This window comes from Legionella spiritensis (assembly GCF_900186965.1).
Taxonomy (GTDB): Bacteria; Pseudomonadota; Gammaproteobacteria; order Legionellales; family Legionellaceae; genus Legionella_C; species Legionella_C spiritensis.
Genome location: NZ_LT906457.1, coordinates 405,001 through 517,500, shown reverse-complemented (window position 1 = coordinate 517,500; position 112,500 = coordinate 405,001). Strand labels below are relative to the sequence as shown.

The following is a 112,500-nucleotide window of genomic DNA, read 5'->3' as shown; positions in this document are numbered from 1 at the left end:
CAACGGAACCCACTCATTAACCTCAACCGGAATATTTTTTACCGGATCCCGAATGATAAAAACAACAACGACGGTCAGAATGAGCGCGCAGCCTCCCGCCATGTACATGGTTATTCGCCATCCATAATGAGTGATAAGCCATGCCATGCCAACCTCACCCAGTGCGACTCCCATCAGGGCCAGAGTCTCGGAAATGCCGACCAGCATGGTAAAATGGCGATTGGAAAACCATGATGAGGTCACATAGAGCATTCCTACAAAACCAAAGGCGCTGCCGCAGCCCATCACCAGACGAGCAAGATAAGCCTGCCAGTATTCCTGGCTCAATCCCAGCCCAAATATGCCAACGCACAATAAAACAGAGGCGGAAATCAGAATTTTACGAGCACCAAAACGATCATACGCCAGGCCAACCGGAATCTGCATTAAGACGTAAGCGACAAAAAACGCGCCGGACAAGGAGCCGACCTGTGTTCGTGTTAATTCAAAATCAATACGCCACCTGGCCGCCATCAACCCGGCTGTTGCCTGTAGAAAAAACTGGAAAAACACATAGATTGTCGCCGTAGCCCAATTAAGCCACGGCATCAAGCGACGACGGTTATACATAACGAATCATAGCTATTGCTGGAAAATGAGCGAGTATACCTGCTTTATACTCAAGAAACATCTAAATCCACTCACCTGAAAACTCTGGCTTTGCGGAAAGCCTGGCCGCCTAAAAATAACCTCACTCGATCATTTATAGCTCGAACATTGAACGATCCTATCCCATAGTCAAAATATTGATAAATTTGAACCGTTTAAGTAATTTTGCAATCCGTATGAGGAGTAGCGTTATTTTCACTACACTCGACTCCCGTGTTTTCTAATTTTCGTTTCTTGTTCGCGACTGATTCCAGGTGGCTTTTGCTTTCCCAGAAATATTCTGAAAAAAAGGGGGGGTCCATTTCGCCATTATACCCTGTACAGGCAGCCCAGTGAAACGTTTTACCAGGAAACATCTCGACAACATCGGACAATAAAAAATAATTTTTATCAGTTGAGCTGCAATCAAAAACAACCTTGTTTGTTTCACGCTCAAACACCCTGGGATGAGGTTTTTTTGAACCTTTTATCAAACAAAAATTGGGGACTTTATCCGGCTTTTTAAAAAACATAGGGTAATTTTTAACCAAAGGCATGGTCTTATCAGGATCCTTTTTATGTATTACCGTGACATCGGCTGGATCGAGTTGATTATTTTCAATATCAACTGCCAATGTGTCGGAGAGCCCGGCTCCTAGTCCTGAATAAACGACAATTTCGGTATCAGAATCCGGTAATTCCATTTTGCCGTCCGCTTCATACCAGGCCCCGTGGCCGGAAAAAACAAGATCCTTGCCTGATTCTCCTTTATCTATTCGTTTTATTAAAGACCTAATATATGGCGTATTTTCAACGTCCTTTTTTAATTTCAACAATGCCTCACGAACAATGGTTAAATCCTCGCTGCAGGAAGCCAACGTCGTATTGATGATCCGATAAGCCTGTTCTGATTGCCAGTTTAAATAATATTTATAGAGACGGTGGAATGGTTTTTGCAGCAATAATCGCTCTGCACGAGCAGTGTAGTAATAACGATTTCTGTCTTGTTCCAGTCTTAAAAGGGTTTTCATATTAATTTCTGCACTGGAACGGTAGTGGTAATTTTCCGGAGATACAGGGTATTCGTCCAATATTTCGAGTAATTTAAAGACAATGTCGTTAATTTCCAAAATAATATCCCAAGTAAACATTAAAAAGAGAGATTTTAACAAGAGTTACTTACCGAAAACTTAAGCATGTAAAAAATTATTCATGCCGCTGGCAGCGATTTCATCACCGGAATTTTAAAACAACTATAGCTATGCCGCCCTTTTTTTGATACGCTTCGCAATTCAATTATGGTGGCTCTATTGGTCTCCTCGCGACGACAGATTGTGAACCCCGTCAGGCCCGGAAGGGAGCAGCGGTAACAGTCGATGCGGGCGCGGGTCTCGGCTCTTAGGGCTGCCGCCTAAATTGTGAATGTCTCTATGAGCTATCTAGCATTAGCACGTAAATGGCGGCCACGGACGTTTTCCCAACTGGTTGGCCAGGAACACGTTAGCCAGGCGTTGATTAACTCCCTCAATCAACAGCGATTGCACCATGCCTATTTGTTTACGGGAACCCGCGGGGTCGGGAAAACAAGCATCGCCCGGTTAATGGCCAAATCCCTGAATTGCGAACAAGGCGTCAGCGCCGAGCCATGCCTGCAATGCGAAGCCTGTGTCGCTGTCGAACAAGGCCGATTCATGGATCTCATTGAAGTGGACGCCGCGTCAAAAACACGGGTGGAAGACACCCGGGATATGCTGGACAATGTGCCATACGCCCCCACCCGGGGACGATATAAAATCTACCTTATCGACGAAGTTCATATGCTGTCGCAGCATAGCTTCAACGCATTGCTAAAAACGCTGGAAGAGCCGCCGGATCATGTTAAATTCCTTCTGGCCACCACCGATCCGCAAAAATTACCGGTCACAATTCTGTCGCGATGTCTGCAATTCAACTTAAAACACATATCCACGGAAACCATTGCGGCACAATTACAGCATATCACCGATGAGGAAAAACAGCCTTGCGAGGCTCAGGCACTTGCCTTGCTGGCAAAAGCCGCGCAAGGCAGCATGCGCGACGCCTTGAGTTTGCTGGATCAGGTGATCGCCTGCGCCGGCGACTTACTGACCGAACAACAGGTCAAAACCATTCTCGGCTATACCCGACAGGATTACGCTCTGCCGATTTTACGGGCGTTAATCGCCCATGACCCCTCCGAACTGATTCGCCTGAGCAGAAATATTGCGGAAGAAGGGGGGCATTTTGATTACGTTATCAATAGTCTGCTGGAGAGTCTTCATCAAATCACACTATGCCAGAATTTGCCTGAGGAACATCCCCTACTTGAATATTCTGCCGAACTCAAGGCCTTAGCCGGCCAATTTTCACAGGAAGACACGCAGCTTTTTTATCAGATTGCTCTCAAAGGCCGGGAAGATATGCACCTTGCCCCCGCTCTGGCCGCAGGCTTTGAAATGACCCTGCTGCGCATGCTTGCCTTCAAGCCCGTAGCCCCGATTGAGCCACCCCTCGCTTCGACACCCCGGAAAAAAAAGACTGAAACACCGGCTTCACAATCCGATGCGGGCAGTCCGGTCAATTCCACGGCGCAGACAAAGCCGGAAGCGCCTCGGGAAAAACCGGACGCTTCGTATATTCAGAGCGATGAAAACCCTGCTGTTTCCGCAAGGGAGCAATCCGAGGCGCCAGTCGCCAGCCGGATTTCGGTCACAAACGGCGCAGAATGGGAAACCCTGTTACCCGCTCTAAAATTAAGCGGCCTGGCACAAACGGCGGCTGAAAATGCGGAATTTATCAGTAAGCATGATCGAATCATCACCCTTCGAGTTGATAAAGGACACCAATCGCTTTTCACCCCGGCTATTGTACAACGGATTGAACAGTCCCTGGCTGAGTATTATGGCGAAACCATCAGAATAAACCTGAACACGGATAAACCTGCACAATCAACCCCGGCTCAAAAAAAACAGCAGAAACAACACTTACGGCAGGAAATGGCCGAGACAAACCTGCAAAATGATCCGTTTCTACAGCAGTTGCAGCAAGAGTTTTCAGCAGAACTGGTTAAAAATTCTATTGCCCCGGCTGAAGATCCATTATAATTAATAAATCAAACATAGTATGAGAGGTAACAATGGACATTAATCAAAATCTTGGCAACCTGATGAAAGAAGCGCAGAAAATGCAGCAGCGTATGCAGGAAGCCCAGCAACAGTTGAGTCAATTAATCGTACAAGGTGAATCCGGTGGCGGTATGGTTAAGATTAAAATGAACGGCCGTCATGATGTCACCGAAGTCAAAATCAAACCATCATTACTGGAGGAAGATCCTGAAATGCTGGAGGATTTGGTCGCCGCCGCGGTTAACAACGCCGTACGTAAAGTTGAAGCGGCATCCAAGGAAAAAATCAGTCAACTGACTGCCGGCCTCAACATTCCAACAGACTTCATGCAAAAAGACGACGACAAGGAATAAGCGAGGAATGAGTGCGCTAAACCGCCTGGTGGAAGCGTTGCGCTGTCTCCCTGGCATTGGTCCGAAATCCGCACAACGAATGGCTTATCATTTGTTGCAATATCAGAGGCAGCGAGGATTGCATCTTGCCGCCTGCCTGGAAGAAGCCATGCAAAAGATCAGTCATTGCCGACAGTGCAACAATTACACGGAAGAAACGTTATGTTCCTTATGCCGCAACCCGGCCCGCGACTTTACACAACTCTGCGTTGTGGAAAGTCCGGCAGATGTTGCGGCTATCGAACAAAGTAACGCTTTTTCAGGCGGCTACTTTGTGCTTATGGGAAAAATTTCACCATTAGACGGGTTGGGACCCGAAGACATCGGATTACATCGTCTGGCTGGACTTATTACAGACCTGCAGGTACAGGAAGTCATTCTCGCCCTCAGCCCATCCGTGGAAGGACAAACGACGGTTCATTTTATTTATGAACTTTTACAAAATTCGGAAGTCCGTATCAGCCAACTGGCACACGGCATCCCCTCCGGCGGCGAGCTGGAGTTTCTGGATGGCAATACTATAAGTAGTGCCCTACGCAACCGAGCGACCGTGAATGTATAGAACTTCATCACTATTCACGTCCGTCTGTTTACTGCTCTTGATTATGCTCGGTACAACAAATGCACACGCGACCTTTAATAAAAATTTGTGGCCGGCCTGGGAAGCCCACAATCCTCTCTCGACCCAGACTATCGATCATAGTGAATGGCAACAGTTTCTTGACAAATACGTGGTGACCGATGAAGAAGGAATCAATTTGGTTGATTATGCGCATACAACACCACAGGGATATGCCTTGCTGACCAATTACATCGAGAAAATGTCCAAAATAGATATCAACTCGTTCAATCGTGATGAGCAGTTCGCTTTCTGGATCAATCTGTATAATGCGCTTACCGTCAAGATTATTGCAGACTACTATCCAATAGGCAGCATAGAGGAAATCAATATATCTCCCGGCCTGTTCAGTGTTGGTCCCTGGGGCGCAAAAATTGTGACCGTTAATCATACGTCCTTGTCACTGGACGAAATTCATAATCGGATTATTCGCCCGATCTGGAATGATCCTCGAACCCACTACGCTATCAACAATGGTTCCATAGGCGCTGCCAACTTGCAAAAGCAGGTTTACGAGGGCAGGCTGATTAATCAACAATTGAACAAAGCCGCCGCAGACTACATTAATTCATTACGAGGAGCGCAAGTTATTGAAGGAAAATTAACCCTGTCCAAAATTTATGAATGGTTCTGTGACGATTTCGGGGGCACCGGACAAAACATTATCAATCATATTAAATATTTTGCCCGGGAACCATTAAGCAGCCAGTTAAAACACGTCAATACTGTTGAAAACCATGTATACAACTGGCATTTGAACAGCACCATCCCAAATAAATCGTGAACAGCAAGAATAATCCCGGATTTTGGGAGCAGGCCGGCCATTTTTTCCTATACAACCTGCTATTTGCGCTATTACAAATAGCCTACATTCTCTCGCGCGGCAGTAATTTCCTCCAGGCCATTCCATTACCACTTAACGTCCACATTGAAATTATAATGACCGGCGTCATTCAGTTGGGATTGTATGGCCTATTATCCATCCTGCAAGCGACGCTATTCTGGGGTATCGCCTGGCCCGGGATGAACAGGGAAGCGCAGTTCCGCTGGCAAATTATCCTGTTTACCCTGACTGTCGTATGGCTGCTTGCCATCAACTGTTATCTGTTTCCATTAAGTGCGTTCAGCCGCCTTTTGTTACCGGCCATACCCATGCCGTTGATACGCGTTATTCTCGGATTGTCTTCCTTATGCCTCGCCATCCTCACTATTCTGGCGTTGTGGAAGGGTTTGCGCCGCACCCCGTATCGGTTTGCCGCAGGAATGATATTGTTTCTATCCCTCACCCTGCTGTTTCTGCCACATCATACAACATCAAATACCCCTTCCCGGGAGACCCGGTACCCTAATATTATTCTTATCGGGATAGATTCTCTCAACCCGGAACGCATTAATGCCAGTCAAACACCGACTATCAATCAATTTCTCAAACAAAGCGTTCAATTTAAAGAAACCATCAGCCCGCTGGCGCGAACCTATCCGGCCTGGACAACCATATTAACCGGACTGTATCCGTTGCATACCGGAGCCCGGGAAAACCTGGTGCCTAAAACGCGGGTCAACGACTCGGACAGTATAGTCCGAACCTTGCGAAATCTGGGTTATTACACCATTTTCGCGACCGATGACCGACGATTTAATAATCTGGGCAAGGAGTTTGGTTTTCAGGAAATCCTGGGACCGAAAACAGGTATCGATGATACGCTTCTCGGGACCTATAATGATTTTCCATTAAGCAACCTGCTAATTAATTTTCGAATAAGCGCCTGGCTGTTTCCCTATAATTACCTGAACCGGGCCAGCCATTACAGCTACTATCCGGCCACCTTTGACAAGGCACTGCAACGCATGCTGCAGCGGAATCGGCACAACAGACCGATGATGCTTGCCGTGCATTTTGCCTTGCCTCACTGGCCTTATGCCTGGGCCAAATCACATCCTGCCGAAGTCGGCAATGAGTACAGTATTGCAGAACGCAGCGCTCTTTATCATGCCGCTGTCCACCGTGCCGATCAGCAAATCGGAATATTATTGGCCCGGTTACGAGAAGAAGGTTTGTTAACCAACAGCCTTGTTATCCTGCTCAGCGATCATGGCGAAGCCTTGTATGAGGAAAAAAGCCGTCTCACCAGACTGAAAAACCATCATGGCCAAAAACCCAGCCGACTGGCCGGCTATTTTCGACGAAAAACCGCGACAACATTGGAAAAAAGCGCAGGACACGGTTCCGATTTACTGAGTCCCGCTCAATTCCGTTGCCTGCTGGGCTTTAAAATTATCAGCAAGGATCATCTTGTCACCAAACCACGTCTCATCCAGTCCCGGGTTGCATTGATTGACATAGCACCGACTATTTATTCATTTTTGCACCTGCCGATTCCACCCGCAGTCGATGGAATATCATTATTTAATGCGCTTCTTGGCAAAAGCCGGTCTGTAAACCACCGGGCCATTATGATGGAAAGCGGCATGCTACCCAACCAGTTTATTTCTCAAAAAAAAGCGATACGTTATGGACAATTATTATTTCGAGTCAATCCTGAAAATAATTACCTCGAATTAAAACCGAATCAATTGCAAGCGATTAATGACATGAAACTATATGGACTCATCCAGGACGACTGGTTGCTGGCCCTCTACCCCGATGATGAACAGTACATACCTGTCATCGTTCGTTTAAGCGATAAGCAATGGACAGACGATCCCGCTTCCGAGTTCGCTAGCCATTCACCGTTTAAAACCATGCTGCAACAATTACGTCATTTTTTCCGGCAGGATTTGGCCGATTACCCCAAAACGCGGCCTAACCCTCTACTTCCTTAAAAAGTTGGCTTATCCGGTCGTTTTCCAGAAAGGATTTTTCGTTGTAAACAATTAATATACGATGCAGCGCGTTGAGATTGCGACGACCGGGCCTCACCTTTTTCATCCCGTCATGGCGTTGATAATTGGCCGTAACAATACCGCGGTTAGCAAGCTCTTCCCGCAACGCGTCCATGACACCTGTCAGGGCGTTATAGACTTGTCGAGCCGTTTCCTTCTCCTGCGGATCCAGATCAGGGCAATTGGTAATGGCATGCCCCAGAAAAGCCGCTTGCAACGTCCGTAACAGATAGGTACTGTCTTTATTGGCAAAATAGCCGTACAGGTTCAAACATTCGGTCGTTGGTAACGGCTTGTAAAGCACGCACAACCGTTGCGTGACTATTTTATCGTTCTCATGGCAAACCCCATCACCGGCTAATGATTTTTGTAAAGACATGGCCGTATCAATGAGCCGATCGGGATTAAACCAGAATTTATAAGCCCGAAAAAGATCAAGTAACCGATTTTGATACAGGGTGTGGTCAGAATGGTGCGCCGATACAAACCGACCCTCCTTGATAGCGTTGCCTATCAGGCCGCGATAGGTCTTATCCGGTTCAACCTGAATGCCTTCGGGTAATTCATCGTCATGCAATAAATAATCCTGCCCGGACTTCAAGCCCCGTTGTCCCAAATTCTGCACGATATTCCTCTGGAAATACTCGATGAAATGATGCAGAAAAACCAGCCTGCTTTTCACGGAAATTATTTTTTCAGGATGAAGAGAAAAATCATATAATTTGTCCGGGTGGATTTTATAGAAAAAAATCGTGTTTATCAGAGAAACGAACTCGGGACGGGTAATCTGCTCATTGCAACGAGTCAATTGCTCATTGTTCAAACGCGCAAGCTGTATTGGCAACGCCTCGGATTCCTGCCCGGTCTGATTGGCAAAATGAATCAACGCCATCAACCAGATATCGGGGGTCGTCGATTGCACAACGGCTTTGAATAACCCCTGACTTGCTTCCATGTTTTTTGTTTCACAAAAAGGCGTGGCGGCCTGGGACAGGGCGGCGATTTTTTTATAAAAACCACCGATGTCAGAGATAATACGCGCTTCCTCTTCATTGGACGAGGCAGACAGCCATTGTCTCTTGCGAATCAGCAGTTCTTCATAACAACTCTCGGCCGTTGCGTATTGTTTTAAATCGTTGTCAAAATCACAAGATGGCCACGAGGAGGTGTGTATTTGTAATAATTCGGCATAACGGCCAGCCAGCTCCGTACAACAAGCGGCAAAACGCCGGCGCTCACAGTCAGGCAAGTCCCCGTCGTTGAACATACGATGCAAGCGGGCTTCCAGTTGTCTGATTTCAAATTTAAGCAAAGCCTTATCACGGCCATGCTTATCGATTAGCCAGTTAAAACAGGATTTTTTCACCCATCCCATATTGAGCCCTCCAAGCATCATTATGAAGCCGGAACGACGTATCAGGTTCTGTACACTTATCTATTTCATATTGCAAAAAATGAACCAATCATCCACCCTTTCAATCTGAAATAGATAAGTGTACAGCCACCATATATTGATCATAACAGGATTTCACTGGAATTACCGCCCGGGCTCTCCTAGGATTATAATAAGAGAAGCAGGAGAACAGATGGCTAATGTTCAGGAACCACCTAAATTCGCCGATTTTCTAGCACGAATGATTCTAGTCGGTAAATTAAATCCCATGATATTACCGGAGCTGGTCGGGAAAGAACTTGCCAATCGTGTGCTGGATAACGCCAATAATCTGATAGGCGCGCCAGCCCTTGGTGGTGGTCATATTCCGGTGTTGCAAGGACAAACACACGAATACCTTGGCGCCATCCCTGATATTAAAGCAAGGCTGGCCATGCTTGAGGAAATCCTTGAAGCTCAAAACAAGGAAAACACGGATGCCGATAACGCGGTTCGTCACACTCCCAAGCTGTAATCCCCCTTCCGTAACCTCCAGGCTCTGTGAACCAAAATTTTCCCAGCTGCAAATGCGGCTAACTGGCGCCATCAGGTCTTTGAATTCGTTAAATAGAGCCCGCTATTCGCCTCATTCACAGACCTGATGGCACTCAATTATCCACATTTTCGCTTTGCGAAAAAATTGGTGCAGAGCCTGGTTTCCCAAACGCCGGATCTATTAAAAAATCGCCAAATTAATGACATCCGGTATATAATGGTCGGTAAATTTGCAATTTATATCCGGGGGATCGCTTCATGTTACCGCATCGAAAATATGTCTTGATCATTGACGATGCCCCCAGGGACAAACGTCTTGATGATTATTTTAATAAATTTGACTTTACCATTGTGCAAGAACCCTACTTGCCGGAAACCGGGGAGCAAACTCAAGCGCCCGAAGCCATATTGATCAGCGAACGGTTTATTCGCTCCAACTCGGTAAACATCGCGGAACTTTATCAGCATTATAACGGCCCGTTACTGGTCATTAGTGATAACTACGATGAAGACACGTGCGTTAAGATGCTCGAAGCCGGTGCGGACGACTTTTTAATAAAACCCGTTCACCCCCGGGAATTGCATGCCCGTATCAGCGCCATTGGTAGACGGGTTCAACGCGCAAGGAAAGAACAGGAACCGGAAAAGGAAGTCTTGTTGTTCGCCAACTGGCGCCTTTATCCTTCTTCCCGGCAAGTTTTTGATGAGCAAAATAAAGAACTGAGCCTCAGCGCCGGTGAATACGATTTGCTTCTGGCCTTTGCCCGCCAGCCCCAGCGGATCCTTGGCCGTGAGTTTCTGCTGCAAATCACCAAAAACAGCGAACTTAATCCATTTGACCGCCGCATTGACGTCCAAATCAGCCGCCTGCGGCAAAAAATTGAAACGGACGCCAAAAAACCGGCCTTGATCAAAACCATTCGCAATGGCGGCTACCTCTTTACGGCACGTGTCATAGCCATCAAGGAAGGTACCGAGACAAACTTGCCCTACGAGAAATAACCGGCTTCAACCAAATATTGTAACAATATAAAACACTTTTTGTTATAATAGCTCCCTCAGTTTATCTATAGCACAGAGGTTACGATGTTTGAATGGTTCCAACGCGGACAAATCCGTTATCACAATGAGGATGTAATTGCCGAAGTTACCTTCAGGGGAGAGTCCCTCCGACCGGCACATCCTGTCACGGAAAAAGTACTGCAGGATCAACAAAATCTAGAAAGCACTCTTGCCCGGGAAGGACTAAAATCCGATGCCCGCAACAAGGGAAAAGGCAAGAATACAGTGAGCGTTGCAGAAGCGCTGGATAATGCCTGTTTTCCCCGAACCCTGAAATACGACGAACATACCTTGCAAGATATTGCCTTGAACATCCATAAAGATAGCGCCACTCGCCCCTTGTTTGAAGCCATTTATCGCGCCAATAGTGAATGCTTGTCCCCCCAGTTTAACCACACATCAACCCTGCAACTGAATCTGTTAAAACAAGAGTTGCTGGAAGCCATCGAACAATTTGAAAGAGACCAGTTGTATAATGACAAGAGTAAACTCCAAAATAAATTCAATTCGACTCAGCTTGAAGTCTGTAAACGGGTTTTAGAACAAACCAGGTCTTTGATTCGATGTGCGAACTCCATTTCAGGGGTGATCGCAACCCTGGCGATCGAAGCCGACTTGCTTGCCCAGACAGGGTTGGCAGACAGCGTCCACAAGGATAAGTCATTCCCTTTTCATTCTAGAAAATCATCTAAAATAGACTACCCGGCCAATTTGTTCCGGGAACAATTACCACAGATTGTATCAGAACATGCGCGAAAGATAAGCAATACACCCCGTTTGAATACCGTTGGTTCCGCCTTTCAACTGGGTCAGGCCAGAGAAGCGCTCATCGCTCGTCTGGAAACCTATCTGGGCCATCGCGCCAGACTAGTCAGTGAAACCACGGGCATGTATACGGTCACCAGAAAGTACCAGGCCATTGATCGCGGCATGTTCTACAATAAGGAATTACAGCAAGCCCGCATTAACGTGGCCGCCAGATTGCTGATCCAAATCCGGCATATGCAGTTGGACGACGGTACGCCCATCGACAATCCGCAATTGTTCGCAAACGCGTTGAACGAGGCAATAGGCGCAAATATTGACTGTCATAACGATCTGGCAAGAGCTATTGACGGGCCGGGGGAATTATATAAAACCCTGGACGCGATGCGTCTGGAAATGGGTGATATCTATCCTCAAAACGTTCGGTGCGGGCGGGGCAAGGATTCCGCCAATTTGCATGAGCAACTGGATTTACCGACACCCAAAGCATCCATCCTGGGCCATGCCCATTAAGTTTTCTGGCGCCGCAGCAGTTATTTTTTGGACAGAATAAGGACAAAGCAAGCGCTACGAAACCCTGCCAAACAGGTAGCCCGCGAGAAGCAAAGCGGATTGCGGGGATATACGGCACAGAAATCCCGCTGGGGCTACAACATCCCCCAAACACCCATTTTATGATAAAGTGGGCAACTTTTGCTAACATGGTACACGATGAACGGTATGCGACAACGATGGACTTCCCTGTCTTCCCGGCACAAAACGATGATCATACTTGCCGTTATTGCCCTGTTGACCCTGATAGTTACAATCCGTTTTGTTCAATCAACACACCCCGCGGCGGCCAACGTCAACAAACTGGTGGAAGTGGAAACGATAACGCCGCAACCATTGCAACAAACCATTCGTCTGCTGGGCACCATCCATCCCAAACACGCGACTATCCTGATGGCCAAAGGCAATGGCATGCTCGATACCCTTGTTCCAACCGGACAAAAAATCAGCAAAGGCACGTTAATCGCCAAAATAGACAACCCCGACATTGAAAAAAACGCGCAGTTATCCCACAGTGCCGTACAACTCGCCAGGGCGCAATTCGAGCGTTTAAACAAGCTGCTGAAAACCGGCTACGTCAGTGCCAAGGAAGCCGAGGAGAAAAAACAATTCTGGATAGACGCGCAAAAGGAGCTTGCCAAAACCAGAATAGACCGGAACAATCTTCGTTTTTACGCACCCTTTGACGGCGTCATAGGCGCTTATAAAAAACGGGAAGGAACGCAGGTTAATCAGGGCGATGCGGTCGTGTCCATCTACGATCCCGCCTCGCTGGTCGTCGATTTCGATATTCCATGCAGCAACTTAAACGGGGTTCATCAAGGGCAGCGCGTACACGTTCTTGGCCGGCAATATGCTCTCAGTCATATACAAAACATGATCGATGAAGACACACATATGTGTCCTGCGGATGTCGATATTGTTTGCAAGGATTGCCTGATTGGCTCAACCGTCGATGTGGAACTGGTGGTGGCGGAAAAACCAGACGCCCTGACCATCCCTTTTCAAGCCGTGTTTCTTAAAAACAGCAACCCATTCGTTTATGTAGTCGAACAGGACAAGGTCGTTCTGGTGGCCGTAAAAACCGGACTGATGCAGCAAAACCGCGTTGAAATCATCGATGGTTTAAAACCCGGGCAGCAAGTGATCATCAAAGGTCAGGAACGATTGTATCCGAACATGACGGTTGATGTTTACAAACCGGCTTCCCAATCATTGGCAGGCTAGCCGTATGAAATTAACCGGTTATTTTATCAAACACCCCGTCATAGCGATTATTTTAAACAGTATGATCGTGGTTCTGGGACTGCTTTGCCTTTATAACCTCCCGGTACGCGAGTACCCGGATATCAGCTTCCCGACCATCACCGTAACCGCGCAATATCCCAATGCCAGTCCGGATCTGGTGGAAACCTCGGTAACCAACATTCTCGAGGATCGCTTAGCCGGCATAGAGGGTCTGGACACCATCACGTCCCAATCCAACGCGGGTTACGCGCAAATTACCCTGTTGTTTCGCGCTGGAACCTCCATGGACAGGGCCTTGAGTGCAACCCAGGATGCCGTAGGGATCGCAAAAGCGCAATTACCGGTCGACGTCAAACCGCCAGCCGTGGAAAGACAGCGCAAATCCTCCGGCCTTCCCTTTATCGGCATTGCACTGGAATCAAAAGCAAGAGGATTCGGCGACCTGACCCATTACGCCAACCTTAATCTGAAAAACGTGTTTCGCAGCATTCCCGGAGTGGCCTCCGTTGACGTCTGGGGCCAACCCTACACCTACACGGTGAGCCTCGTTCCTGAAAAAATGTTTTCCTTCGGTATCAATCCGGACGATGTGGTAAACGCCCTAAGCCAAAGCCATATTTCCCTGCCTGCCGGCAACTATCGTAATAAAATTCCGGCCACCTTGAATTCGGAACTCAAAACCCGGGAAGATTATGAAAATCTGCTGATCAAATCCGCCAAACATCCGGTGTTTCTCAAATCCATTGCCAACGTCGCTCTGGAAACGGACGTAAGCCGCATGCGGGTACGCGTCAACGGTCACCCCGGCCTGGTTTTATCCATAAACCGCGCCAACGACGCCAACCCCATTGACGTGTCCAAAGCGGTACGCCAGTCCATTGCCGACCTTAAGCAAGGACTCCCGGATGATATGAAGATCAATGTCATTATTGATCAATCCGATTTTATTAACGCCTCCATTAAAAACATACGATCCGCGATTGGGGAAGCTATCTTTCTGGTCTTAATCATCGTTTTTCTTTTTTTGCGCAATGTGCGCGCGACCTTCATTCCACTGATTACCATCCCCATTTCCCTGCTGGGCTCCCTGATTTTTCTGAAACTGTTCGGGTTTTCAATCAATCTCATGACCTTACTGGCCATGGTGCTCGCCATCGGCCTTGTTGTCGATGACGCCATTATTGTGCTGGAAAATATCTGGCGCCACATTGAAAACGGCTTGTCACCCTTTGACGCGGCCATCAGGGGCGCCCGCGAAATAGGCTTTGCCATCGTAGCCATGACCTTTACGTTAGCCAGTGTCTATCTGCCCATTGCCTTCATTCAAGGCATGCTCGGCCAGCTTTTTATTGAATTTGCCGTGGCATTAGCCGGTAGTGTGTTCATATCAGGCATCGTCGCCCTGACCCTTTCCCCTCTGATGTGTGCCGGTTTTTTACGGCACGATTCCAGAAACTGGTGGCCTCAGATGGATCGGCTACTCGGCAAACTCGCACAACAGTATGGCCGGGCACTCCATTTCGTTCTGCCCCGTAAAAAACTGACATTTCTGGCCGCCACGATATCCATCGCCGCCAGCGTTCTGCTCTATAATGTGCTGGGGCACGAAACGGCTCCCAAGGAAGATCGCGGATTAATTGGCGTCTATACACCGCCAGTCGCCGGCGAAGACATCGATGCGCTGGATCGCAAACTGGCCCGACTGGAAAGGATCATCCATCAACTTCCGGAATCCGATAACCGGCTGACGTTTATGGGCGATTGGGGAGGCAGCATCGTGCTCCCTTTACAACCTCACGCCCAACGCACACGCTCGGCCAGTGACGTGGTTGAAAGTCTACGCCCATCGTTTACTCACTATCCGTCTATCGATCCCCATGTCTGGAGCTGGGATACAGGATTGCCCGGCATTGACGACGCGGGGAGCGGCTCGGAACTGACGCTGGTTATTTCCACTCCCGACAGTTTCAGACAATTGTTTGATCAGGCCGAAAAACTGAAAACCGCGCTTGATAACAGCAAACAGTTTGAGTCCGCGGGGTATGACCTTCGTTTAGATACCATGGGTTACTCCATCGAACTGGATTACAATCAACTGGCCAAACTGAACCTGTCGGCCGCCCAGGTCGCCAAAACCATCGAGGTGTTTTTTAGCGGCGACAAAACCCAGACCTTTGAAAAAGACGGGATTATTTACAATCTCACCATCAAAGGCAGCTCATTACCCTGGACCTTAAACGAACTCTACCTGACAACCTCCGCGGGGAAACGTATTTCCCTGGGTGCCATCACCGCCATGAAACCCAAAGCACAACCCGCGACCCTGGAGCATTTCCAGCAAATGCGCTCCACGACGCTGCATGTTCAGCCGCGTAAAGGCGACTCCATTGCGCATGCCTCTGAACAAGTGTGGCGGCTTGCCAAAGATACCATGCCGTCTCATTACAGGCTGATCTGGACGGGGGCGGCCAAAGCCTTACAGGAATCGTCCAATGCCATGCTGTTTTTACTGTTTTTGTCGCTGGCTTTCATCTATGCCATTCTCGCCACCCAATTTGAGAATTTCACCGATCCGTTCATCATACTTTTTACCGTACCACTAGCCTGTTCCGGCGCGTTATTGTGTTCCTATTTATTTGGTCAATCGCTAAATATCTACACTCAGGTCGGACTCATCACTTTAATTGGTCTGATCAGCAAACACGGGATTTTGATTGTGGAATTCGCCAATCAGCTGCAACGTGACGGCGTATCGCTTTATGATGCCATACAACAAGCGGCTGTATTACGGCTAAGACCGGTGCTGATGACAACAGGCGCCATGGTGTTCGGAGCCATACCCCTTATTCTGGCTCATGACGCCGGCGCGGAATCCCGTCACGCCATCGGCACGGTACTCATCGGGGGGTTATGCCTTGGAACGCTGTTTACCCTGTTCGTATTACCGGTCGTTTATCTTGTGATCAAATCGAGGCGTTCCACCTGAGCGCAGATTGCATGAGATCTTTCCAAACAGGACAAACCCGGGTATTGCACACGGGATCGCCTGTTTTGTAAAACGCGCCTTATTTCTTTTTATCCACCTTGAGCATGCGAACCGTTTTAATAATATTATCGCCGACTTTCAGTACTTCAATTTGATAATTATCGATCAGCAAGCAGCAATCCGGAGGAGGAATATACCCCAGATGTTCAATAATCAATCCACTTAAGGTACGCGGACCCAATTGCGGCAATTGCCATCCGAGCATACGTTTTAAATGGCGCAAGGTAATGCTGGCATCGACAATAACGGATCCGTCTTTCTGTTCCACAATATCCTTGTACAAAGCCGTGATGTCGGTTGTGAATTCCCCGACAACTTCCTCCAGAATATCCTCCATAGTAGCCAGTCCCAGTAAATCACCGTACTCATCCACTACAAAGCAACTGCGTTTCTTCATTTTCTGAAAATTCAGAATCTGGGTGTTTAATGGCGTGGCTTCGGGAATAAAATAAGGTTCGTCGGCTGCTTTAAGCAAGCTGTCTTTATCAAAACGCTCTTCAATCAGCAGATTAAGGATATCACGCACGTGAATCATCCCAATCAAATGATCAATGGTATCCTGATACAGGGGTAATCGGGTATGCTGGGCAGTTTCCAGTTGATCCAGCAGTTCATGCCAGGGTTGATTAATGTCAATACCAATGATTTCAGATTTGGGAATCATGATGTCTTCCACCGTCGCCTGCTCCAAATCCAGCAAGCTTATCAGCATACTTTTATGCTCCGAGCCCAGCAGACCGCCGGTTTCATGAACCACGGAACGTAATTCCTCACTGGACAACGCCTCTTTCTGCACCTTGCCGATCGGCACACCACAAAGACGCAGAAGGGTATTGGCAATCCAGACAAGAGCCTTGATCAGAGGAGCCAGAATGGTTTGCAGGATCCATAAAGGCAGGGACGTGATAAAAGCCACCTGCTGCGGATGCAGGGCCGCCAGCGTTTTTGGCGCCAGCTCCGCAAAAACCAGAATCACAAAGGTCAGCAACAGTGTGGCCAGCGCCACACCCGCATCACCATATAATCGCTGTCCTATTAACGTCGCGATGGTGGACGCCACGATATTAGCCAGGGTGTTGCCTACCAATATGACGCCCAGCAAACGATCAGGACGCGACAGCAACAGATTAACCCTGATGGCTTGCTTGTGCCTGGTTCTTACCAGATGCCGCAACCGGTAACGGTTTAACGACATCATGCCAATTTCTGATCCGGAAAAAAAAGCGGACAGGAGAACCAGAAAACCAAGAAGAATGAATAATGTCGTCAGAGATAACTGCACCAATATTCCTTAATCAAAACCAGTGAAATCAAGATAATCATCATAGCAAAGAGAAACGCGTAGATCACTCAGGGTTTTGTGAACCAAAGTCAATACCACCGTGTTACAGCTTCACTATCATTATGCTACAATGCTCCTTTTTTCAATCGGGTCATAAGCATGTTTGAAAATTTAACGGAACGGTTACATCGCGCGTTTAAAACCTTAAGCGGGCAAAGTCGTTTTACTGAGGAAAATACCCAGCAAGCCTTGCGTGAAGTGCGCCTGTCTTTACTGGAAGCAGACGTCGCCCTGCCTGTCGTCAAACAATTTATTGAACAGGTTAAGACCAGGGCGCTGGGTCAGGAAGTGGATTTGAGCTTAAAACCCGAGCAGGCCCTGGTAAAAATTGTCCATGAGGAACTGGTGCACCTGCTAGGCGACAACCGCGCCGAGTTAAATTTCAAAACACAACCTCCGGCCGTGTTTTTGATGGCCGGCCTGCAAGGTTCCGGTAAAACAACCAGTACCGCCAAACTGGCCCGTTATATGAAGGAAACGGAGCATAAAAAGGTCATGCTGGTTAGTGTGGACGTATACCGTCCGGCGGCTATTGAACAATTGAAACTGCTCGCACAGCAAATTGACGTCGTTTTCTATCCTTCAGAAAGCCATGAAAAACCGCTGGATATCGCGAAAAAAGCACTGGAAAGCGCCAAAAAACAATACATGGATGTGGTTATTTTTGATACGGCAGGCCGCCTGCATATCGATGAAGGGATGATGGCGGAAATTAAATCTCTCCATCAGGCAATCCACCCGATTGAAACCCTGTTCGTTGTCGACAGCATGACAGGACAGGACGCCGCCAATACGGCAAAAGCGTTTCATGAGGCCTTGCCCCTAACCGGTGTGATTCTCACCAAAACGGATGGTGACGCGCGTGGTGGCGCGGCGCTCTCCGTCAAACAAATTACCGGACAACCCATCAAATTCATGGGAAGCGGCGAGAAAATTGACGCCCTGGAGCCGTTTCATCCCGATCGGGTTGCCTCGCGAATTCTGGGCATGGGGGACATTCTTACCCTGATTGAGGAAGTGGAACGAAAAGCCGATAAACAGGCCAGCGAAAAACTGGCCAAAAAACTGAAAAAAGGCAAAGGCTTTGACCTGGAAGATTTCAAACAGCAATTGTTGCAAATGAACAACATGGGCGGCATTTCAGGCATGATGAGCAAGCTGCCGGGCATGGGTCAGCTGCCTCAACAGGCCATCAATCAAATTAACGATAACGCCATGGCCAAAACTATTGCCATTATTAACTCCATGACCCAAAAGGAACGTCGTATCCCCAAAATTATTGTCGGTTCACGCAAACGCCGGATTGCCCAAGGCTCCGGCACTCAAATTCAGGATGTTAACCGTTTATTGAAACAATATGAGCAGATGCAAAAAATGATGAAAAAATTCACCAAACCGGGCGGCATGAAACAAATGATGCGCGGCATGGGCGGATTACCCGGGATGAAAGGTATGTTTCCGGATGATTTCAAATAAATAAGAAGAAGCCCTTCCCTTGCCGAGTTAATTTTCGTACAATACACGGCATTTTTACGTAACCACTCTTAATGAGGAACATATGGTCGTTATACGTTTATCTAGAGCCGGCGCCAAAAAGCGTCCTTTTTATCACATGGTTGTAACCGACAGCCGCAGGCGTCGTGATGGCAATTACATCGAACGGATTGGTTATTTCAATCCGATAGCCCGTGGCCAGGAAGTACGTTTACATCTGGAAATGGATAAACTGGATCACTGGCAAAAAACAGGCGCTCAATTATCCGATCGCGTCAGCCAGCTGGTGAAAGAATACAAGAAGAGTGCCGTCGCTGAATAAAGTGAATAAAGAGGTTGACCGGGTTGTCATAGGCCGTTTTGGCCGCACACATGGCGTCAAGGGATTTATTACGATTCACTCGTTTACGGTTCCTCGTGACAACATCCTGAGTTACACACAGTGGCATGCCCTGATTGACAAACGATGGCAACCGATTAACGCATTGCGGGTAAATAGTACCGATAAACATATACTCGCCTTGATTGAAGGTTTCGCAGATCGTGATCAGGCCGCCCGACTAACCAATGTTGACATTGCCGTCAGTCGTGATCAATTGCCCGAACTGGAACCGGGAGATTACTACTGGCATGAATTAACCGGAATGACCGTTGTGAATCGGCAAGGTTTTCAATTTGGAATCGTCAGCGACATTATGCCAACCGGTTCCAATGATGTATTGGTTGTAGAAGGCGACAAACGTTACCTGATTCCTTACCTCCCGGGTCGGTTTGTTATCCAGGTCGATAAGGAAGGGCGTCGGATTACCGTCGACTGGGACACCGAATTTTTATGATACATCTTGGTGTGATTACATTAATGCCCGAGATGCTTGCCGTCCTGGAACACGGCGTGGTTGGACGAGCGATTAAACAGGGACTTGCGAAAATCGATTCCTGGAATCCACGTCAATGGGCGCCGGGGCCTTATCGACAGGTTGATGACAAACCTTACGGAGGCGGCCCGGGAATGGTGATGATGTATGAGCCACTGGCTGCGGTCATTACACACGCAAGGCAACAAATGCCGGCGGCGTGCAAGGTTATTTACTTAAGTCCGCAAGGCCGGGATATCAGGCAGGGCGACTTAAACGCCATAGCCGACAGCAGACAGTCCTTGCTCTTTATTGCCGGCCGCTATGAAGGCATTGATGAGCGAGTGATTGAGAGACACATTGATGAAGAGTGGTCCATAGGGGATTTTGTATTAAGCGGCGGTGAACTGGCTGCCATGATTTTTATTGACGCCATAGTGAGATTACTGCCGGGAAGCCTGGGACACCAGGGCTCCGCTGCGCAGGATTCCTTCATGAACGGATTGCTGGATTATCCTCACTATACAAGGCCGGCAAGCGTTGACGATATGGCCGTTCCTGCCGTGTTATTAAACGGCAACCATCGCGATATCGAGCGCTGGCGAAGGAAACAATCGTTGGGGAACACCTGGTTGAAACGACCCGGGTTACTGAAAAATTTGGAATTAAATGATGTCGATGAGCAGCTGCTTGTCGAATTTAAGTGCGAACACGGTGATTCCTGCTGACAGGAACGCCCATTTGAGGAGTGACCATGACTAACATTATTGACCAGTTAAATGCCGAGCAAATGAAAGGTAAAACAATCCCGGAATTCAGCCCCGGAGATACGGTTCTGGTGCAGGTACGGGTTAAGGAAGGAACCAGGGAACGTCTACAGGCTTTTGAAGGCATCGTCATTGCCAAACGAAACCGTGGTTTGAATTCCGCCTTCACCGTACGTAAAATTTCTCACAACGTCGGTGTTGAACGGGTTTTTCAAACCTATAGCCCGGTTGTGGACAGCATTACTGTAAAAAGACGCGGTGATGTACGTCGAGCCAAATTGTATTATCTGCGCAACCTCGCCGGACGAGCTGCTCGTATCAAGGAAAAACTGGCTACTAAAAAAGAAGGGTAATCCGGTTTTATTATGACGCTCATCGTTACCGCTTACCAAACACCCGTTGGCTGGTTGAATGTGGCGTACGATGAGCATTATATCTATCGCGCGGTGTTTGACGACACCCCGACGAAAAACTCCACGGACAAAACGGGTCTTGGTCGGGATATCCACCAGGAATTAAACCATTACTTTGACAACCCCCACCATCGCTTTCAATTGCCGCTAAAGCCGCTTGGCACGACTTATCAACAGCGGGTGTGGAATGCCTTGCTGGTTATTCCCGTTGGCAGAACGATGACGTACGGCCAACTCGCCAACACCCTGCTTTCAAGCCCCAGAGCCATTGGACAAGCGTGCAAAAACAATCCCCTCGCCCTCTTTATTCCCTGTCATCGAGTCGTTGGCAAGGACAACCCCGGCGGATATATGGGGCATGCCAACGCGTTAAATTATAAAGAATACCTGCTCAACCACGAAGGCGTGTTTAATTAGGTTTGTTACCACCGCTTTGCTCCGAATTTAACAAAGTACCTGGTAATGCCATTAAATTATCCCAGGCTGTAGACGCGAAAAACCGGATGGTATACCTGGACGTTTCCATTAACCTCTCGGAAATGGATTTTGGTGATAACCTGGCTAAATACTCGTTCTCCCACGGCTGAGGATTCTCCTCCTCCAATTTACGCACGTATTTTGAAATATGGTCTTTTACACCCGCTGTCACCAGCGTTTGCCCCATAAGGTATTCCCGTAACGCCAAAACCACACCGAGCCGCACACTGGCGCAGTGATCGTCTTCTTGACGACGGCTTAACTCATCCAGGTATTCCAAAATCAGATCGCGATATTCCATAACCGGTGCAATATTACGTTGAGCGGCATCGATACTCTTCTGGTATACAGGCAATAACGCTTCAATATCCTTAAATTTCTCCCCGACGGCCTTGCTGTTGGCAAATTCCGACAATCCCTCGTGGTTACCAGGTGTGTAGCCTCCGCTTCGGGTCATCCATGATTTGATGATATTGACGTCTTTAAGTTTCGGATTTTGATAAAACGCCAGCAAATGGTGCTGCTCATAGACCAGGCATTGTAATGAGGCGTTAAAAAACACCGTTGCGGCATAAGCCGACTCTTCTTTAAACAAGCGTGGTTCGGTATCCAGAAGCCCCAGTATAACAATAGTTAATCCCTCATCTTTTTGTGAAAATCCATGATTTAAAAGCTCAAACACGGCGAGAAACAACAGTGTATCGGCATCGATTCCGTCTTTTTCAGGTTTATCAGGCTTGTATTTCTCATTGATAAATTGAAGCCATTGCAACACGGCAAGATAATCGCCCTGCCGCAGCAGGCTCAGGAATTCCTCTGTCGAAGTAAGCATGTGAACTCCATAGTCAGGGTCTGTTGACATTTCAATTGTATAAAACCATGCTGCAAGAGCAAGCACTATCAGGTACTCCACATCACTCTTGCAATCAGGCTCTGTGAAAATTTTGGTTCACAGAGCATAGGTTCTGTGCACTTATCTTTTATCGAAGCGAAAATTGAGGTAATTTAGCTCAAAATTTCGTTTGAATGAGGAGAATAGCCAGCCCTATTTGACGAATTCAAGCGGAATTTTGAGCAAATTAATCGCAATTTGTAGCCGATAAAAGATAAGTTCACAGAGCCTTTCTCCTAAAGAAAAAAAAACACCGGACGACAAATGTTTATATACTCCCTGGGAATAAGCGGCATGAACCATTTTATTTCTGTTTGTCTGCTGGCCTTGTTACCTTTCAGTACAGCCTTGGCCAATTGTGACCTGACTCGCTTTCGCTGGGAATGTGAAATTCCGATCAAGGTCAAACCGACCCGTACGGCCTACTCTCTGGTATATTGCGGCAATTCGTATGGTTATGTCACGCCGGCGCAATTTGAGATATTGAGGCGTTACCACCGTCGCAGTGTCAATATGGTATTAAAAATTAACGGGGAATACGTCGACAGCCCTTGCATACCGGCAAGAAAATACCCGGATCATGATTAGGCTCCGTGAACAAAAATTTTCACAGCTGCAAATACGGCTAATTGGCGCCATTATGTCTTTGAATTCGTTAAATAGAGCCCGCTATTCGCCTCATTCAAAGACATAATGGCACTCAATTATCCACATTTTCGCTTTGCGAAAAAATTGGTTCACAGAGCCTGGGCCGTGGAGTTTTTTTTGCAACTTTATGTATATTTTTAAATCATTATCGAGTAACATCCATCATCCTGAATTGACTACTGGTGTATGTTGGCAGACCTTGATCAATTTGTTGATTCCCTGTGCAAAAATAGCTTTGCTATTATTGATGATTTTTTACCCGTTCACCATTATAAACAACTATTAAATCTGGTTGGGAATATTTACGAGGATGGCCAATTCAAGACCGCACGCATCGGACGCCAGCAGAACACTCAACACAATCAATCCATTCGTCGCGACAAGATTTACTGGCTGGAAAAACCGTCTGAACATCCCGCAATTCATCCTTATTTTGAGATGCTCAACAAGATTATCGCTCTCTTGAATCAAACCCTTTTTCTGGCTCTGGTGGAATTTGAGGCTCATTTGGCGGTGTATCAGCCCGGCGATTTTTATCGCCGCCATATCGATCAGTTTACAGATACCAGTGATCGACGAATTTCGTGCGTTTATTATTTAAATCCGGGTTGGCAGGATAATTTTGGCGGGGAATTAAAATTATATAACAATAAGGATCAACTCCTCTGTACGACGCTTCCTGTCGGTAATCGCTTTATCTGTTTTACCAGCAATCTTCCTCACGAAGTGTGCGAAACCAGACAGACACGTTACAGCATCACGAGCTGGCTGAAAATCCGCGCTCAAGTGCCCGTCCCCCTGCTAATAAATGTTTGATCACTGGTCTGATAGTGTTTCCGTGTAAAAATAAGCTTTATTGAACTTTCATTCCGGTTATTATTAAATAACGCTATCCAAACACAGGGAATTCGGGTATGGCCGTCAGTAAGGAATTCATGGAGCTGTTCAGCGATTTTACTGAACGGTATAAAATACAAGGCAAGGGGGGAGCCTACCTGAAATGGGGCAAGGATGAACATTTCGATGAACTCCGGAAAAGCTTGCAGTCCCTGCTGGATATTGTGCAAACTAACGCCGATGCGTTCCATGATCACAGCCTCATTCAATACCTCTGTGTCACCGCTACCCTTTATTTACCGACCGATCCTGTTTTTTCAGCCCATGTTAGCCAGTTGCTTAATGAGTATTATAAAAAATGCGGCCATGAAGTGAATAACCTTCTGTCACATGCTCTGCACATTAGCGTTGAACCGGAACCACTGCGTTTTGATCTCGTGGCACACTTGAATACCACGATCGAATTGCTAAAGAAAGCACACCAAAGCGAGATAAAAAGTTTACAAGCCCAAATGACGCAACTCCGCCGGGAAAAGGACACACGCGAGAAAGAAAATGAACGCCTGAAAACTATAGAACGGGAGTCTCAGCAATCTCGCGAACAAAGGTCAGGTCACTTAAAGGCCCAAAATCTGCTGAGACAATTAAATGAGATCATGGGGATCACAACGACAGACTGGCCACGAACCGATTTTACCCCCGAAGCTCCGGTCATCGCCTCCCCCCATATGAAATCCGTCAAGGAAACACCCCCGTTAGCTGCCAAGACGCCCGAAAACCCGAAAGACATAATACCCCCTCACCTCGCCCGCCCTGCTACAATACCAAAGGCGCCCGAACCGCCTTCATCCACAGTAACTAAAAACTCTCCGTCAGAATGGCCTTCAGACGTTTCGGAGGAACACCGCCAGGCGCCCGGTTTTTTTAAGGAACTGCTCGCCAGGCGTCAGGAAATTATGGAAAAATCCAAAAAGAACACCACAACGAAACCCGAACCTGCAACCGTTACCGGAAAAAAAAAATCCCCGAACCACACTTATCCTCCATCGCCGAACTGATTCTGTCGTCCGAGCAGTTTCAGACAACCCTGAAGCAAATTCGTGCGGCCAATATTGACAGCGGCAGTGACGACGATACGGAAGAATACAGCGACGGGGAAGAAAGCAGCGAATCCCGTAAATGGCAAATATAGCACTTCGAATCTGAACATTCTCATGTATAATGATCCTTTTTTTCATCAAGTCAATCACGATGCACGCTCTGGAAATTAGTCAACTGCGCAAAACGTACGCCAATGGTGTGGAAGCGCTGAAAGGCATTGATTTATCAGTTCGGGAAGGCGATTTCTTCGCGTTATTAGGGGCAAACGGGGCTGGGAAATCAACCACCATCGGGTTAATCACCACCTTGATTATCAAAACGTCCGGTGCTATTCGTGTTCACGGTTATGATCTGGATAAAAAGCCGGCTCTGGCCAAATCCTGCCTGGGGTTGGTGCCGCAAGAGTTTAATCTCAATATATTTGAACCCTGCTATCAGATTCTACTCAATCAAGCCGGATTTTACGGTATCAGCCGCAAGAATGCCAAACGACAGGCTGAAAAGCTGCTTGAACAGCTTGGCTTATGGGACAAGCGCCATGAAATCGTCAGGCATCTTTCCGGTGGTATGAAGCGCCGCTTAATGATTGCCAGGGCACTAATCCACAATCCCAAGGTACTGATTCTTGATGAGCCGACGGCCGGAGTCGATATAGAAATCCGACGCAGTATGTGGGATTTTCTGACGCATACCAACGAACAGGGAACCACCATTATTTTAACAACCCATTATCTTGAGGAAGCGGAACAACTGTGTAAAAACATCGCCATCATCCACCAGGGACAAATTGTGGAAAACACCTCAATGAAAGACCTGCTAAAAACCCTGAATCATCAGACGTTCGTATTGAATACGGCAACACCTATCACCGACTTGCCATCTCTCGAGCCGTTTCAAGCACAATGGATAGATAACAATACCTTTGAGTTACGCGTCGATAACCAGGTATCACTCAATGACGTCTTTACCAAACTGAGTGAGAAAAATCTGCATATCCACAGCCTGCGTAACAAAACCAACCGTTTGGAAGAACTGTTTCTGGATTTGATCAATCATGACCATTAATCAGCAATTTATCGCCCTGTATACCCTGGTCCGCCGCGAAGTAGTCCGAATGTTTCGCATTGCCACTCAGGTTTTTCTGCCGCCGGCCATTACGACAGCCTTGTATTTTCTGATATTTGGCACTTTGATCGGGGATCGCATCGGTCCCGTTCAAGGTGTGAACTACTCCACGTTTATTGCCCCCGGTTTAATCATGATGTCGATCATCACCAATGCCTATGGCAACGTCTCAACCTCCCTGTTCAGCGCCCGATTTCAAAAAAGTGTCGAGGAAATTCTGGTCAGCCCCATGCACGACAGCTTTTTATTGATAGGTTATACCCTGGGAGGGATTTTACGGGGTGTTATTGTGGCGTTGCTGGTTTTTCTTGTCTCCTGTTTTTTTATTACCCTTCACATTCATCAGGTGTTCATGACGATCGTGGTGGTCATTATGGTGTCGGCCATTTTTTCCCTGGCCGGTTTTACCAATGCCATGATTGCTCGTAATTTTGACGACGTGATGATTATCCCGACTTTTGTCCTGACCCCCCTGACTTACCTGGGAGGCGTCTTTTACTCGACCAGCATGCTTCCCGGCATCTGGCCAACCGTCTCTCATTTTAATCCGATTCTATACATGGTGAACGCCTTAAGACACACCATGATCAACCAGCAGGAAGTCAATATGACCACATCCATGATTATGATTACCTTGATGCTGGTCTTCTTAGTGGCACTTAATCTGTTTTTATTTAAAAAAGGAACCGGTTTGCGTGAATAGAACCAGGACGTGTCGACACAATTTTTTTACAAAAGCACCGTTACCCGCATTTCGGCTTCGCCTGCATGACGGGCTACAGAAAACATTATAAAAAAGGGGTAAGCCCCTTTGCTCGCAGAATTTTTTTACAAAATGGCCGTAGCCCGTAAGGAGGCCTGCGGCCGTATTGCGGGTTTCATGTCCAAATGCCACATTTCCAGAACAGGTTCCTACACGGGTGAACGTTATCCGCATGTCGCCTTCATGACAAGCCACAAGGAACTATCAGGGTCTATTGACCATTCATCCCTCTGAAAATTTATCAATTTGATAATAAAGTTGACGATATTGTGACGTCTGCGATATGGTAAGGAAATGTACTGCAGTTCAGTCTGTAACCTATCTGTATCATCTGTGTGTGTCATACAACGGCCCCTCCGTGATGAAATGGATATCAGGTTCAAAAGCATTCTATATCAGTAGCAGGAGGCAACGATGGGAATTTGGGACTCCATTTTAGGTGCAGCGCTTGGGCAGGGAAGTTCCCTTGCCATTACCGGAGCGATTAGTGGCGGGGTGGGTATGGCGCTTGGTACAGGGTTCGGTGCCTACCTCCACTCACTGAAAGCACACTGCGACAGAGAGAAACTGATCCTGACACTGGGACACATTCCAAAAAAAAACGCCGACACCATCAATGAAAATTGCCAGTCAATCATCGAAACGCTCCTGCAACAATTAGATAGCCTGGATGATGATTGTGAATTGAAACTGCAATTAGGTTCCTCCATTCGCGGCCATCTTGAAACCTTTTGTTACCTGCAACCACGCGAAGGTACTGACATATTTCAAATTCAAAAGCTTCATGAAGGCATTAAAACCATGGAGCATAACAGCGACGCACCGGCTCTTGCCATTGAAAAAACCATCGACGAATATTTTGAAACCTACCTCAACGTCAATCGCAAAACGATTAATTCGGAAAACAGAGCCGTCGCAGTAGCCACGGTGCAAATGATGCGAAATACCTCCATCATCCTGATTCAACTGATGAAAGCCCTTGCCGGTCTGCCTGGCCAGGAAAACGAGAAACGTCTGGAAAAATTCAAAGCCATCATCAACGATTATTTCACCAATATTCTTCATAACAAATTATTAGCAGCCAATTTCAACAAAAATCTGCATGAATATCTTATATCAACGACCACACAACGTGAGATATTAGCGAGCAAGATACAAGATCATTATATGCGCCTCCTCGATCAATTAATCGTTGAACAACGCAAAATCAGTATTCAGCAACTGGCTCAACAATCCTCCATACAACTGTATGGGATGACCAGCACGTTTCTTGAATTAATAGCAAGGCTGTTTGACAACCAGGCTGGTAAGGAGTTCACAGACATTACGTCCTATAAAATTGCCCAGGGCATATTACGGGCCGATACGGGTCAGGCCACCGGGATGTTGCCTTTTGCTGAAAAAGGCATACACGCCCTCCTTAAGCCCCTGGCCACCATTGCGGAAAACATGAGCCAGTTGGGTCATCAGGAAGATTTGCTTTCCTTTGTCCGTTACCAGGATGTGTTCACCGATCCCGAATCAGCTGCTTTGCTTATGACCTGGAATCAAAAAGGGTCTTATAAAACGCTGACCTCGGAAGAGCAGACACAAATAGCCCAGGATATCCTGGCCATCTGCAAACTGTTATTTATTTGTCAGGCCCTGGAAAAAGAATTTCTCCAGTCTGCCACCCGATACGGCCACCAGGGATTATTGGAACGAGGCGAGTATCATGCCAAACGCACCCTTATTTCGGTGCTGTATGACGAAGCAATGCGGCGAATAGGCAGCTTTTTCGCCAGCCACGAGAGTTTAAGTGATATTCTGCAATGGATAAACGACCCCAAATGGCTGGAGTCTCAAGACATTCCATTGACCGGAATCGGCCAATCCTTTCTGCTCCGCACGGAAACACCGGATCCCAAACATCTGATCAAGCAACAGCGTTTCGTAACCAACTCCATTTTCCGGCGCTGCATTCTGGCGTTGCATCATTTACGGGCCAGAATGGATTACGCGCAGGATTGCTTTTTAAACCAGCATTATCTGACCAATGGCGATCAGGTTGACCGAAAAAATGTTTTATCCGGCAAGGAAAACCACATCTATTTGTACAACATGATCAAAATACTGCGGGAATTTGGTTTAATTGATTGTCTCGGTCTTGATTTAAAAACCATGAAAACCCCGCCGCACTGTATAAACGAGGACTTGTTTGACGCGTTGCGCACTACCCATTACAAAATGCAAACAGCCGATGACAAGGTGAATACACTGTCCGGCCGCTTAAAAATACAGGCTTTTTATTCCCCGTCCAAATTGTCGGAAGGCCAGATCATCAACTACCACCTTGTTTTTGACGATCTGAGTGTTGAAATGGACTCCACCACCTATGAGTTTCTGGGTTCCATTGCTTTTGAGAATTGCGGATGGTCGGATGTGGTACAAAGTAAATGGCGCCAACTGGGAATAAAGGAACAAGCCTTGCGGTTCAATCTGCCGGAAAATTGCCAATTAAACGATTATCTTTATTTTTTTCAACAATTAAATCAGCTCCATCATGTCATGATCAACGCGCTGAAAGCAAAAAACAATGACGCGGCGAACGCGTTTCTGAGACAGCTCGATGATGCGATAATCATGATGGGGGAGTTGATAGAACACGTTAACCTGGAAGAGGAAAACACCAAAAAACTCGCCGCGAATAATATTCGATTGAAATCGGAGTACCGCCATCAGCAACAACAGCTTGTCAGTTTGTCCCGTGACGTCAATCAGCTAACGACGCATCTTGAACAAGCCCGTAAAAGTATTGCCTCCCTTAAGGAAAGTACCAGTAAAAACCTGGAACATATTTCCGAGGTGGAACAAGCCAATGATGAAATATACCAGCTGTTGCTCAATGAGTTCAGAGAAAATATTCAAGACATCAATGAATTAAACTCGACCCTGTCCAACAAACTGGATCACATCCAGTCGGTGCTGCTGTCTAATCAATCCAGGCAAGTTCAGGAAGTCAGTAATGATATCCAACGCCTGAAACAGGATATGCGTACACGAATCGATATGATTCTGCAACGATTTGCCAAATATGAACAAAGCTTCCAGAAAGCGAACGAAGACATACGAAAAACATTTATCACGTTGAAAGAAAGCATCAGCCAGGAAAAAAGTATTATTGAAAATCTGGAAAAACAATTAAACGAAGCGTTATTGCAATTGGAGCGACAACGGCAAAAAAATCAGTTTTTTGTACCCAAACAAGGTCAGGTGCGTGTCATTATCAACGATTTTCAAACGCTGTTTACTCACCTGGAAGAAACATTCAAACCCCGTTTGAATTTTTTCTCATCCTACAGGGACGTCAAGACAAAAAATTTGCTCACCTTTATTGAATTATTATTAGCTAACCAATGCTTTTTAAAGGATAATTTTAAATCCTACCGCAACCAGCGTGGTTTTGACGACGCCATTGAAGAACTGCTGCAAAACAGTGTTGTCATTAATTGTTATCATGGTTTGTTTAACAACAGCGTCTCCAAAGCCACTATCAAATCCATCATTACCCTGTTTTTAAATGATCAATTACTGCTGCGTTTAAAAAAAGAAGGCATTCCCTATCATGATGCGCGGATCAAACTGAATTTTAATGGGGAACTGGTCTACAAACAGGAGCGCGTTCCATGCCCTGTCCAGCAACCTTAGCAAAGGTGATCAGGGCTTGTTAACCGGTCATGATCCCTGTGAAAACCACTATTGATTTTTACGCTTAAACCCGAGGGCGTTTAAACGATCATCAACGGCCGGGTGTGTTGAAAACGCGCTGGTGAGTGATTTCACCGGATCAATACTGGTGGGATCAAACAGGTAAGACGCCTGCCGTACCTGTTCATGCGGCGTATTGCCGTAATCCTGGCTGTATTGTTCGGCATTTTGCTCATGATCCTGACTGATCTTTAACAAGGCTCTGGCCATAGGTTCGTTATCACGCATCAATTCCACCGAGCCCGAATCAGCCATGTATTCTCGGGTTCTGCTTAAAAACAAAGCCAGGAGGACAGTCAACAAAGGCAGTACATAACGCAAGACGATTATGATTAATACCAACCGGTTATCCTGGCGGCGATCGCGGCGGTATAAAACGGAATAAAACAAGATATCAAGCACAATCAGCAGAATATTGCTTAAAACGGCGACCATCAACGTCAATTTGATATCGTGGTGACGGATATGGCTTAACTCATGAGCCATCACTGCCTGTAATTCCGAACGGTTCAATTTGTCGATTAAACCGCGCGTGATAGCCACCATCGCGGATTTTTCACTATATCCACTGGCAAACGCATTCATGTAACCGGCTTCGATAAGAAACACCTTGGGCATGTATTTCAACCCGGATGCCACCTTCATTTCCTCCACTACGTTGTACAACTGCTTTTCCTGCAGATTCTTCGCGGTCTCCGGTGTTATTTCCCGGGAATCCGTGCCCATCAGCATGATACGGTCGTACATGGCATAGGTTATCATTAATGAGATGATGGCAATACCGCCCATGATAAGGGTGGCATAGGGAATGACTTGCAGGGTCAGCAACGCATACAGGCATTGCGTAATCGATACCTGTGGGTACATGGATTGCAGGATCACAACATCAACCAGCAACCCCACCGCCACATAGATGAGGATAAACAACCCGATAACCCACCGGGTTTTACGCTCATTGCGCCGCAATTGCTCACGCCAGTTGCCTGTTGTTGCATGATAATCGGTTAAAGGCATCATTCAGCCTCAGAACTTTACCGTATAATCTTCGTGTTGCTTGATGGTTTCTTCCGGTAACGACCAGTACTCGAATTCCTTATTGAGACTGGATGAGAAAACATTAACAACCATGGACTCAAAAAATGATTTCTTCTTGGCGTAATAACGTTCGATACTATCGTTATAAGCCTGTTTGGCATACGATAACTTGTTTTCCGTATTAACAATTTCTTCCTGCAATTGCAGCACGTTCTGGCTGGCCTTCAAATCGGGGTATTGCTCAAAAACCAGATTTAAACCGGACACTATTCTTGAAATGCCTTCCTCGGCCTGGATCCGTGTCTTTTCATCGCCGGACTCCCTGGCGGCCTGAGCCTGATTACGCAACGCCACAACATCTTTCAGCGTGGTTTTTTCATAATCCATATATTTTTTTACGGATTCAATCAGGGATTCAAAAACCTTATAGCGCCTGTCCAACTGGATATCGATTTGCCGCTTGTTGTTATTGATGGCTTCAATCATGCCTATCAGTGCGTTATAAATACTGACAGACCAAATGACCAGCAAGGCGATAATAACCAGAATCACAATCAAGATACTCATATTGCTATCCCGTTTTGTTTGCTATTGCATTAGTTATAGCTTGAAATAGACAGAAAATACAACTTTCACGACATTACAAGTTCAACAACGGTTTTAAAAATTGTCCGGTATAGGAGTGGGCGCATTTTGCCACCTTTTCCGGTGTTCCGGTCGCAATGATTTGTCCGCCCTTGCTGCCGCCTTCCGGCCCCAGATCAATGATCCAGTCTGCCGTTTTGATGACATCAAGATTATGCTCGATGATAATAATGGTATTACCCTGTTCTCTCAGGCGAAATAAAACTGCGAGTAATTGCCGGGTGTCGTGAAAATGCAGGCCGGTTGTCGGTTCATCCAGAATATACAGCGTATTGCCGGTGTCCCGCTTGGAAAGCTCCCGGGCCAGTTTGATACGTTGGGCTTCCCCACCGGATAAGGTCGTAGCGCTCTGGCCAAGTCGAATGTATGACAACCCTACGTCTATCAACGTTTGACATTTTCTGGCCAGTACCGGAATGGCGTCAAAAAATGTACGTGCGTCTTCCACGGTTAATTCAAGAATTTCGTGAATATTTTTACCCTTGTATTGTATTTCAAGCGTTTCGCGATTATACCGTTTTCCTTTACAGGTATCACAAACCACATAGATATCCGGTAAAAAGTGCATTTCCACCTTGATAAGGCCATCGCCCTGACACGCCTCACAACGCCCCCCTTTCACATTGAAACTGAAACGTCCGGGTTGATAACCACGGGCGCGCGCCTCGGGCGTCGCGGCAAACAACTCCCGAATCGGCGTAAACAAACCGGTATAGGTCGCCGGGTTGGAGCGGGGCGTCCGTCCAATCGGGCTTTGATCGATATCAATGACCTTGTCACACAAATCCAGCCCCTTGACGGATTTGAGACTGCCCGGGGTTAGCAGATTAGAGCGATTGAGCTGATTCGCCGCAATCGGATACAACGTATCATTAATCAGACTGGATTTGCCCGAACCAGACACTCCTGTGACGCAAGTGATCAATCCAAGAGGAATACTGACCGATACGTTGCTGAGGTTGTTACAGGTTACTTTGTCCAAATGAATCATACGTTTTGCATCAACCGTCTTGCGTAGAGCGGGAACCTCGATGGATTGCACTCGCGAGAGATACTGTCCCGTCAGGGAAGACGGATTGGCCATGATGTCTTGCGGTTTTCCACAGGCCACGATGGTTCCGCCATGCACACCGGCTCCCGGACCCACATCCAGCACAAAGTCGGCGGAACGGATGGCTTCCTCGTCGTGTTCGACCACAATAACCGTATTACCCAGATTCCGCAGGTGCAGCAATGTTTTCAGCAACCGATCGTTATCGCGTTGATGAAGTCCAATGGACGGTTCATCGAGAATATACATCACGCCCACCAGCCCCGAGCCGATTTGGCTGGCCAGACGAATACGCTGCGCCTCACCGCCGGATAACGTCTCGGCACTGCGTGCCAGGGACAGGTAATCCAGCCCGACATTGACCAGAAAACCCAGACGCTCCACAATTTCCTTGTTGATTTTCGAAGCAATTTCACCCCGGTGGCCGCTTAACTGCAACTGCTTGAAAAATTCGTAGGCCTGCTCAATAGAATATCCCGAGATCTCAGGCAGGTTTTTATTATCGACAAAGACATGCCGTGCTTCTTCCCGAAGCCGGGCACCAAGACAAACGGGGCAGGGGCGTGAAGCCAGGTATTTGGCCAGTTCCTCCCGCACGGCGGAAGAATCCGACTCACGGTAACGCCGTTGCATATTCGGAATGATACCTTCAAAGGCGTGTCGTCTTAATAAAAAATCACCCCGGGGTCTTTGATAACGAAACTCTATCACCTCACGCCCGCTGCCGTATAACACAACATGCCGTATGTTATCCGGCAAATCACAAAACGGCGTGTCAATATCAAAATCATAATGCGCGGCCAGTGATTCCAGCATGGGGAAATAATACGTCGTTTTTCTGTCCCAACCACGGATGGCACCATCCGCCAGGCTGGCGGTATCATCATGTACGACCCGTTTGGGATCAAAATACTGATCGACCCCCAGCCCGTCGCAGGCCGGACAGGCGCCGACCGGATTGTTGAAGGAAAAAAGTCTTGGTTCCAGCTCACTAAGACTGTAACCACATTCGGAGCAGGCGAATTTCGATGAAAAAACCAGCTCGGTAAAATCACCATCCAGAGGAGCGACAATAGCCAGCCCGTCGGCAAGATTTAAGGCGTTTTCAAACGACTCGCTCAATCGCTGGGTAATATCCGGGCGAATTTTAAAACGATCCACAACCACTTCAATCGTATGTTTCTGCCGCAGCGCCAGGGGCGGCGGATCGTCAAGCTCGCATATCTCGCCATCGATACGGGCACGCACGTAACCTTGCGCCTGCAGTTGCTGTAACAACTGGATATGTTCCCCTTTTCTCTCACGAACAACCGGCGCCAGAATCATTGCCTTGCTGTCGGCGGGCATGGACAGAACCTGATCCACCATCTGAGTGACCGTTTGCGCATGAAGACTCAAATGATGCACAGGGCACCGCGGCTCCCCTACCCGGGCAAAAAGCAGACGCAGGTAGTCATAGATTTCCGTTATTGTTCCCACTGTTGAACGGGGATTATGGGACGTCGCTTTCTGCTCAATTGAAATAGCGGGCGACAAACCTTCAATGGAGTCCACATCCGGTTTATCCATCATGGATAAAAACTGCCGGGCATAGGCCGACAGGGATTCTACATAACGACGCTGGCCTTCCGCATACAACGTGTCAAATGCCAATGAGGATTTTCCCGAACCGGACAGCCCCGTGATAACCGTCAGATTATCACGGGGAATATCCACATCGATGTTTTTAAGATTATGAGTTCTTGCGCCGCGGATTTTGATCGTTTGCATGAAACCGATTCGTTAATACATAAAAATCACTCATTATATCTCTGCTATAATTTTTAAACCAATAATTATTTTTTGATCATATAGATCATAGATTAAGCACTACTATGCAATAATTGATCTTAGGAAGGAATCCATGAAAACCAAGAATTCTTGCTTGCTCATGTTATTGTATGCCCTGCTGGCTCCCGCAAGCAGTTACGCGGATAACACCCAGGTCGCCAACTGGACTCAACAGGTACTTGTTACTACGCTTTCCATTAATTATCAGGAAATCCAGAAGGAACTGAACGCAAACCGGGTCTATTATTCCAACGATGCCTGGGAAGCACTGGGCATGTTCCTTGGGGATGGGCTTGGCATTGTCAAAAACAATCATCTGGTTCTACACCCCAAGGTATTAAGCAATGCCCAGGTTGTGGAACAAGGCTTTTTCTCAGGCATGGAATACTGGCGCGTTAATCTGTCCATTGCCATCCCGGAACTGGGGGGACGAGTGGATTTTTCCGTGCTGGTACTGAAAGCGTCTGATCCGCCCTATATGATTCAAAGTCTTAACATGATGAAATTTAAATACTGAGTACTGCGTCAGACTGCATTGCGTACTTGCAAGGCCACTATGGTGAGGCAATCAAATGTGGTATACTATTAACCTTATTATTCCAAAACCTTGCAGCCATGCGCCCATTAATCAATTTTATCGTCAGTCTATTTTTGATCCTGCTGGTCGGTATTGCTCATGCGGAAACAAAACTGGAAGACATCGAACAAACCATCAGCGACTCGGTCATTACCACCAAAATAACGGCAAAATTTACTAAAAATCGTGATCTCAATCCATTAAAAATATCGGTTTCAACAGAGGATGGTGTGGTTACCCTAAGCGGGCATGTCAACAATCGTAAAGCCTTTGTTGACGCCTTGCGACTCTCAAAAAATACCAAAGGCGTCAAAGCGGTGGAGATTGAAGACCTGATCATCAAACCGGTCAATACCTCCTTCACCGATGCCTACATTACGGCCAAAGTGGAAGCCGCCGTCCTCAAGGCGAAAGTATTTGACGATGAATCGATTCCATTAGTCGGGATCAACGCGACGACCAGCAACGGAACTGTGACACTATCCGGCCAGGTTAAGCAAAACAAATCCATCGTAGCCATCGTGAAACGGGTTACGGCGGTTCGGGGGGTCAAAAAAGTCATCTCCGAACTGCAAGTAGGCACCCCCAAGGAGAGTTAATGAGCGTGCTAACCCGCTTTAAATATTTTCTCTGGTATTTCAGCCGCTTTAAAGTCCCGATGATTGGCTATCTGAAACCCCGATTACTGGTTATAGACGATCAGCGGGTGGTGGTGAAATTACCTTTGAGAAGACGTAGTAAAAATCATCTCAATTCCATGTATTTTGGTGCCCTGTCCGTTGGCGCTGATTTGGCCGGGGGGTTACACGGGTTTTATTATGCGGCGAAAAATCAGCTGAAGGTGTCGCTGGTTTTCAAATCATTTCAGGCACAGTTCCTTCGCCGCCCGGAAAGCGATGTTTATTTTGTCTGCGAACAAGGCGATGACGTCCATGCCATGATCGTGGAATCCAAAGCATCCGGAGAGCGAATCAATAAAATGATACGTATCCGCGCCTTGATTCATTATCCCGAAACGCCGGAAGAAGTCGCCTGCTTCGACCTTGAATTATCCCTGAAAGTCATAAACTGATAGGGTTTATAATGAAAGCCTATTATGGACCATTGAGCCTTTTAGCGGCCACTCTCATCTATGCGCTGATATTTTATCTTCAGTTCACCCAACAATTACGCGTGGATTTCTCCTCGTTTTATTCAACCTCGGCAGCCCTGACACAAGAACAGAAACCTTATTCCATTCCATCAACCTCTTCCAGGCCAAAGGCAAAAAAATTACCCACCAATCTTAATCCCCCTTTTTTTCTGCTCTTGTTGCAACCCCTGGCACACCTCGACTATCGCTTCGCGCTTCCCGTATGGACCCTGCTTAATTTTATCGCCGGCCTGGCCGGGGCAGCCATTGCTGCCAAACTGGCTTTTCAACGAGCGATACTGCAAAAAATATGGCCGGTATTACTTCTTGTCTATTTATCGCTTTTTATGACATTTATGGACACCGCCATTGCTCAAATGGGCGCTTTTGTATTATTTTTTGTCATGACAGGCTATTACGCGTATGCCTGCCGTCATGATCGATTGGCTGGATTTTTATGGGGATTCATTACGGCCATCAAATTCTTTCCCGGCCTTCTTCTTGTTATGGCCTGGCAACAACGGCGTTATCGCGTCGCAGGATATCTTCTGGCGACAACAGTTGTTCTCAGCCTTCTTCCCGTGTATTACTTTGGCCTGAGCATATATAGTGAGTATCTGCAAATGCTGCGTCATGTCACATGGTACGGCGACAGCTGGAATGGGTCGCTTTATGGTTTTTTATATCGATTATTTGTTGTTCCCGGCCACCAGGCGCAGTCCGTATTGACCATTCAGGTTATTTATATTGTTGCTTCATTGCTGATACTGATCTGGTACATCAAAAAAATGGGCAACAACTCTCCCGAGGTGAACAGGCACTACCCTTTTTGCCTTACACTAGCCATCACGCTTCTCCTCAGTCCGTTCGGATGGTTATACTATTTTTCAATCTTGTTGCTGCCCCTGGCCTTAACCTGGCAGCAATTAGTCAGGGATCGGGAGACGGCGCCCATAATTACCGTGTTGTGGTTTACCGGATTTTTCATTATCAATTTACCTTTTGACTATATCAAATCGGTTCACATGGACTCGTCTTTCTGGCATCGGTTAACTATCTATTCCCTGCATAATTACGGGTTACTGATTCTGGTTTATTTAATTATCAGGCTGCTCACGAGACCGGAGAAACTGCTCACAAATACCGCGCAACTGGACAGAAATTTTGTATTACCCGTGTTGGTGATCGTTGCCTTTGGCCTGCTGGTACCCTTATCCTGCTTCTCGATACAATTATTAAAAACCCTGTTCTCACTTTGAACTGCTGAAGTAAAATCCTTTTTTACCCTCTTTTTTTGCCTGATACAAGGCTTTGTCCGCCGCTTGCAACAAGGATTCGACCGTTTCGCCAGCCTGGGGGAAAACCGCAATACCAATACTTACCGAAACATTTATCTCATGTTGTTCGATGATCACTGGCCGCGATAAGGACTCTATTATCCGTTCGGCCAGTAAAGTGAGGATGGAGCGGGTTGCCAAATCGGTCACGATCAATAAAAACTCATCTCCGGCCAGACGGGCGAGATAGTCATGGGCGCGCAAGGACTCCTTGAAACGCCCGGTAATTTCTATTAACAACACGTCACCCGCGTGATGTCCAAAATCATCGTTGATCTTCTTGAAATCATCCAGATCAATAAACATCAAGGCAAATTCCGTATGATTACGCCTGGCCTTGCTTAGCGCCAGATCAAGCATCTCCATACAGGCACGACGGTTTGGCAATTTCGTCAATTCATCATGCAACGCCAGATGCTGCAACTGATGATAAGCCAGCTTTCGTTCCACAGCCAGACTCATCTGGGCGGCAAGAACATCAATCATGTCAAGCTCTTCACCCGTCTTTAAATGAACATCCCGGCAAAAAAATTCAAAAACCGCATAGAGGTTATCGGCAACAAGAATAGGAAATGCCAAAGCACCCTCAAAACGAAAATGAGGACATAACGACTGTTCAACGGTGACACTGTCGCCGCCATTCTTTTCAAACCAGAGTGTTTTCCGCTCGTGCCAGACACGTCCGACAAACCCTTCCTTTTCCCTGATTTTCAACCGCTTCATTGCTGTGATACAAGCATCGCTTTCTTCATCCATACCCTGATGCCAGACGGTACCGGCTTCCAGACAATAATTTTCCTTATTGAAGCGATAAACGATACCAACGACAAACCGCATGGCCTGTCCAATCATCAGCAGACAGGATTTAAACGCTTCATTAATATCATCCTGAACCAGAATAAGCCGGGTGGTTTTGTAAATAAGATTCAATTCAAGATTCTTTAAAGACAGATTATCCTGGGCAAATTTCAGAGGACTGATATCGATATGAGTACCGACGATACGCCGTATTTTACCATCCGGATCAACAATGCCCTGCCCTCGGCAAAGAATCCATACCAGACTGCCGTTACGATGGCGGTAACGCACTTCCTGATGAAGTGGGTATCTTCCTTTGGAGGCCAGGTGTTTTTTAAGATTATCTTCAAGCGCCTTAAAATCTTCCGGCAACGCATGATCACGGAAAAAATCAATTCCGGGTTTAAAATGTTCCTTATCATACCCCAATGAGTTCAGCAATTTGCCAGACAGCATACATTGCCCGGTTTCAAGATTAATATCCCACCAGCCATCCGTGGTTTCATCCAGAATGAGATCATATATCGCCTTGTTTTCATGAAATAAATTCTCACTGTACTTTCTGGAGGCCAATTCTTCCTGTAAAGCCTTGATATTGGATATATCACGGAAACTAAATAAATAACCTTCCCGTTTATCCTGTAAAACAAGAGGATTTACCTTTAACATCATCCTGCTTGTGGTATCAAACTGATTCACCAAATCAAGTTCAAGATTGTCTATCATCCCCGTGTCTGAAATGCGATTGAGGATGTTTTTTGCCAACGAGGTATTTTGTATGCTCAGAACCTCAAAAACCGTATGCTCGGTAATATTCTTTTTCCGAGTGATTCCCATCGTACTCATAAAAGTCTGATTACATTCAATAATCCGGCAGTCACTGTCAACAAATAACAGCAAATCAGGGGAGTTATCGAAAATACGCTGATATTTCGACTCCATTTCCATGAGCTTTCTGGTTTTATCGCTAATGGATGTTTTTAACAGGGAATTATCGAGAACCACACGATTTTTCAAATGATTGACCAACGCTAAAAGACAGGTAATGATTAAACCCAGCAAAATAGTAACGGTAGGCAACCAGGGTGTGTGATTCGTGACATAACGGGGCGATGGCCACCATTTAAAAACGACAGGTTCGGATAAAAAATCCAGTTGCAACCGATACGTACTCATCCATTGGCGGGCAAAACCAGGAGACGCTTCATTGATTTTCCTGAAAATAATATCATCTTCGTACTGAATCGTCATTCCGGTCAGACTTGTGTTGGTCCGCACCATCGCGTTTGCAGCCATTTCCTGTACATTAAAAAGCATCAGACTATGGTGGCCCCGATTATAGTCCATACATAAAAACGTACGTCCGTTCGTAGCCAAGCCGGAGATGATATTGGTAAAAATATTATTTTTTTGTTTTCCCTGCCGGCATGCCTGACTAATTCGTATCACATCGTCCTTGAACGAAGGTTCTTCAGACCAAATTTGATACAATTTATCACGTTGCCATGCTATTAACGCCAAACCTGGTAAATCACTTAAAAAATCCAGAGCATCGTGTCTGATAATATTCAGGGTAACATCCGGATTACCAAGATGAATAAAAAAACGTCGGGCAGTCAGGTAATTGCGCTGCAGATTTAATTCAATCTCATTGGCAATCATGACACCGTCCGCATTGATACTCTCACGTATTTGCAAGAATGCTGATTGTGCGAAATTTTGCCAAAGCAAAAGAAAAAACAAATTGCCCGCCACAAGTATGGAGATAGTCTGAAAGACACCATGACCGACATAAAACCGGTGGTGTCGAACATAAAAAACAATACTCAAGGCTATACCCAACAGCGTCACGCAAAAAGCGGCGTACAAGGACATGGCTGACACGCCAGGCCAGGTATAAACTATTTCAATGCCAAGTAAATAGCCGGTCAAAACCATGAATCCAATACCTGCAACCAGGATTGAAAACGTCATCTGTATGATGCGGCTGAAAGCGCTGTTGGAAAAAGAATAGAACCCAATAGCCAGATTGAGAAACAATACACAAAATGCCGTGTTCGGAGCCATGCCTCCGGGATAAAGATCATGGATAATCCGATAAGGCGCGCCTCCCCACTGATTCTGATAAAAATTCCAGCCGAAAAGATAATCCATCAGGATAAACACGGCCATGGTTGCTGACACCATGCTAAACAGCAGGGTTAACCACAGATTTTTGGGCAGGGTAAAAACAGCCGCCGCAGTCAGCATGATACACAGCGCCGTATAAAATGACATGGCTTCCCATTGCGGACGAGGCTGTGTTAATTGCGGCTCGTGCGTGAGCCAGCCGACAACAACCATCACGGCAACCAGATAAGCCATGCTTGCCAGAATATGGCAGATAAAATAATGTCTTGATTTCAATCCATCGCCTCTCAAAACGAGATCCCTTATGGTCTAAAAATAATTATAATGAGCGCAGTATCATTATATACGCAAGATACGTTATAGCGTTATTAACAACAGCTTATTTGACAATTCCCGCCACGAATACTAACGTTTAAATCATGCTCAGGTTTAATTGTTTTTCAATAACCTATGATTGATATTTGCATTCATACCCAGCCAGACGATGAAAGCTGCGGCCCGACCAGCTTGCAGGCCATCTACCATTATTATGGCCTCGACATACCTCTTGAAGAAGTCATCCACAGCGTGGAACGTTCCCATTCAGGCGGAACTCTGGCGCCCATGCTCGGTAAACACGCGCTGCAACAGGGTTTTGAAGCGACTATATATATCAACAGCCTGAATATCTTTGATCCGACCTGGTTCGAGCACGGCGAAGCCGACTCCAAACTTATACTGCAAAAACTGACCGCCCAGATGCGTTATAAACGCAAAGCTGATATCCTCCAGGCGAGTAAAGCTTACATGGAATACGTTTTGCATGGGGGAACGATAAGATTCCGAACATTAAGCGTACAATTGCTAAAGGATTATTTTAAAAAAAAAATACCTATATTAACGGGTTTAAGCGCAACGTACCTGTACCGCAGCGCCAGGGAGCGATATACCAGTTCCGGAGAAGCCTTTTACGATGACATCAGAGGCACACCCTGCGGCCATTTTGTTGTCCTCTGCGGATACGATAACCGGAAAAGACTGATTGTTGTCGCAGACCCGCACAGGGAAAACCCGCTTTCACACGATAATTATTACAAGGTAAGTATTCATCGGCTCATTAACGCCATCATGCTTGGTGTGCTGACCTATGATGCCAATTTACTGATCATTCAACCCAAGAGCATCCCATGCAAACAATAATTGTAACCGATGACCCGGACAACTGGTTTTTCCTGAGCCCCCTGGCCGCCATTGTTCATGCCTCGGATTACCTGGCCAGTGAACATTATCACCAAAGCCGCTCCATGCGTGTTATCAATCTTTGTCAATCGTATAATCATCAAACGATTGGCTATTACGTCTCTCTGCTGGCCCATGCACGTGATCACAAAGCGATTCCATCCGTCCACAGTATCCAGGATGTCTTAAATACCAGCCTGTCGAAATTGATCTCACAGGATATTGATGAGGAGATGCAGCACAGCCTGCATGAGATTAAAGGGAACGAATTTATTTTCAGCCTTTATTTTGGGCAAAACATGGCCAAATGTCATGCGGCACTGGCCAAAAAACTGCACGGTTTATTTCCCCTTCCCCTGATTCGTTTCACCCTGGAGAAACGCAAGCAATGGCGTATTAAAAATCTACAAGCCCTTTCCATGGCGGATATCCCCAAAAACCATCTCGAATTCATGCGCGAATCGGCGGAAAACTATCTCTCCAAAAAACGATTTCATCAATGGCGAAAAAAACAACGTTATCATGATCTGGCTATTTTGGTGGATCCGTCGGAAGCCAACGCGCCATCGAATAAAAAAGCGCTGGAGTTTTTTGCGAATACCGGGGAGTCCATGGGCTTAAATGTTGATTTTATTGAAAAAAACGACACCAAAACTATTGCAGAGTACGATGCCCTGTTCATCCGAGCGACCACCGCGGTGAATCACTATACCTATCGCCTGTCACGAAGAGCCGCCCAGGAAAACATGGTTGTGATTGATGATCCCCAATCCATTATCAAATGCAGCAACAAGGTCTATCTGGCGGAACTGATGCGCAGCCATCAGATTCTTACCCCTGAAACACGGTTTATCAGCAAATACGACAAGTCTCCGCCTGCTATTGAATACCCTTGCATCCTGAAAAGACCGGATAGCGCGTTTTCCCATGGTGTTATCAAAATCGATGATACCAAATCCCTGAAAAAATCCCTGAACCAGTTTTTTAAAACATCCGATTTGGTTTTGGTACAGCCGTTTATTCCCACGGAATTCGACTGGCGAATCGGCATACTGGATAACAAACCTATATTTGCCTGTCGTTACTACATGGCCAAGGATCATTGGCAAATTTACAACTGGAGGGCCAAGCAGGAAAAAAAAGAGGGGGCCCACGAAACCGTACCCATTACCGATGTCCCGGAAGCGGTGGTAAAAACAGCCCTGAAGAGCGCTCGCCTGATTGGTGACGGCCTATACGGCGTGGACATCAAAAGCTGTGGCGACACCCATTACGTCATTGAAGTGAATGATAACCCCAATATTGATTTTGGTATCGAGGATCAAATTCTTGGGGAAACACTCTATCAGCAGATAATGAACGTTTTTCTCCAACGCATACGCAGGAAACATGGTTATGTTTAGGCTTTTCTCAGTCATCGGTCTTGAAATTGAATACATGCTGGTGGACAAAGACACGCTGGAGGTACAGCCGAAAAGCGATTTGATTTTACAAGCCCTCGCAGACGGCGAACTCACGAACGAGGTCGCCCTGGGAGACATCGCCGTCAGCAACGAACTGGTGCTGCATGTGCTTGAATTGAAAAACAATGGCCCCAAACCGCCAGACAGCGAGATTGTCAATCAGTTCCAATCCACCATCATGCAATTACAGCCGCTGCTAAACCACCATAATCTTATACTGTTGCCAACCGGCGCCCACCCCTGGATGAACCCCGCCACCGAAACCAGACGCTGGCCGCATGGCAACCGGGAAATCTATCAGCAGTACGACGCCTTGTTTAATTGCGAGGGACATGGCTGGGCCAATTTGCAAAGCATGCACATTAATTTGCCATTTGCTGACGATACGGAATTTTGCCGGCTGCATAACGCCATTCGTTTAATTCTGCCTCTCTTGCCTGCTATTGGCGCGAGCACCCCGTTTCTTGACGGCGCGTTCAGCGGCATGCAGGATGCCCGTCTTTATTTTTACGACAAAAACCAGCAGCGTATCCCGGCCATTACCGGTGACGTGATCCCTGAATTCATCACGTCGGCACAACAATACCAAAGTGACATATTATTACCCATGTATGACGCCATTCGCCCCTTCGATCCCAAGGGGATCCTGCAATTTGAATGGCTTAACTCCCGGGCAGCCATTCCAAAATTTGAATACGGCGCCATTGAAATACGCATTCTTGATTCCCAGGAATGTGTCATGGCGGATTACGCTATAGCTCGATCCATCGTGGCCATTTTGAAAAACTGGATTGAAAGCTCCTCCTTTTTTATTGACAACCCTTGCGATAATAAACCTCTCGTGGACGTATATCGGCAAAGTATTTATCAAGGCTTGCACACCCCCATTGGCGACAAGGTACTCTCTCAACAGTGGCAATTGTCCCGGCAAGTCAAAAACTGCCGGGATGTATGGTATCAGTTAATCGAACGAGTAAGTCACGATCTGGATAGCAACAGCCAGCGCGTTATGGAAACCATCCTGTCCCAGGGAAATTTAAGCGAGCGCCTGTTAAGAGCCTGCGGGCAGGATCATAGTTTGCCAACCCTGAAACGACTGTACCGCCAACTTGGTCATTGTCTGCTGGCCAACCAACTTTTTACCGCATTATGAAACCCGCTATTGTACTATTAAGTTGCGAGCATGCCGTCAATCACGTTCCTGACGCTTACGAACCCCTGTTCCAGCCTTATCATGATCTGCTCAACTCACACCGGGGGCTGGATATTGGCGCGTCTGCGATTGCCGATTATTTAAGTGAATCTCTGCGTTGCGCATTGGTAAAAGCTCAGGCAACGCGCTTGCTCATTGACTGTAATCGCAGTCTGCGCCATCCCCACTGTTTTTCTGAGATTACCCGTTCCCTGTCTCTTGCGGATAAGGAAACCATCAAGCAACAGTTTTATTTGCCGTTTCGCCAACAAGTCGAATCGCATATTCATGAGTATATTAAACAAGGCAGGCAAGTCTGGCATTTGTCCATTCACAGCTTTACTCCGATACTCGACGGGCAATGCCGTAACGCGGATATCGGGTTATTGTATGATCCCAAACGACCATCGGAGCGCACGATAGCCAAACGCTGGCAACAGGAGATCAGACACACCGCTCCTCCCCTGCGGGTACGCTTAAATTACCCTTATCGAGGCACCAGTGACGGGTTTACCTGCGCATTACGAAAGCGATATTCCTCCGACGATTATGCAGGTATAGAGGTAGAAACAAATCAGGCCCTCGCCGGGAAACCTCACGCGCTCACCGCGGTGGCAAGCGTTCTGGCGGTATCGCTGCGGTCGTTATAATCGGGGCATGAGGACACAGGCAGTGAAACGGCGTTCTAGATTCTTAAAGAGGGAGACAGTGAAACGGACGGAGGACGCTCCAGACAATCGATGACCGCGGGTTTATCATAACACCGTGATTTCGGGTCACAATCAATCTCAGACCAGCGGGAATCCTCTATTTTTTTTAATTCATCCAGAAGAAAGGAAGCAAACGAATGGCGGTCGTAGGGCGTTTTGGCTGCCGATAGAAACGCGTTGACCAACGTCTCGGCATGGAAAGAATCTTCCTCTTTTAAAACACTCGTTATGAATTCCTGCGCCTGTTTTTGACCGCTTTTGCCGTGCCTTAACCGACTAAAAAAACCTGGATCACCACGAAAATACCCTTCCTCTTTGTTGTACCAACTCTGGTAATTTTCCAGGGCTGTAGTCAAAGCCAGACCCAGGTCGTTCAGAAACTTCCTATCGGCATCGTTGTCTTTGTCCGACCCCACCAATTCAGATCGCATTTTCTATATCCCCAGACATTCTACAAACTAATTCAGCAAGGAAATTATTGTACCACAAAGAATATTAAACAATCATTTTGGTCTTTTGACTGTACACTGGAATGCAGCAGGATAGATCATGTCGTCAATGACGATTGGTTGCTCCGGGTTCCGTGATAAAACGCGCCGCTTGCTCCGCAATCACCATGACCGGCGCGTTGGTGTTACCGGAAACAACCTGCGGCATGATTGAAGCATCGGCAATGGTTAACCCTTCCAGTCCACGAACCTGCAGCCGTTCATCCACTACCGCCAACTCATCTTTCCCCATTTTACAACTACCGACCGGATGATAAATCGTGTCGACGCGCCGGCGCAGCAAATCCATGATCGCCTCATCACCCGTGGCGGAATAAATGGCTTTGCCCCGATAAGGGTTGAATAATTCATGCTCCATAATTTCCTGTGTTTGCTTATAGGCACGAAGCATCAATCGCACGTCGTCTTCCTCGCCGAGAAAATTGGGGTTAATGGCCGGCGCGTGCAGGGGATTGGCGGAGCGCAACCGAATAAACCCCCGGCTTTTTGGACGAAGCAGGCAGACATGGCAGGACATACCGCGACTGAAGTGAAAATTGTGGCAATGGTTATCAATAATACCTGGCACAAAATGCAGCTGAATATCCGGACGATCATCGCCGGACATAGTGGACAAAAAACCGCCCGCTTCGGCAAAATTGGTGGTCATCATTCCGTCCCCATGCCGCCGGTATCGACGGTATGCCTTGACCATATCCCAAATACCGGACGCGGTAAAACCCATTAAGTCCCGATGTTTGGAGCGATAGTTAAGGATATAGTCCGGATGGTCATGAAAATTTTCTCCCACTCCCGGTAGTTCGTGGATGCAATCAATACCATGGGCAGCGAGATGTTCACGCGGACCAATACCCGACAAAAGAAGAAGATGCGGTGAACTGATGGCTCCCGCTGCCAGAACCACATGCTTGCGGGCCGTAATCGATATCGTTTTGCCACGAGCCCGCACCACAACACCCTGACAGCGTTTCCCGGAAAACAATAATTTCAGAGCGCGTGTTCCAGTCATCACGTCAAGATTTGATCTGGTTTTGACAGGCGATAAAAAAGCGTCCGCGCTGCTCAGACGTTTCCCCTCTTTTTGAGTCACCTGATAAAGGCCGACACCAAACTGACTCTCACCATTAAAATCCCCATTGTGAGGATAACCGCAAGCGGCACCCGCCTGAACAAAAACCTCGGAAACAGGATTGGGATTCGGTAAATCACCAACCCAAAGCTCGCCATGCTGACCATGATAGCCATCATGGATACGAGTGTTATGTTCCATATCCCTGAATAATGGCAAAAGCGATGCGTAAGACCAGTCGTTTGAAGTGGATTTTGCCCATTCATCATAATCTGTCGCCTGGCCACGAATATAAATCATGGCGTTTATCGCGCTCGATCCGCCTAACATCTTGCCGCGGGGCTGGTAGCCGCGCCGGTTGTTTAATCCCGGCTGCGGCTCCGTGTAATAATGCCAGTTTTTAAACCAGAGAGGTAACGTCAATACCGTAAAATAGGGAATTTGGGTCAGAGAGGCCAGAAAAGGACTGCCGGCTTCCAGCAATAATACACGATTGCCGGGATCAGCGCTTAAGCGTGAAGCCAGCACACATCCCGCACTCCCTCCCCCAACAATAATATAATCAAACTCCATTTTTTCTTCCAGGTCATCCGTGTTGGCAATCGGGACATAATCCGTAAATATTCAGGGCGTGATCAGTCATTTTAAAATGGGCCTGTTCCGCAATCCGCTCCTGGCGCTCTTCAATAATTTCATCGTAAAATTCTTCAACGCGCCCGCATTTGACACACACCAGATGATCGTGATGCTCCCCCTGGCTAAGCTCAAATACCGAATGCCCCCCCTCAAAATTGTGGCGAGAGACCAACCCCGCCGCTTCAAACTGGGTTAATACGCGGTAAACAGTGGCCAGCCCAACGTCTTCACCCATATCCAGCAACGCCTTATAGACATTTTCCGCACTCATATGGTGGTCACGGGATTGCTCAAGGATTTGCAAGACTTTAACGCGAGGCATGGTTATTTTTAAACCAGCGTCTTTTAATTGCCTGCCTTCTTCCATAAGCTCTCCTGTTGAAACTCCTGCCGGGCAGGTGTCTTTCTATTAATGACATGGTATTATGGCGAAATTTTTCATGGCAGGCAAAAATTATGCGAACCGGAATGTATTTTATTCTTTTCCTGATTGGCTTCACCCTAACCAGCTGCGTTTCGTATGACTTTTCACGGCGGGTTGTGCAACAGGGAAATTTGCTGCCTCAATCCAAAATTGAGCGGTTGCGCGTGGGCATGAGCAAACAGGACGCAGCCATTTTAATGGGAACAAGCCTGTTAAGCCCGATGTTTAACAATAATCGCTGGGACTACGCCTATACACTGCGCAAGGGCAACAAACCCCTTGAAGTACGGAATTTAACCCTGTATTTCAAACAGGACAGACTGGTCCGTATTGAGCACCATCCCTGAGTCCGAAACAGTAACGCATCGCAGGTCGGGTTGCCCATTCAACAACCCGGCAAAAATCGCCCGGCCGACTCTCAAACGGATTGTTTTTAAACGCCCGAACGCGCTTTACCTAGGTTCTGTGAACCCAGACCTGGCCCGATCCCGCCGCTTTTGTTTCGGGTCAATCGTCAAAGGTCGATATATTTCCATACGATCCCCGTTTTTCAGGATTGTGTCTCCAGACACCGTTCTTGAGAACACACCAACCGGCAAATCGCTGGTTTCAGGATGACTTGCCACCAGGCCGGAGCGGGCAATAGCCTCACCGACCGTTGTTCCCTCTGCCACCGTCATTCGCAAATGGGTAACTACCTGATCGGAAGCAATGTAAATCAACTCCACATTAATCATAAATAGCTTGCGCCCTGTCGCAAAACGCGTCCACCATTTTATCAGTCACTTGCTCAAACACCGGACCAAGGAGCATGGAAAACATTTTTCCGGCGAATTCAAACTCGAGATCAAACGATATCTTGCAGCCGCCTTCAGGCGTTTCGTCAAAACGCCAAAACCCTTCCAAATGCTTGAACGGCCCATCCACTAATCGAATTTCAATCATTTTGTTTTTTTGCAACCGGTTGCGGGTTGTAAATGATTTACTCATGCCCGCCGCCGCGATAACCAGAGTGGCCTGCACTTCGTCTTCATCACGGTGATGCACCTGACTTTTGGCACAGTAAGGTAGAAATTCGGCATAATGTTCAACATAATTAACCAGTTCAAACATCTGTTCACAGGTATAATGAACCGCACGCGATTTTTTAACGATGGTCATTGACCCTTCTCCTGTAACCGCAAAGACAACCAATGAGCCAGATCATCCATTTCCTCAAGGCAAATAGTATGCTCCATCGGGTATTCATGACGCGAGACATGATTATACCCATGGCTACCCAGCCACTGTAAACATTCTTTGGTCCAGGCCGGCTGTACGATTGGATCATAGCGACCATTGGCTATGAACATAGGCGTGGTATCAGGCAGCGTCGGGCGGCATTCGTTGAGCAACGGCAGATAAGCCGATAAGGCAATGACTCCGGCGAGCGGTTCGTGCCGATGCAGGGCGGTAAATAGCGCCATGGCGCCCCCCTGTGAAAATCCGGCCAGATAAATGTCCTGGCTCGCAAAACCGGTTTTCTTTTGTTCCTCAATGACTGCGGCAATTTCCTTTGCGGCGCTTAATACGCCTTCCTTGTCTTCATCAACGGCAATATCAAGAGATAAAATATCATACCAGGCCCGCATCGACATACCGCCGTTGATAGTAACCGATCTCACCGGGGCATCCAGAAAAACATGACGGATGGGGAAGTGGGCGAACTGAGGCTGTGCGGCCAAACCAGCCATGTCCTGTGCATCCGCCCCCAACCCATGCATCCAGATCATGCAAGCCTGAGCCGGTTGAGCCGACTCTTTCAGATAAACGTTTAACACCTTGTCTCCAGAAAAAACTAAAATTATCACCAAACCATCGTCCGATAGCAAGGAAGTTATGGTTTCAACTTGGCTATGTGCCAACAACCGGGTATAATGTTCATTTAATGTATACCATGATCAAAAACATCACAATACAATGAAACTATCCGAACTAACCATTGAACGCGATCAAATTAGCAGTCATCCCCGGATAAAAACACTGCAGTCCGTCATCACCAAACGGTTTCCCAACATCAAATGTCTTGATCTGTCTGACCAAATGTGGCTTGATCTTAATAATTATCTGGCCAAAAATTCTCCATCATCAACACGCTTATCCTCTTTGACTATTTTAACGGGATTATCGGAAATACTGACTATCCCTTACGACGACGTGGTTTCCGCACTGGCTGTGAAAAAGCAACACGAGCGAACCGCCAGAAAACGTCCAGCCACCGACGAAAACAGTTCTCACTCTTTTTCCAAACATCACAAACGACGTAACAACAAAAGCGCAAACGATAACCCTCTCATTCTCGACAGCACAAACACCCCTTTTTTCTCTCCCCTGAAAGAACAAAAAATACGCTATTGTGCCTTGTCACCGCATAAACCAATCCGTGGCTATAGCGAAGTCTTTCATACACCTGAAGGAAAAACCCTGGTACGGCCGCTCATCAAAAACAACGCCGGTTCGTTCTTTAAGCCGGTAACGCCAGTGGGAGATAAAGCCAGTCGGGGGATGGCTGAGATACACGGCGCAAGAAAGAGTCTGCTGTTTGGGAACACGGTGCCAAAACTGCGCTACGAACGCCCCGGACCTGCCCGCTTTCGCGCGACACTGGCAAAACTTAAAGACCGGGCCGGTCAAACACGCCGATGCAGTCAAAAACAATTAACCGGGGCATCGTGCCGGGACGTGTTTCAGGCTCACGGTCACGACGTCATTATCAAAAATCGCGGCAGCGACTACCACTGGTCTCATCTCATTGCCCATTTTCTGGGCGGTAACCATAACAAGGAAAACCTGATCCCGGGAACGGCGGCATCCAATTACAACACCCTGGAATTGGTTGAACAATTCATTGCGCAAAAATTATCATCAGATGACCATGCCGTACCTTATATCGATATAACTGTGAATCCCAGGTATGGTGACGATGAAGCCCTCATCCCCGATGAATTAATTTTTAACCTGGATTGGCAGGAAACAAGGCCGGACAAGACAACCGAAGCCAGGCAGGAAACCATTTACATCAACCCCCGCTCTTACCAGCGCGTGTCCCCGGCCATGCTCGATTCCATTCGTGTTTTAAGAACTATGAAACCAAAAACCGTCCCAAAAGAACAAGAACCGGTACACCGCGGCTTGCGGAGCTAGCACCTCATCCTGTATCACCCGGGTAATCGCCAGTTCTCCTGGTGCAATATTGGGACATGTAAAACCCGCAATACGGCCGCAGGCCTCCTTGCGGGCCGCTACTACCCATTTTTAAACCATGGACAGACGCAACAAAGGATAGCATCTTTCTCGCATTTTGAAATTTCCCGGGTATATAATCTATTTATTTGGAGTAGAATTGTGAGAACATTGTAATGAGCCTGTTTCGCGACCTGCTAATTATCAGTACGGCAGTATGTATCCTTGCTTCCTGCGGACAAAAAGGTCCTCTCTATTTGCCAACGGAGGAACCAGCGACTCACATAATCCATAAATAACCGGCAACGAGCTTAGTAACATGCCCTTGAAATTTACAAAAATGCACGGCCTCGGCAATGATTTTATGGTGATCGATGCCATCCACCAAACGGTTGATTTGTCACCGCAAACGATCGTTCGCCTGGCCAACCGACATACCGGGGTCGGTTTCGATCAATGTCTGATTGTAGAAACCGACCAACGTGAGGATATCGATTTTTTTTATCGAATTTTTAACGCCGACGGCCAGGAGGTGGGACAATGCGGCAACGGTGCCCGTTGTCTGGCCCGATTTGTGCAGAAACACGCGCTCATCTCCGAACGACGTATCCGGGTCGCGACTCATACGGCGATGATGACGTTGCAATTAAACGACGACAACACGGTAACCGTTGATATGGGAATACCTTGCCTGCACCCCGATGAAATACCGATTCAAGTTAAAGAACAAAGTACATCTTATATATTGCCATTAAACGCCGGCGGTCAATATACTGTGCACGCCGTAAATGTAGGCAACCCTCATGCCGTATCAATCGTCGAAGATATCAATACCGCCCCCGTAACCACTCTTGGCCGGGAAATCAGTGAACACCCTCTTTTTCCTGTGCAGGCCAACGCGGGCTTCATGCAGATTCTTTCTCCCCACCGGATCCGATTGCGTGTGTATGAGCGCGGGTGTGGCGAAACCAGCGCTTGCGGCAGCGGCGCGGTGGCGGCGGTTGTGGCGGGGCGGCTTTTTTATGATCTGGCAGAGCGTGTTCATGTGGAATTGCCCGGCGGAGAATTGATCGTCGACTGGCCTGATGTGAACGGCGCGCTTTTATTAACCGGCCCGGCAACGTTTGTTTATGAAGGAGAATTACTACCATGCGTATCGTAATTCTGGGTGCGGGTGAAGTGGGCGGAACGCTGGCACGCAATCTGGCACGTGAAAACAATGATGTCACGGTGGTTGATCTCGATGAAAACCGCCTGCGGGAACTTCAGCACCGTCTGGATATCCAGACAGTTCCCGGATCGGCGTCTTACCCCCATATACTTATCGCCGCAGGCATCGAGCAGGCCGATATGTTAATCGCGGTCACCGATAGCGATGAGATCAATATGATGGGATGCCAGATTGCCTATAGTTTATTTCGCACACCCACTAAAATCGCCCGCCTTCGATCGCAGAATTATTATGATTACCCTCAGCTTTTCTGTAATGATCATGTGCCGGTTGACGTCTGTATCAGTCCGGAAAAGCTGGTCACGGAACATATTGAAAATCTGATAGATTACCCCGGTGCTACCCAGGTTCTTGATTTCGCCGAGGGCAATCTGCTGCTTGTCACCATTACCCCTCGACCGGGCGGGGTCATGGTCGGAAAAACCATCCAGTACCTCTACAAACATCTGGATCTGATGGATGCCCGGCTGGTTGCCATTTTTAGGGACAAAACAGCGATAGAGCCCGATGCCGACTATGAAATTAATATCGAGGACAATCTGTTATTCGTCGCATCAGCGCAAGCCATCCAGCAAATTTTAATCGCGCTTGGCCGCTACACCCATCCCAACCGGCGTATTATTATTGCGGGCGGTGGGCACATAGGCACCAAACTGGCACAAACCCTGGAAAATAAATACCGCGTAAAGGTCATCGATCACAACATATTACGGGCCAGTGATCTGGCATGCCAGCTCCATAAAGGCACGGTTTTGCAAGGCGATATCGCCGACAGGGATTTACTGATCAACGAAAACATCGAATTTACCGATGTGTTTTGCGCGGTAACCAATGACGATGAAGCCAACATCATGTCCTGTCTGCAAGCGAAGCGTCTGGGAGCACGACATGCCATGGCTCTGGTCAATCGCAACGCCTACGTCGAACTGATTGAGGACAGCAGCATCGACTACGCCATTTCGCCGCAAATTATTACTATCGGCAGTATTTTAGCCAAATTACGCCGTGGTAATATGATCAAGGTGCATCGTTTAAACAATGGCGAAGCCGAAGCCATTGAACTGGTCATTCACGGCGATCAGCAAAGTTCCCAGGTTATCGGGCGCAGGCTTTCCGAAATTGAGTTACCCCCCAGCAGTTCGATCATAGCCGTCATACGTGATGAGAAAATACTCATGACCACGCCTGATCTGGTTTTCGAGTCCGGCGATCATGTGGCCGTTCTGGTTTTGAAAAAACGATATGTGCGTCAGATTGAATCCCTGTTTCAAGTCACTTTAACATTCATGAGTTAGGCACCGAATGCAAATTAAAACCATTTTGAGATTAATCGGTTTGTTATTGATGATGTTCAGTGTCAGCATGCTGACCCCGTTACTGATCAACACCTTGTTTCATGAAGATTTCTGGCATCCGTTTGTCATTGCCTTTGTCTGTACTTTTTTTACCGGCGCCTTACTGGCCTTCGCGTTTCGCAAGCAACAACAGGAATTAAAAATTCGTGACGGGTTTCTGATTGTCGTCCTGTTCTGGATTGTTCTGTGTTTTTTTGCCTCCCTTCCTTTTATCTTTGCCATCAGCGAACACAAAAACAGTCTGACCGACGCCTTTTTTGAATCGGTTTCCGGTTTTACAACCACGGGAGCCACCATCATCAATCATCTGGAAGACTTGCCCCACGCCATTTTATTTTATCGCCAGCAACTGCAGTTTCTGGGAGGAATGGGTATCGTCGTCCTGGCCGTGGCCATTTTACCCATGTTGGGCGTTGGGGGCATGCAGCTTTACCGGGCTGAAACACCGGGACCTATGAAAGACAGTAAACTGACGCCTCGTATTGCGCAAACAGCGAAAGCACTGTGGTCAATTTATGTTTTGCTTACCTTGCTTTGCATGATTTGTTACTGGCTGGCAGGGATGGATTGGTTCGATGCACTGGGTGAAAGTTTTTCCACGGTTTCCACCGGCGGGTTTTCCATGCATGACAGCAGTTTCGCCTATTATCAAAGTGATGCTATTGAACTGGTCGCCTGCTTTTTCATGCTCCTTGGCGGAACCAATTTCGCCTTGCACTTTATGATTCTCAAAAAAAGAAGTATTCGCCATTATTGGGAGGATGAGGAATTTCGCAGCTATATCGCCTTTCTGGTTATCGTGATTGGCCTGGTGACCTGGAGCCTGGTTTTTTATGAATCGTTCAGCGCCAAATACCACGCGGTCATCAAAAGCACCTTTAACGTCATTTCTTTAGCGACAACAACCGGTTTGACCTCCGCTCCTTTCAGTCATTGGCCAAGCTACGTACCCGTATTAATCATTCTGGCTTCTTTAATCGGCGGATGTGCCGCATCCACCAGCGGAGGCATCAAGGTCATCCGGGCGTTATTAATTTATAAACAAAGCAAGCGGGAAATGTATCATCTCCTGCACCCGAACGCGATCATTCCCATTAAGTTCGGCAAACAAACGCTTCCCGAATCGGTTTTGCAATCCATGTGGGGGTTTATCTCGGTCTTCATCGCGTTGTTTCTGTTCCTGATGATTGTGTTTATCGCGTTGGGCAATGATTTTCTAACCTCCTTTTCTGCCATTACCGTGACTATATCCAACGCCGGAGTGGGGCTTGGGGCGGTGAGTGATAATTTTACCTATCTGAACCAGTCCAGTAAGTGGGTACTCATTTTTGCCATGATCGCCGGCCGCCTGGAAATATTCTCCTTGCTCATTATTTTTTCCAAACATTTCTGGCAAAAATAAACCCATGACGCCATCCGATCAAAAATAAATCGACTATTGAAATTTTTTTTCAAATCGTTATGCTGAAATATGATCCTCATAGCAATAAATTATTGATACCGATAGCTCTTAAATCAATCTGCTCAGACTACAAATGTCATCAGAGTAATGGACAGGGAGGTAAGTTCCATGGGTGGCTCGTCTTTTTCAGTTTTTTTATCCAAAAGTACCAGCAAGGAACTATGCGATTTATTTCGGGAAGAAAAACCCAATCATCAAACCATCAATGAACTCATCAGCAGGCTTGCCGAATATGAGAATTTTTCACACCTGAAATTATTACTTCCTGCCCTTCATGATACTGAAGAAACGGATACGGAAAGAATGGAATCCGAACTGGCTATAAACCGGATTTTGCTAAACCGGGCCTTGCAGGAATCCAATCAGGAAGACATCACAATCAGACTGAAAGCCTGTTATGACTTGATAACCGACAAATCGTCCGGACAATGGCAAGCATTGATTGACGACGTTATTCAATGGATGAATAGCCTGCAATACTCCCCTAAATCCTTGCAAACCGTGCTGTTTCATCTTCCTTTGCCAGAACGCGAAAAATTTTATCAACGCGTACTGGAAATGGCGAAAGAGACGCCAAAATGGCTGGATGTACTGGTTCATTTTGTGATGACTCATCACACAGATACGGATTATGACAGCGAAATAAACCAGCACCTCTACACTCTGGCAAGCTATTTGTTACAGTCGCCCGTTCTATACGATATGGATGACATAAAACAGCTAAGTCTTCTGGTTTCTACAAACCAGTTGGTACGGATCACATTTCAATTACGGGCTATCGCTGCAACCTATGTTGCAAAAGAAAATAAAAAAAAGAGTTCTACCGATTTAAGACAACAATATTTGCAAAAATATGAAAATTTAGCCACCGTTCTCACCGCAAGAGCCACTACTTCAGAAGAGGAATATCAGGAACTTGCAAACTTCAATGCGGAATTAGCCAACCTGTTAATGAGCAAGCGTTTAAAAAGCTGTCGCAACCTCTTCGGTAAACAACAAACCATCGTCATGGAATTACTGGAAAATATCTCTCGCTACAACTGGCAGGATGGCCAATTTAACGCGCTGGCGATGGAGCACATCGCTCAAACCCTGGCTAAAATGCCTCACGATGAGTTGACGCGATATTTTAAACCGTATTACGAGCATCGTAAAAATAACATCCATGAAATCACCCGATTTCTGGATCTTTTTTTTCAAAAAACGTACGACTCGTCCAAACTGTTAGCCTGTCTGACTGACAACGACGATAAAGATAACACGCTAACCATTAATTATCTCACCCATACTCAAACTCATGATCCGTTTTTGATAGAGCAATGTTTTGCCAGGCTGAATGAAACGCAACTGATCACGCTTTGCTGCCATGTGATGGCCATGAAACAACTGTTAAATCAGGAGTATACCCCTCTGATCAACACCTATTGCAAGGTGTTGGCCGATAAAATTGGTTCCCTCAAACTGCCTGAACCGGCTTTCAATAATCTGGCAAAACAAATCGCATTTTTACCCGAAGCATCACAAGAAGAATTGATCCATCTGATATTTGCCCAATTCCCCAAAAATCCGGCCTTGCAATACCAATGGCTGCAAGCCCTGCTGACCAGCGATTGCTGTAAAACAACTCTTTTGTCCTATAGCCGCACCATTCTCAAGCAGTCAAGGCCTGACGAGCAGATCGCTCTGCTTAAAGCCTTCTCTCACGAGAACCTCCTTGCGCTTTATCTGCATCTGGTTCGCCAGCAAAGCCCACCGGACGAATTTAGTGGTTTTGTCAAATTGTTTAAGGATTTCTCCAATCAGGATATTCTGGTTTATTTTCTATGCAACACCCCTTTAATTCATCCGGCATTTCTTGACCAGGTGATGCCGGACATCGATTCCAAAACGCTGATTACCTTAATTGAGGAATTGCTTTTACGCACGGAAGAAAACAGCGACTACACGCCAACCCTGGAACAACTGCTGCTCCATTTTTGTAAAAGGTTACAAACCTGTTTTGATGAAAAAGATCCCATCCATCAATGGACAGCCAGTGAGAACAGTTCCGGAATTGCCCGGCGTTTATTAACCAGTCCAGCCTGCCTTCATTCCCTGACCTCCCGATCCTCCATATACCAGGATTACGCCCCCTCAGTATTGCAGGTAACCCGCCCGGAAACCGATCTTAAGTTACGGGCCATCAGGGTACTAAACATCGCGGCACTGGAAGAAAAACAAGCCCGGCAGTTCGCTTTGCATTTGTTAAGTCGTTATCGTGAAACCCCCGCCCTGCTGCAAACCATGTTTTTTAATCTCGAGTCCGTAGAAACCGGGTTGACTGAACCAGGACAACAAAATTACCAACGGCTTAAAAAAGCCTGCTGGGAATTTTTAAAAAACGAGGAAGTCGATGACTATAATCCAAAACAAGCCTCTGTTTTGTTAACCAGGCAATTGAAAACGCCTCATCGTTTTGATGGCGTTCTGGCTCAACTGGCCATCGATTTGGAAAAAGACGCTCATAACGCGCATTTAAGCGCCCAATATCTGACCCAGGTTGATTCGGCAAACCTGAAACATCTGGATCATTCGGCATTAATCGCCATCTTGTTAAAATCCATGGACGAGGCGACCCGGATCAACTGGACAAAAGCAGCCGTCTATCTGGAATCCCGCGAACTGGAATACCGTCTGTCCTTTATACGGTTACTCCTGGAAAAAATACGGGATTACGATAACAACCCATTGCTGGATCAACAAGTATGGCAATTTATTACCGGTTTACCCGATATTAAAACCCTTCTTTACCAATTAAACACAGAAGAAATACAGTGGCTGATGAAACAATGCAGCGAACAATACCTTATGGAGCAGTTTCCGTTCTGGCTGGATATTCTTTTGCACCACCCTGACGCCAAAACGTTTCAGGACGGCGGTCCTGGCGAGTTATTCGCCTTGCTGCCGCCCAACCCCTCATTCCTCGAATCATTGTTAGAGCACCCGTTATTAACTCCCTGTTTTCCTCAGATGTTTATGTGTCTGGCAGAAAAAGAGCACAGTTCCGTACACTTGATCGCACTGTTTAAACAAGCCTGTATGCAAGGCAATGAGGAAAAAAGAAAGTTCCTTGGATACGTGCATCAGCATCTCGATGCCAGACAAACCAGATCCACCGCGATATACGTATTAAATATGCTGCTGTCCGGCATATCGGACTTGCGCGCCGGCGAGTCTCGCGATGTGGCTATGATCACTGATCAGTTTCGCCTGTTTCAACAATGGATTGACAATCCCGCTTTTGACACCTTGCAACGCGCTGCCGTCACAAGGGAGATCCAGCAGATTGTTTTCAATACCCTGGCCTCTTTCAAGGAGCTGGATTTACGCTGGGCCGGTTTGTTGATCAATAACGATTCGTTTACTCGTTTGGCTTTGCACCTGTTGCAAAAAGCCGAACCGTCGGATTTACAACATCATCCCTTTACCCAGGTCTTGCTGGATAATATTACGATTCGTTTTCAACCCGCCCTGCAAGAGCACCCGATTTTTCAAAATTACATCAAGCAGTTACTGAGTAATCCTCCGTCCAACCTGAAAGACGATCAATTTGCCATGCTCTTTAATCTGTTGGCTCCCGAGGAAAAAAAGAAACTGGCTCTTGATTTATTGCAGCGCCCCGTACTGGACGATGTTCAGTGGTCCTCCCTTATTACCTTGTCACGCGCTTTGCCGGTTAAAACGTTATTTGCCATTTATCGAGAAAGTTCGACTCGTTTTATCTTCGTCGATTTACTAGCCAGACACCCGGAGGGCATTGCCTCATTAAAAACCGAACAGAGAAACGAGTTGTTTTCTCATCTGACATCAGCGAAACAATTGTTACGTATACTGGACAGCCAGACAGCCATGGCCGTCAAATTTACATTCGTTACCGCCATTTTTGATTATCTGAAGTACAAGGATATTTCTTTGGAAACCTGGCTGACCACATTAAATGTTGACGGACAGACTCTGGCCGCTCTCGCCAATTACACGACCCGGGAAAATCATCAGGAGCAGCTTCGCTCCTATATTGAAAATTCAATGTACTACAAGGGTGAAATCGAACGCTATCTTTGCAAACCCACCCTGGATATCGCCATCGAAAAATCCGGCTTGCTCTATCAATACCTGAAAAACATCTGGCTTCATCCGGAGCAGGGAACGCAAGCATATCCCGCCTCGCTCAAGCTTCTGAGCTCATCGACCCGTACAAAGGCTCTGCGTACCCAAAGTGCCTTTTTATTGGAAGCACGTCATTTGACAGCTCTGTATTCCCCATTGGGCAGTTGCGAGAATGTTGCCGGTGAAATGCTAACCGCCCTACGCTGGACGCATCGTCTGCCGCTAGTGAATGATGGATTACTGGACATTATTGCCGTTTATCAGGAACAGGAAACCGGTTCCGGCTTACAAAAAGCCATTGAACAAACGTCGCTCTTTAAGAAATTAATCGCCCCTCTATGGAGCGATTCGGATTCATGCAATCTTTTTGAGATAGAAGCCAATGAACTTTATCAATTATTAGGGGAATACGCATCGCAAATCAGGAAAATCAGCCCGGAACAACATCATAAAATCACCACTGTTTTACAAAGATACCAATGGCGGCTACAAATCCTGCAGCAGGTTTCATCCCCAGGACTCTATCATCTTATGGAGCCCGGCTCCCATCTTGGCAAAATTCAAAATGGAAAAATCAACTACCTGTCCCCCCACGATATCAAAAATCTGGTAACTGCTTCTGATGCGGGCGGGGAACATGATGGTGGCCTGTCGTCATCCCTGCCGACCTGCCTGAAAATCCTTGCTAACGGGCAACTGGCTTTAAATCCCGATATTCAGCAATGGCTTTTGCATCAAGTTCTCCTATCCCCGCTGGCCAATGAGATCGACAACGCATTGTTGTTTAAACTATTATCAAAATTTCAACCAACCGAGTTGGCCGGCCGCCTGGCATTGGTTCATCAGGATATCAAATTCTATAAGCAATGCTTTGAACATCTAAAGCGATACTACGACATCAAAGACGTCAGTACCCTTATTTCAGAACTGTACAAATGCCATGTAAACGATTTAGCCTGTTATCAGGAAGCATGCGAATTCGCACAATTACCCTCATTAAGCCGAATTATCTCATTAACCCGGCAAATCAAGCGTACCCGCTTATCCAAAACCGCAGCCGAGGCACTGCTTCCCGGCGATATATCCAGACACCTTGAGATGGAGTGGGTGCAACGTGATTTGGAGCAACTCCCGGAATTAGCATCGACCCTGACCGCACGATATGAGCGTATTGAAACAGAAAGCTATAAGTATCGCCCCGATATAGCCAATTCCGAACGATTACGCCAGTTAACCGGGAGTACTATTACAACTACCAATATTGATGGTCTGATTTCCTGTTTAAACAGTTATTTACCGGCTTTTAAACAATTATCCAAACCGATAAATCAGCAAGCAGCCGCTCCTTTTATAAAAACATTACATAGTCTTCTCACGACAACACCCACACCGGGCGAAATCCTCAACGGACTTGGTGGTTCCTTGCTTGATTGTCTCATTGAATTTGCTTTACAGGATCCTCGCCAGTATGAAAATTTTCTGCAATATTTGCTGGAAAACGGACTGGCTGATAAATGCGTCCTGCTTTTTAAAAATCGTATTCATGACTTGTTAACCCGGCATATTAATGAATGCGAATCCTCTCCGGCGCCAGAAACACTGCTCGATTTGTCAGTCGACCAGCTTGCCGCTCTGCCACCTGAGGTTTTTGAATCCCTGTTATTTCTGCAACGCCTGCTCTTTATGAAAGAACCTCTTCCCGAGCTTAAAGACTGGCAAAAAGATTCTTGCGAAAGCAACGGCCGTGACACAACCGCCTATTTTTGTGCCGATGCCAGTCTGCTTGCGCTTCTCAATCGTTTGCGCCAGCAAGACGCCACTTCCTCGCAAACGGAAATCATAGCCCAGCGCTTACAATACGGATTCTCTTTTGTTCGCGAGGAAAGCAAAGCGTTATCCTATTGGAAGACCATGGACGAGTTTGATAAAAAAAACCAGTATCAATCGCCCGCTGCATGCCTGCATTATTTGTACCTGTTCTCGTTTTTACAGAAATCACCGGATTTACTTGTTCATGGCTTTGTCAACTGGCTGGCGGCAACAGACGGTGCGTCGCTGGATAAACAAGAGCAATTAGACCATTTACTTCGCTACATCCTCGATTTGAATTTGTTGCCTCAATTGTGTCATGTACTGCAACAACAACCTGAACCGGATAATTTGAAACTCTCCTGGCTTTTTACCCGTATTGAACGGGTAAAACCACTTGATGCCGAGATTATTCCGTATATAGTTCGCGGCTTTTCATGGCATTGGCTACAGGAAAAAATCAAATCACTACCGGAAACCAATCGTCTGGAGATGCTAACAGCTGCATTACAGATTAAAAACCATTGCCATGCCATTATCAACGATGCAAGCAATCAACAAGCTTTTCTGGATTTATTGGCCCACTGCCATTTTCCCGCCAATGACCTGATTGCTCTGCAAAACGGCGAACAACCCTCCGCCATTCAATCATTAATATCCCTGCATTTATTAACTCGTGCGGATTATTTGCACAAACTAAACAAGCCCTCCATGCTGGTTGAGTTGAACAAGGCACCGGAAAAACGAATCAAACGCCGCTTGCAGCCTCTGGTGCAACGTCTGGATCTGACTCACTTGCCCATTGCGGGCTTGAAAAATATGCAACCCGAAGCCGCGGCAACGCTTTTTTGCTCACCGAAACATTTTCATGAATTCCATGACGAAATGGTTGATGTATTGTTGCGAAAGGTGGGGGTTCAACGAGATTTATTGATTCAATACTGGCTGCGGCATTACACCAGCATGCCTAACCATACCCGGCTCTTGCTGATTTTGTGTAATAAATTCAGAAAATCCGTGACAACTGGCTTGAAAGATCTGGCTCCCTTGCTTCGTCAGAATATCCTTATGTCGCTCATTGAATATCAGGATGGCCTGGAGCCGGCTAAAAAAGCAGTGACGTTACAGGGTTTCATCATCTATTGCGACGAATCCCATCTTGTTTATGCGATGCACCGGTATCTTTATGGACATCAGAATAATGAGCGTTTGCAACAGTTTATTATCCATTTACTGGAACAACTGACAAGAAACCATCAGCAACTATCTTCCCAGGCGATACAATTACTAATTCGGATCTGCGAGGACGAGCCGTTTGCCGGGTTGCGTCCCGAACTCCAAAGCATTACCGGTAATTATTTACGCAGCAGCGCCCTGTTTGCTGATTGCTCCGTATTCTATGACGATGAACGACTCGCCATCAAGCGTCTGCACGCGCCCGTCTTATTATCTTCCAGTCAACCTGAGCCGAGCAGGCCGGGTAATATTTTTACCTTACTGTTAAAACCGATTTTTAATGTCGATGAAGGTCCGATAGAATCCCTGGAGCGCCATGATTTACCGGATAATCCTCTGGTCAATATTATGGCGGAAAAGTTCGCCTCCATTCGAGCTATTGATTATTTTCTAATTCACTATTCGGGAAAAGAGGAAACACTGCAGCGTTTCCTCAATGACTATCTGGATTATTATACATTCGGGGGAACAACAGCCAATAGACTAAAGAAATTGCATGTGATTGCCTGGCTTCTTACCCGGGAAGAAATACCTGAAAAAACCAGACAAGTCATTTTTGACAGTTTCCTGAATCATCCGAAACTCGTTGACCCTCAAATCGCGGCAGATCTGCTGCGTTATAGTGCGGATCCGATACTGAAACGTTTGGGAAGGCAAAAAAACTATCAGGAGTTAATCGATTTATGCAGCATGGCGCTTCCGCTTTTAAAAACCAATCCGCCAACCTCACAAAAGGTACAGCAAGCATTAAATGAAGCGCAGTTTGAATCGTCTTTGACGGAGATGTCCTCTTTTCTACGTAGCTTCCGAACCTGGTTCAAGCGTTGCCTGTTTTACGGATGGACAGGATGGTTTAAGCCCAAACAACCAGAATACGTACTACCCTTTGATGGACAAGTCAAAAAAATACGTTCGGAAAGCCAGCAAGTCGCCGCATCTGTGTCGTTGCCGAAAATGCCTGCAAATCTGCAGCAATTATTACCACTTTTGAATAAAAATTCCTCCCTGGCCGAATTGACGACGCTTCCCGATGCCTTGACACGATACGAATGGCACCCCAAAGACGATAAGGAGCCTTCCCTGCGTAAGGAGGTTGACAAGCTGTTTAGCGAGCTGCTGGAACGTGCCTCCATGGAACGGGATTTGGAGAGCTGGTTGTTGCATCATAAAGATCCTTTTGTTCATAATCGTGAGCAATTAATCGCGCTTTATTGCCGATCCGAAGAAGAAGAACCGTTATTCGCATTGCTGCATAAAGCTAAAAAAAATCACCGATGTTTTGATGATATTGCGCAAGAGATCCATACCAAAACAGAACCATTTCTACTGGAAGCGGATAGGGACAGTCCACCGGAGGAACCGCCACAAAATGTTATGAACGGAGTTGTGGAAACCGTGACTTCCCTGGCAAGTTATCTCCCGTTCTGGCGTACAGACAAGACAAAAACCACTGAAGCAATGGACGAGGATCCGAAATCAGGACAACAACAAAAGGGCTGGCTGAGTTCGTGGTATTAATCGCAAAGAGATGAGCTTTGCGGCGCGAAAAATCTTTCACTCTCCTCATGAAGTGCTTTACACGCTTCGATGGCTGATTTTCTTGCAGGGTTGGCTTACTGTTTCAGCTTCCAACGCTTATGCAGCCAGTGCCATTGCTCAGGATGAGCCAGAATGATGCGCTCCAGAACCTGATTATAACCCAGAGTATTACGGTAGATGGATTCCCGGGTGGATTCGTATTCCTGCCAGTACAACGGCTCCAGGAATTCCAGCACATGACGCCCATTAGGTAATCGATAGGTCGCGGCGGGAACAACCGGAACCCCGGTATGCCGGGCAAAACTGGCGAGGCTGCGATAAGTCCCTGCTTTTTTACCGAAAAATTCAACGGCTACCCCGTCGCGATTGGCCAGGGAGGCGTGCTGATCCAGCACAAAAACCACCGCATGATTTTTTTCCAGGACTTCCGAAACTTGCTGCAGGGCGTTTTTTTTCGGGATCACGTTCAATCCCGCCTGATAGTAACGGCGAAACATCATGCGCTCAATAAATTTGTTGCCCAGCGTACGGCGTATAAAATGAAATTGTCCCTGAAACTGCTTAAAGTTCAAAATCCCGCCAATGGGTGCGTATTCCCAACTGCCAAAATGGCCGGTCAGCACCAAAACACCTTTCTGATTCGCGACAACATCCAGCATACGCTCATGACCGCGGACTTCCACGCTGTCTTTCAGCTTTTTCTCACTCATAAAACGCAGTAGCAACGTCTCTTTAAGAGACATAGCCAAATGAGAGTAATAGGACTTGGCGAGATGTTTTTTTTGCCGTTCGCTTAACCGGCTGCCAAACGCCTGATGAATATTGCCCATGACAATGTTGCGTCGATAGGGCAAACAGTAATAGAAAAACAATCCGGCCAGAGTAGGTTTCAGCCGCTCGACTTTGGTTGCGATATCGTCACTCACAGGCTTTTATCACCACGCAGGCATTCATACCGGCAAAGCCACGATTAATCATCACCGCATACGACTCTTTTTCAAGCGGTTGATGACTCGCGCTCACCCGTAAATTCGCACAATTTTCAGCGGATTGGGTTAAATTGGCAATACCCGGCGCGCAGCGTTGCTGCAGCGCGTGCGTGGCTAAACCCGTATCCAGAACACCCGAGGCACACAAGGTATGACCCATCGACCATTTAAACCCGGTGACCAATGGTTGTCTGGAACAATCGGCAAAAACCGATCCAATGGCGCGGGCTTCGCTGATATCCGATTTTTTATTGCCATTACCATGAGCAACAACCAGTCCCACCTGTTCGATATCGACCTGAGCCTCTTGCAAGGCCCGGCTAACCGTATTGGCCAAATGCACCCCGTCATCCTCAATAGAAAACAAGCCGACCGATTCGCTGGCGGCCATTCCGCCGGCAATCTCACCATAACAGGTCGCTGAGCGTCGTCGCGCACTCTCCTCGCTTTCCAATACCAGTGCCGCCGCGCCTTCCGCCAGGATGGTACCGTCATGCTCGCTATCAAAAGGCTTCAAATGTCGCTCGCTAAGCACACCTAATTTTTCATAATAATACAAAGCCTGCGGCTCAACGCCCATATCATAGGCCACCACCACAGCCCGCTCAGCCTGCCCGCTGCGAATCGCGTGCCAGGCTTCCAGTATGGCCTGCGTTCCGCCGGCGGCATGATTGGTCACATTATGATTAGGCCCCTTAAATCCATAGGTAATGCCGGTGTAAGCCAACACGTTATTCGGCAAAATACGCAGCAACCACATGGGATGCACTTCATTAAATAACTGCTCGGCGAAATGCTGCATATCACCGTTGGTTTTCGCCAGTAACGGCAAAAAATCATATTGTTGAAAATATTTATTACCCGGTGAGCCGACATAGACTGCGGTTTGTTCGTTAAAGTCTGTCGCCGTTTCCAGCTCGTCGCGATAAGCGATCATACCACTATGTTCAACCGCTTTCACCGCGGCATGAATACCCATCACATCCTGTCTGGAAATGACTTTTATTAGTTTTCTGTCAGGCAGCATTTTAGCGGGCTGGAAGTTTTTAAGTTCCCCACCCAGGCGATGAGACCAGGACGATAAATCCCATTGCCTGATTTCATCAATACCGCTCTTGCCTTGTAACAAGGCATCCCAGGTTTGCTCAATCGTTTCTCCGCAAGCGGTTAACGCACTCAAGCCGGTAATAAAGACACGAGAATTCTGACTCATGGGCTACCCTCCAAATTCAGGGTGCTTAAATAATAAGCTGCTGTTGGAACCACCAAAACCAAATGAATTGGATAATACGACCCCTAATGATTTCTCACGAGGGCCATCACAAACGTAATCCAGATCACACTCCGGATCCGGCGTGGTTAAATTGGCTGTTTGAGGGATTTGAGCATGCTGAATGGACAACACGGAAAAAACCGCCTCCAGCGCACCGGCCGCCGCAATTAAATGTCCGGTCTGACTTTTTGTTGAACTGACCGGGAGGTTGGGCGCCGATTTTTGAAATACCGCCTTGATGGCGTTGGTTTCACTTAAGTCATTCATTTTGGTGGACGTGCCATGGGCATTGATGTAATCGACATCCGCCGCCGTCACTCCGGCATCTCGTAATGCCCGCTCTATCGCCTGAATGGCGCCATCTCCGTTCGGATGGGAGTCGGTAATGCGGTAGGAACTTAACGAATTACCCTCACCGGCCAGTTCCGCATAAATACGTGCGCCCCGCTGCTTCGCTTTTTCCCATTCCTCAAGAATCAGAAACGCGGCACCTTCGCCCAGCACGAACCCGTTTCGGGTGGCATCAAACGGCCTGCTAGCGGTAGACGGTGTATCGTTATAAGTCGACAAGGCGCCCAACAGACAGAAACTGGACAACCCGAGAGGACTAATCATGGAATCAAAACCGCCGGCCAGCATGAAGTCCGCCTCGCCTCGCCTGATCACCTGCATGGCCAACCCCAGAGCCTGCCCGCCCGACGCACAGGCCGTATGCACCGAAGTCGCATAACCCTCTATACCAAACTGTCGGGCAAGCAACGACAATCCCGAGTTGGACGTCGTCTTGCCAAAATCATTCAAACGGTAGAAATCCCTCGAATTTTCCTGTAATTGTCCCCAATCCGGCACACCTTCCCGGGCGCAGCTTTGCTGAAACCGGTGCAGATAATCAAATTCCGCCGTCATCATACCACTGCCCGCAATAACGCCCCATCGTGACGCGTTGTGCTTCTCCGGCAGAATACCGGCGTCCGAAAAAGCCTGATCCGCCGCTTCCAGAGCATAGCGGGTAAACGACATGGCAAACCGGTTTTGCTTTCCGGTCAGATTCGGGCCTGGTACAAAAGATTTCACTTCTGCGGCGATATAAGTCGGAAATCCTCCGGCATCAAATTGCCGTATTCGGTCAATACCTGATTTTCCGGCCATCAGATTGCGCCAGGTCGATGACACATCATTACCCAGAGGCGATACCACTCCTAACCCCGTGATTGCGACTCGTCTTTTACTCATATTTACTACCTTCTGCCGTCATGACGACTTCCAAAACACAAACACGTTTGCCAGCCACCTCACTGCGAAAACTTAAAATCAACTGATGATCGTCTTGTTGTTTCACATGTAACTGACAAACCACCACATCCCCGGGATGAACAAAGTCGCTCATTTTAATTTTTCTGAGGGAACGAATCCGGTAGGGGCGGGAAAAGGATGACCGGGCAAGGAACTCCCGGGCAAGATGCAACTGACACTCCAGTAACACCGTTAACGGTAAAACAGGATTTCTTGGAAAATGATCGGGGAAATACGGCGCCGCGCGTGAAATACGTTTCTCAGCGATCATGGACGTGCCCGGATCAAAAGAGAGGATACGCTCAAATGTCATGGCAGCGGAATGAGAATACCCTTGCGAAACATCCCCGTCCATAATCAGGTCCTGCTGCGATGACCGCTCCGGCCAGTCACCCGGACGGTTAATTTCCGCAAATTGCCGGCGCACATCATCCTCGGCGATAAAATCGTTCATTGGCAACAATGGGCCAAGCGCACCATCAATGGTGAATACCGTTTCATCACCTATCCGGGCAACACTGTGATACTGCACAGCGGCCTCATCAAGACAGTCGATGAAAGATTCCAGCAACAAGGTGTCGCCAACAAAGGCCGGGCGAAACAAAGAGGCGCTGGCGACAACACCGGCAACGGGCCGGGCTGAAAAATTGTTGAACGCCATCACATTCCAGGCGGCCAGCTGACCTAACGTTTCTCCAATCAGGGAAGAGGGGAAACAAAGGCGTCCGTCTTCATCCGGCACCAGATACGCGTCATCCCCGGTAATGTGCTTAATACCGCGGATCGATTCCCCTGGAACAAGGTGGAGGATTCTGTCAACAAATAAAAAGCGCATTAAACGGTTTCTATTGTTTTTTGTTCATTGACGGCAGCAACAACCAATTTACAGAAGGTTTCAACCGTAAACAGCATGGGTATTTCATTGACCTTCATATTAGGCTTGAAATGCTCTTCGGGCACTTCACTCAGATAATTTTTTATAGCCTGCATACCTTTGGCTGTCAAAACACCGCCCTTCTCAAACTCGTCTTCCGCCAGGTCGCCGCGGGCATTTTTTTCCAACTGGCCGCGAGGAATTTTAATACTGAATTCCTTTTCAAGCTGGAAAACCAGATCCAGAAAATCGATGGACTCCGCACCCAGATCCGTAATCAAACGGCTCTCTTTCGACACATCTTCTTCATCAATAACCAACACATCAGCGATAATTTCCCTCACTTTCGGGTACACGCTTTCTACATTCATGTTTAATCCTCGGAGATCACCTAGTTTAAAAAACTTCAGATTATATCATAAATTTTTAATCCACAGCTATGCCGGAACAATGAAGTTCTTGCAGGATTGTTGCAATTTGGGCAATCCGACCTGCAAAAAATAAACCAGTCAAACACCTTATACGGTCTAAAATTGATACGTGCACCAATCCCGATTGCAAGCCCGGCAATTTTTCGGTAGGGTATTTTCTGTACCTTTCCCACATTACGGACACCATCATGTTCCGGCTACTTAGAAAACTGCGATTTCTTTTTCTGTTTTTCGTTATCCTGCTTTATTGCCTGGTAAGAGCTATTGAAGCGCAGACAGGGGTATGGTACATAACGGATTACTTACTTGTTGTTCTTATCGTAGCCAGCCTGCTGGTCATCGGTCAGCAGGAACAAAAACTGCTGGTCTGGTTAGTCGGACTCGCCTTGTTGCAGACAGGCCTGATTCTCGCCGAACTCTGGATAGGTAAAACAACGGCCGAACTCTTGAAATCCGTTTTTGCAGTACTGTTTTTTCTATTAATGACCGTAGCCTGTATACGATTGACTCTCAAGGATAAAACAATAAGCGTGACGACCTTGTTCGGTTCACTGTCGGCTTATCTATTTATTGGTTTATCGTTTTCTTACCTGTATCTCTTTATGTATTCCCTGTACCCGGATTCCATATCCGGTCTGATGCCTCACACGGAAACTCGATCAATTTATTATTCCTTTATTACTCTCACCACGGTGGGCTTCGGAGATATTGTCGCCGACAGTCCGGTCATGCAATGCCTGTCCTGGATGGAAGCCTTTTGTGGCCAGGCTTATCTAGCCGTTTTTATTTCACAACTGGTAGGACGATACATTGCGGAAAGCATGATATCCAAAGAACAGGCAAGAAACATTTCACAACCATGACATCTCTGTGCATGACAAAAGAGTGCCACATTATTGATTGTTTGTTAGACTATAAATATAAATATTAGAATATAAGATCATTATGAGAGCAAAATTTTTTATTTATATCAATGATGAAGTCAATAAACAACCGGCGTTTACGGAACGTATCAGTTACGAGGAGCGCACCAGGCAGCAATTGGCAACCCAAATGCAATTGCTGACCGCTATGGTGGAAAACGCGGCTCGTTCCCATAACAAAGACGCCATGCCGATTGTGTTGTGCGCTGAAGATTTTTTTCAGGGCGGAGAAATCTGTACGGCGGCAGAAGAGAATGAGAAAAGCGGGCAATGTTATAACAGGGATATCGCCTATCATTTTATTGCCGGGGAATTAACCAGACTCAGCCTGCGTTATCCTGATGTGCTTATCATACCGGGAACCATGTACGTCAGTGTTCCCGCGACCCAGGATCCGTCCACACCGGATAGAAGTGTTTATGAGCAAAATAACGGAAAAAGACCGGGACGGATATACACACAAAATATAGCGCCTGTCCTGTACGGCGGAAAATTGATTCGTTTATTAAAAAAAGGGGATTATTTAATTGATACAAAAACAAAAACTCAACTGACAACCAGTGAACAGCATATTGCCGCCGCCACAGCCGGAAATAAACTGAAAGTCCCTTTTTATAATGAAGACACTCTGGAAGACATGAATAGTGGATTAATTCATTTGGGCAAAACCCCCTTGCCAGGGGAGGCAGCATTAATGACAGCCTTGAATATCAACCCGGATGAACTGTTTTCTCCGGTTTTTACTGTAAAAGGCATTACATTTGGCCTGGAAATTTGCGGTGATCACACCCGTCAAACGCTGGCGGAGGAGGATGTTGATTTTCATTTGATCTCGTCTAACGGGATCGGCTGGGCGTATAACGCCGGCCAGGAAAAGGGGTACCGTGTCCAGGCCGATGCCGAATCCCGGAATCTGACCTCCATTACCCGAAAGACGTCTTCCGATCTCATGCCGCTCAAGGATGCGGGAGGAGGACACTCGTCCGTCCTGAAACATCATGAATCCAATCCGTTAACCGCAATCCGTCACAACCTGGCCATGAAACAAGTCGTTGCCGTAATCAATGAGTATGCCATGCGGGCTCCCCGCCTGACCGGCGGTGTGTTTGTCGGCCAAAAACCACGACCATTCCGTGAGATGCAAGCGGTATTGGATGATTTAAAAGCGGAAAAAATCAGCGTACGTTCCGCACTGACTCAAATCATAGACATATCAGGGACAATGGGCAAGCATCACCCCATTAAAACCGAAGCACGGCGTGTGTTGAATCAAATAAACAACCCGCCCGCGCCAACCCACGCGCATACGCTGAAATAAAAACCTGGCCGGCCTGTGATAATATCTACGCCGATGGCGCACACACCCGGGTTGCAATTTTTTCAACTTGCTGCTCGGTTTCCGTACGATCAAAGAACAAAAACCGTCCCGTTGCAGCCATGTGCATCAAACCGGCGGCCGCATAGAAAATCCCTACCCCCAGAACAGCAAAGGCGATATTGGCAATGAGGGTTTTTAAACCATAAAAACGCTTATGCTCGAAGTTATGATCCTGCGAATGTAACGTCGTAAGGAATCGCTCCTGAAAGGCGCCATTGTGTTTCACATCCGGTGCGTTGATCTGCCCCCTGAGATTGCCGGCCAGAGCCACAGCGATATTGCCCTTTTCCCTGGCATCCTTGAAGGAGGATTTCCTTAACTGTTCACCATAAGCGTCCAATTCGGCGATACGACGCAGTACTTCACCTTTTTTTCCCGCAGACCAGAATGGCACCATGCCCTGCGGCAACCAGGCCTGACAAAAGGGTAATGCGCTATCCAGCTTTTCCTGGGTTACGCCCGTTGTATTCGTTAAATCACAATCGGTGAAATCAGCCAGGGAAACATCCACGTCGGAAATATCACCACCACTTAAATCCATGCCGGAAAAATTGAGCAACGCCTTGCGGCATGGCTCGGAGGCCTCACCAAGCAACGCCAGAAAATCCTCTTTATGACGAATGAACAACTCTTCCCGCACGCTCGATACCCAATGCGTCTCATACGTCATGGTATCCCGCTGCCCTTTCCCGTAAGAGGGATTGGAAACAACAACAGGCTGCATACCATAAAAAACCATATACTGAGATTTGGGAAACGAATCGTACGTCACCCGCTTAATGGTTTTAACCACCTCGGGATGGACATACTCCCCTTGTAGAAGGGCCTCCAAAGCATCCACATCGTCATGTGTTATCAAATCACGTAATGATCGCACCACCTGCCCATAATCGGAGGTTTCAACCGTGTATGGGATCGTATTGCTCTGATCCTTCCCGCCATGATTTGCGATATAGTCATGACGGGAAGGGAATTCTTTTAACTTGGCCATGGAAACATCCTTTTATAAATGAACGCATTATATACCCGAGATCCCACAAAATAAAATATACCCGTCAAGACTCGCGTACCCCTCCCAATCGGTCATCCAGCCGGGAATGGGTTTTGGTGTCTCTCATCCCGATATAAACCAGCAGTGAGCAGGCAATGCACGCCGTGACATACCAGTAAAAACCGCTTTCCATGCCGTGGCTTTTAAACCACAACGCCACGTATTCGGCTGTTCCCCCAAACACTGAAACGGTTAATGCGTAAGGCAGGCCAACACCGAGCGCGCGAATTTCAACCGGGAACAGTTCCGCCTTGACCACGGCGTTAATAGACGTGTAGCAACTGACGATCACAAAACCGGCCATAATCAGGAAAAAAGCGCCTTCCCGGGTTTGAACCGTATTGAGTAATGACAGAATGGGCACGGTAAAGACGGTGCCCAGCACTCCGAAGGCGATAAGAATCGGGCGGCGGCCAATCCGGTCTGACAAGGCTCCGATAATCGGTTGCAGCAACATGAAAAGAAACAGGGCCGCGCCGGAAATCATGGTGGCATCCGCCTTGCTCATACCGGCACTATTGGTTAAATACTTCTGCATGTAGGTGCTGTAGGTGTAAAAAGCCAGTGTACCCCCCATGGTCAGACCGACAACAATCAATACCTCCCGTGGGTGGCGCATCAGCACCCGAAGAAGATTTTCTTGTGGATTATTGCGCTTGTGCACAAACGAATCCGTTTCCTCCATACCCTTTCTAAGATACAACGCCACAATGGCCAGCAGCGCTCCGATAATAAAGGGAATACGCCAACCCCAGCTTTCCAGTTGCGCATCACTGAGAAACCATTGCTGCAATACAATTAGAACCGCCAGTGCAATCAATTGCCCGGCAATCAGCGTCACATACTGAAAACTGGAAAAAAACCCCCGCTTTTCCCGGGAGGCCATTTCGCTCAGGTAAGTCGCCGAAGTCGCGTATTCGCCTCCGACGGAAAGTCCCTGCAAAAGCCTGGCCAAAACCAAAAGCAGCGGTGCGGCCATGCCAATCGTGTCGTACGAGGGCGTACAAGCTATCGTCAACGATCCCAGACACATCATAAATACGGAAATCAGCAACGCTTTCTTGCGGCCTTTGCGATCGGCATAAACCCCCATAAGCCATCCTCCCAGAGGACGCATGAAAAAACCTACCGCGAAAATAGCCGCCGTATTCATCAATTGGGCCGTGAAATCGCCATGCGGGAAAAACGATTTGGCAAAATAGATGGAAAAAGCCGCGTACGCGTACCAATCGTACCATTCAATCAGATTGCCGATGGAGCCTCTGAAAATTGATTTCAAGCGCTCCGTCGTTGTTGGTTCTTCAATCATCGTTGCTGCCAGCACGTCACCGTTATTCATGCCCGTCTCCTTCCTGGGTCAACCCACGAGCCATTATAAACACAACACGGATGATTCCGGGGAAAGGCTCATGTTGCCCCGGAACAGTTATGGCGCCATTTTATCAGGATATCTGGAACAAAATTCCTGTCTTTTTAAGCCAACCGCTTAAACCGCCGTTTAAAGAAGCGACGCAAAACTTCGGTATGGCTGCGAGTTATGGATGTTTTTGAAGAAAAACAAATGGGTGGCAATGTCAGGCTGGACAGGCCCAACATTGCTGGCAGGATTAACCGACACGGCTATACCCGGCATCCACGAACAAGGTATGGGCGTTGATCATGTCGGCTTCCGGCTGGCACAGCAAATAGACGGCATTAGCCACATCGGCCGGCGTCAACGGTCTGGCAGCCAGTGAGTGAGCCTGATATTCATCCAGCAATTGTTCCCGGTTGGGGAAGTGTTTCAGGGCATCGGTATCTACCACGCCAGCCGATATGGTGTTGGCTGTAATGCCGTACTCCGCCAGTTCCAGTGCCAGTGAGCGCACCAACGCTTCCAGAGCGGCTTTGGACGCACCTATAAACGCATAATTGGGAATCGCTCGTTCCGCTCCCAGACTGGACAAGGCGATCACCCGACCACCGGACGGCATAAGTTCCCTGCCGGCCGTCACCAGATGATTAAGAGCCAGGGCATTGGTTTCCAGACACCATCGCCAATGCTTGGTTGACATTTTCAACGCCGGTTTCAGAACCCCGCTCGCGGCGTTACTGATTAAAAAATGAAGCTGATTAAAATGCTGCCGGAACTGGGCAAACATCTCCTTGACGGATTGATGATCCGCCACGTTGGCCTGCAATGCGATAGCTTGCCTGCCCATATCGGAAATGTCTTGCACCAGAGTTTGAGCTTCATCGGAACTGTTGTAATACACAATGGCTATGTCGCAACCGGCCTGAGCCAGCTTTAACGCGGTCGCTTTTCCGATACCACGCGCACCTCCGGTTATCAATGCAACTTTATTGGCGAACAGCATACTCATGACACCCCTCTGAAACAAATCAGGCAACCTAGCGCGAATCCGTCGTTCTGTCAACGTATCCTCGCCATGGAGCATGAGCAATATTATGACTACTAAGTCCATTCCGGCAAAAGACGGTTCGGGTGCCACCACATCATCTTTTTCATACATCCTGAACAATAATACCTTGTCTATACGACCCCAACTTTGTACTATCGTGCAATCATTTTATGCACTATTTGGAACTGATGAAATACTCCTGGTCAAACAGCGTACTGCCCATCGCCGCTATTTTTTGCTTCCGCATGCTGGGCCTTTTCATGCTGATCCCTGTTTTTACCGTTTTTGCCAACCACCTGGAGAGCGCGACACCGACATTAATTGGTATTGCCCTTGGCAGCTATGGTCTCAGTCAGGGTATTTTACAAATGCCGTTTGGGATATTGTCCGATAAAATCGGCAGAAAACCGGTCCTGACCATCGGTTTGCTTCTTTTTATCCTCGGTAGTTTGCTTGGCGCATTAACTCATTCCATTTACGGTATGATACTGGCACGCGTTTTACAGGGAACCGGGGCTATTGGCAGCGTTTTAATCGCCTTGATGGCCGATTTAACCCCGGATCGGGAGCGCACCAAGGCAATGGCCGTTATTGGCATGACCATAGGGATTTCCTTTAGCCTTGCCATGGTTATCAGCCCATCCATTACCCACCATTATGGATTACCCGGCATCTTCTATCTCACAGCCGTATTGGCAACATCGGGATTAATTCTCTTGCATCTGGTGATCCCGTCACCGTCCAGGGAATCCTTCCATGCTGACAGCGAAACCAATCCTTCCTTGCTTAAAAGCGTATTTTTCAATCCGCAATTGCAACGTTTGAACGCGGGAATATTCCTGCAACATTTTATCCTGACCTCCACGTTTTATGTGGTTCCATTACTGCTGAGCCAGCAAGTGCGCGACGGTCACCTGTCCCAACAATGGCATTTTTACCTGCCGGTAATGATTTTTTCCTTCCTGGCCATGATCCCCTTCATCGCAGTGGCAGAACGCAAACAAGCCATGAAACCCGTTTTTCTCTCATCCGTGCTCATCGCCGGCTTATCACAATGGTGCCTGGCATGGACTCACCATCACCAGGTAAGCCTCTGGATATTTATGGTCACTTATTTTATTGCCTTTAATATTCTGGAAGCCAGCTTGCCTTCCTTAATTTCGAAGCAGGCCAATCCCCATACCAAAGGCACCGCCATGGGCATTTATTCCAGCAGTCAGTTTCTGGGCATTTTTCTGGGCGGCACCGCCGGCGGCCTGCTGTTTCAATTGGGTGGAGCCAATGCCATTTTTTACACCAATGGGCTGGTTTGCGTGTTCTGGCTGGCTGTTGCCTGGTCTATGACGCCCTATGCTTATTTATCAACCATCATTATAAACGGTCAGGATTTTGACGCGACAACATTACAAATCGCTATCCGTCGTCTCAGCCGGTTAAAGGGAGTAAGTCACGTCCGCTATAACAGGGAAGACAACCATTTTCAACTGCGTGTCATCAAAAGGGAATACCGCACGGGTAGTGCGGAGAACATTCTGGCCGATATCCACTAATTGCAAAAATGCCTGGAAATCTATTCATGAAGATATCCTCCCAAACCTACGAAAATGGAATGAGATTCGCTATAATACTTCCTTAACTTTCGCAGCAGGAGAATATTATGGCACGAGGGATAAACAAAGTTATCCTCATAGGTAATGTAGGTGTCGATCCCGACGTCCGCTATATGCCCAATGGCAACGCCGTCACAACCTTGTCCATCGCAACCAGCGAAACATGGAAGGACAAGCAAACCGGCGACCGACAAGAGCGCACGGAATGGCATCGTGTCGTTTGCTTTAACCGTCTTGGTGAAATAGCCGGTGAATACGTTCGCAAAGGTTCCAAGCTCTATATTGAAGGCAGCTTGAGAACCCGCAAATGGCAGGATCAACAAGGGCAAGACCGCTATACTACGGAAATCGTTGCCAACGATATTCAAATGCTTGACGGGAAGGGAACCGCTTCGGCCGGCGGCTACGACGATGCGGGTGCAGGGCAACAACATCCCCCGGCAGCAGGAACATCACGCAAAACCCAACAGCCTCAAACAGCACCTCAGGACGCCTTTGATGAACTGGATGATGATATTCCGTTTTAGGAATTCCTGATCTGACGTCGACTTGCTGACTCAGCCCTTTTCAGGTCAGCAAGCAACGATATACCCATATTTTCAGCCATGGAATGAACTATCAACAAGTCCTATAATTTAAAGAGGAAAATATATTGTTGATGGTTTTATATGGCTCGCTGTCAATTTCGTTGCTCGTTTGCAAATACGCAAAAACTACCATTAATCTTACAAGCGGAGACTACGAAACAGGCTAATGTCAACGGTCTGGTGCAATTTCTTACAGACGACAATCCAATATTCAAAGACTGGTTGCTGCGTTATGGGGTCATTCTGTTTCGAGGATTCCATGTTAACACGCCGGATGAATTTTTAGCGTGTATTCAGGCGAGTGCTTTAGGGCCGCATTACAATTATGACTTCTGCCCTGTCCCGAGAACGAAACTTCGAGAAGGTGTTTTTACCTCATCCGAGTTTCCGGCCAGATACAATCTGGCGTTACATAATGAAAAATCATACAGTTCGGAATTTCCAAGCCATATTTTTTTTAATTGTAACATTGCCCCAAAATCAGGTGGCCAGACATCACTGGCAAATGGCCACAAAATATGGTTATCTCTCCCTGACTTTTTACAGCAAAAATTGCAAACCCAAGGCATTTTGTATCGCAAGCATTATTATGGTAATGGCCTGACATATAAAATAATTCAATTATTAGCCAAAAATCCCGTCTACAAAACCTGGATGGACGAGTTTCAAACCAATGATAAACACACGGTTGAACAGTTACTTGCTAAATCAGGTGAACAAATCTTGTGGAAAGGTAATGATTTAATAACTGAAAAATACCTTCCTGCGTTTTATATACATCCGGTCTCAGGGAAAATAGTCTGGTTTAATCAAAGTAATCAACTTGCCAGCCACTGTAACGCCGTGAATGATTACGTAGAAGAAATCACAAAAAACGTTCTCATACGTCATATTTTATTACATAGAAGCTTACACCCGCATATGGCTTATTATGGTAATGGTAAATCAATCAGCAAGAAAGACTCTTGCTATATCAGTCAGGCTTTTCAAAAAAATACGGTGCTACACGCGTGGCAACCCGGTGATCTCATGATCATCGATAATTATGCCTGCCTGCATGGTAAAACACCCCATACCGGAAATCGGCTAATTCTGGCAGGTATGACCAGGCACACTTATCAGAAGGCTAACAGTCATGACTAATACTATTTGGCAAAAAAAATTTTCAATTGGTGAGCTTTATTATGTTAATGAGTTGGAAACACGCAGCTTAATCTATGAAATTTTTTATCAAAACAACTATCTGCAAGATTATCTGACACTGACTCCTGGCGCGGTGATTTTTGATGTAGGTGCTAACATAGGGATTTTTTCACTTTTTGCAATGCAATACTGCAACAACAAAGCGGAAATCTACAGTTTTGAACCTATTCCACTTACGTTTTCCTGTTTGCAGAAAAATTTACGGCGATTTGGCAATAAGATTCATCTTTACAAGACAGGAATTAGTCACGTAGCCAAAGCATGCGATGTGGATTTTACACTTTTCGGAAATAATTTTGCGACAGCGACTTACAAGCCTCAGGATAAAATTATCTCGAACTACCAACCTCTGCTTAACTATAATACATTACTTGCAATGTCGTCACTAACCAATAAAAAACTTTATTATCAATTAAGGTTTTTACCTTTTCTGAGAAATTATCTGATTGCCGGACACTATAAAAGACAAACGACTCCGACCCTGATAAAGGGCAGGTTGATCTCACTGGGAAATTTTATAGAAGAAAATCAAATAAGACATATTGATCTGTTAAAAATCGATGTTGAAGGCTGTGAAGCGGACGTTATCAAAAGTATCAAACCCCACCAGTTTACCAATATTAAACAATTAAGTATTGAAGTACATGATATTAAAAACCGCGTTGCGAGGCTGACTTCCTATTTAAAAGGTCACGGCTATATTATCCGTGTTCAGCGGAATCCCTTTTTGGAAAATCTGGGATTTAATCACCATATGGTATATGCAAAGCGGGATGAAAAATAGGTTTGGATGACATTTGATGTTATGAAATGTCATCCAGTCTAAACATAAGCGAATACAAAAAAACCCACATAAGTGGGTTTTATAAAACAGACAATGGGTCACTTATTCCTCGCTAGAAGAATCTTCAGCCGGTCTATCTACCAATTCAATAATCGCCATTGGCGCATTATCACCTGCTCTGTATCCGCACTTTAAAACACGGACATAACCGCCAGGTCTTTCGACATATCTGGGCCCAAGATTGGTAAATAATTTACCTACTGCAGTTTTAGAGCGTAATCGATCAAAAACGTGACGTCTGCTCGATACGGAGTCTGATTTACTCACGGTAATCAACGGCTCAATGTAGCGTCGTAGCTCTTTCGCTTTAGGTAATGTTGTTTTAATTATTTCATGCTCTATCAAGGAACAGCACATATTTGCATACATGGCTTTTCTATGACTGCTGGTTCGGCTCAATTTACGGCCTGTATTACGATGACGCATGTGTAAAACTCCTACAATTATTCGCCCAGGTTAGCTGGTGGCCAATTTTCCAGTTTCATCCCTAGTGATAAAGATCTTGATGCCAGAACATCTTTTATTTCTGTAAGGGATTTCTTTCCTAAATTGGGTGTTTTTAACAATTCATTCTCGGTTTTTTGAACCAAATCACCAATAAAATAAATATTTTCAGCTTTCAAACAATTTGCTGAACGAACCGTTAACTCCAGATCATCGACCGGTCTTAATAAAACCGGGTCAAAATCATTTCGTTCTTTATTGTCCGAACGTGATTCCTCAAATTTCATATCTACAAAAGCATGCAGCTGTCTTTGTAAAATAGACGCCGAAATTCGAATAGCATCCTCAGGATCGAGCGTACCGTTCGTTTTTAAATCTATAGTTAACTTATCAAGATCCGTACGGTTTTCAACGCGAGCACTATCTACAAAGTAAGCAACCTGTATTACAGGAGAAAATGTATTGTCAATTTTCAATTTACCGACAGATTTCTTCTGAGTTTCTTCATCAAGATTTCTAACAAATGAATCTGTAGAATGGAACCCAACTCCTCTTTCCACCTTCAGTGACATGCTGAGTTTACCGTTTTCATTCAAGTTGGCAATAACTAAATCAGGATTAACAATTTCTTGTCCATGAGTTAATTCGATATCACCAGCCGTCACTACACCGGGACCTTCCTTATTAAGATATAACAGGGCTTCATTTCCAGTAGTGAGGTTGATCGCAACTTGCTTCAAATTCAGAAGAATGTCGACCACATCTTCCTGAACACCTTCGATAGTACTGTACTCATGTAACACGCCGTCAATAGAAACTTCCGTAATGGCACAACCAGGCATGGATGACAGCAAAATTCGTCTTAATGCGTTTCCCAGAGTATAACCATATCCTCGTTCCAAAGGTTCTAAAACTATCCTTGAATGGTTAGGTGACTCTGATTGCACTTTCAGTACAGAAGGTGTCAACATTTCGTTTATTTCAGTATACATTCAGCTAGTCTCCGAGCTTACTTAGAGTAAAGTTCCACAACTAAATTAACATTATAGTCGGAAGAAAGGTCATTTAACGTGGGTGCCGTTGCAAACGTCCCTTTCATGGCACTTGAATCTACCGTTAACCAATCACAGGGTGCACGTTGTTCAGATAGCGCAATTGCAGCCTGAACACGACCCTGACCTTTCGCCTTTTGACGCATGGAAATTACGTCGCCCGGTTTGACCAGGTACGAAGCAATATTAACTACCATATCGTTTACAAGAATTGCCTTGTGAGAAACAAGTTGTCTTGCCTCGGCACGAGTACTTGCAAAGCCCATCCTATACACAACATTATCAAGTCGGCTTTCCAGCAATACCATAAGGTTTTCACCGGTTGAACCCTTTTGACTTGACGCTTTTTTATAATAATTACGAAACTGCTTTTCAAGAACACCATACAAGCGACGGATTTTTTGCTTCTCTCGCAACTGGATACCGTACCCGCTTAATCTTGGCCGTTTGTCCGCATGTTGTCCCGGCTGTTTTTCAGACTTGCACTTTGACTTATGATCCCGCACTCCACTTTTTAAATATAAGTCTGTACCCTCTCTTCTGGACAGTTTGCACTTTGGTCCTAGATATCTAGCCATTAATTACTCCTGAATCTCTTATATACGACGTTTTTTTGGCGGCTTACAACCATTATGGGGTATGCCGGTCACATCAGTGATTGCACTAATTTTGAAATCTTGCGCAATCAGTTCACGAATAGTGGAATCACGTCCAGGTCCCGGACCCTTTACAAAAACTTCCACTGATTTAACCCCATATTCCTTGGCTACTACAGAAGCTTTTTCAGTTGCAACCTGTGCCGCGTAAGGTGTACTTTTTCTAGACCCCCGGAAACCCGAACCACCTGATGTTGCCCAGCATAACGAGTTACCGTGTCGATCAGTAAAAGTCACAATCGTATTATTAAATGACGCATGAATATGCACTATACCATCTGATACATCGCGTTTAATTTTTTTTCTTGTCTTTTGCTGCTTAGATTTTGCTATAGCCATCTTATATTCCTAAAAATTAGTTACTTGTACCTTTACGGCGACCTTTTCGTGTACGCGCATTGGTTTTTGTACGTTGTCCACGCAATGGCAGTCCACGTCTATGCCGTAATCCTCGGTAGCATCCCAGGTCCATAAGTCGCTTAATATTCATGGTCACAACACGTCGCAAGTCACCTTCGACAGTCAGCTTGGTGATTTCATTTCGCAAGGCTTCCAGCTTTTCTTCTGAAAGTTCAGAAACCTTGGTTGCCATATTCACGCCTACAGCATTACATAATTTTATAGAGGTTGTTTTTCCTATTCCGTAGATCGATGTAAGTGCAATCACTACATGCTTGTGATCCGGTATGTTAACACCTGCAATACGAGCCATTAAATTCTCCGATCGTTATTTTGCTCTGCCAGAAAGGGACAGAAGAATACTATTTTATTGATCCAAAATCAAGCAAAGTTTAACCTTGCTTTTGCTTATGCCGAGCGTCTTTGCATATAACCCTTATGGTTCCGCTTCGTTTAATAATCTTGCAATTACGGCATATTCTTTTTACTGATGCTCTAACTTTCATTTATAATAACTCCGAAATAATCACAAAAGACCGGGCAATTTTGTCCCTTTGAAATTGGCCTTTTTCATCAATGAATCATATTGCTGTGTCATCAAATGGGCTTGTATTTGCGCTACAAAATCCATAATTACAACTACGATGATTAAAAGTGAAGTTCCGCCAAAATAGAAAGGCACATGCCAGGTGTACATTAATATCTGTGGCAACAGACAAACCAACACCAAATACAGCGCACCTATTAACGTTAGTCGCGTCATTACAGAGTCGATGTATTTCGTTGTTTGCTCACCAGGTCGAATTCCTGGAATGTAAGCGCCTGATTTTTTTAAATTATCAGCTGTGTCCTTGGGATTGAACACCAAAGCCGCATAAAAGAAAGCAAAAAACAGTATTGCTGCCGCATAAACAATTAAATAAAGCGGTTGTCCCGGTGATAATGCCATACCAATATCAGACAGCCAACTCATACTTTTCCCTCTGGCAAAAAATTGTGCCAGTGTTGCAGGCAACAATATAATGCTTGAAGCAAAAATAGGAGGTATTACTCCGGACATATTTATTTTAAGCGGCAAGTGACTGGTTTGAGCAGCATAAACTTTTCGCCCATGTGTTCTTTGCGCATAATTAACCCTTATACGTCTTTGCGCCCTTTCCATAAAGACAACAAATCCTGTCACCACAATCACAATAATACCTATCAACACCAGTATAAGCCCTTGCATTTGTCCTTCACGAACCTGCTGGAACACGGATGCTATTGCGTTAGGCATGCTCGACACAATACCGGAAAAGATGATAAGTGAAATACCATTACCTACGCCTTTCTCAGTTATCTGTTCTCCGAGCCACATTAGAAACATGGTACCTGTCGTCAAGGTAGCAACGGAGGTGAAATAAAATGAGAAGTCACCATGCAAGGCAATATGTTGTCCAGCCAGCCAGCGTGTCATTCCCAGGGACTGGAATACAGCGAGCACGAGGGTAAGATATCGCGTATATTGATTGATCTTGCGTCGCCCGGCCTCACCTTCCTTTTTAAGTTGCTCAAGCCTGGGAGATACGACAGAAAACAATTGAATAATAATAGATGCCGATATGTATGGCATAATCCCTATAGCAAAGACTGTCACTCTTGAAAGGGCGCCGCCTGAAAACATATTGAACAACCCGAAGATGGTATTTTGTTGTTGCCCAAAAAAATTAGCCAGCTTTTGCGGATCAAGACCGGGCACAGGAATATGTGCACCCAGTCTGTAAATCAGAATTCCTATTATTACAAATAGCAATCTGGATTTGAGTTCTGCCAATCCTCCCCTGGACTGTCCGGCTGTCTGCTTCGCATTATTCATAGTTATTCTTCTACACTTCCACCTGCCTGCTCAATAGCAGCACGAGCGCCTTTGGTAACCCGTATGCCTTTCAGTTTCACAGGAACAGTTATCTCTCCTGACAGAATAACCTTAACACTTTTTATGGTGCTATTGATTAAGCCAGCTGAACGTAAAATTTCCATATCAATCACTTCGGCAGTGATTTTTGACAATTCACCCAAGGTTATCTGATCGTTTGTTTTTCCAACACGTGATTGAAAACCCATTTTTGGAAGGCGTCTTTGAATCGGCATTTGGCCGCCTTCAAAATTTATTTTATGGAAGCCTCCGGCACGTGCTTTCTGACCTTTATGGCCTTTTCCACTTGTTTTGCCAAGACCGGATCCTATTCCTCGTCCGAGTCTTTTTTTAGCGGGTCTTGAACCGGGATCAGGCGTTAATGTATTTAAATTCATTTTGCACTTTCCTCAACTTGCAATAAATAATCGACGGAATTAACCAAGCCGCGTATTGCCGGGATATCTTTGTGTACTACGGAACTGTTTATCCTGCCTAACCCCAACTGCTTTACGATCTGAACATGCTTTGGTTTTCGGCCGATAGTACTTTTAACTAATGTTATTTTTAGGTTTTTGCTCATAATTAATCCGCCATCACTTCTTCAACAGTTTTACCGCGTTTTGCAGCAACGTAGTCCGGAGTTCCGATATTTGTAAGAGCACCAATAGTAGCACGTACTATATTACTAGGATTCGTGGAGCCAAGACTTTTTGCAGAAATATTTTGAACACCCAATACTTCCAATACGGCGCGCATTGCACCACCTGCAATAATCCCCGTACCTTCGCTGGCAGGTTTCATAAAGACCTTGGACGCGCCGTAATTCCATGTAATTTCATGATGAATAGTATTACCTGCCAATGGAATATAGGTCATATTCTTTTTAGCTTGTTCCATCGCCTTTTGAATGGCAATTGGTACTTCTCGAGCCTTACCACGCCCGTAGCCTACCTTACCTTTTCCATCGCCAATTACCACGAGAACTGCAAACCCGAAAACTCGTCCACCTTTTACAACCTTCGCGGTTCTTGTTACCGATACCAGTTTTTCCTGGTATCCGTCACTAAGTTTTGATTCGTCAAATGCCATAACCGTTCCTTAAAAATTCAAACCAGCTTCACGCGCGCCATCAGCCAAAGCTTTGACTCGGCCATGATATTTGTAACCGCTTCGATCAAATGAAACATCGCTATTAATTTCTTTTTCCTTGGCACGCTTGGCAAGCAATTTACCAACTTGACGTGCTTGCTCCAACTTTGTTCCAGACAGACTGGTCTTTAATTCTTTATCAATTGTTGATGAAGAAGCCAGCACTTGATCACCATTTTCCCCTTGAATTACTATCTGGGAATAAATATGTGAAGCGCTTCTAAATACTACTAACCTTGGTTTGCCAGAAGTTTTAATTATTTTTTTGGCCTTTAAGCCACGCCTTTCACGCTTATCATGCTTATCATGCTTTTTCATAATCTAACCTTATTTCTTCTTAGCTTCTTTACGCGCAATTTGTTCCCCGGCATATTTCACACCTTTCCCTTTGTAAGGCTCCGGTGGTCTTAAGCCTCTAATCTCAGAAGCCACTTGACCCAACTGCTGCTTGTTAATGCTGCGTAATACGACTGTCGTATTGCTGGGCGTTTCAACTGTAACACCTTCCGGTAAGGAATAATTGATAGGATGTGAATATCCCAATGACAGTGTCACTGATTTACCACTCGCCTGCGCACGATATCCCACGCCGACAAGTTCCAGCGTTCGATCAAAACCTGTTGTTACACCTTTAACCATATTATTGACCAAGGCTCGCGCAGTACCCGCTTGCGCCCATCCCTTAGGATCATTATTGGCTGGCTTGAACTCTACCAGGCTGCTATTTTCCTTATCAACCGAGACATTTACCAATCTGTTCAGATGTTGTTTCAGTTCCCCTTTAGGACCCTTAACAGTCAATTCGCCTTTTCCCACATGAATCTGCACGTTTGCAGGAAGGAGGATTGGGGCTTTTGCTACTCTAGACATAATTTTCCTCTCGCAACTATTAGGCTACTTCACAGAGTATTTCGCCACCAACACCATTTTTTCTTGCGGATTGATGTGTCATTACTCCTTTTGACGTAGATATAATGGCAATACCAAAACCGGAAATTGATGGTAAGTTATTTGATGATTTATACACTCTTAATCCAGGTCTGCTAATACGTAATATTCGCTCTATAACAGGACGGCCATGATAATATTTAAGAGTGACCGTCAGTTTCTTCAGGTTATTCTCCAATGGCTCAACCGTATAGTCAGTAATATAGCCTTCTTCTTTCAATACTCGCGCAATCTCTTCTTTCAAATTAGATGAAATCAGAGCGACATTTTGATGTCTAGCCTGTTGACCATTTCTAATTCTTGTCAACATATCAGCTACTGGATCATGCATACTCACCGTTATTTCTCCATAGAAATTGATTTACCAGCTGGATTTACGTCCACCTGTGACATTACCAGTCATTAATTCTTGTCTTATACAAATTCTGCATAGTCCAAATTTGCGATACACGGCATGCGGCCGTCCGCACTGCTGGCAACGCGTACTATGTCTGACCGGATTTGAATTTACTGGAAGTTTTGCCAATTTTAATTGCGCTTCCATAATTTCATCATAGTCCTGTGAAGATTTTATTATGACTTTCAAAGCCTTTCTTCGTTTACTATGTTTTGCCACTAATCTTGAACGCTTGTTAGCGCGTTCCAGCATCGATTTCTTTGCCACTGTTTTTACCCTTCTTAGTGTTTGTCTCTGTCTTTTAGAGGCAGGTTAAAAGCTTCCAGCAAGGCCTTGGCTTCTTCATTCGTTTTAGCACTTGTTGTAATACAGATATCCAAACCTCTTATGCCGCCCGTTTTATCAAAATCAATTTCAGGAAATACGATTTGCTCATGGATACCCATACTATAATTTCCCGTACCATCAAATGATTTCGGATTTAATCCTCTAAAATCTCTTACCCGTGGCAGTGAAATATTAATGAGTCTGTCAAGAAACTCATACATACGTTCACGACGCAACGTGACTTTACAACCAATGGGCCAGCCTTCCCTTATTTTAAACCCTGCCAGGGATTTTTTAGCCTTGGTAACCACTGGTTTCTGGCCGGCGATAAGAGTCATGTCCTCTACGGCATGATTCATAACCTTTTTATCACCAACAGCTTCACCGACACCCATATTCAGGGTAACTTTAGTTATTTTTGGTACTTGCATTACATTTTTGTAACCGAATTTCTTCATCATCATTTCGGTTATTTCTTTTTTATACAACTCTTTAAGTCTTGCCATTTCAGCCACCTAATTAGACTAAATCAATCACTTCGTTATTTGATTTAAAGTATCGTACTTTTTGGCTAACGCCATCTTTCTCAATAAATCTGAAACCGACCTTGTCAGCTTTCTTTTCAATCGGGTTATACATTGCCACGTTAGAGACATGCAATAATGCCTCAATCTCTATTATGCCACCCTTTTCGTTTGCCTGAGGGTTAGGTTTTATATGTTTCTTTACGAGATTCGCACCATCCACAATGATTTTTTCACCCGCAACTTTCTTCACCTTACCGACATGACCTTTACTTTTACCGGCGATTACAATGACAGTATCACCTGTTCTGATACGCTTCATATCTAATCCTTCTTACAAAACTTCAGCGGCAAGAGAAATGATTTTCATAAATCTCTCTCTTAACTCACGTGTAACCGGTCCAAATATGCGTGTTCCTATCGGCTCATCCTGATTGTTCAGTAATACTGCCGCATTACCATCAAAACGGATGAGCGAACCATCATCTCGACGAACACCTTGACTGGTTCTCACAACAACGGCTTTCATTACCGCACCCTTTTTAACCTTACTGCGTGGAATTGCATCTTTAATGCTTACTTTAATTACATCACCGACGCGAGCATAGCGTCTATGCGAACCACCAAGCACTTTGATACACATCACTTTACGTGCGCCGCTGTTGTCTGCAACATCAAGCACAGTCTGCATTTGTATCATTCTTATCTCCAGCTCTAATTTCGACCAGAAAAAGGTTGCTGATTATATCAGCACTCCTGGCATTTTAAAAGTGTTCAAATCATATCAGGACAATACTTCGACTAAAACCCAAGTTTTTGTTTTGGAGAGAGGTCGACTTTCACGTATTTTCACCGTATTACCTATTTTGCTCACCTGATTTTCATCATGTGCATGAAGCTTGGTACGGCGTTTCATAATTTTGCCGTATTTGGGGTGCTTAACAGTGCGCTCTACCAAAACCACTATGGTTTTTTGCATTTTGTCACTTACGACTTTACCGACCGCTGTTCTTGCACTTGATTCATTATTCGACATGATTCTTTCCAACCTTTTCAGTCATAATCGTTTTTACTCTTGCCACTGATCTTCTAACCTGAGCCACAACATGGGTTTTATCCAGTGAACCGCTTGCTTTTTTCATCCGCAAATTGAATTGATCCTTGCGCAATCCCAGCAACTCGGCATTTAATTCTTCCATGGTCAGACTTCTTAGCTCATCATTCGTTTTCATTACATCACCTTTCTTTCTTCAAACATGACCTTGAAAGGCAATTTGGCTTTCGCTAGATTAAACGCCTCCATCGCCAATTCTTTAGAAACACCTTCCATCTCAAACAGGATTTTGCCCGGCTGAATCTGGGCAACCCAATATTCAACGCTCCCCTTTCCTTTACCCTGACGAACTTCAAGTGGTTTTTGGGTTATAGGCTTATCGGGAAACACTCGTATCCATATTTTACCGCCACGTTTGATGTGACGAGTCATCGCACGTCGAGCAGCCTCAATCTGGCGTGCAGTTAAGCGACCACGCTCTACTGCCTTTAGTCCGAATTCACCGAAACTAACTGTACTTCCCCGTTGAGCCAACCCGCGGTTGCGGCCTTTCATTTGTTTACGAAATTTTGTTCGTTTAGGCTGTAGCATGATTAAAAATCCTCACTCATTTGCCGCTTTCAGCATTTCGATTCTTCTGTGGCAAAATCTCGCCTTTGAAGATCCAAACTTTCACACCGATAATGCCATATGTTGTTTTTGCTTCAGCAGTACCATAATCGACATCAGCTCGAAATGTATGCAGAGGCACTCGACCCTCACGGTACCATTCGCTACGGGCAATTTCAGCACCGCCCAAACGACCGCTGACACAAATTTTAATACCTTTGGCACCAGCCTTCATTGCCGAAGTTACCGCTCTTTTCATAGCCCTTCTGAACATGACACGCTGTTCAAGTTGTTGTGCAATGCTCTCAGCCACCAGGGTTGAATCCAGTTCGGGCTTGCGCACCTCTTCAATATTCAAATGCACTGGAACGCCTAATTTCGCTGCAATCTCACTTCGTAAAGATTCAATACCGCCGCCTTTTTTACCGATAATAACGCCAGGTCGAGCCGTATGAATAGTCACAACTGCGTTATTGGCAGGACGCTCAATTTGAATTTTGCTGACAGCAGCTGCCATCAGTTTTTTCTTAAGATCCTTGCGAAGATTTATATCCTGATTCAGCAACTGTGCATAATTTTTACTGGCATACCATTTAGAATTCCAGTCTCTTATGATACCTAAACGGATACCTATTGGGTTTACTTTCTGTCCCATTGTGCTATTCCTCGTCAGACACTTTAATAGTGATATGGCTTGTGCGCTTACAAATGCGATTTGCGCGACCTTTCGCACGCGGACTAATTCGTTTTAGTGTTGGCGCTTCATCAACACAAACAACAGCCACTTTTAATTCATCTATATCTGCGCCATTATTGTTTTCTGCGTTGGCAATCGCCGATTCCAATAATTTGAGCATCAACTGCGCTCCCTTTTTGGGAGTGAACCGTAATACGTCCAATGCGGCTGATACATCCATACTGCGAATCATGTTTGCAACCAATCTGCCTTTTTGTGCAGAGATTGGAGCATTTTTTAATTTAGCTGTAACTTCCATCATCGCCTCTTACTTACCCTTGGCTTTTCTGTCGCCAGAGTGGCCTTTGAATGTACGAGTCATAGCAAACTCACCTAATTTATGACCAACCATATTGTCTGTAATATAGACAGGAACATGATCTTTACCATTGTGCACTGCTATTGTCAGATCAATCATTTCAGGAATTATTGTTGAACGGCGTGACCAGGTTTTAATTGGTTTTTTTGACTTTGACTCAACTGCCGCTTCAACTTTTGCTAACAAATGGTGATCAATAAACGGACCTTTTCTTATAGAACGTGCCACCGCATTATCCTCTTAGCTAATTATTTCTTTTTACGTCTTCTGACTATAAAACGATCAGTACGCTTATTACTACGTGTTTTATATCCTTTAGTAGGAACACCCCAGGGTGTTACAGGATGCCGTCCTCCAGAAGTACGACCTTCACCACCACCATGGGGATGATCAACCGGGTTCATTGCCACACCTCGAACAGTAGGCCGCACTCCGCGCCATCTTTTTGCCCCGGCTTTGCCCAAAGCTCTCAGACTATGTTCGCTGTTACTTACCTCGCCAATGGTTGCTCGACAGGTTGACAATACTTTTCTCATCTCGCCTGATCGTAATTTCAGTGTCGCATAGGCACCTTCTTTAGCTACAATTTGTCCACTGCAGCCGGCACTACGCAGCATTTGCGCCCCTTTGCCTGGTTTAATTTCCACACAGTGAATGGTTGTACCCACAGGTATATTTCTTAGCGGCAAGCAATTTCCGGCGCTAATAGGAGAATCTTCTCCACTAACGATCGTTTGACCCACTTCAAGTCCTGAAGGGGCAATAATATATCTTCGTTCACCGTCTTTGTAAACAATCAACGCAATAAGTGCCGAACGGTTGGGATCATATTCTATACGCTCTACCCGAGCTTCAACACCATCCTTATTGCGTTTGAAATCAATAATACGATATTTTGAACGTGTACCGCCACCAATATGTCTGACTGTAATTCTACCCTGGTTATTTCGTCCACCGGTTTTATTTAATTTCTCAACAAGCGCCGGGTAGGGTTGTCCCTTGTGAATATGATGGTGCACAACCTTTAACTCACCTCGCTTTCCGGGTGAGGTTGGTTTGGATTTTAATAATGCCATCTTAATCTACCTTATTCTGTCACAGTGAAGTCAATATCATAATTGTCATGCAGAGTAACAAACGCTTTCTTCCAGTCACTACGTTTACCACTAAGCTGTCTGAATCGTTTGTTCTTTCCTTTCACATTCATAACGGACACGTTTTTGACTTTAACTTCAAACAAATGCTCCACTGCCTGCTTAATTTCTTGCTTTGTAGCGGTTTTTAACACTTTAAACGTAAACTGCTTAAATTTATCCGCCATTACTGTCGTTTTTTCCGAGGTATGTGGTTCTCTCAGAATCATTAAAATACGTTCTGAATTCATTGTAATAACTCCTCAAGACTTTTAACCGCTTCCTCAGTCATCAAAACCTTTTCAAAACGAAGCAAATTGACGGGGTCTATTGTAGCCACATCACATATATCGTAGTGAGCCAGATTACGTGCTGCAAGATACTCTTGTTCACCAATTTCTTTCATGACAATCAAGGCATTTGGTAATTCCATTTCCTGCATTTTCGCAAGAAAATCCTTTGTCTTGTTAGTTTGACATTGAAAATCACTGACAATCACCAGATTGTCCGTACGATGAAGCTCGGAGATTATACTACGCAAAGCACGTTTGTACATTTTTTTATTAATTTTTTGTGAATAATCCCGTTTCTTCGATGCAAACGTAACACCACCTGAACGCCATATTGGGCTTCGAATGGTACCAGCTCGCGCACGACCCGTACCTTTCTGACGCCAGGGCTTTTTACCGCCGCCACGTACTTCAGAACGTGTTTTTTGTGCGCTATTTCCGCTGCGGGCATTATTCATATAGGTTACAACGGATTGATGAATCAACCCTTCGTTATAAGCATAATCAAATATTTGCTCATTCACAGTAAGAGCATTTTTTGTATCTCTGGTAATTAGTTCCATCATTCGCCCCTTGCTTTCTTCTTAACTGCGGGCTTCACTTCTATTCTTGTGCCAGGGCATCCCGGAATGGCACCCTTTATCAAAAGAATATTACGTTCGCTATCCACACGTACCAACTCGAGACTTTGTGTAGTGCAACGTGCGTTACCCAAGTGCCCGGCCATTTTTTTGCCTTTGAACACTCTTCCAGGAGTTTGATTCTGTCCTATAGATCCAGGAACACGATGCGACACGGAATTACCGTGTGTGGCATCCTGAGTGCGGAAGTTATGTCGTTTAACCGTTCCCGCGAACCCCTTTCCCTTGCTAATTCCGGATACATCAACGTATTGTCCGTCACTGAACACATCAGAAACCGATAATGTTTGTCCCGCACTGTAGCCATCCAGAGTTTCCATTCTGAACTCACATAACATATCGCCTGCGTCAATTTGAGCTTTCGCAAAATGCCCGGCCTGTGGCTTGCTCACATGACTGCTCTTTTTAGCACCGCCCGTTAACTGGACCGCACTATAACCATCTACATCAACAGTCTTAACCTGTGAAATACGATTAGGCAATACTTCAACTACCGACACAGGAATCGAAACTCCATCATCGGTAAAAATTCTTGTCATGCCTACCTTTCGGCCTACTAACCCAATAGTCATTGTAACACCTCGTTAATATTCCCTACCTGAATTACCTACTCGTCATCCAGGCTAATCTGAACGTCAACCCCGGCAGCCAAATCAAGCTTCATTAGCGCATCAACTGTTTTTTCAGTAGGATGTACAATGACAACAAGGCGTTTATGGGTTCTTAATTCGTACTGATCTCGTGCATCTTTATTTACATGAGGCGATATCAGCACAGTAAATTTTTCTTTTTTGATAGGCAAAGGTATTGGCCCACGAATTTGTGCGCCAGTACGTTTTGCGGTCTCAACGATTTCGCGAGTTGACGAATCAATCAAGCGATGATCAAATGATTTTAGCCGTATTTTGATATTTTGTTTGGTACTCATTTTACTCACTCGATGATTTTAGCTACGACGCCGGCACCAACAGTGCGGCCACCCTCACGAATCGCAAAACGCAATCCTTCATCCATCGCAATTGGAGCATGCAGGTTTATGGTCATCTGCACATTGTCTCCAGGCATAACCATCTCAACACCTTGCGGCAAATCACAAGAGCCGGTTACGTCCGTCGTCCTGAAATAAAATTGCGGTCTGTAGCCATTGAAAAACGGGGTATGACGTCCGCCTTCATCCTTGGACAACACATATACTTCCGCTTCAAACTTCGTATGCGGCTTGATGGTACCGGGCTTCGCCAATACCTGTCCACGCTCAACTTCATCTCGTTTCGTGCCGCGTAACAACACACCAACGTTATCGCCCGCACGGCCTTCATCAAGAAGCTTGCGGAACATCTCAACTCCCGTACAGGTCGTCTTCTGTGTATCGCGTATACCTACAATCTCCACTTCCTCGCCTACCTTGACGATTCCGCTTTCAACCCGACCCGTTACCACTGTTCCCCGTCCGGATATTGAAAACACGTCTTCAATCGGCAACAGGAAGCTTTTATCTATATTTCGTACCGGCTCAGGGATGTATGAGTCCATAGTCTCTACCAGCTTCTCTATCGCCGGGACGCCTATCTCACTCGTATCTCCTTCCAGCGCCTTCAGCGCAGAACCTACAACGATCGGTATGTCATCACCAGGAAACTCGTAACTGCTCAACAGATCCCTGACTTCCATCTCAACCAGTTCCAGCAACTCGGCGTCATCTACCATGTCCGCCTTGTTTAAAAACACAACTATGTATGGAACACCAACCTGACGCGACAACAATATATGTTCCCTCGTCTGTGGCATAGGACCATCCGCAGCCGATACCACCAGTATCGCTCCGTCCATCTGCGCCGCTCCAGTAATCATGTTCTTCACATAATCCGCGTGCCCAGGACAATCCACATGCGCATAGTGACGGTTCGTTGACTCGTACTCCACGTGCGCTGTCGATATCGTAATCCCTCTTTCTTTTTCTTCCGGCGCAGCATCAATTTGATCGTATGCTTTCGCTGTACCACCGAACTTCTTCGCCATAATCGTCGTAATTGCTGCCGTCAACGTCGTCTTGCCATGGTCTACGTGACCAATCGTGCCTACGTTTACGTGTGGCTTCTTACGTTCAAATTTTTCCTTCGCCATTTTTCTATACCTCTTTAACTTTATCTTTTATTGTTTCTTGATAATTGCTTCAGCAATATTAGTCGGTGCCTCTGCGTATTTGGCAAATTCCATCGAGTACGTTGCACGCCCTTGGGTGGCTGAACGAACATCTGTTGCATAACCAAACATTTCTGCTAATGGAACTTCCGCCTTTATCACTTTCCCTGCCGGAGAATCTTCCATGCCCTGAACAACACCACGGCGTCTGTTAAGATCTCCCATCACATCTCCCATGTAATCCTCGGGAGTTACCACTTCCACACTCATGATGGGCTCAAGCAGTACGGGCTTGGCTTTTAACGCACCTTGCTTGAAGCATTGTGAACCGGCGATTTTAAACGCCATTTCACTGGAGTCTACTTCATGGAACGAGCCGTCAAACAAGGTCACCTTCACATCAACCACCGGATAACCGGCAATGACTCCATTTTGTAATTGTTCCTGAACACCCTTATCAACAGCTGGAATATATTCCTTGGGTATGACACCACCCACAATTTCGTTGACAAATTGATAGCCGCCACCAGTTTCCATCGGTTCAATCTTGAGCCAGACATGGCCATATTGACCACGACCACCAGATTGTCGAACAAATTTACCTTCCTGCTCTACTGACGCTTTAATTGTTTCGCGGTAAGCCACCTGCGGTTTTCCTACATTGGCTTCAACATTAAATTCACGTTTCATGCGGTCAACAATAATTTCAAGGTGTAATTCTCCCATTCCTTGAATAATGGTTTGTCCGGACTCTTCGTCTGTATGGACACGAAACGAGGGATCTTCTTGAGCGAGCTTACCTAGCGCTATGGACATTTTTTCCTGATCCGCCTTCGTTTTAGGCTCTACAGCCACAGCTATAACAGGATCAGGGAAATCCATTCTTTCCAGTGTAACAATCGAATTGATATCACAAAGCGTGTCACCTGTCGTAACGGTTTTTAAACCTACAGCCGCAGCGATGTCACCGGCACGTACTTCCTTGATTTCCTCTCTGGAATTGGCGTGCATTTGCAAAATTCGCCCTATACGTTCTTTTTTACCCTTTACCGGGTTATATACCGTATCGCCACTTTTTAATATGCCGGAATATACTCGAAAATAAGTCAATGTTCCAACAAATGGATCCGTTGCAATTTTAAATGCCAGAGCGGAGAAAGGTTCCTGATAGGATGTTTTCCTGTGCGCCTCATCACCATGTTCATCAACACCCTTAATTGGTGGAACATCCAAAGGCGACGGCAGATAATCTATTACACCATCAAGAACAGCCTGCACACCCTTGTTTTTAAAGGCTGATCCGCAAAATACAGGCACGATTTCATTACCAACGGTTCTCTTGCGCAAGCCTTGTTTGATTTCAGCTTCACTGAACTCTTCACCTTCGAGATATTTCTCCATGAACTCTTCGGAAGCCTCGGCGGCAGCCTCAATAATCAAAGTGCGATACTCTTCGCAACTCGCCAACATATCTTCCGGAATTGGCTTGTATTCGAAAGTCATCCCCTTGCTCTCTTCATCCCAGTGAATGGCTTTCATTTTAATCAAGTCAACCACGCCTTTATAAGCGTCTTCTGAACCAATTGGCAATTGAACAACAACAGGATTAGAACCCAGACGCTTTTTGATTTGGTCTACAACACGCAGGAAATTTGCTCCCATGCGATCCATTTTATTAACAAAAACCAGTCGAGGGACACCGTATTTATCCGATTGCCGCCAAACGGTTTCGGATTGCGGTTCAACGCCCGATACCGCATCAAAAACGACAATAGCGCCATCAAGCACACGTAACGAACGCTCCACCTCGATCATAAAATCAACGTGACCGGGAGTATCAATGATGTTGACACGATGTCGTGGATATTGCTTATCCATGCCTTCCCAGTAACAGGTAGTCGCTGCCGAAGTAATGGTGATTCCTCGCTCTTGCTCCTGAACCATCCAGTCCATCGTAGCGGCGCCATCGTGCACTTCACCAATCTTGTGTGACATACCGGTATAAAATAACACACGTTCTGTAGTTGTAGTCTTTCCGGCATCTACGTGGGCAGCGATACCGATGTTTCTGTAAAGTTCTAATGGAGTAGACACGGCTTACCTCTCTTTTAATTCCATCTGAAATGAGCGAAAGCCTGATTGGCTTTTGCCATTTTATGGGTATCTTCACGTTTCTTGACTGACGAACCTTTGTTTTCAAAGGCATCTGACAGCTCACCTGCCAACCGCAGCATCATACCTTTTTCACCGCGTGAGCGTGCTGCCTGGACAATCCAGCGCATTCCCAGGGCGATACTTCTGTCGGTTCGGACTTCAACCGGAACCTGATAAGTTGCGCCACCCACCCTTCTTGAACGCACTTCGACACTGGGTCTTACATTATCAAGAGCTTTTTCAAAATAATGCAGCACGGCATGCGAACCTGTTCCGCTTGAACCAGTTTCCTCGCCACCTTCCTCGTCATGCTTTTTATTTTTCTTTATGCGCTCATTCATCACATCCAATGCGCCATAAATAATCTTTTCAGCAATGGATTTTTTACCGTTAATCATTAACACATTAATAAATTTCGCCAGCAGTTCACTATGATACTTGGGATCCGGCAAAATTTCGCGTTTGGGTACTTCTCTTCTTCTTGGCATGTCAATTTCCTACAATCAGATTATTTCTTATCTTTCGGCTTTTTCGTACCATACTTGGAACGGCCTTGCTTACGATCGTTAACGCCTGAAGTATCCAGACTTCCACGCACGGTATGATAACGAACCCCCGGCAAATCCTTCACTCTTCCGCCTCGTATTAACACCACAGAGTGCTCTTGCAAATTGTGGCCTTCTCCACCGATATAGGAAGATACCTCGTAACCGTTTGTTAACCGTACACGCGCAACCTTACGCATTGCCGAGTTTGGTTTTTTAGGCGTTGTTGTGTATACACGTGTGCATACACCTCTTCGCTGTGGACAGGATTCCAAAGCAGGGACGTTACTCTTCTTTTTAGCGTCCACGCGAGGCTTTCTTACTAACTGATTAATAGTAGCCATTTATTGTTAACTCCGAACTTTCGCTTGTCTATATTTTGAATGCATAAGGAGGCCGGATTCTATATAGCTCCGGCAGATTTGTCAAGTTCAACTCTGCCGAAGATGGATCCGAATTAATGATCATGATTGTCTGCGTTCAACGCTTCACTCAATGCATGCTCAACATCACTTGCAGTCACAGTATGTGCGCCATGCTCAGCACCTGCAGCTTTAGCGCGTTTAGCCTTACGGCCTTGATGATAGGCGTACCCTGTTCCAGCTGGGATTAACCGACCAACCATAACATTTTCCTTCAATCCTCGAAGATCATCCACTTTACCGCTGACGGCAGCTTCCGTAAGAACTCTTGTTGTTTCCTGGAAGGACGCGGCGGAAATAAACGATTCCGTGGCGAGAGAAGCTTTCGTTATTCCAAGGAGGATTGGAATACCTTGCGCCATCTCTTTCCCGTCTGCTGCCAGTTTGTCATTCTCGTGCAACATAATACTTTCTTCGACCTGTTCTCCAACGAGAAATCTGGAATCCCCGGATGAAGTAATAATGCGTTTTCGAAGCATTTGCCTTACGATAGTCTCAATGTGCTTGTCGTTAATTTTTACACCTTGCAGGCGATACACATCCTGTACTTCATTAACGATATAATTAGCCAGTGCCCCGACACCCAGCAAACGCAAGATATCGTGCGGATTTAACGGTCCCTCGGCAATGACTTCCCCGCGCTCGACATGCTCCCCTTCAAATACTGAAATGTGGCGCCATTTGGGAATCAGCTCTTCATAAGACTCGTTTTCAGATGCGGTAATGATCAGACGACGTTTCCCTTTCGTTTCCTTACCAAAATTAACCAATCCGGAAGCCTCGGCCATCACAGCCGCGTCTTTTGGTTTTCTGGCTTCAAACAAGTCGGCAACACGCGGCAAGCCCCCTGTTATATCGCGGGTTTTGGAACGTTCCTGCGGGATACGGGCGATGACATCACCAACACCCACATTATGGCCATCCTCAAAATTAATAATGGCGTCAACCGGAAGATAGTATTGCGCGGGAACGTTAGTACCAGACAGATAAATATCGTCACCATCATCGGAGACCAGTTTAACCATAGGCCTCAGATCGCGCCCGGCCGCACTACGCTGTTTGGCATCCGTTACAACAATATTACTCAAGCCGGTCATTTCATCGACCTGACGATTCATCGTCAAACCCTCTATCAAATCAATAAATTTGAGTTTTCCACTAACCTCGGATATAACCGGGTGGGTATGAGGATCCCAGCTTGCAATAATCTGTCCTGCCTCGACTGACATATTGTCATGAACGGTCAACACGGCACCGTAAGGCAGCTTGTAACGTTCGCGTTCACGACCGAAATCATCAACGATAGAAACTTCTCCCGAACGTGAAACGGCAACCAGATTACCATTCTCATGCGTTACTGTTTTAATGTTGTGAAGACGGATAACGCCTTTGTTTTTAATCTGGATATTGTTGGCGGCTGTTGCTCGTGATGCCGCACCACCGATATGGAACGTACGCATCGTAAGCTGGGTTCCCGGCTCACCGATGGACTGGGCGGCAATAATTCCGACTGCTTCTCCGGTATTGACCAAATGTCCTCGCGCCAAATCACGCCCGTAACAATTTGCGCATAATCCAAAACGGGTTTCGCATGTAATTGGTGAACGAACCATAATTTGATCCACACCCAGGCGTTCCAGTTTATCCACCCAATCTTCATCAAGCAAAGTACCAGCTGTAACAACAGGATCGTCATGATTTGGCACATAAACATCTTTGGCAACAACACGGCCAAGAACACGTTCATGTAATGGTTCTACTATATCTCCACCCTCAATCAAGGGCTGCATCAGGATACCGTTTTCTGTACCGCAATCGTCCTGCGTAATAACAACATCCTGTGCCACGTCAACCAGGCGTCTTGTCAAATAACCCGAGTTAGCCGTTTTCAACGCGGTATCCGCCAAACCTTTACGAGCACCGTGTGTTGAAATAAAGTATTGGAATACATTCAATCCTTCGCGGAAATTAGCGGTAATGGGTGTTTCAATGATTGACCCGTCGGGAGCCGCCATAAGTCCCCGCATACCGGCCAACTGTCTTATCTGGGCCGCCGAGCCCCGTGCTCCGGAATCAGCCATCATAAAAATAGGATTGAATGATTCCTGTCTGACAACATTACCATCACGATCGGTCACTTCTTCCGTAGCAATTTTTGTCATCATTGACTTGGCAACCATTTCATTGGTTCGTGACCAGATATCAATAACTTTATTATAACGTTCACCGTTTGTTACCAGACCGGAGCGATATTGGGCTTCAATTTCACGAACCTCATTATCGGCCTGTTCAATGATAGCTGCCTTGTCATCGGGAATTTCCATATCTTCAATTCCAATAGACGCCCCGGCTCTGGTCGCGTACTTAAATCCGGTATACATCAACTGGTCTGCAAAAATAACGGTTTCCTTAAGACCAAATTTTCTGTAACACGTATCGACCACTTTGGAAATTGTCTTTTTGGTCATAGTCCTGTTGATATGGGAGAACGGCATGCCTTGCGGCAAAATATCAGAAAGAATGGCACGTCCTATAGTGGTATCAACCAGATGATGACCACCTCTACCCTCATCGCTACCGTCTTCTTCATCCTTTTTCATCCTGATTTTCACTTTAGCGTGAATATCAACAAGTCCGGCCTCATAAAAATTCTGTGCTTCCTGAGCACTGGCAAATATTTTTCCCTCACCGAGCGCGTTAACACGTTCCCGCGTCAGGTAATAAAGGCCTAACACAACATCCTGGCTTGGCACGATAATCGGTTCACCACTTGCCGGGGATAAAATATTATTGGTTGACATCATCAAGGAACGGGCTTCAAGCTGTGCTTCCAGAGTTAATGGAACATGCACTGCCATCTGGTCACCATCAAAGTCCGCGTTATAAGCCGTACAGACTAACGGATGTAACTGTATCGCCTTACCTTCAATAAGAACGGGTTCAAAAGCCTGAATACCAAGACGGTGCAGCGTAGGTGCGCGGTTCAGTAAAATAGGATGTTCACGAATAACGTCATCCAGTATATCCCATACAACGGGCTCTTCACGTTCGACCATTTTTTTGGCCGCCTTGATCGTTGTTGCAAGACCTCTAAATTCCAGTTTGCTGAAAATAAATGGCTTGAACAATTCCAAAGCCATTTTTTTAGGTAATCCACACTGATGCAGGCGCAGTGTCGGACCAACCACAATAACTGAACGACCGGAATAATCAACACGTTTTCCAAGCAGATTCTGTCTGAAACGACCTTGTTTACCTTTAATCATGTCAGCCAGGGATTTTAAAGGACGCTTGTTTGTGCCTGTAATTGCGCGGCCTCTGCGACCATTATCCAGCAAGGCGTCTACAGATTCCTGCAGCATTCTCTTTTCATTGCGAACTATGATATCAGGCGCGTTAAGATCAAGCAGGCGCTTTAATCGATTGTTACGATTTATCACACGCCTGTACAGGTCATTCAGATCAGATGTTGCGAATCTTCCACCATCCAGCGGAACCAACGGCCTTAAATCAGGTGGCAAAACAGGAAGCACATCCATAATCATCCATTCCGGCTTATTACCGGACTCATAAAATGCTTCCAATAATTTCAGTCGTTTGGTAATTTTTTTAATTTTGGTTTCTGAATTAGTTGTCGGCAACTCTTCGCGCAGTGATTTAATCTCTTCTTCCAAATCTATCTGCCGCAGCAAATCACGGATCGCCTCCGCGCCCATTCGCGCATCAAACTCATCCCCGTATTGCTCCATGGCCTCAAGATAGACCTCATCATTGAGCAATTGTCCTCGTTCCAGCTCGGTCATGCCAGGATCAACAACTACAAATGCTTCAAAATATAAAACACGCTCAATATCCCTAAGGGTCATATCAAGCAGCAAACCAATTCGGGAAGGTAGCGACTTCAGGAACCATATATGTGCAACAGGGCTTGCAAGTTCAATATGCCCCATGCGCTCTCTGCGGACTTTGGCAAGAGCAAGCTCGACACCGCATTTTTCGCAGATGACACCGCGGTGTTTTAGTCGCTTGTATTTACCGCACAAACACTCATAGTCTTTTACCGGGCCGAATATTTTGGCGCAGAATAATCCATCGCGCTCCGGTTTGAAAGTACGATAATTAATCGTTTCAGGTTTTTTTACTTCACCATAGGACCATGAGCGGATCATATCCGGAGAAGCCAGCGCAATTTTTATCGCATCAAACTCTTCACTTTGCCCTTGCTGTTTGAGGATGCCTAGCAAATCACTCATTACAGGTGCTTTTTTCATCGGGTCGCTGCTTAGATTAGCCAAGTCTATGCCTCCAAAAAATTGTTGTCAGAATTTATCATTGCACTTATTAATCGTGTTCAAGTTCGATATCAATACCCAGTGCTCTGATTTCCTTAAGTAATACGTTGAATGATTCAGGCATTCCAGGATCCATGCGATGATCCCCATCCACGATATTTTTATATATTTTCGTTCGTCCTCCGACATCGTCCGATTTTACCGTCAACATTTCCTGCAACGTATACGCAGCACCATAGGCTTCAAGAGCCCACACTTCCATCTCACCGAAGCGTTGTCCACCAAACTGCGCTTTACCGCCGAGTGGCTGTTGCGTCACAAGACTATACGAACCTGTAGACCGCGCATGCATCTTGTCATCTACCAGGTGATTTAATTTCAACATATACATATAACCGACGGTGACCGGATTATCGAACTTCTTACCTGTTCTGCCATCGATCAGCATGGTTTTCCCATCTGCAGGCAAACCTGCCAGTTCCAGCATGGATTTGATCTCTTTTTCACCTGCTCCGTCAAATACCGGCGTAGCCATCGGAACTCCGGCTCGCAGATTATCGGCAAGAATAGTGATTTCCTCATCATCCAGCTTCTTGAGATCCACCCTTTTAACATCATCGTGATTATAAATTTTTTCCAGAAATGCCCTGATATCTCCGATTGATTTTTTACTATCAATCATGTTGGCAATACGATGCCCCAGCCCTTTCGCCGCCAGTCCCAAATGCGTTTCCAGAACCTGGCCAATATTCATACGAGACGGAACGCCCAATGGATTTAAAACGATATCCACAGCTGTACCATCCTCCATATAAGGCATATCTTCCACTGGAACAACGATGGAGATAACCCCCTTGTTTCCGTGGCGTCCCGCCATTTTATCCCCAGGTTGTATACGTCTCTTGACTGCGAGATAAACCTTGACAATTTTTAGAACTCCGGGTGCAAGATCATCACCCTGTACGATTTTCTTACGACTATCGTTAAAACGACTTTCCATCTCTTTTCCGAGAAGTTCCAGTTGCTTGGAAAGTTGCTCAAGTTGCTGACTGATCACTTCATCATCAACACGAATATCAAACCATTTTTCTCTATCCAGTTTATCCAGATAGTCTTTGGTTATTTTACTGCCAGACTTAATACTGCCCGGTCCGCCTGATGCAGATTTGTCATGCAGTAAATTGTAAACACGATGATAAATATCATCTTCACGAATACGGCGCTCATCAATTAAATCCTTGCGCACGCGAGCAAGGTGCTCTTCCTCAATACTCTTGGCTCGATCATCCTTTTCCAACCCATCGCGGGTAAATACCTGCACATCAATGACGGTGCCATTCATTCCTGAAGGAACACGCAAGGAGGAATCTTTCACATCAGACGCTTTTTCACCAAAAATGGCGCGCAATAACTTTTCTTCCGGAGTCAGTTGCGTTTCACCCTTTGGTGTTACTTTTCCTACCAGGATATCACCGGCAGATACTTCAGCACCTATGTAAACAACCCCTGATTGATCCAGGCTGGCTAACGCCGATTCTCCGACATTGGGAATATCCGCCGTTATTTCTTCCGTGCCCAGTTTGGTATCGCGCGCTATACAAGTTAATTCCTCGATATGAATTGTGGTAAAACGGTCTTCCTGAACAATTCGTTCTGAAATAAGAATGGAATCTTCAAAGTTATAACCATTCCAGGGCATAAACGCGACGAGCAAGTTCTGCCCAAGGGCTAATTCACCCATATCCGTACAAGGACCATCGGCCAATACATCACCACGCTGGATTCTATCACCCTTGCAAACAATTGGTCGTTGATTAATACACGTATCCTGATTGGATCGGAAGTATTTGGTCAGGTTATAAATATCTACCCCGGTTTCGCCGGCTGTTGTTTCATCATCGTTCACTCGGACAACGATACGGGAGGCATCGACCAAATCGATGATACCACCACGTTTGGCTACTACGGAAACTCCGGAATCAGACGCTACGGTACGTTCCATTCCCGTTCCAACCAGTGGTTTCTCAGACCGTAAAGTAGGTACGGCCTGACGTTGCATGTTCGATCCCATAAGGGCACGGTTAGCATCGTCATGTTCAAGGAATGGAATGAGTGATGCGGCTACCGAAACGATTTGTTTCGGTGACACATCCATAAAATTAATTTTATCCGGCGTGGTCAATGAGAATTCGTTTTGATGGCGGCAAGGTACCAGATCCGCCAGAATCTTGCCTTTTTCATCCACAGCGACACTTGATTGAGCAATATATTGATCAACTTCTTCTATTGCCGACAGATACTCAATTTCATCGGTTACACAGCCGTCAACAACTTTACGGCATGGTGTTTCTATAAATCCATAGTTGTTGGTACGCGCATAAACAGACAGGGAATTTATCAAACCGATATTCGGTCCTTCGGGAGTTTCAATTGGACATACACGACCATAGTGAGTGGTATGCACATCCCGAACTTCGAATCCGGCCCGTTCACGAGTCAAGCCACCCGGGCCAAGCGCTGAAACCCGTCGCTTATGAGTAACCCCGGACAATGGATTAACTTGATCCATAAATTGCGAGAGCTGGCTTGAGCCAAAAAATTCCTTGATAGCGGCGGAGACCGGCTTGGCATTGATCAAGTCCTGAGGCATTAAATTTTCGGACTCTACCAGACTTAACCGTTCTTTTACGGCGCGCTCGACTCTTACCAACCCGACTCTGAATTGATTTTCAGTCATCTCGCCAACGCTTCTGACGCGTCGATTCCCCAGATGATCAATATCATCAACCATACCGATACCGTTTCTGATATCAATGAGTGTCTTGATGACCGCCAGAATATCTTCTTTGGTCAATGTGCCGGGGCCTGTATCTTCTTTTCGTCCCACACGGCGGTTAAATTTCATACGGCCGACAGCTGACAGATCATAACGATCCTCAGCAAAAAATAAATTTTTAAATAATGCCTCAGCTGCTTCTTTCGTGGGCGGCTCTCCCGGACGCATCATTCGATAAATTTCAACAAGGGCTTCAAGCTGACTATTAGTCGGATCAATTTTCAATGTATCTGAAATATAAGATCCATGATCCAGGTCATTGGTATAAATCATTTCAAATGACAAAATACCTCGCTCTGCAAGCTGATTAAGCAATTCGTCGGTAACTTCCTCATTAGCCTGGGCAATCACTTCACCGGTCGTAGTATCAACAACGCTTTTTGCCAGAGTTTTACCACTCAGGTAAGAATTAGGCACCACCAGGTCTTGCATATTAAATTTTTCCATGGTTTTAATATGCCGGGCCGTAATTCGACGTCCTTGTTCAACAATCAATTCACCTGTTTCAGGTACCACAATGTCAAAGGATGCTATTTCCCCTCGTAATCTTGATGGAATCAGATTGATATGAAACTCACCATTGCGTAACTGACACAAAGTAGTTTCAAAAAATTCGGACAGTATATCTTCCACTTCATAGCCAAGTGCACGCAATAAAATACTGACCGGCAGTTTCCGTCGACGGTCAATTCTTACAAAGACACTGTCCTTGGGATCAAACTCAAAATCGAGCCAGGAGCCACGATAAGGAATGATACGAGCGGAATAAAGTAACTTGCCTGATGAGTGCGTTTTTCCACGATCATGTTCAAAAATAACACCAGGTGAGCGGTGCAATTGCGATACCACTACTCGTTCAGTACCATTAACAACAAAGGTACCGACATCAGTCATTAAGGGAATTTCCCCCATAAAAACATCTTGTTCCCGTATATCTTTAACGGGTTTTGGCTCGCCTGAGGCTTCCTTATCCAATACAACGAGTCTGATTTTTACCCGCAGCGGAGCGGAATAGGTTAATCCTCTTAATTTACATTCACGCACATCGAAGGCTGGCTTGCCAATTTTATAACCAACGTATTCCAGTCTGGCATTGCCGGAAAAACTTTCTATCGGAAAAACAGACATGAAAGCGGCATGCAAGCCGGTTTTTTTCTGATTATCGGGACTGGATTCCAGTTCAAAAAAATTTTCGTGGGAGGAACCAATCTCAAGGAAATCCTCGTAGGATTTGATTTGAATATCCAAAAGATTAGGAATTGGCATTTTATCTGCCTGCCTGCCAAAGCTCTTGCGAAATCGTTTTTTCTCAGCATGAGAGTATTGTTGAGGTTTAGCTTCTGCAGTGGCGGCCATGGTATTTCCTCTGTAAATTATTTATATAATCAAACACACAAACCCAGCCATGTAACCATGGCCGGGTTTTAATAAAAATAAACAACTTTATTATTTGACGTCGACAGTCGCGCCAGCTTCTTCCAGCTCTTTTTTGATGCTTTCAGCTTCATCTTTAGAGACGCCTTCCTTAACGGTAGATGGTGCGCCTTCAACCAGATCCTTCGCTTCTTTCAAACCAAGACCTGTAATACCACGAATGGCTTTAATCACATTGACCTTGTTAGCCCCGAAGCTTGTCATAATCACGTCAAACTCGGTTTTTTCCTCAGCAGCAGCTGTTGCACCGGCTGCCGGGGCTGCAACTGCAACTGCGGCTGCAGCGGCGGACACGTTAAATTTTTCTTCCATAGCTTCGATAAGCTCTACAACTTCCATTACCGTCATATTAGAGATGGTATCGAGAATCTCATTTTTTGATACAGCCATTACTAGCTCCTAATTAAAAATTAATTTGATTATCGGAATTACTGTTCTTTTTTGTCTTTAATTGCTGCAACCGTTCTGACCAGTTTGCCATGTGGTTCAGCAAGTGTTCGGACAAATTTTTCTATTGGTGCTTTCATCACAAACATTAACTTAGCTATCGCTTCATCTTTAGTCGGCAAGCTTGCTACCGTTTCCAGTTGATCGGCTTCATATACCTTTCCACCTACGGATAATGCCTTGATTTCAAGCTTTTCAAATGTTTTTACAAATTCCTTTAACAATCGCGCTGCGTCACTTGGTGCATCAAGAGACATTGCAATAAATAAAGGACCAACCAACTTGTCGCTAAGACATGCAAAATCGGTATTATCAAACGCTCTTCGGGTTAGTGTGTTTCGTACTACCCTAAGATAAACACCGGACTTACGTGCCTCACTTCTTAGCTGGGTCATTTGATTAACAGTCAAACCACGATAATCAGCAACTACTGCCGAAATAGCCTTGGAAGCAACTTCATTGACTTCTTCAACTACGGCTTTTTTTGCAGCTAATGTTATCGTCACGTTAATGACCTCCTACGTTGTTCAAATCATAATGATTTGACAGTTATGGTGGCCGTCTCTGAATTATTCCAGGAGCCGGTTCACCGTCTGCGCAGGACATTAAGCCTTTCGGCACCTGCGGTCTTCGACGGCATCGAACCAAGTCTATGCCGTGAATTCAAAAATAGGGTCGATATGTTACACAGGTATTGATGAAATATCAATAGGCAATCCTGGCCCCATCGTCGTTGACAAGGTAATTTTTTTCAAATAAATACCTTTTGAAGTAGAAGGTTTTGCCTTTCGCAAATCAACAATCAGCGCGGCGATATTTTCCATCAGATCTTCCGCAGAAAATTCAATTTTCCCAACAGTGCAATGAATAATGCCATTTTTATCCGTTTTATAGCGAATTTGTCCTGATTTGGCATCGGAGACTGCTGCTTCAACATTGGTGGTTACAGTACCGACCTTAGGATTAGGCATTAAACCTCTTGGCCCTAAAATTTGTCCAAGCTGACCAACAATGCGCATGGCATCAGGAGTAGCAATAACCACATCAAAATCCAGTTCGCCAGCTTTGATTTTATCTGCCAAATCTTCAAACCCAACAATATCAGCGCCTGCGTTTCTGGCTTTTTCAGCATTATCACCTTGAGCAAAGACAGCAACTCTTACCGTTTTTCCAGTTCCTTTAGGGAGGTTGGTAGAAGTACGAACCATTTGGTCAGATTTTCTGGGATCAACACCAAGATTCACACTTATGTCCACGCTTTCTTTAAATTTTGAACTGGCAAATTCTTTCAAAACACCTATGGCTTCTGCAGCATTATAAAGATAATTTTGCTTTACCACTTCTCTTATTTTACTTTGTTTTTTGCTTAACCTAGACATCACAACCCCTTATTCCAAACCTTCAACGTCGATTCCCATGCTTCTGGCTGTTCCAGCAATGCTGTTTACAGCGGCAGCCAATGTACTTGCCGTCAAATCGGGCTCCTTGATTTTGGCAATTTCCTCGAGTTGTTGTCGTTTCAGTGTAGCCACTTTTTTAGTATTGGGATTTCCGCTTCCGCTTTGTATTCCCGCTGCCTTTTTAAGTAGTACTGACGCCGGCGGTGTTTTAGTAATAAAGGTAAAACTACGATCGCTATATACCGTAATGACAACAGGCGTAGGTAAACCTTGCTCCAAATTCTGAGTTGCGGCATTAAACGCTTTACAGAATTCCATGATATTCACACCACGCTGTCCTAAAGCTGGACCAACAGGCGGACTGGGATTGGCTTTACCTGCAGGTATTTGTAATTTGATATATGCTTCTACTTTTTTAGCCATGATGACTCCAATTTTGGGTATAGCGCCGTAGATATCAGGTTTAATTACCTGTATCCATTACATCGGCTCCCCGGTTACTAACAAATTTTAACTATGTTTTTTCGACCTGACTGAATTCCAGTTCGACAGGAGTTGAGCGACCAAATATCAGAACAGCAACTCTTAAGCGGCTTTTCTCATAATTGACCTCTTCCACAACACCATTAAAGTCTACGAACGGTCCTTCCTTGACTCTAACAACCTCGCCTGGCTCAAACAAAATCTTGGGCCTTGGCTTGGTGACACCATCCTCAACTCTTTGCAATATGGCTTGTGCTTCCTTATCAGAAATAGGCGTGGGTGTCTGGCTTGTTCCCCCAATAAACCCCAGCACTCTGGGAATAGCCCTAATCATATGCCAGGTTTCATCATCCATGACCATATTAACCAGCACGTAGCCCGGAAAAAATTTCCGGGTACTTTTTCTTTTTTGGCCGGCACGCATTTCCACAACTTCTTCAGAAGGCACGACAACTTCACCGATTCTATCAAGTAATTGATGATGTTCGGCTCGGGTTTTTATTTCCCTCATCACGAAATTTTCGTATCCTGAATAGGCATGGACAACATACCATTGTTTTGATTTTGGCTCTTCCACCTTGCTCTCAACCTAAATGTGTTATTTTAGCTATGACCCATGTCATTCCGGAATCAACCCCCCACAGTATAAAACCTGTCACAGCCACCATGATCATTACGATGGAGGTGGTTTGTACCGTTTCTTGCCTGCTAGGCCATACAACTTTCTGTAACTCTACCTTTGCTTCTGTTGCAAATTGATATACCTGTTGTCCTTTAGCTGTAAAATATCCAACTATCAAACTTGCTATCAGCCACCCTATCCATATAATGGCAATGACCGGTGTTGAAAACTTTAAATAATAAGTTCCATAAAAAGCAGCCGCCGTGATTAAGGCTATACCTAACCAGAGCAGCACTTCTTTTGCATTGTTGACCGATTTACTAGTATTTTTCATAATGTTTTGTTAGTTGGCAGGCCAGGAGGGAATCGAACCCCCAACCTGCGGTTTTGGAGACCGCCGCTCTGCCAATTGAGCTACTGGCCTAAACTTAACATAAAACAAGTGTGAATACGTTACGGTATTCACACCCTTTCATCCTTTACTCGATGATTTTAGCTACGACGCCGGCACCAACAGTGCGGCCACCCTCACGAATCGCAAAACGCAATCCTTCATCCATCGCAATTGGAGCATGCAGGTTTATGGTCATCTGCACATTGTCTCCAGGCATAACCATCTCAACACCTTGCGGCAAATCACAAGAGCCGGTTACGTCCGTCGTCCTGAAATAAAACTGCGGTCTGTAGCCATTGAAAAACGGGGTATGTCGTCCGCCTTCATCCTTGGACAACACATATACTTCCGCTTCAAACTTCGTATGCGGCTTGATGGTACCGGGCTTTGCCAATACCTGTCCACGCTCAACTTCATCTCGTTTCGTGCCGCGTAACAACACACCAACGTTATCACCCGCACGGCCTTCATCAAGAAGCTTGCGGAACATCTCAACTCCCGTACAGGTCGTCTTCTGTGTATCGCGTATACCTACAATCTCCACTTCCTCGCCTACCTTGACGATTCCGCTTTCAACCCGACCCGTTACCACTGTTCCCCGTCCGGATATTGAAAACACGTCTTCAATCGGCAACAGGAAGCTTTTATCTATATTTCGTACCGGCTCAGGGATGTATGAGTCCATAGTCTCTACCAGCTTCTCTATCGCCGGGACGCCTATCTCACTCGTATCTCCTTCCAGCGCCTTCAGCGCAGAACCTACAACGATCGGTATGTCATCACCAGGAAACTCGTAACTGCTCAACAGATCCCTGACTTCCATCTCAACCAGTTCCAGCAACTCGGCGTCATCTACCATGTCCGCCTTGTTTAAAAACACAACTATGTATGGAACACCAACCTGACGCGACAACAATATATGTTCCCTCGTCTGTGGCATAGGACCATCCGCAGCCGATACCACCAGTATCGCTCCGTCCATCTGCGCCGCTCCAGTAATCATGTTCTTCACATAATCCGCGTGCCCAGGACAATCCACATGCGCATAGTGACGGTTCGTTGACTCGTACTCCACGTGCGCTGTCGATATCGTAATCCCTCTTTCTTTTTCTTCCGGCGCAGCATCAATTTGATCGTATGCTTTCGCTGTACCACCGAACTTCTTCGCCATAATCGTCGTAATTGCTGCCGTCAACGTCGTCTTGCCATGGTCTACGTGACCAATCGTGCCTACGTTTACGTGTGGCTTCTTACGTTCAAATTTTTCCTTCGCCATCGGAAAATCTCCCCTTATAAATGTTCATAATTTTGGTGCCCACAACTGGACTCGAACCAGCGACCTCTTCCTTACCAAGGAAGTGCTCTACCGCCTGAGCTATGTGGGCCTAAAGCTACAGACCGGAATAACATCCATGACAAATTACAAACCTGGAGCGGGTGATGGGAATCGAACCCACACTATCAGCTTGGAAGGCTGAAGTTCTACCATTGAACTACACCCGCTTGTCGTTTCTTCAAACTGGTGGAGGGGGAAGGATTCGAACCTTCGAAGGCTGAGCCGTCAGATTTACAGTCTGATCCCTTTGACCGCTCGGGAACCCCTCCAAAAAGAACGCCATTTTCATTCAGACAACCACTAAAGTCAAGTGCTTTAGTAGTATATAGACTTGATTTAGGTGGTGCTGGCACCAGGAATCGAACCCGGGACCTACTGATTACAAGTCAGTTGCTCTACCAACTGAGCTACGCCAGCAAAATTTATGTCCGGACATGATAACATTCGAACATATTGCCATTATAACAATGGACTTTTGAAATAAAGCCCTGGCGATGACCTACTTTCACATGGGGAGACCCCACACTATCATCGGCGTACGTGCGTTTCACTTCTGAGTTCGAGATGGAATCAGGTGGTTCCACACGGCTATAATCGCCAGGAAAACGGTTATCCTGAGTCGTAACCCTGTTTCTTCTTCAGGGCACACCACAGGCTGGTAAAGAGATATTCGGTAACACAATCGTTCTTGCTTCTTTTCGTATCTTTCGTATCAATAACCCGAAGTCATTCAGGTTATATGGTCAAGACAATCAGCCAATTAGTACGAGTTAGCTTCACGCATTACTACGCTTCCACACCTCGCCTATCAACGTCGTAGTCTTCAACGGGCTTCATGGGAAAACTCATCTTGAGGGAGGCTTCCCGCTTAGATGCTTTCAGCGGTTATCCCGTCCGAACTTAGCTACCCGGCAATGCAACTGGCGTCACAACCGGTACACCAGAGGTTCGTCCACTCCGGTCCTCTCGTACTAGGAGCAGCTCCTCTCAATTTTCCTACGCCCACGGCAGATAGGGACCGAACTGTCTCACGACGTTCTAAACCCAGCTCGCGTACCACTTTAAATGGCGAACAGCCATACCCTTGGGACCTGCTTCAGCCCCAGGATGTGATGAGCCGACATCGAGGTGCCAAACACCGCCGTCGATATGAACTCTTGGGCGGTATCAGCCTGTTATCCCCGGAGTACCTTTTATCCGTTGAGCGATGGCCCTTCCATTCAGAACCACCGGATCACTAAGACCTACTTTCGTACCTGCTCGACCCGTCAGTCTCGCAGTCAAGCACCCTTTTGCCTTTACACTCTTGGTACGATGTCCGACCGTACCGAGGGTACCTTTGTGCTCCTCCGTTACTCTTTGGGAGGAGACCGCCCCAGTCAAACTACCCATCATACACTGTCCTCATCCGGGATTACCGGACCAAGTTAGAACCTCAATAATAACAGGGTGGTATTTCAAGGTCGGCTCCATACAAACTAGCGTTTATACTTCTTAGCCTCCCACCTATCCTACACAGTTATCATCAAAGTCCAGTGCAAAACTGTAGTAAAGGTTCACGGGGTCTTTCCGTCTAGCCGCGGGTACACTGCATCTTCACAGCGATTTCAATTTCACTGAGTCTCGGGTGGAGACAGTGTGGCCATCGTTACGCCATTCGTGCAGGTCGGAACTTACCCGACAAGGAATTTCGCTACCTTAGGACCGTTATAGTTACGGCCGCCGTTTACCGGGGCTTCGATCAAGAGCTTCTCCGAAGATAACCCCATCAATTAACCTTCCGGCACCGGGCAGGCGTCACACCCTATACGTCTTCTTACGAATTTGCAGAGTGCTGTGTTTTTAATAAACAGTCGCAGCCACCTGGTCTCTGCGGCCCTCACCAGCTTCATTATGTAAAACAACTAACCAGCAAGGGCGTACCTTCTCCCGAAGTTACGGTACCATTTTGCCTAGTTCCTTCACCCGAGTTCTCTCAAGCGCCTTAGTATTCTCTACCTGTCCACCTGTGTCGGTTTCCGGTACGGTTCTCTATAAGTTATGGCTAGCAGCTTTTCCTGGAAGCGGGGCATCAATGACT

The 112,500-nt window shown here is 46.2% G+C and carries 108 protein-coding genes, 5 tRNA genes, 2 rRNA genes and 1 other RNA gene (2 of these 116 cut by a window edge); 45 read left to right on the top strand and 71 right to left on the bottom strand.

From position 1 onward, the window contains the following. Positions 1–609: the 5' portion of an MFS transporter gene (locus CKW05_RS02440; protein ID WP_058483647.1), read on the bottom strand. 594 nt of this gene lie to the left of the window's left edge; 609 of the gene's 1,203 nt are visible here — the first part of the coding sequence; the start codon lies at positions 607–609; the stop codon falls past the left edge of the window. Between the two features lie 194 nt (positions 610–803). Then, entirely contained in the window at positions 804–1,757 is a 954-nt protein-coding gene (locus CKW05_RS02435) for a DUF6863 domain-containing protein (RefSeq protein WP_133141176.1), read from the bottom strand. 178 nt (positions 1,758–1,935) lie between these two features. Here CKW05_RS02435 and ffs point away from each other — a divergent pair. The 6 genes from ffs (at position 1,936) to CKW05_RS02405 (ending at position 7,604) form a co-directional block, all read left to right on the top strand. Beyond that, positions 1,936–2,031, top strand: an RNA gene (gene ffs / locus CKW05_RS02430) — signal recognition particle sRNA small type. 26 nt (positions 2,032–2,057) lie between these two features. Further along, positions 2,058–3,749, top strand: a complete 1,692-nt coding sequence (gene dnaX / locus CKW05_RS02425; protein WP_058483649.1) for a DNA polymerase III subunit gamma/tau — start codon at positions 2,058–2,060, stop codon at positions 3,747–3,749. Between the two features lie 32 nt (positions 3,750–3,781). Continuing rightward, positions 3,782–4,123, top strand: a complete 342-nt coding sequence (locus CKW05_RS02420) for a YbaB/EbfC family nucleoid-associated protein (RefSeq protein WP_058483650.1) — start codon at positions 3,782–3,784, stop codon at positions 4,121–4,123. Positions 4,124–4,130: 7 nt separating this feature from the next. Beyond that, the gene (recR, locus tag CKW05_RS02415) at positions 4,131–4,724 is read left to right on the top strand and encodes a recombination mediator RecR (RefSeq protein WP_058483651.1); all 594 of its coding nucleotides are present in this window, start codon (positions 4,131–4,133) and stop codon (positions 4,722–4,724) included. A 43-nt stretch (positions 4,725–4,767) separates the two neighbouring features. After that, complete coding sequence (locus CKW05_RS02410; RefSeq protein ID WP_231950667.1) at positions 4,768–5,565, top strand: DUF547 domain-containing protein; 798 nt, start codon at positions 4,768–4,770, stop codon at positions 5,563–5,565. Next, positions 5,562–7,604, top strand: a complete 2,043-nt coding sequence (locus CKW05_RS02405) for a sulfatase-like hydrolase/transferase (protein WP_058483653.1) — start codon at positions 5,562–5,564, stop codon at positions 7,602–7,604. The genes CKW05_RS02410 and CKW05_RS02405 overlap by 4 nt, the downstream gene beginning before the upstream one ends. On the opposite strand, the gene CKW05_RS02400 is transcribed toward CKW05_RS02405, so the two are convergent. Next, the gene (locus tag CKW05_RS02400; protein ID WP_133141175.1) at positions 7,585–9,039 is read right to left on the bottom strand and encodes a hypothetical protein; all 1,455 of its coding nucleotides are present in this window, start codon (positions 9,037–9,039) and stop codon (positions 7,585–7,587) included. The genes CKW05_RS02405 and CKW05_RS02400 overlap by 20 nt on opposite strands. Positions 9,040–9,250: 211 nt before the next feature. On the opposite strand from CKW05_RS02400, the gene CKW05_RS02395 reads away from it, so the two are divergent. From CKW05_RS02395 to lpeB, 5 genes are all read left to right on the top strand, one after another. Then, on the top strand, positions 9,251–9,571 hold the full coding sequence (locus tag CKW05_RS02395) for a hypothetical protein (RefSeq protein WP_058483655.1): 321 nt from the start codon (positions 9,251–9,253) through the stop codon (positions 9,569–9,571). Positions 9,572–9,849: 278 nt separating this feature from the next. Further along, positions 9,850–10,593, top strand: a complete 744-nt coding sequence (locus CKW05_RS02390; protein ID WP_058483657.1) for a response regulator transcription factor — start codon at positions 9,850–9,852, stop codon at positions 10,591–10,593. Positions 10,594–10,677: 84 nt separating this feature from the next. Continuing rightward, positions 10,678–11,931, top strand: coding sequence for a hypothetical protein (locus CKW05_RS02385; protein ID WP_058483658.1), 1,254 nt, complete (start codon positions 10,678–10,680; stop codon positions 11,929–11,931). Positions 11,932–12,129: 198 nt separating this feature from the next. Next, positions 12,130–13,197, top strand: coding sequence for an efflux RND transporter periplasmic adaptor subunit (locus tag CKW05_RS02380; RefSeq protein ID WP_058483659.1), 1,068 nt, complete (start codon positions 12,130–12,132; stop codon positions 13,195–13,197). A 4-nt stretch (positions 13,198–13,201) separates the two neighbouring features. Next, complete coding sequence (gene lpeB, locus CKW05_RS02375) at positions 13,202–16,204, top strand: multidrug efflux RND transporter permease subunit LpeB (RefSeq protein ID WP_058483660.1); 3,003 nt, start codon at positions 13,202–13,204, stop codon at positions 16,202–16,204. Between the two features lie 79 nt (positions 16,205–16,283). Here the strand turns inward: lpeB and CKW05_RS02370 are convergent, their stop codons facing one another. Beyond that, positions 16,284–17,546, bottom strand: a complete 1,263-nt coding sequence (locus CKW05_RS02370) for an HlyC/CorC family transporter (RefSeq protein WP_058483661.1) — start codon at positions 17,544–17,546, stop codon at positions 16,284–16,286. A 159-nt stretch (positions 17,547–17,705) separates the two neighbouring features. On the opposite strand from CKW05_RS02370, the gene ffh reads away from it, so the two are divergent. The 6 genes from ffh to CKW05_RS02340 all read left to right on the top strand — a co-directional run bounded on the left by ffh (position 17,706) and on the right by CKW05_RS02340 (position 21,551). Beyond that, the gene (ffh, locus tag CKW05_RS02365; protein ID WP_058483662.1) at positions 17,706–19,082 is read left to right on the top strand and encodes a signal recognition particle protein; all 1,377 of its coding nucleotides are present in this window, start codon (positions 17,706–17,708) and stop codon (positions 19,080–19,082) included. Positions 19,083–19,164: 82 nt separating this feature from the next. Then, positions 19,165–19,422, top strand: a complete 258-nt coding sequence (gene rpsP, locus CKW05_RS02360; protein ID WP_058483663.1) for a 30S ribosomal protein S16 — start codon at positions 19,165–19,167, stop codon at positions 19,420–19,422. 1 nt (position 19,423) lies between these two features. Continuing rightward, a complete protein-coding gene (gene rimM, locus CKW05_RS02355) occupies positions 19,424–19,936 on the top strand; it encodes a ribosome maturation factor RimM (RefSeq protein WP_058483664.1) in 513 nt (170 codons plus the stop codon). After that, positions 19,933–20,682 carry a tRNA (guanosine(37)-N1)-methyltransferase TrmD gene (gene trmD / locus CKW05_RS02350; protein WP_058483665.1) on the top strand — a complete coding sequence of 250 codons (750 nt, stop codon included), beginning with the start codon at positions 19,933–19,935 and terminating at the stop codon, positions 20,680–20,682. Before rimM ends, trmD begins: the two co-directional genes overlap by 4 nt. Before the next feature lie 26 nt (positions 20,683–20,708). Further along, a complete protein-coding gene (rplS, locus tag CKW05_RS02345; RefSeq protein ID WP_058483666.1) occupies positions 20,709–21,074 on the top strand; it encodes a 50S ribosomal protein L19 in 366 nt (121 codons plus the stop codon). Positions 21,075–21,086: 12 nt separating this feature from the next. Next, positions 21,087–21,551: a methylated-DNA--[protein]-cysteine S-methyltransferase gene (locus tag CKW05_RS02340; protein ID WP_058483667.1), complete on the top strand. Its 465-nt coding sequence runs from the start codon at positions 21,087–21,089 to the stop codon at positions 21,549–21,551. On the opposite strand, the gene CKW05_RS02335 is transcribed toward CKW05_RS02340, so the two are convergent. Continuing rightward, entirely contained in the window at positions 21,544–22,443 is a 900-nt protein-coding gene (locus CKW05_RS02335; RefSeq protein ID WP_058483668.1) for a helical bundle domain-containing protein, read from the bottom strand. The genes CKW05_RS02340 and CKW05_RS02335 overlap by 8 nt on opposite strands. Before the next feature lie 324 nt (positions 22,444–22,767). Here CKW05_RS02335 and CKW05_RS02330 point away from each other — a divergent pair, with 324 nt between their 5' ends. From CKW05_RS02330 to CKW05_RS02295, 6 genes are all read left to right on the top strand, one after another. Then, positions 22,768–23,091: a hypothetical protein gene (locus tag CKW05_RS02330; protein WP_408606979.1), complete on the top strand. Its 324-nt coding sequence runs from the start codon at positions 22,768–22,770 to the stop codon at positions 23,089–23,091. A 246-nt stretch (positions 23,092–23,337) separates the two neighbouring features. Beyond that, positions 23,338–23,967, top strand: coding sequence for a 2OG-Fe(II) oxygenase (locus tag CKW05_RS02325; protein ID WP_082642786.1), 630 nt, complete (start codon positions 23,338–23,340; stop codon positions 23,965–23,967). 98 nt (positions 23,968–24,065) lie between these two features. Continuing rightward, entirely contained in the window at positions 24,066–25,046 is a 981-nt protein-coding gene (locus tag CKW05_RS02320; RefSeq protein ID WP_058483669.1) for a hypothetical protein, read from the top strand. Between the two features lie 193 nt (positions 25,047–25,239). Further along, the gene (locus CKW05_RS02310) at positions 25,240–26,154 is read left to right on the top strand and encodes an ABC transporter ATP-binding protein (RefSeq protein WP_058483671.1); all 915 of its coding nucleotides are present in this window, start codon (positions 25,240–25,242) and stop codon (positions 26,152–26,154) included. Continuing rightward, entirely contained in the window at positions 26,144–26,917 is a 774-nt protein-coding gene (locus CKW05_RS02305; protein ID WP_058483672.1) for an ABC transporter permease, read from the top strand. Before CKW05_RS02310 ends, CKW05_RS02305 begins: the two co-directional genes overlap by 11 nt. A gap of 474 nt (positions 26,918–27,391) precedes the next feature. Then, positions 27,392–30,664 (top strand): coiled-coil domain-containing protein, encoded by a 3,273-nt coding sequence (locus CKW05_RS02295; protein WP_058483674.1) that lies wholly within the window; start codon positions 27,392–27,394, stop codon positions 30,662–30,664. A 48-nt stretch (positions 30,665–30,712) separates the two neighbouring features. Here CKW05_RS02295 and htpX read toward each other — a convergent pair whose 3' ends face one another. The 3 genes from htpX to uvrA form a co-directional block, all read right to left on the bottom strand. Continuing rightward, the gene (htpX, locus tag CKW05_RS02290; RefSeq protein ID WP_058483675.1) at positions 30,713–31,738 is read right to left on the bottom strand and encodes a zinc metalloprotease HtpX; all 1,026 of its coding nucleotides are present in this window, start codon (positions 31,736–31,738) and stop codon (positions 30,713–30,715) included. A 9-nt stretch (positions 31,739–31,747) separates the two neighbouring features. Further along, positions 31,748–32,326 (bottom strand): LemA family protein, encoded by a 579-nt coding sequence (locus CKW05_RS02285; RefSeq protein WP_058483676.1) that lies wholly within the window; start codon positions 32,324–32,326, stop codon positions 31,748–31,750. Between the two features lie 73 nt (positions 32,327–32,399). Next, positions 32,400–35,225: an excinuclease ABC subunit UvrA gene (gene uvrA, locus CKW05_RS02280; RefSeq protein WP_058483677.1), complete on the bottom strand. Its 2,826-nt coding sequence runs from the start codon at positions 35,223–35,225 to the stop codon at positions 32,400–32,402. A 133-nt stretch (positions 35,226–35,358) separates the two neighbouring features. Between uvrA and CKW05_RS02275 the strand changes: the two genes are divergently transcribed. The 4 genes from CKW05_RS02275 (at position 35,359) to CKW05_RS02260 (ending at position 38,253) form a co-directional block, all read left to right on the top strand. Continuing rightward, on the top strand, positions 35,359–35,802 hold the full coding sequence (locus CKW05_RS02275) for a DotI/IcmL/TraM family protein (protein WP_058483678.1): 444 nt from the start codon (positions 35,359–35,361) through the stop codon (positions 35,800–35,802). A gap of 98 nt (positions 35,803–35,900) precedes the next feature. After that, positions 35,901–36,461: a BON domain-containing protein gene (locus CKW05_RS02270; RefSeq protein WP_058483745.1), complete on the top strand. Its 561-nt coding sequence runs from the start codon at positions 35,901–35,903 to the stop codon at positions 36,459–36,461. Next, the gene (locus CKW05_RS02265) at positions 36,461–36,934 is read left to right on the top strand and encodes a PaaI family thioesterase (protein WP_058483679.1); all 474 of its coding nucleotides are present in this window, start codon (positions 36,461–36,463) and stop codon (positions 36,932–36,934) included. The genes CKW05_RS02270 and CKW05_RS02265 overlap by 1 nt, the downstream gene beginning before the upstream one ends. Before the next feature lie 11 nt (positions 36,935–36,945). Beyond that, the gene (locus CKW05_RS02260) at positions 36,946–38,253 is read left to right on the top strand and encodes a glycosyltransferase family 87 protein (RefSeq protein WP_058483680.1); all 1,308 of its coding nucleotides are present in this window, start codon (positions 36,946–36,948) and stop codon (positions 38,251–38,253) included. Here the strand turns inward: CKW05_RS02260 and CKW05_RS02255 are convergent. Continuing rightward, on the bottom strand, positions 38,245–41,550 hold the full coding sequence (locus tag CKW05_RS02255) for a diguanylate cyclase domain-containing protein (protein WP_058483681.1): 3,306 nt from the start codon (positions 41,548–41,550) through the stop codon (positions 38,245–38,247). The two genes, CKW05_RS02260 and CKW05_RS02255, sit on opposite strands and share 9 nt — an antisense overlap. A 159-nt stretch (positions 41,551–41,709) precedes the next feature. On the opposite strand from CKW05_RS02255, the gene CKW05_RS02250 reads away from it, so the two are divergent. Genes CKW05_RS02250 through CKW05_RS02235 form a run of 4 tightly spaced genes read left to right on the top strand, consistent with a single transcriptional unit; the run spans position 41,710 to position 45,782 of the window. Further along, a complete protein-coding gene (locus CKW05_RS02250; protein ID WP_058483682.1) occupies positions 41,710–42,438 on the top strand; it encodes a C39 family peptidase in 729 nt (242 codons plus the stop codon). Further along, positions 42,426–43,880 (top strand): RimK family protein, encoded by a 1,455-nt coding sequence (locus CKW05_RS02245; protein WP_058483683.1) that lies wholly within the window; start codon positions 42,426–42,428, stop codon positions 43,878–43,880. The genes CKW05_RS02250 and CKW05_RS02245 overlap by 13 nt, the downstream gene beginning before the upstream one ends. Next, positions 43,873–45,093 (top strand): carboxylate-amine ligase, encoded by a 1,221-nt coding sequence (locus tag CKW05_RS02240; RefSeq protein ID WP_231950665.1) that lies wholly within the window; start codon positions 43,873–43,875, stop codon positions 45,091–45,093. Before CKW05_RS02245 ends, CKW05_RS02240 begins: the two co-directional genes overlap by 8 nt. Further along, positions 45,090–45,782, top strand: coding sequence for an N-formylglutamate amidohydrolase (locus CKW05_RS02235; RefSeq protein ID WP_058483685.1), 693 nt, complete (start codon positions 45,090–45,092; stop codon positions 45,780–45,782). Before CKW05_RS02240 ends, CKW05_RS02235 begins: the two co-directional genes overlap by 4 nt. 35 nt (positions 45,783–45,817) lie before the next feature. Here the strand turns inward: CKW05_RS02235 and CKW05_RS02230 are convergent, their stop codons facing one another. The 3 genes from CKW05_RS02230 to fur all read right to left on the bottom strand — a co-directional run bounded on the left by CKW05_RS02230 (position 45,818) and on the right by fur (position 48,423). Beyond that, positions 45,818–46,273: a hypothetical protein gene (locus CKW05_RS02230; RefSeq protein WP_058483686.1), complete on the bottom strand. Its 456-nt coding sequence runs from the start codon at positions 46,271–46,273 to the stop codon at positions 45,818–45,820. Positions 46,274–46,397: 124 nt separating this feature from the next. Then, positions 46,398–47,993, bottom strand: a complete 1,596-nt coding sequence (locus tag CKW05_RS02225) for a GMC family oxidoreductase (protein ID WP_058483687.1) — start codon at positions 47,991–47,993, stop codon at positions 46,398–46,400. Between the two features lie 13 nt (positions 47,994–48,006). Continuing rightward, on the bottom strand, positions 48,007–48,423 hold the full coding sequence (fur, locus tag CKW05_RS02220) for a ferric iron uptake transcriptional regulator (protein ID WP_058483688.1): 417 nt from the start codon (positions 48,421–48,423) through the stop codon (positions 48,007–48,009). Positions 48,424–48,512: 89 nt separating this feature from the next. Here fur and CKW05_RS02215 point away from each other — a divergent pair, with 89 nt between their 5' ends. Further along, on the top strand, positions 48,513–48,827 hold the full coding sequence (locus tag CKW05_RS02215; protein WP_058483746.1) for an outer membrane protein assembly factor BamE: 315 nt from the start codon (positions 48,513–48,515) through the stop codon (positions 48,825–48,827). A 105-nt stretch (positions 48,828–48,932) separates the two neighbouring features. Here CKW05_RS02215 and CKW05_RS02210 read toward each other — a convergent pair whose 3' ends face one another. From CKW05_RS02210 to CKW05_RS02200, 3 genes are read right to left on the bottom strand one after another with little or no spacing between them, the layout of a single operon-like run. Continuing rightward, on the bottom strand, positions 48,933–49,217 hold the full coding sequence (locus CKW05_RS02210; protein WP_058483689.1) for an RnfH family protein: 285 nt from the start codon (positions 49,215–49,217) through the stop codon (positions 48,933–48,935). Continuing rightward, entirely contained in the window at positions 49,210–49,641 is a 432-nt protein-coding gene (locus CKW05_RS02205) for a type II toxin-antitoxin system RatA family toxin (RefSeq protein ID WP_058483690.1), read from the bottom strand. Before CKW05_RS02205 ends, CKW05_RS02210 begins: the two co-directional genes overlap by 8 nt. Continuing rightward, positions 49,638–50,285, bottom strand: a complete 648-nt coding sequence (locus CKW05_RS02200) for an alpha/beta hydrolase (protein WP_165481201.1) — start codon at positions 50,283–50,285, stop codon at positions 49,638–49,640. The genes CKW05_RS02205 and CKW05_RS02200 overlap by 4 nt, the downstream gene beginning before the upstream one ends. Positions 50,286–50,439: 154 nt before the next feature. Here CKW05_RS02200 and CKW05_RS02195 point away from each other — a divergent pair, with 154 nt between their 5' ends. The 6 genes from CKW05_RS02195 (at position 50,440) to CKW05_RS02170 (ending at position 64,459) form a co-directional block, all read left to right on the top strand. Continuing rightward, positions 50,440–51,663, top strand: coding sequence for a DNA/RNA non-specific endonuclease (locus tag CKW05_RS02195; protein ID WP_058483691.1), 1,224 nt, complete (start codon positions 50,440–50,442; stop codon positions 51,661–51,663). A 215-nt stretch (positions 51,664–51,878) separates the two neighbouring features. Further along, entirely contained in the window at positions 51,879–52,001 is a 123-nt protein-coding gene (gene lptM, locus CKW05_RS15620; RefSeq protein ID WP_082642787.1) for an LPS translocon maturation chaperone LptM, read from the top strand. A gap of 20 nt (positions 52,002–52,021) precedes the next feature. Beyond that, positions 52,022–52,864 carry a diaminopimelate epimerase gene (gene dapF / locus CKW05_RS02185; RefSeq protein ID WP_058483692.1) on the top strand — a complete coding sequence of 281 codons (843 nt, stop codon included), beginning with the start codon at positions 52,022–52,024 and terminating at the stop codon, positions 52,862–52,864. Then, complete coding sequence (trkA, locus tag CKW05_RS02180) at positions 52,852–54,228, top strand: Trk system potassium transporter TrkA (protein WP_058483693.1); 1,377 nt, start codon at positions 52,852–52,854, stop codon at positions 54,226–54,228. The genes dapF and trkA overlap by 13 nt, the downstream gene beginning before the upstream one ends. A gap of 7 nt (positions 54,229–54,235) precedes the next feature. Beyond that, positions 54,236–55,690: a TrkH family potassium uptake protein gene (locus tag CKW05_RS02175; RefSeq protein ID WP_058483694.1), complete on the top strand. Its 1,455-nt coding sequence runs from the start codon at positions 54,236–54,238 to the stop codon at positions 55,688–55,690. Between the two features lie 168 nt (positions 55,691–55,858). Continuing rightward, the gene (locus CKW05_RS02170) at positions 55,859–64,459 is read left to right on the top strand and encodes a hypothetical protein (protein WP_058483695.1); all 8,601 of its coding nucleotides are present in this window, start codon (positions 55,859–55,861) and stop codon (positions 64,457–64,459) included. Between the two features lie 95 nt (positions 64,460–64,554). On the opposite strand, the gene CKW05_RS02165 is transcribed toward CKW05_RS02170, so the two are convergent. From CKW05_RS02165 to CKW05_RS02145, 5 genes are read right to left on the bottom strand one after another with little or no spacing between them, the layout of a single operon-like run. Then, positions 64,555–65,406, bottom strand: coding sequence for a lysophospholipid acyltransferase family protein (locus tag CKW05_RS02165; RefSeq protein ID WP_058483696.1), 852 nt, complete (start codon positions 65,404–65,406; stop codon positions 64,555–64,557). Continuing rightward, the gene (locus CKW05_RS02160; protein ID WP_058483697.1) at positions 65,399–66,682 is read right to left on the bottom strand and encodes a beta-ketoacyl-[acyl-carrier-protein] synthase family protein; all 1,284 of its coding nucleotides are present in this window, start codon (positions 66,680–66,682) and stop codon (positions 65,399–65,401) included. Before CKW05_RS02160 ends, CKW05_RS02165 begins: the two co-directional genes overlap by 8 nt. A gap of 3 nt (positions 66,683–66,685) precedes the next feature. Beyond that, positions 66,686–67,975, bottom strand: coding sequence for a beta-ketoacyl-[acyl-carrier-protein] synthase family protein (locus tag CKW05_RS02155; RefSeq protein ID WP_058483698.1), 1,290 nt, complete (start codon positions 67,973–67,975; stop codon positions 66,686–66,688). Next, positions 67,968–68,870 (bottom strand): hotdog family protein, encoded by a 903-nt coding sequence (locus CKW05_RS02150; protein ID WP_058483699.1) that lies wholly within the window; start codon positions 68,868–68,870, stop codon positions 67,968–67,970. Before CKW05_RS02150 ends, CKW05_RS02155 begins: the two co-directional genes overlap by 8 nt. Next, the gene (locus CKW05_RS02145; RefSeq protein WP_058483700.1) at positions 68,870–69,280 is read right to left on the bottom strand and encodes an acyl carrier protein; all 411 of its coding nucleotides are present in this window, start codon (positions 69,278–69,280) and stop codon (positions 68,870–68,872) included. The genes CKW05_RS02150 and CKW05_RS02145 overlap by 1 nt, the downstream gene beginning before the upstream one ends. Before the next feature lie 248 nt (positions 69,281–69,528). On the opposite strand from CKW05_RS02145, the gene CKW05_RS02135 reads away from it, so the two are divergent. Then, a complete protein-coding gene (locus tag CKW05_RS02135) occupies positions 69,529–70,203 on the top strand; it encodes a potassium channel family protein (RefSeq protein ID WP_058483702.1) in 675 nt (224 codons plus the stop codon). Between the two features lie 82 nt (positions 70,204–70,285). Further along, entirely contained in the window at positions 70,286–71,581 is a 1,296-nt protein-coding gene (locus CKW05_RS02130) for a hypothetical protein (protein WP_058483703.1), read from the top strand. Between the two features lie 25 nt (positions 71,582–71,606). On the opposite strand, the gene CKW05_RS02125 is transcribed toward CKW05_RS02130, so the two are convergent. Together CKW05_RS02125 and CKW05_RS02120 are read right to left on the bottom strand one after the other, a co-directional pair. Beyond that, positions 71,607–72,632, bottom strand: coding sequence for a hypothetical protein (locus tag CKW05_RS02125; protein ID WP_058483704.1), 1,026 nt, complete (start codon positions 72,630–72,632; stop codon positions 71,607–71,609). 64 nt (positions 72,633–72,696) lie between these two features. After that, entirely contained in the window at positions 72,697–74,031 is a 1,335-nt protein-coding gene (locus CKW05_RS02120) for an MFS transporter (protein ID WP_058483705.1), read from the bottom strand. 89 nt (positions 74,032–74,120) lie between these two features. Between CKW05_RS02120 and CKW05_RS15585 the strand changes: the two genes are divergently transcribed. Continuing rightward, a complete protein-coding gene (locus tag CKW05_RS15585; protein WP_269457747.1) occupies positions 74,121–74,243 on the top strand; it encodes a hypothetical protein in 123 nt (40 codons plus the stop codon). Positions 74,244–74,299: 56 nt separating this feature from the next. On the opposite strand, the gene fabL is transcribed toward CKW05_RS15585, so the two are convergent. Next, complete coding sequence (gene fabL, locus CKW05_RS02115) at positions 74,300–75,055, bottom strand: enoyl-[acyl-carrier-protein] reductase FabL (RefSeq protein WP_058483748.1); 756 nt, start codon at positions 75,053–75,055, stop codon at positions 74,300–74,302. Between the two features lie 227 nt (positions 75,056–75,282). On the opposite strand from fabL, the gene CKW05_RS02110 reads away from it, so the two are divergent. From CKW05_RS02110 to CKW05_RS02095, 4 genes are all read left to right on the top strand, one after another. After that, positions 75,283–76,644, top strand: a complete 1,362-nt coding sequence (locus CKW05_RS02110; protein ID WP_058483749.1) for an MFS transporter — start codon at positions 75,283–75,285, stop codon at positions 76,642–76,644. A 107-nt stretch (positions 76,645–76,751) separates the two neighbouring features. Continuing rightward, positions 76,752–77,231 carry a single-stranded DNA-binding protein gene (ssb, locus tag CKW05_RS02105; protein WP_058483706.1) on the top strand — a complete coding sequence of 160 codons (480 nt, stop codon included), beginning with the start codon at positions 76,752–76,754 and terminating at the stop codon, positions 77,229–77,231. Positions 77,232–77,372: 141 nt separating this feature from the next. Then, positions 77,373–78,434, top strand: a complete 1,062-nt coding sequence (locus CKW05_RS02100) for a TauD/TfdA family dioxygenase (RefSeq protein WP_058483707.1) — start codon at positions 77,373–77,375, stop codon at positions 78,432–78,434. Next, a complete protein-coding gene (locus CKW05_RS02095) occupies positions 78,427–79,278 on the top strand; it encodes an FkbM family methyltransferase (RefSeq protein ID WP_058483708.1) in 852 nt (283 codons plus the stop codon). Before CKW05_RS02100 ends, CKW05_RS02095 begins: the two co-directional genes overlap by 8 nt. A 102-nt stretch (positions 79,279–79,380) precedes the next feature. Here the strand turns inward: CKW05_RS02095 and rplQ are convergent, their stop codons facing one another. The 48 genes from rplQ to CKW05_RS01855 form a co-directional block, all read right to left on the bottom strand. Continuing rightward, positions 79,381–79,764, bottom strand: a complete 384-nt coding sequence (gene rplQ, locus CKW05_RS02090) for a 50S ribosomal protein L17 (RefSeq protein ID WP_082642788.1) — start codon at positions 79,762–79,764, stop codon at positions 79,381–79,383. A gap of 17 nt (positions 79,765–79,781) precedes the next feature. Continuing rightward, positions 79,782–80,774: a DNA-directed RNA polymerase subunit alpha gene (locus CKW05_RS02085; protein WP_058483709.1), complete on the bottom strand. Its 993-nt coding sequence runs from the start codon at positions 80,772–80,774 to the stop codon at positions 79,782–79,784. Between the two features lie 17 nt (positions 80,775–80,791). Continuing rightward, positions 80,792–81,412: a 30S ribosomal protein S4 gene (rpsD, locus tag CKW05_RS02080; RefSeq protein ID WP_058483710.1), complete on the bottom strand. Its 621-nt coding sequence runs from the start codon at positions 81,410–81,412 to the stop codon at positions 80,792–80,794. A gap of 18 nt (positions 81,413–81,430) precedes the next feature. Beyond that, positions 81,431–81,829, bottom strand: coding sequence for a 30S ribosomal protein S11 (gene rpsK, locus CKW05_RS02075; protein ID WP_082642789.1), 399 nt, complete (start codon positions 81,827–81,829; stop codon positions 81,431–81,433). A gap of 16 nt (positions 81,830–81,845) precedes the next feature. Further along, the gene (rpsM, locus tag CKW05_RS02070) at positions 81,846–82,202 is read right to left on the bottom strand and encodes a 30S ribosomal protein S13 (protein ID WP_058483711.1); all 357 of its coding nucleotides are present in this window, start codon (positions 82,200–82,202) and stop codon (positions 81,846–81,848) included. A 79-nt stretch (positions 82,203–82,281) separates the two neighbouring features. Then, positions 82,282–82,395 (bottom strand): 50S ribosomal protein L36, encoded by a 114-nt coding sequence (gene rpmJ, locus CKW05_RS02065; protein ID WP_010946099.1) that lies wholly within the window; start codon positions 82,393–82,395, stop codon positions 82,282–82,284. A gap of 20 nt (positions 82,396–82,415) precedes the next feature. Continuing rightward, positions 82,416–83,744 carry a preprotein translocase subunit SecY gene (gene secY, locus CKW05_RS02060; protein WP_058483712.1) on the bottom strand — a complete coding sequence of 443 codons (1,329 nt, stop codon included), beginning with the start codon at positions 83,742–83,744 and terminating at the stop codon, positions 82,416–82,418. A gap of 2 nt (positions 83,745–83,746) precedes the next feature. Further along, a complete protein-coding gene (gene rplO, locus CKW05_RS02055; RefSeq protein ID WP_058483713.1) occupies positions 83,747–84,181 on the bottom strand; it encodes a 50S ribosomal protein L15 in 435 nt (144 codons plus the stop codon). Further along, positions 84,178–84,366, bottom strand: a complete 189-nt coding sequence (gene rpmD / locus CKW05_RS02050) for a 50S ribosomal protein L30 (RefSeq protein WP_058483714.1) — start codon at positions 84,364–84,366, stop codon at positions 84,178–84,180. The genes rplO and rpmD overlap by 4 nt, the downstream gene beginning before the upstream one ends. Before the next feature lie 2 nt (positions 84,367–84,368). After that, positions 84,369–84,875: a 30S ribosomal protein S5 gene (gene rpsE, locus CKW05_RS02045; RefSeq protein ID WP_058483715.1), complete on the bottom strand. Its 507-nt coding sequence runs from the start codon at positions 84,873–84,875 to the stop codon at positions 84,369–84,371. A gap of 9 nt (positions 84,876–84,884) precedes the next feature. Continuing rightward, positions 84,885–85,253, bottom strand: a complete 369-nt coding sequence (gene rplR, locus CKW05_RS02040; RefSeq protein ID WP_058483716.1) for a 50S ribosomal protein L18 — start codon at positions 85,251–85,253, stop codon at positions 84,885–84,887. 9 nt (positions 85,254–85,262) lie between these two features. Continuing rightward, complete coding sequence (gene rplF, locus CKW05_RS02035; RefSeq protein ID WP_058483717.1) at positions 85,263–85,805, bottom strand: 50S ribosomal protein L6; 543 nt, start codon at positions 85,803–85,805, stop codon at positions 85,263–85,265. 19 nt (positions 85,806–85,824) lie between these two features. Further along, on the bottom strand, positions 85,825–86,214 hold the full coding sequence (gene rpsH / locus CKW05_RS02030; protein ID WP_095140540.1) for a 30S ribosomal protein S8: 390 nt from the start codon (positions 86,212–86,214) through the stop codon (positions 85,825–85,827). 30 nt (positions 86,215–86,244) lie between these two features. Next, complete coding sequence (gene rpsN / locus CKW05_RS02025) at positions 86,245–86,532, bottom strand: 30S ribosomal protein S14 (protein WP_126340022.1); 288 nt, start codon at positions 86,530–86,532, stop codon at positions 86,245–86,247. Positions 86,533–86,561: 29 nt separating this feature from the next. Continuing rightward, the gene (gene rplE / locus CKW05_RS02020; RefSeq protein WP_058483719.1) at positions 86,562–87,113 is read right to left on the bottom strand and encodes a 50S ribosomal protein L5; all 552 of its coding nucleotides are present in this window, start codon (positions 87,111–87,113) and stop codon (positions 86,562–86,564) included. Between the two features lie 13 nt (positions 87,114–87,126). Continuing rightward, on the bottom strand, positions 87,127–87,453 hold the full coding sequence (gene rplX / locus CKW05_RS02015; protein ID WP_058483720.1) for a 50S ribosomal protein L24: 327 nt from the start codon (positions 87,451–87,453) through the stop codon (positions 87,127–87,129). A gap of 12 nt (positions 87,454–87,465) precedes the next feature. After that, positions 87,466–87,831 (bottom strand): 50S ribosomal protein L14, encoded by a 366-nt coding sequence (rplN, locus tag CKW05_RS02010; protein ID WP_058483721.1) that lies wholly within the window; start codon positions 87,829–87,831, stop codon positions 87,466–87,468. An 84-nt stretch (positions 87,832–87,915) separates the two neighbouring features. After that, positions 87,916–88,170, bottom strand: a complete 255-nt coding sequence (rpsQ, locus tag CKW05_RS02005; RefSeq protein ID WP_095140692.1) for a 30S ribosomal protein S17 — start codon at positions 88,168–88,170, stop codon at positions 87,916–87,918. Then, positions 88,157–88,363 carry a 50S ribosomal protein L29 gene (rpmC, locus tag CKW05_RS02000; protein WP_058483723.1) on the bottom strand — a complete coding sequence of 69 codons (207 nt, stop codon included), beginning with the start codon at positions 88,361–88,363 and terminating at the stop codon, positions 88,157–88,159. Before rpmC ends, rpsQ begins: the two co-directional genes overlap by 14 nt. Beyond that, positions 88,363–88,776 (bottom strand): 50S ribosomal protein L16, encoded by a 414-nt coding sequence (gene rplP / locus CKW05_RS01995; RefSeq protein WP_058483724.1) that lies wholly within the window; start codon positions 88,774–88,776, stop codon positions 88,363–88,365. Before rplP ends, rpmC begins: the two co-directional genes overlap by 1 nt. Positions 88,777–88,792: 16 nt before the next feature. Further along, on the bottom strand, positions 88,793–89,449 hold the full coding sequence (gene rpsC, locus CKW05_RS01990) for a 30S ribosomal protein S3 (protein ID WP_058483725.1): 657 nt from the start codon (positions 89,447–89,449) through the stop codon (positions 88,793–88,795). Between the two features lie 4 nt (positions 89,450–89,453). Further along, the gene (gene rplV / locus CKW05_RS01985; RefSeq protein ID WP_058483751.1) at positions 89,454–89,789 is read right to left on the bottom strand and encodes a 50S ribosomal protein L22; all 336 of its coding nucleotides are present in this window, start codon (positions 89,787–89,789) and stop codon (positions 89,454–89,456) included. Positions 89,790–89,798: 9 nt separating this feature from the next. Beyond that, complete coding sequence (gene rpsS / locus CKW05_RS01980; protein ID WP_058483726.1) at positions 89,799–90,077, bottom strand: 30S ribosomal protein S19; 279 nt, start codon at positions 90,075–90,077, stop codon at positions 89,799–89,801. A 20-nt stretch (positions 90,078–90,097) separates the two neighbouring features. Continuing rightward, entirely contained in the window at positions 90,098–90,925 is an 828-nt protein-coding gene (rplB, locus tag CKW05_RS01975; protein ID WP_058483727.1) for a 50S ribosomal protein L2, read from the bottom strand. 11 nt (positions 90,926–90,936) lie between these two features. After that, on the bottom strand, positions 90,937–91,233 hold the full coding sequence (gene rplW, locus CKW05_RS01970; RefSeq protein ID WP_058483728.1) for a 50S ribosomal protein L23: 297 nt from the start codon (positions 91,231–91,233) through the stop codon (positions 90,937–90,939). Next, the gene (rplD, locus tag CKW05_RS01965) at positions 91,230–91,835 is read right to left on the bottom strand and encodes a 50S ribosomal protein L4 (RefSeq protein ID WP_058483729.1); all 606 of its coding nucleotides are present in this window, start codon (positions 91,833–91,835) and stop codon (positions 91,230–91,232) included. Before rplD ends, rplW begins: the two co-directional genes overlap by 4 nt. Further along, positions 91,835–92,485, bottom strand: coding sequence for a 50S ribosomal protein L3 (gene rplC / locus CKW05_RS01960; protein WP_058483730.1), 651 nt, complete (start codon positions 92,483–92,485; stop codon positions 91,835–91,837). The genes rplD and rplC overlap by 1 nt, the downstream gene beginning before the upstream one ends. 35 nt (positions 92,486–92,520) lie before the next feature. Beyond that, on the bottom strand, positions 92,521–92,841 hold the full coding sequence (gene rpsJ, locus CKW05_RS01955; RefSeq protein ID WP_058483731.1) for a 30S ribosomal protein S10: 321 nt from the start codon (positions 92,839–92,841) through the stop codon (positions 92,521–92,523). Between the two features lie 5 nt (positions 92,842–92,846). Beyond that, entirely contained in the window at positions 92,847–94,037 is a 1,191-nt protein-coding gene (gene tuf, locus CKW05_RS01950) for an elongation factor Tu (protein ID WP_058483732.1), read from the bottom strand. Between the two features lie 27 nt (positions 94,038–94,064). Beyond that, positions 94,065–96,149, bottom strand: a complete 2,085-nt coding sequence (gene fusA / locus CKW05_RS01945) for an elongation factor G (RefSeq protein WP_058483733.1) — start codon at positions 96,147–96,149, stop codon at positions 94,065–94,067. Positions 96,150–96,163: 14 nt separating this feature from the next. Next, positions 96,164–96,697: a 30S ribosomal protein S7 gene (gene rpsG / locus CKW05_RS01940; protein WP_058483734.1), complete on the bottom strand. Its 534-nt coding sequence runs from the start codon at positions 96,695–96,697 to the stop codon at positions 96,164–96,166. Positions 96,698–96,717: 20 nt separating this feature from the next. Beyond that, entirely contained in the window at positions 96,718–97,098 is a 381-nt protein-coding gene (gene rpsL / locus CKW05_RS01935; protein WP_058483735.1) for a 30S ribosomal protein S12, read from the bottom strand. A 113-nt stretch (positions 97,099–97,211) separates the two neighbouring features. After that, entirely contained in the window at positions 97,212–101,429 is a 4,218-nt protein-coding gene (gene rpoC, locus CKW05_RS01930) for a DNA-directed RNA polymerase subunit beta' (protein WP_058483752.1), read from the bottom strand. Positions 101,430–101,517: 88 nt separating this feature from the next. Continuing rightward, positions 101,518–105,660, bottom strand: a complete 4,143-nt coding sequence (rpoB, locus tag CKW05_RS01925; protein ID WP_058483736.1) for a DNA-directed RNA polymerase subunit beta — start codon at positions 105,658–105,660, stop codon at positions 101,518–101,520. A 90-nt stretch (positions 105,661–105,750) separates the two neighbouring features. Then, complete coding sequence (gene rplL, locus CKW05_RS01920) at positions 105,751–106,128, bottom strand: 50S ribosomal protein L7/L12 (RefSeq protein WP_058483737.1); 378 nt, start codon at positions 106,126–106,128, stop codon at positions 105,751–105,753. Between the two features lie 38 nt (positions 106,129–106,166). Continuing rightward, positions 106,167–106,691 carry a 50S ribosomal protein L10 gene (gene rplJ, locus CKW05_RS01915; RefSeq protein WP_058483738.1) on the bottom strand — a complete coding sequence of 175 codons (525 nt, stop codon included), beginning with the start codon at positions 106,689–106,691 and terminating at the stop codon, positions 106,167–106,169. Positions 106,692–106,868: 177 nt separating this feature from the next. Continuing rightward, on the bottom strand, positions 106,869–107,564 hold the full coding sequence (gene rplA / locus CKW05_RS01910) for a 50S ribosomal protein L1 (protein ID WP_058483739.1): 696 nt from the start codon (positions 107,562–107,564) through the stop codon (positions 106,869–106,871). A 9-nt stretch (positions 107,565–107,573) separates the two neighbouring features. After that, positions 107,574–108,008 (bottom strand): 50S ribosomal protein L11, encoded by a 435-nt coding sequence (gene rplK / locus CKW05_RS01905; RefSeq protein WP_058483740.1) that lies wholly within the window; start codon positions 108,006–108,008, stop codon positions 107,574–107,576. A gap of 91 nt (positions 108,009–108,099) precedes the next feature. Continuing rightward, complete coding sequence (gene nusG, locus CKW05_RS01900) at positions 108,100–108,645, bottom strand: transcription termination/antitermination protein NusG (RefSeq protein ID WP_058483741.1); 546 nt, start codon at positions 108,643–108,645, stop codon at positions 108,100–108,102. A gap of 7 nt (positions 108,646–108,652) precedes the next feature. After that, positions 108,653–109,024, bottom strand: coding sequence for a preprotein translocase subunit SecE (gene secE, locus CKW05_RS01895; protein ID WP_058483742.1), 372 nt, complete (start codon positions 109,022–109,024; stop codon positions 108,653–108,655). Between the two features lie 14 nt (positions 109,025–109,038). After that, positions 109,039–109,114 (bottom strand) — tRNA-Trp (locus CKW05_RS01890). A gap of 55 nt (positions 109,115–109,169) precedes the next feature. Further along, on the bottom strand, positions 109,170–110,360 hold the full coding sequence (gene tuf, locus CKW05_RS01885; RefSeq protein ID WP_058483732.1) for an elongation factor Tu: 1,191 nt from the start codon (positions 110,358–110,360) through the stop codon (positions 109,170–109,172). A 33-nt stretch (positions 110,361–110,393) separates the two neighbouring features. Further along, positions 110,394–110,469, bottom strand: a tRNA-Thr gene (locus tag CKW05_RS01880). 44 nt (positions 110,470–110,513) lie between these two features. Continuing rightward, positions 110,514–110,587: transfer RNA gene (locus CKW05_RS01875), tRNA-Gly, on the bottom strand. Between the two features lie 17 nt (positions 110,588–110,604). Next, a tRNA-Tyr gene (locus tag CKW05_RS01870) sits at positions 110,605–110,689 on the bottom strand. Between the two features lie 72 nt (positions 110,690–110,761). Then, a tRNA-Thr gene (locus CKW05_RS01865) sits at positions 110,762–110,837 on the bottom strand. A gap of 69 nt (positions 110,838–110,906) precedes the next feature. Beyond that, positions 110,907–111,022 (bottom strand): 5S ribosomal RNA (gene rrf, locus CKW05_RS01860). A gap of 137 nt (positions 111,023–111,159) precedes the next feature. Then, positions 111,160–112,500 (bottom strand): 23S ribosomal RNA (locus tag CKW05_RS01855) (it continues 1,552 nt past the right edge of the window).

Bases quoted from the DNA above. Each gene is read 5' to 3' on its own strand.
- rplF (WP_058483717.1), bottom strand. From the start codon at position 85,805: ATGTCTAGAGTAGCAAAAGCCCCAATCCTCCTTCCTGCAAACGTGCAG.
- secE (WP_058483742.1), bottom strand. From the start codon at position 109,024: ATGAAAAATACTAGTAAATCGGTCAACAATGCAAAAGAAGTGCTGCTC.
- rplD (WP_058483729.1), bottom strand. From the start codon at position 91,835: ATGGAACTAATTACCAGAGATACAAAAAATGCTCTTACTGTGAATGAG.
- CKW05_RS02145 (WP_058483700.1), bottom strand. From the start codon at position 69,280: ATGAATGTAGAAAGCGTGTACCCGAAAGTGAGGGAAATTATCGCTGAT.
- rpsP (WP_058483663.1), top strand. From the start codon at position 19,165: ATGGTCGTTATACGTTTATCTAGAGCCGGCGCCAAAAAGCGTCCTTTT.
- rplK (WP_058483740.1), bottom strand. From the start codon at position 108,008: ATGGCTAAAAAAGTAGAAGCATATATCAAATTACAAATACCTGCAGGT.
- CKW05_RS02130 (WP_058483703.1), top strand. From the start codon at position 70,286: ATGAGAGCAAAATTTTTTATTTATATCAATGATGAAGTCAATAAACAA.
- CKW05_RS02155 (WP_058483698.1), bottom strand. From the start codon at position 67,975: ATGAGTAAAAGACGAGTCGCAATCACGGGGTTAGGAGTGGTATCGCCT.
- CKW05_RS02195 (WP_058483691.1), top strand. From the start codon at position 50,440: ATGAAACTATCCGAACTAACCATTGAACGCGATCAAATTAGCAGTCAT.
- rpmD (WP_058483714.1), bottom strand. From the start codon at position 84,366: ATGAGCAAAAACCTAAAAATAACATTAGTTAAAAGTACTATCGGCCGA.
- ffh (WP_058483662.1), top strand. From the start codon at position 17,706: ATGTTTGAAAATTTAACGGAACGGTTACATCGCGCGTTTAAAACCTTA.
- rpsD (WP_058483710.1), bottom strand. From the start codon at position 81,412: ATGGCTAGATATCTAGGACCAAAGTGCAAACTGTCCAGAAGAGAGGGT.
- CKW05_RS02215 (WP_058483746.1), top strand. From the start codon at position 48,513: ATGCGAACCGGAATGTATTTTATTCTTTTCCTGATTGGCTTCACCCTA.
- CKW05_RS02265 (WP_058483679.1), top strand. From the start codon at position 36,461: ATGAGCGTGCTAACCCGCTTTAAATATTTTCTCTGGTATTTCAGCCGC.
- CKW05_RS02240 (WP_231950665.1), top strand. From the start codon at position 43,873: ATGTTTAGGCTTTTCTCAGTCATCGGTCTTGAAATTGAATACATGCTG.
- rplC (WP_058483730.1), bottom strand. From the start codon at position 92,485: ATGACTATTGGGTTAGTAGGCCGAAAGGTAGGCATGACAAGAATTTTT.
- CKW05_RS02285 (WP_058483676.1), bottom strand. From the start codon at position 32,326: ATGAGTATCTTGATTGTGATTCTGGTTATTATCGCCTTGCTGGTCATT.
- CKW05_RS02095 (WP_058483708.1), top strand. From the start codon at position 78,427: ATGACTAATACTATTTGGCAAAAAAAATTTTCAATTGGTGAGCTTTAT.
- rpsC (WP_058483725.1), bottom strand. From the start codon at position 89,449: ATGGGACAGAAAGTAAACCCAATAGGTATCCGTTTAGGTATCATAAGA.
- rplV (WP_058483751.1), bottom strand. From the start codon at position 89,789: ATGGAAGTTACAGCTAAATTAAAAAATGCTCCAATCTCTGCACAAAAA.
- CKW05_RS02205 (WP_058483690.1), bottom strand. From the start codon at position 49,641: ATGACCATCGTTAAAAAATCGCGTGCGGTTCATTATACCTGTGAACAG.
- CKW05_RS02305 (WP_058483672.1), top strand. From the start codon at position 26,144: ATGACCATTAATCAGCAATTTATCGCCCTGTATACCCTGGTCCGCCGC.
- rplP (WP_058483724.1), bottom strand. From the start codon at position 88,776: ATGCTACAGCCTAAACGAACAAAATTTCGTAAACAAATGAAAGGCCGC.
- CKW05_RS02420 (WP_058483650.1), top strand. From the start codon at position 3,782: ATGGACATTAATCAAAATCTTGGCAACCTGATGAAAGAAGCGCAGAAA.
- CKW05_RS02175 (WP_058483694.1), top strand. From the start codon at position 54,236: ATGCAAATTAAAACCATTTTGAGATTAATCGGTTTGTTATTGATGATG.
- CKW05_RS02310 (WP_058483671.1), top strand. From the start codon at position 25,240: ATGCACGCTCTGGAAATTAGTCAACTGCGCAAAACGTACGCCAATGGT.
- CKW05_RS02330 (WP_408606979.1), top strand. From the start codon at position 22,768: ATGTTTATATACTCCCTGGGAATAAGCGGCATGAACCATTTTATTTCT.
- CKW05_RS02110 (WP_058483749.1), top strand. From the start codon at position 75,283: ATGAAATACTCCTGGTCAAACAGCGTACTGCCCATCGCCGCTATTTTT.
- rpsJ (WP_058483731.1), bottom strand. From the start codon at position 92,841: ATGAGTACCAAACAAAATATCAAAATACGGCTAAAATCATTTGATCAT.
- recR (WP_058483651.1), top strand. From the start codon at position 4,131: ATGAGTGCGCTAAACCGCCTGGTGGAAGCGTTGCGCTGTCTCCCTGGC.
- rpsM (WP_058483711.1), bottom strand. From the start codon at position 82,202: ATGGCTCGTATTGCAGGTGTTAACATACCGGATCACAAGCATGTAGTG.
- CKW05_RS15585 (WP_269457747.1), top strand. From the start codon at position 74,121: ATGGCGCCATTTTATCAGGATATCTGGAACAAAATTCCTGTCTTTTTA.
- CKW05_RS02340 (WP_058483667.1), top strand. From the start codon at position 21,087: ATGACGCTCATCGTTACCGCTTACCAAACACCCGTTGGCTGGTTGAAT.
- rplW (WP_058483728.1), bottom strand. From the start codon at position 91,233: ATGAATTCAGAACGTATTTTAATGATTCTGAGAGAACCACATACCTCG.
- tuf (WP_058483732.1), bottom strand. From the start codon at position 94,037: ATGGCGAAGGAAAAATTTGAACGTAAGAAGCCACACGTAAACGTAGGC.
- CKW05_RS02245 (WP_058483683.1), top strand. From the start codon at position 42,426: ATGCAAACAATAATTGTAACCGATGACCCGGACAACTGGTTTTTCCTG.
- rplE (WP_058483719.1), bottom strand. From the start codon at position 87,113: ATGGCAAGACTTAAAGAGTTGTATAAAAAAGAAATAACCGAAATGATG.
- rplQ (WP_082642788.1), bottom strand. From the start codon at position 79,764: ATGCGTCATCGTAATACAGGCCGTAAATTGAGCCGAACCAGCAGTCAT.
- CKW05_RS02385 (WP_058483658.1), top strand. From the start codon at position 10,678: ATGTTTGAATGGTTCCAACGCGGACAAATCCGTTATCACAATGAGGAT.
- CKW05_RS02225 (WP_058483687.1), bottom strand. From the start codon at position 47,993: ATGGAGTTTGATTATATTATTGTTGGGGGAGGGAGTGCGGGATGTGTG.
- rpsE (WP_058483715.1), bottom strand. From the start codon at position 84,875: ATGGCATTTGACGAATCAAAACTTAGTGACGGATACCAGGAAAAACTG.
- rpmJ (WP_010946099.1), bottom strand. From the start codon at position 82,395: ATGAAAGTTAGAGCATCAGTAAAAAGAATATGCCGTAATTGCAAGATT.
- uvrA (WP_058483677.1), bottom strand. From the start codon at position 35,225: ATGCAAACGATCAAAATCCGCGGCGCAAGAACTCATAATCTTAAAAAC.
- CKW05_RS02150 (WP_058483699.1), bottom strand. From the start codon at position 68,870: ATGCGCTTTTTATTTGTTGACAGAATCCTCCACCTTGTTCCAGGGGAA.
- rplO (WP_058483713.1), bottom strand. From the start codon at position 84,181: ATGAATTTAAATACATTAACGCCTGATCCCGGTTCAAGACCCGCTAAA.
- rpsH (WP_095140540.1), bottom strand. From the start codon at position 86,214: ATGCATGATCCAGTAGCTGATATGTTGACAAGAATTAGAAATGGTCAA.
- CKW05_RS02160 (WP_058483697.1), bottom strand. From the start codon at position 66,682: ATGAGTCAGAATTCTCGTGTCTTTATTACCGGCTTGAGTGCGTTAACC.
- lptM (WP_082642787.1), top strand. From the start codon at position 51,879: ATGAGCCTGTTTCGCGACCTGCTAATTATCAGTACGGCAGTATGTATC.
- CKW05_RS02335 (WP_058483668.1), bottom strand. From the start codon at position 22,443: ATGCTTACTTCGACAGAGGAATTCCTGAGCCTGCTGCGGCAGGGCGAT.
- CKW05_RS02270 (WP_058483745.1), top strand. From the start codon at position 35,901: ATGCGCCCATTAATCAATTTTATCGTCAGTCTATTTTTGATCCTGCTG.
- rplR (WP_058483716.1), bottom strand. From the start codon at position 85,253: ATGAAAAAGCATGATAAGCATGATAAGCGTGAAAGGCGTGGCTTAAAG.
- CKW05_RS02120 (WP_058483705.1), bottom strand. From the start codon at position 74,031: ATGAATAACGGTGACGTGCTGGCAGCAACGATGATTGAAGAACCAACA.
- CKW05_RS02250 (WP_058483682.1), top strand. From the start codon at position 41,710: ATGATTGATATTTGCATTCATACCCAGCCAGACGATGAAAGCTGCGGC.
- CKW05_RS02230 (WP_058483686.1), bottom strand. From the start codon at position 46,273: ATGCGATCTGAATTGGTGGGGTCGGACAAAGACAACGATGCCGATAGG.
- trkA (WP_058483693.1), top strand. From the start codon at position 52,852: ATGCGTATCGTAATTCTGGGTGCGGGTGAAGTGGGCGGAACGCTGGCA.
- CKW05_RS02395 (WP_058483655.1), top strand. From the start codon at position 9,251: ATGGCTAATGTTCAGGAACCACCTAAATTCGCCGATTTTCTAGCACGA.
- CKW05_RS02100 (WP_058483707.1), top strand. From the start codon at position 77,373: ATGGCTCGCTGTCAATTTCGTTGCTCGTTTGCAAATACGCAAAAACTA.
- CKW05_RS02380 (WP_058483659.1), top strand. From the start codon at position 12,130: ATGAACGGTATGCGACAACGATGGACTTCCCTGTCTTCCCGGCACAAA.
- CKW05_RS02295 (WP_058483674.1), top strand. From the start codon at position 27,392: ATGGGAATTTGGGACTCCATTTTAGGTGCAGCGCTTGGGCAGGGAAGT.
- rpmC (WP_058483723.1), bottom strand. From the start codon at position 88,363: ATGAAAACGAATGATGAGCTAAGAAGTCTGACCATGGAAGAATTAAAT.
- rplL (WP_058483737.1), bottom strand. From the start codon at position 106,128: ATGGCTGTATCAAAAAATGAGATTCTCGATACCATCTCTAATATGACG.
- dnaX (WP_058483649.1), top strand. From the start codon at position 2,058: ATGAGCTATCTAGCATTAGCACGTAAATGGCGGCCACGGACGTTTTCC.
- rplX (WP_058483720.1), bottom strand. From the start codon at position 87,453: ATGAAGCGTATCAGAACAGGTGATACTGTCATTGTAATCGCCGGTAAA.
- rplS (WP_058483666.1), top strand. From the start codon at position 20,709: ATGACTAACATTATTGACCAGTTAAATGCCGAGCAAATGAAAGGTAAA.
- rpsG (WP_058483734.1), bottom strand. From the start codon at position 96,697: ATGCCAAGAAGAAGAGAAGTACCCAAACGCGAAATTTTGCCGGATCCC.
- rpsN (WP_126340022.1), bottom strand. From the start codon at position 86,532: ATGCTGGAACGCGCTAACAAGCGTTCAAGATTAGTGGCAAAACATAGT.
- CKW05_RS02320 (WP_058483669.1), top strand. From the start codon at position 24,066: ATGGCCGTCAGTAAGGAATTCATGGAGCTGTTCAGCGATTTTACTGAA.
- CKW05_RS02125 (WP_058483704.1), bottom strand. From the start codon at position 72,632: ATGGCCAAGTTAAAAGAATTCCCTTCCCGTCATGACTATATCGCAAAT.
- CKW05_RS02085 (WP_058483709.1), bottom strand. From the start codon at position 80,774: ATGTATACTGAAATAAACGAAATGTTGACACCTTCTGTACTGAAAGTG.
- CKW05_RS02325 (WP_082642786.1), top strand. From the start codon at position 23,338: ATGTTGGCAGACCTTGATCAATTTGTTGATTCCCTGTGCAAAAATAGC.
- CKW05_RS02400 (WP_133141175.1), bottom strand. From the start codon at position 9,039: ATGGGATGGGTGAAAAAATCCTGTTTTAACTGGCTAATCGATAAGCAT.
- rplN (WP_058483721.1), bottom strand. From the start codon at position 87,831: ATGATACAAATGCAGACTGTGCTTGATGTTGCAGACAACAGCGGCGCA.
- secY (WP_058483712.1), bottom strand. From the start codon at position 83,744: ATGAATAATGCGAAGCAGACAGCCGGACAGTCCAGGGGAGGATTGGCA.
- lpeB (WP_058483660.1), top strand. From the start codon at position 13,202: ATGAAATTAACCGGTTATTTTATCAAACACCCCGTCATAGCGATTATT.
- CKW05_RS02275 (WP_058483678.1), top strand. From the start codon at position 35,359: ATGAAAACCAAGAATTCTTGCTTGCTCATGTTATTGTATGCCCTGCTG.
- trmD (WP_058483665.1), top strand. From the start codon at position 19,933: ATGATACATCTTGGTGTGATTACATTAATGCCCGAGATGCTTGCCGTC.
- rplA (WP_058483739.1), bottom strand. From the start codon at position 107,564: ATGTCTAGGTTAAGCAAAAAACAAAGTAAAATAAGAGAAGTGGTAAAG.
- tuf (WP_058483732.1), bottom strand. From the start codon at position 110,360: ATGGCGAAGGAAAAATTTGAACGTAAGAAGCCACACGTAAACGTAGGC.
- CKW05_RS02170 (WP_058483695.1), top strand. From the start codon at position 55,859: ATGGGTGGCTCGTCTTTTTCAGTTTTTTTATCCAAAAGTACCAGCAAG.
- fur (WP_058483688.1), bottom strand. From the start codon at position 48,423: ATGGAAGAAGGCAGGCAATTAAAAGACGCTGGTTTAAAAATAACCATG.
- CKW05_RS02260 (WP_058483680.1), top strand. From the start codon at position 36,946: ATGAAAGCCTATTATGGACCATTGAGCCTTTTAGCGGCCACTCTCATC.
- fabL (WP_058483748.1), bottom strand. From the start codon at position 75,055: ATGAGTATGCTGTTCGCCAATAAAGTTGCATTGATAACCGGAGGTGCG.
- rpoB (WP_058483736.1), bottom strand. From the start codon at position 105,660: ATGGCCGCCACTGCAGAAGCTAAACCTCAACAATACTCTCATGCTGAG.
- CKW05_RS02210 (WP_058483689.1), bottom strand. From the start codon at position 49,217: ATGATTAATGTGGAGTTGATTTACATTGCTTCCGATCAGGTAGTTACC.
- rpsK (WP_082642789.1), bottom strand. From the start codon at position 81,829: ATGGCTATAGCAAAATCTAAGCAGCAAAAGACAAGAAAAAAAATTAAA.
- rpsL (WP_058483735.1), bottom strand. From the start codon at position 97,098: ATGGCTACTATTAATCAGTTAGTAAGAAAGCCTCGCGTGGACGCTAAA.
- CKW05_RS02135 (WP_058483702.1), top strand. From the start codon at position 69,529: ATGTTCCGGCTACTTAGAAAACTGCGATTTCTTTTTCTGTTTTTCGTT.
- rplB (WP_058483727.1), bottom strand. From the start codon at position 90,925: ATGGCATTATTAAAATCCAAACCAACCTCACCCGGAAAGCGAGGTGAG.
- ssb (WP_058483706.1), top strand. From the start codon at position 76,752: ATGGCACGAGGGATAAACAAAGTTATCCTCATAGGTAATGTAGGTGTC.
- dapF (WP_058483692.1), top strand. From the start codon at position 52,022: ATGCCCTTGAAATTTACAAAAATGCACGGCCTCGGCAATGATTTTATG.
- CKW05_RS02235 (WP_058483685.1), top strand. From the start codon at position 45,090: ATGAAACCCGCTATTGTACTATTAAGTTGCGAGCATGCCGTCAATCAC.
- htpX (WP_058483675.1), bottom strand. From the start codon at position 31,738: ATGCCTTTAACCGATTATCATGCAACAACAGGCAACTGGCGTGAGCAA.
- rpoC (WP_058483752.1), bottom strand. From the start codon at position 101,429: ATGAGTGATTTGCTAGGCATCCTCAAACAGCAAGGGCAAAGTGAAGAG.
- CKW05_RS02390 (WP_058483657.1), top strand. From the start codon at position 9,850: ATGTTACCGCATCGAAAATATGTCTTGATCATTGACGATGCCCCCAGG.
- CKW05_RS02410 (WP_231950667.1), top strand. From the start codon at position 4,768: ATGCTCGGTACAACAAATGCACACGCGACCTTTAATAAAAATTTGTGG.